The following is a 115343-nucleotide window of genomic DNA, read 5'->3' as shown; positions in this document are numbered from 1 at the left end:
TTGCTGCGCAGAGTGGACAAGTTGCACAGTCAGAAATTTTGCTACATAGCGGGATAATGGTAAATGTAAAAGATAGCTTAGGTAATACACCGCTACATGATGCGTTAAATAGTCATGCACTTGAAGTCGCTGAATTATTATTATCAAAAGGGGCTGATTGGAGGATGAAAAATAATCAAGGTGACAATTGCCGAGATATTTTAAGTCATCACATGATTAAAGAGACATCATTAACGGATGAGGGGAGAGCCTCGAGGGGGAAAATCTATCAAATGATGAGTTAAAAAAACGGACCGAAGCCCGTTTTTCTTAAATTACTCTGTTTTTCCGCTATTCTCTGGAGTCGGCGGGGTAGCAGATGTACGGCGCTTACCGATATTTTTCTTATCGCGCTCACGTACTTTAATTTTCTTTTTACTTTGTTCTTCTTTTTTCTTTTCTTTACGTTTAGCCAGCACTTTCTTCGACGGTTTTGGTTTCGTCAGCATCGCATCTGAAGGTGCTTTTGTTGTTGGTCGTAAAGAATCCACCACTCGAATCTTGATAGGATCTTCAATGTATCGGGTGATTTTGCCAAACAGTGGGAAATCGTGAGCTTCCACAAGTGAAAGTGCAGTACCTTTACGTCCCGCACGTCCTGTACGACCAATACGGTGTAAATAAACATCTGCCGTACGTGGTAGGTCAAAGTTAAATACGTGGCTTACGTTTTCAATGTCTAAGCCGCGGGAAGCTACATCGGTAGCAACTAGCACGTTAACTTGCCCGGTAACCATACGACGTACCGCTTCATTACGTTTAGCCTGTACCATTTCCCCTTCGATGTAGCAAGGCTCAATCCCAGCTGTTCGTAGCCACTGAACGACCTCACGTACACGCTCACGTTTACGAACAAATACGATAGATTTAGTGACATCTTTTTGTTTGAGTAAATGGCACAGTAAGGCTGTTTTGTGTTCTAGGTTGTCCGCACGGTAATAAAACTGTTGGATCTTTTTGCGTTCACGACGTGATGGGTCTGCACTAATCTCAACAGGATCTTCCAATAAGCGCTCGGCGAAATCACGGATAGCATCCCCTTCAAGGGTTGCCGAGAACAACATGGTTTGTTTGCGCCAGCGGGTTTCTGCCGCAATAGTTTCGATATCGTGAGCAAAACCCATGTCTAACATGCGGTCAGCTTCATCAAGGATCAAAATTTCTACAGCGCGGCAGTCAAAGTTTTCTTCTTTAATATATTGCAGTAGGCGACCGGTAGTTGCGACGACAATATCTTGGTTTTCGCTGAACACTTCTGCGTGGTTCATATACGCGACTCCGCCTGTAATTGTGGCGACGTCTAAATGATTATGTGCGCAAAACTCTTTTGCTTGATCAGCAACTTGCATGGCTAATTCGCGAGTTGGCGTCACGATCAGAACACGAGGTGGCCCTGATTTTTTTCTCGGAAAATCAAGTAAATGCTGAATTGCTGGCAATAAGAATGCCGCTGTTTTACCTGTTCCGGTAGGGGCTGAACCTAACACGTCGCGCCCATCCATTGCTGGCGGGATCGCGGCTTCTTGGATAGCCGTTGGGCGCTCGTAACCTTTATTGGTTAGCGCTGTGATTAGGCTTTCATCAAGTTCAGTTCAGAAAATGTGGATGCAGTCATGATATACCTCTGTTTGGGGCGCTGATTATAAACAGGTTAGCAAAATTGTTCACCACAAAAATCAGTTTTCGTAGAGTTTACCTGTTTTTAATGGCGGAGGGTATATGGGGAAGGACTTGCCTACGACGAGTTTGGCCCCGTAATAGGCAAGTTTATTGCTTGATTAGCTGAGCATGTTAATTAACCAAGTGTGGTAAGGGATCCCAACGAGGTCGATAAGTACTGCACCACTTAATGGAACAATCATGAAGGCTTTCATGGAGACGTGTTTGTAACGCTCGCAAACCGATGACATGTTTGCCATGGCGTTTGGTGTCGCGCCTAGCCCATGTCCCATCATGCCTGAACACATTACCGCCGCATCGTAGTTTTTACCTAATAGTCGGAAGACCACGAAGACAATAAACAGGATGATAGCAACAGTTTGTGCCAGTAAGATGATAAATAATGGTAGTGCGATAACTTTCAATTCCCAAATTTTTAAGGACATCATCGCCATAGTTAAAAATAGGCCTAATGAAACGTCGGAAATTAAATTGATGGATTTCTGGTTAATTCGAACAATTTCAACTTGGTCATTAATGTTTCGTACAATGATCGCGATAATCATCGCACCCACATAGCTTGGCAAAGAGAATCCTGTTGCTTTCGTGAATTGCGCTGAAGCAAATTGACCAATGACCATCACACCTAAAATTAGTGCTAACATTTTTAAGAAAGCATGTGCGTCGATTGAGTCGATTTTGCCTGCTAGCTTCTCTTCAACTTTTACACTTTCAATATTTTCTTCGCTTTGAATCGTTACTTTGTGTTTTTTAATTAGGTAGCTTGCGATGGGACCACCTAATAAACTACCTGAAATTAAACCAAATGTTGCAGCAGCGATAGCTGCAACAGTTGCAGATTGTACGCCAAGGCCTTCAGCCATACTGCCAAATGCTGCCGCGCCACCGTGTCCACCAGTGAGAGAAACACCGCCAGCCATGATCCCAATAACCGGATCAATGCCCAGCAGATGAGCCAGACCTGCGCCGAAAGTATCTTGGAAAATAACGAGAGTCCAACAAATCAGTAAGTAAGTGATTAACAAACGACCACCGCTTTTTAAAATGCGGAAACTGCCATCGATACCGACAGTGGTAAAGAATGCGACCATCAGAAATGTTTGCAGGCTGGTATCAAAAGTGATTTCAGCCAGATCGAAAGATTTTAATCCCCAGATAAGTAAACTAACTAAAAAACCGCCAATGACAGGTGAAGGAATACAAAAACGTTGCAGCCATTCAATCCGTTTTTTGAGGTGTACACCCATGAGCAGGCAGAGCACTGTCAGGAAGAGTGTGGTGAGTGTGTCGATTTGGAACGTCATTGGTATCCCCTTGTTTTATACCTTGTCTTTCAAGTTACAGCGTTGTTGGTTTCTCTCAGGTACCCTAGTCACATACTTATGTATGCTCCTAGGGATACCTTCGTTTACCGCCTAGCTGTAACTCGAAATCCAAGGGTATAAATATCTTTTTAGAGATATATACAGTTGTTTTTCAAATTACAGCGTTGTTGGTTTCTCTCAAGTACCCTAGTCACATACTTATGTATGCTCCTAGGGATACCTTCGTTTACCGCCTAGCTGTAACTCGAAATCCAAGGGTATAAATATCTTTTTAGAGATATATACAGTTGTTCTTCAAATTACAGCGTTGTTGGCTATTTCAAGTTACAGCGTTGTTGGTTTCTCTCAGGTACCCTATAGGGATACCTTCGTTTACCGCTTAGCTGTCACTCGAAATTCCATCAATCTGTAACCCAAAAATCCAAGCATTTAAAATTTAAATACTTTTATTTTTATATAGTTGCTTAGTTGACTAAGCTTTTATTTATATATTGAAAGACAAGGTAAAGTTGTTTATCAGTCGTTTTATTGTGTTTGTTGTTTTTAGAATAAATATTGGTAAATCAAATAGGCTGCAAGTTTTGATGTGTGGTTATCAATATCAAATGCAGGATTACATTCAGCGATGTCAAACAGCGCAATCTTGCCACTCGCCTTGATAACGTTAAATAATTCATCAAACGTTTCAGTGGAAATTCCTCGTGCTGCTGGGGCACTGACTCCCGGTGCAATACCGGCAGAAAATACATCCAAATCCACGGTGATATAGAGATAATCGACAGAATCAATAAACAGCCGGAGCTGCTCAATGGCTTTGGGCAACTGACTTGATGTTAGCGCTTTATCGCGAATATATTGGCAACCAAGACGATCTGCCGTGTTGAATAACACTTTAGTGTTACCGTGATCAGCAATACCCAAACAGAGATAATTAAACGGGCGTTGATACTGTTTACACAGTTGTGAAGCTTGTAAAAATGGTGTGCCCGAGGTCGCTTCGGATGCTTCTCGTAAATCGAAGTGAGCATCAAAGTTGATAATTCCGATCGTTTTTTCTGGAGAATATTTCTGAACGAAATCAAAAACTCCTTGAAAACTGGCATAACCGACTTCATGCCCTCCACCAAGAATAATTGGCTGTTGTTTCTGTTCTAAGATCTTAATAATTTCATCAGATAATTTGCGCTGAGCACTTTCTAAATCCCCATCATCGCAGCTCACAGTGCCTGCATCACGGATAGCTAGAGGTTGATGAATCGGTAACCCAGCCAACTGGCGGCGAATTTCATCAGGGCCTGCTTTCGCACCTTCACGCCCCTTGTTACGTCTTACTCCTTCATCTGAAGCAAAACCGAGCAGTGCGAACTTTGCAGGTGAGAATTGATTGATAACCTGATGGATTCTAAGATGCTCTGCGGTTTCGCCATCAGTACGACCTTGCCATACAAAAGGTTGCGACATAATTACTCCAAATTAATTAGTTTTGTTATGTTTTGAGCGGTTTGACACGTTGCTTTGATAAGCTCATCGACGCGATGAATTGAACGAAATTCAGGAGCCATGACGGAAACCACAGCTAAAATATCGTTACCTTTGAAAATAGGAGCGGAGGCACCGAAAACACCAGCATCTATTTCGCTTACTGAGATGCCATAACCTTGCTGGCGGATCTGGACTAAATCCTTCTTTAATGTCTGCAAATAATTATCTTGCTGTAACTGTTTCCCATGAGTTTCAAACACTAATTCTTGATATTGCTCATCACGAAAAGCTAATAACGTTTTAGCGCTTGCACCACGGATCACTGTGTTACCGTGTCCAACAATGAACGAGCAACGAACCGCTTGTTCACTATCAATCTTATCCACACAGATAGTTTCACGAAGATTAGCGGTAATGATGGCGGCGGTTTCTTGGGTCTTTTTCGCGAGAGCTTGTAACTCTGATTTTGATGACGTCATCAGCAAACTATGGTGATAGTATTTTTCTTGAGTTTTGATACTCTGCGCACCAACCGTGTAAGTCCCATATTGTTTAGAGTAAGAGACAAATTCCCAATTGATGAGAATTGTTAATAAGCGATAAACGGTTGATAAAGGAATATTGAGCCCATTAGAGATTGCTTGGGGTGTGACTGGAGATGCACTGGTAGTGATGAAAGATAAGATATCTAGGGTTCTATTTATGCTGTTCATGGCATCTCCTTTTTTTCGAACTTAGCAGTAAAATTTTTAGCTAACAAATGATATTCTCATAATATGAGAATCTAATTGTTGCAAATAGATTAAATTTATCGATTTGTGAGCCTAAATTGAGAATTTGAGTACAAATAACAATCAAATCAGAGTGACAGCATGAGCAATCAAAAGCCGAAGTACCGTAAAGGGGGTTTTACCTTTAAACAATTCTTTGTGGGTCATGACCGTTGTGCAATGAAAGTGGGTACTGATGGTGTCTTACTAGGTGCATGGGCTCCAATTAATGGGGTACAAAGAGCGTTAGATATTGGCAGTGGCAGCGGTTTGATTGCGTTAATGTTGGCGCAGCGAAATGCTCATCTCAACATCGATGCAGTGGAACTTGATAGTGATGCAGCGGCACAAGCACAACAAAATTTTGATGAATCCCCATGGGCTGAACGCTTACAAATTGTTAATCAAGATATTATTAGTTTTAGTGAGCAAACCACGAAGCAATACGATGTTATCGTCAGTAATCCACCTTATTTCGAGCCAGCAATATCCTGTCGTGATGAAAAGCGTGATCAAGCTCGTTATACCAGTACATTAAACCACCCAATTTTGTTGGAATGTGCTCGCCGTTGTTTACTGCCACAAGGTATTTTTTGTTTAGTTTTACCCTATGAAGTCGGTGAAAAAGTAGAAGGAATGGCGGTTGAGAATGGATGGTTTAGTGCGTTGCGCATGAATGTGCGTGATAAACAAAATACCCCATACCATCGCATGCTATTAGGATTACGGTTGGAGCCGTGCACGGCAGAGGTTTCATCCTTGACGTTGAAACAGCAAGATGAGCAATATACCGATGAATTTAAAGCGTTGATTAAACCATTTTATCTGAAATATTAATTACCTACCTGCAATATAAATATTTACAGATAGGTAAATTAATTATTATTTTCGTTTCATCGAGTTAGAATTGTGGGCCCTGATTTTTCCAGTTGTTCAGGGTAATCTAAAGTGTAATGTAAGCCACGACTCTCTTTACGCTCTAGGGCGCAACGTACCATTAACTCGGCAACTTGTACCAGATTCCTTAGTTCTAATAAATTGTTGGAGATACGAAAATTAGCATAATAATCATGTATTTCCTGCTGTAATAAATGAATTCGGCGCAAAGCACGTTCCAATCGTTTAGTGCTTCTAACTATCCCCATGTAATCCCACATAAATAATCTTAATTCATGCCAGTTATGCTGAATGACAACTTGTTCATCGGAGTTATGGACTCGGCTTTCATCCCAATCATCAAGTTGTGGAACATCGGGGATCTTATCGATCGTTTGAATGATATTTTCCGCAGCGGCCCAACCATAAACTAAGCATTCGAGTAGAGAGTTCGACGCCATGCGGTTTGCCCCATGTAATCCGGTATAACTGACTTCGCCAATAGCGTATAAGTTAGGAATATCGGTCATACCAGTTTGATCAACCATAACGCCACCGCAGGTATAGTGGGCAGCAGGGACGATTGGAATGGGATCTTTGGTGAGGTCTAAACCAAGGGTGATTAATTTGGCATATATGGTTGGAAAATGATGTTTAATAAATTCTGGCGATTTATGGCTAATATCTAAATACATACAGTCAGCGCCAAGGCGCTTCATTTCGTGGTCAATCGCCCTAGCGACTATATCCCGTGGTGCTAATTCACCACGTTCATCATAGTCCGGCATAAATCGGCTACCATCAGGGCGCTTAAGATAGGCGCCTTCACCACGTAAAGCCTCAGTCAGTAAAAAATTGCGAGCTTGAGGATGAAATAAACAGGTGGGATGGAATTGGTTAAATTCTAAATTTGCAACTCGGCAACCTGCTCGCCATGCCATCGCAATGCCATCACCAGATGAAATATCTGGGTTAGTAGTATATTGGTAAACTTTTGCTGCACCACCAGTGGCTAAGACAATTGTTTTGGCTCGGATCGTTTCAACTTGCTCTTTTTGTCGATTCCAGACATATGCGCCAACAATTCGGGAATGACCTGAGGATTGATTTTTATCTTCAAGGATCAAGTCAACGGCATTATAACGTTCTTTGATGTGGATGTTAGGATGGGAAAATGCAAGGTCAACGAGAGTGGTTTCAACTTCTTTACCCGTTGCATCAGCATGATGCAAAATACGACGGTGGCTATGCCCTCCTTCTCGAGTTAGGTGATACTGAGTTTCCCCTGTCTCAGTCACTTCGGTGTCGAACAGGACGCCTTGATCAATCAGCCATTGGACACAATGTTTGGCGTTCGAGGCAATAAATTCGACGGACTGTTTTTCACAAATACCGGCACCAGCAATTAGCGTGTCATCAACATGAGACTCGATGCTGTCGGTATCATCGAAAACTGCGGCTATTCCGCCTTGAGCATAATAGGATGCACCTTCTGTGAGGTTGCTTTTACTGAGAATGGTAACTTGATGAAAAGGGGCGAGCCGTAAAGCGGCGGATAACCCGGCAACACCACTCCCAATGATGAGAATATCAGTGTAATGCTGTGTGGATGCGTTCATAAGTGTTTGCGTGTTATGTAGTATCTATTGAGGATTTTATGTTAGCCTATCGAATCCCCTGTGACTACGTATTAATCGATGGTCACATTAACATCCGCTGTTAATTGTATTGATGGCATGTATTATCACATCGAGGATTTTACGCGCAGAATATCCCATTGATAACGCGGTTGTGTATACTATTAGTTATAACTCACAAGGATCTCTAGGATCGAAAGAAGACCAGAATCTCATTTTTTTAATTTTTTTTCGATTTTTTGGGTATTAAATTGAACTTCGTCTGTTTTTACTACTCGAAGTAAGGCTTGCTTAAGGAAGGGAGAAAATGATCAAGTTAAGCATTTATCAGTCTACGTTCGGGAGTTTGTTCCTGGAATGAGCGAGCAATTGACAGACCAAGTACTGGTTGAAAAAGTACAAAAAGGCGACCAACAAGCCTTCAACTTACTGGTAATTAAATACCAGCATAAAGTTGCAAGTTTAGTTTCTCGTTATGTGCCGCAATCCGATGTTCCAGATGTCGCGCAAGAGTCCTTTATTAAGGCTTATCGTGCAATTGGATCATTTCGTGGTGATAGTGCTTTTTATACTTGGCTTTATCGAATCGCGGTCAACACAGCTAAAAATTATTTAGTTGCCCAAGATCGGCGCCCACCCGCGTCTGACCTGGAAGCGAGCGATGCTGAGAACTTTGAAACAGCTGGTGCTTTAAAAGAAATTTCGAACCCAGAGAACTTAATGTTGTCTGAAGAACTGAAGAAAGTTGTTTTCCGTACCATTGAGTCATTACCCGAAGATCTTCGAACGGCAATTACGTTACGAGAATTAGAAGGTTTAAGCTACGAAGAAATTGCCGAAGTGATGGATTGCCCTGTAGGTACTGTGCGTTCACGGATCTTTAGAGCAAGGGAAGCAATAGATGAGAAAGTTCAACCCTTGATCCAACATTATTAATCTTGTTGGAGTTGTGGGTCAAAATTTAACTGTGAGCAATTAACTGAAGGTAATTGGGCATGCAAAGAGAGAAACTTTCCGCAATGATGGATGGTGAAGCTCTAGATTTAGAACTCATTAATACCATTTCATGTGATTCAGCGTTGAAACAGCGCTGGGAGAGCTATCATCTTGTTCGTGATACTCTGCGTAATGATATTGGCGATGTCATCCATCTTGATATTGCAAGTAAAGTTGCGGCAGCATTAGAGAATGAAGCTGTGCGAATTAATCCTCAGGTAGTTGTCGAGTCGCAACCTGAACCATCCACGTGGAATCGACTTCCGTTCTGGAACAAGATTCGTCCATGGGCCAGCCAAATCACTCAAATTGGTGTGGCAGCTTGTGTATCGTTGGCGGTCATTGTTGGTGTTCAACAATATAACCAAAGCAATTCTGTAGATTCAATGGTCGATGAACCGGTGTTTAACACAGTGCCAGTCGGTCGTGGAGCGCCTGTAAGTTTGAATCTGTCAGATAGCCAATTATTTGGTACAGACCAGCAAACTCAGCAAATTGAACAACAGAACCAACGAATTAATGCAATGCTGCAACAGTATGAGATTGAAAGACGTTCTATGCTAAATCAACAGCATAATGAAAATGATAAAAATGCAGCGTCTGCCGGAGTTAAACTGCAATAATGAAAAAATGGTTATCCGTCATCTGCCTGACGGGCAGCCTGATTGTTTCTAATCAAGCTTCGGCATCTACACAAGATGCCGATGTTCTTTTTAAAGAAATGGGATCTGCTGCCCAGAATCTATCTTATGAAATGTCATTCATGACATTCAACCCACAAAATATTGTTCCCGTTCGTTACCGCCACGCCATCATTGACGGTGAGAATATCTCTCAGATGATTCAAATGGACTCATCTCGCCGAGAGATTGTGCAAAAAGGGGATCGAATCAGTTATTTTGAGCCGGGATTTGATGCCTTTAGCCTAAACGGCGACCATATCATTGATAATTTACCGATGGTGCTGTTTGCGGATTATCAAAAAATCCAACCTTATTATAATTTTATCGATGCTGGTCGTACCCATATTGGTGACAGACCTGCATTAGTTATCCGCATTATTTCAAAAGACAATTCTCGCTTTAATTATGTTGTTCTCATCGATGAAGAAACTAAATTGCCATTACGCGTGGATTTATTAGATAACAACAGTCAGACACTAGAACAATTTCGCGTGATTTCTACGGTGCTTGATAGCAAAACGGTACAAGATTCATTAGCTACATTACGCAATGTTAATTTACCGCCTTTACTTGTGTCCCCAAGAAATGAAAATCCTTCATTTAAATGGCAAGTTGGGATGCTCCCTCCTGGTTTTGAGGAAACCTCACGCTCAGTAAGGAAATTAGCGGATGATGATGTAATAGAAACCGCTATGTTTAGTGATGGTCTGTTCACTTTTTCGGTGAATGTGACTAAAGCATCCAAAGGTCCTCTGCTCGATCAACCGTTGCAAAATGGTCGCCGCACAATTTATACCATGACTCAGAAGCAAAATGTGATTACGATAATAGGCGAGCTACCGCTTGCAACCTCACAGTTAATTGCGAGTAGCATCCAATTTCGGGAGTAAATCATGGTAAAAGAATGGGCAACAGTTGTTCGATGGCAAAAAGGGCGCGCATTATTGCGTTATGGCTCTTCAGCAGGGTGTGGCAGTTGCAGTGCACGAGCTGCTTGCGGCTCTTATGCATTGAATAAAATCGGACCGAATACAGAGCATGAATTAGAAATTGAAATTGAGCAACCTCTCGTTGTAGGGCAAAAAATAGAGGTTGGCATCCCTGAAGGTAGCCTATTACGTTCGGCGATGTTGGTCTATTTAACGCCACTGATTGGCCTATTCTTATTTGCTGCATTAGCGCAGTCTGCTGATTTTGAACAGCTATGGGTGGCTGTTTCGGGTGTATTTGGCGGGTTTGCTGGATTTTTTATTGCGCGTACAATGGCATCACATTGGCGCCATAAAATAGATTTTCAACCAATTGTTTTGCAAATAGGTCTTCCCCCCGGAGAGGTTTGTGTTCAAACCCATTCTTGAGCCGAAATCACCTGTAGCCATTATTCGCCCGTAGCCATTATTAATAGTTATTGGCGATTTTGCTTTTAGTTACTCAAAAATGTCATCAGTAACTTATTAAACTTCGGCTGTTTTACAGTTGTTTTACATTGAATCTTTGTGTTAGAGGGTTCTTGTATGTAAAATGCTGCTAATTAGCAATCTTGTGATAATCATAGCATTTTAGTTTTGTAGCAAATTTTGCACAAAACTGATTTTGTAAGGCAATTTAAAAGAAGATATTACCTTGAAAATCAAAAACATCAGAAACTTTTCGATCATTGCACATATCGACCATGGTAAGTCCACATTATCAGACCGCATTATTCAAATTTGTGGTGGCTTAACTGACCGCGAAATGGCGGCGCAGGTTCTAGACTCTATGGATTTAGAGCGTGAACGTGGAATTACTATCAAGGCACAAAGCGTTACCCTTGATTATAAGGCATCAGATGGTGAAACATACCAACTGAACTTTATCGACACCCCAGGACACGTTGACTTCTCTTACGAGGTTTCACGCTCTTTGGCTGCGTGTGAAGGTGCTCTGTTAGTTGTGGATGCAGGGCAGGGCGTTGAGGCTCAGACGCTGGCTAACTGTTACACCGCAATTGAGATGGATTTGGAAGTTGTTCCAATCCTGAACAAAATTGATTTACCTGCAGCGGATCCCGATCGTGTTGCGGATGAGATTGAAGACATTGTGGGGCTTGATGCTCATGATGCAGTTCGCTGCTCAGCGAAAACAGGAATCGGTGTTCAAGATGTCATTGAGCGTTTAGTTAAAGAAATTCCACCACCGGAAGGCGATCCGGAAGGACCTTTACAAGCGCTGATTATTGACTCTTGGTTTGATAACTATTTAGGCGTTGTTTCTCTGATCCGTATCAAAAATGGTTCCTTGAAAAAAGGCGATAAAATCAAGGTGATGAGTACAGGACAGGTCTATAACGCTGAGCGTCTGGGAATTTTCACACCAAAACAAATTGACCGAGACACCTTAAGTTGTGGTGAAGTAGGCTGGTTGGTGTGTGCGATTAAAGACATCACGGGCGCGCCTGTTGGTGATACTTTAACGGGAGCTCGTAATCCAGCGGATAAAGCATTACCAGGCTTTAAAAAAGTGAAGCCTCAGGTTTATGCGGGTCTGTTCCCAGTAAGTTCCGATGATTATGAAGCATTCCGTGATGCACTAGGCAAATTAAGTCTGAACGATGCATCTCTATTTTATGAACCAGAAACGTCGACAGCATTAGGTTTTGGTTTCCGTTGTGGTTTCCTTGGTTTACTGCACATGGAAATCATTCAAGAACGTTTAGAGCGTGAATACGATCTTGATTTGATCACAACGGCACCAACGGTTGTCTATGAGGTGGTTCAAACCAACGGTGAAGTGGTACATGTGGATAGCCCATCCAAATTACCAGCACTTAATAATATTGAAGAGTTAAGAGAACCAATCGCTGAGTGTCATATGCTGATGCCTAAAGAGTATTTAGGTAACGTGATTACTCTGTGTATTGAGAAACGTGGCGTGCAAACCAATATGGTTTATCACGGAAATCAGGTATCTCTGACCTATGAAATTCCGATGGCAGAAGTCGTACTAGATTTCTTTGACCGTTTGAAATCGACATCTCGTGGCTATGCGTCTTTGGATTATGCATTCAAACGTTTCCAAACATCTGATATGGTCCGTGTGGATGTATTAATTAACAACGAACGTGTTGATGCATTAGCACTGATCACTCACCGTGGAAATTCACAATACCGTGGACGTGAGCTGGTTGAGAAGATGAAAGAGCTAATCCCTCGTCAACAGTTTGATATCGCAATTCAGGCGGCGATTGGTAACCACATTATTGCTCGTTCTACAGTTAAGCAATTACGTAAAAACGTTCTTGCGAAGTGTTATGGCGGTGACGTTAGCCGTAAGAAAAAACTGTTGCAGAAGCAAAAGGACGGTAAGAAACGTATGAAACAAGTGGGTAACGTTGAACTCCCACAAGAAGCGTTCCTTGCTATATTGCATGTTGGTAAAGACAGCTAAGTTTACAAGGAGTCTCAATGGCTAACACATTTGCCCTGATCCTAACATTAGCCACGCTAGTGACTGGGATTATTTGGTGCTTAGATAAATTTAAGTTTGCGCCTGCTCGTAAAGCCAAGCTTAAAAAATTGCGGGAAGTAACTAACGGCTCAATGAATGAAGATGAATTAGCGAAAGCAGTTCGTCGTCCTTCATGGCTTGAAACGGGAACCTCAATTTTTCCTGTGTTAGCTATTGTTCTGATTGTACGCTCATTTATTTACGAACCGTTTCAGATTCCATCTGGCTCGATGATGCCGACGTTATTAGTCGGTGATTTTATGTTGGTTGAGAAATTCTCTTATGGGTTGAAAGATCCTATTACTCAAACCACATTAATCGAAACAGGAAAACCGAATCGTGGAGATATCGCGGTATTCAAATACCCGCTAGAACCTAATGTTGATTTCGTAAAGCGTGTCGTTGGTTTACCGGGAGATAAAATTATTTATAATCCGGATTCCAAAGAACTCACTATTTATCCGAACTGCACAGCAAATAATTGTACCGAACGTTTACCAATTACTTATGGCCCATTAAAGCCAAGCGAATGGACGATGTTTTTAGATATTGGCTCGGTGGTTGATAACCAAAAGGGCAACTATCAAATCCCTCTTGACCAAGCATTGCCAAGAAATGCATTGCGTCAGTACGAGAGAAGTGAAACGTTGGGCACTGTTGAACATCAGATTTTAATTATTCGTGAAGCGATGACTGAAGCTAAATATGTTCAACCCAATATGCCTCGTAATGAGTGGATTGTTCCTGATAAACATTATTTTATGATGGGTGACAATAGGGATAATAGCTCTGATAGCCGTATGTGGGGCTTTGTTCCTGAACAAAACTTAGTGGGTCGAGCCGTGTTTATCTGGCTAAGTTTAGATAAACAAGAAAATGAATGGCCGACGGGTATTCGCTTTAGTCGTATTGGTCCTCTATAATTCAATTCAGACAATGCGGGTTTTCAGATGAAAACTCGCATTATCATAAGCATTATTGTTTTACCCAGTGTACAATAATCTTGTATTAAATATTATTGGCTTCCTAATAATCAACCATTCCTGTTAAATCATCATGGCTAATTAAAGTTATTTTCATTAGTTTCAATGAATTATGAGTGGTGTTTGTTGGATGTCAGTGCAAACGCAACAGTTTTGTAAAATACCCAATTTTACAGGTCTGTTGCGTGTGCTTTGTTATCAAATAAGAAATGGTTGGGCGCACATGAACCCTCTTTTATTAGAGAAATTACAGCGTAAGCTGGGTTATACCTTTACGCAACACGATTTATTAATCCAAGCATTGACACACAGAAGTGCTAGCAGCAAGCATAATGAACGATTAGAATTTTTAGGTGATTCAATTCTTAGTTTTGTGATTGCAAATGACTTATATCACCGTTTTCCTAAAGTGGATGAAGGAGATATGAGCCGCATGCGCGCAACGTTAGTGCGTGGAAATACATTGGCTGAAATAGCCCGTGAATTTGAGCTCGGTGAATGTTTACGTTTAGGTCCTGGAGAATTAAAAAGCGGCGGTTTTCGTCGTGAATCAATTCTTGCGGATACCGTTGAAGCCTTGATTGGTGGCATTTTTCTTGATAGTGATATCCAAACTATTGAGCGAATCATCCTTGCTTGGTACAAAGGTAGACTAGATGAAATTAGTCCGGGTGATAAACAAAAAGACCCTAAAACGCGGCTACAAGAATATCTGCAAGGGCGTCACCTTCCATTACCTAATTACTTAGTTGTTCAGGTAAAAGGTGAGGCTCATGATCAAGAATTTACGATCCACTGCGAAGTCAGTGGTATTGAGCAATCTATTAATGGTGTTGGTTCAAGTCGTCGTAAAGCGGAGCAAGCCGCAGCAGAACAAGCATTGAAAATCTTGGAGATTGAATGAGTGAATTACAATCCCACTGTGGTTTTGTTGCCATAGTTGGACGTCCGAACGTTGGTAAATCAACGTTATTAAACCAGTTGTTAGGGCAAAAAGTCTCGATTACGTCGAGAAAGCCACAAACAACTCGTCACCGCATTATGGGGATCAATACAGAAGATAATTACCAAATTATCTATGTTGATACCCCAGGTCTACACATTGAAGAAAAAAGAGCGATCAACCGATTGATGAACCGCGCAGCATCCAGTTCTATTGGTGATGTTGAATTGGTTATTTTTGTGGTTGAAGGAACCCATTGGACACCAGATGATGAAATGGTGGTCAATAAATTATCCAGCTTACGTTGCCCTGTTATTCTGGCAATCAACAAAATTGATAATGTGGTCGATAAGACGAGCCTATTGCCTCACATTGGTATGATCAGCCAGAAAATGAATTTCTTGGATGTAGTACCAATTAGTGCTGAAAAAGGTCAGGGCGTTGACACAATTGCGAAAATTGTTAAACAACATATTCCTGAAGCTATTCACCATTTCCCTGAAGACTACATTACTGATCGTTCTCAGCGCTTTATGGCGTCTGAAATTATCCGTGAAAAATTAATGCGTTTTCTTGGTGATGAATTACCATATTCCGTAACTGTAGAAATTGAGCAGTTTAAAGAAATGGATAGAGGTGGCTACCACATCAACGGCTTGATTCTTGTTGAACGCGAGGGTCAGAAAAAAATGGTTATCGGTAATAAAGGCAGCAAGCTGAAAACTATCGGTACCGAAGCCCGTATTGATATGGAACGTCTGTTTGAAACTAAAGTTCACCTTGAACTTTGGGTTAAAGTTAAATCAGGTTGGGCAGACGATGAAAGAGCGCTGCGTAGCCTGGGTTATGTTGACGATTTAAAATAATCGGTGACAACGTGAGTGGTTGGCAACGTGCGTTTGTGCTCCATTCCCGTCCTTACAGTGAAACGAGTTTATTACTCGATTTTTTCACTGAAGGGGAAGGTAAAATACGTTTGTTGGCGAAAGGCGCTAGGCGCAACCGCTCACCTTTAAGAGGCTGCTTGCAGCCTTTTACACCTTTATTAATCCGTTGGGGTGGTAAAGGTGAAATCAAGACCCTCATTAACGCAGATCCTGTTTCTCTTGCTCTTCCTCTAAGCGGCACTGTTTTATATAGCGGCTTATATCTCAATGAATTAACCGCCCGTGTCCTTGAGTTTGGAACCCCATATTCAGCCTTATTTTTTGATTACCTATCTTGCTTACAAGTGTTGGCAGGCAGTGAGCGAACACCTGAATCTGCTCTACGCCAATTTGAGCTTGCACTGCTATCTTACTTAGGTTACGGCGTTGACTTTCTGCACTGTGCAGGTAGCGGAGAGCCTGTATCGGATACTATGACTTATCGTTACCGCGAAGAAAAAGGATTTATTGGTAGCTTAGTAATAGACCAATTTAGCTTCACAGGAAAACAACTTAAAGCGCTGGCAAGCCGTGATTTCCCTGATGCTGATACCCTAAAGGCAGCTAAACGTTTTACTCGGATGGCTTTAAAGCCCTATCTGGGAGGTAAGCCGTTAAAAAGTCGAGAGCTTTTTAGGCAATTCACGACAATGCCTTCAATATTAACTAATAATAAAAGCTAAATTTTATTTTTTTGAAGCTATTTGCAGATATTTCTACGTGCAAATTCATCTGCTATCCAGCTAATTTTTTATCCTTATCCATTTTCTTCGAAGCGCTTCCCAAAAGTTGAATGTAATAGGTGCAATACAGATATCTGTTTGTAATATGTGGGAAAGAGTGAGAGATTTATTCCCACAAAGCGCTAAAGTGCAGTACGATACGACTTATAAAAAATAAGTGACCGTTTATTCATAGGGAGTTAAACATGGCTGAGCTGTTATTGGGCGTTAACATTGACCACATTGCAACCGTTAGAAATGCAAGAGGAACACAATATCCAGATCCTGTCCAAGCAGCATTTGTTGCTGAACAAGCTGGAGCAGATGGTATCACCATTCACCTACGTGAAGACCGTCGCCATATTACGGACAGAGATGTTGAGTTACTTAACCAAACTATTCAAACTCGCATGAATCTTGAAATGGCGGTCACCGATGAGATGATCGACATCGCTTGTCGCATTAAGCCAACTTATTGTTGTTTAGTACCAGAAAAACGTGAAGAAGTGACAACGGAAGGGGGATTAGATGTTGCAGGGCAAAAACAAAAAGTTGCTGCTGCGGTAAAACGTCTAACAGAGTCGGGCATTTTAGTCTCCTTGTTTATCGATGCAGATCATGAGCAAATTGATGCTGCTCAAGAGTGCGGTGCTCCATTTATTGAGATCCATACTGGAGCATATGCGGATGCAAAAACAGAGCAAGCTCAAGAGATTGAGTTTCGTCGAATTCGTGATGGTGTCAAATATGCCGCAGGTAAAGGCATTAAAGTGAATGCAGGTCACGGCTTGACGTACCATAATGTTCAGCGTATTGCCGCACTTCCTGAAATTTATGAATTGAATATTGGCCACGCGATTATTGGAAGAGCGTTATTTAGTGGTTTAGCGCAAGCAGTATCCGATATGAAGCAATTACTCACGGAAGCACGCAAATAATGGCTATTGTAGGTTTAGGTACTGATATCGTTGAAATTAGTCGTATAGAGTCAGTCATTGAACGCTCAGCGGATAGCTTAGCTAAAAGAATTTTGACGGAATACGAGTATGCACAATATCAGCAACAAACTAAGCCTGCCCGTTTTTTAGCTAAACGATTTGCCGTTAAAGAGGCTGCTGCTAAAGCATTAGGGACTGGGATCCGTAACGGATTGGCTTTTAATCAGTTTGAGGTCACTAATGATAAGTTAGGTAAACCGTTATTAACGCTCAGTGGAGAAGCTTTGAAGCTGGCAGCTTGTCTGAATGCAACCCATTTTCATGTTTCTATTACCGATGAGCGCCATTATGCGGCAGCAACAGTGATTATAGAGAGTCTGATAGATTAAATGAATTGCCGACAAGGCTACGTCGTTACGTCGGCAATTTTTAAGGATGACAAACTTTTGATGTTAGATTTTATCTGCGTGGTGGATCATGACAAACTTATCCCATAGCTGTTCTTGGGATTCAGTTCGTTCAGGGTCGGTAATAATGGTATTTGTGATAGGGCAGACAGACTGACAGGTTGGCTTGTCATAGTGGCCAACACATTCAGTGCATAGGTCAGAATCTATTTCATAAATTTCCTGTCCCATGAAAATAGCATCATTAGGGCATTCAGGTTCACACATATCGCAATTAATACAGCGTTTTGTAATTAATAATGACATATCAATAATTTACGTTTAATAAAGTTAATAATCAGTAACTTAAGTTCTATCCGTATTCGTTACTTTCGTCCGGCTATTGTGTTTTTATACAGTATGTTTTACATTGAGAAACCAAGATTCGTAACACAAAACAGCAACACATACCTATTTTACAGCTCTAAAAATACCTAGTGTGTGAGCTTTTAATTTAATGTGTTGATATGACGAGGTATTTCAATGTCAAAGTTAGCAACACAAAAGCCCGATAGCACTAATTCTGATGAATATGCCGACGCATTACAGCGTTGGGAGTCATGCAAGCCACCGTACACAAGTACACACATGAGAATCTGTGTTGCGGCTGCAAAAATCATTTTAAAACACATCAACAAGCCACGTCGATCTAAATACGAAAAAGAGCATTACCTGCGTATTGATTTTAGCAAAGCCGGTAAGGTAACAGTATACGCCGAATTCCCCAAACATATGGAAGTCAAAGGTCAAAAATTAGGTGAGTTTCCAGAGTTATCATTACCTATCGCAAGAGAAAAAGCTCAATTATTAGCTGAGCAAGGGCTAAGGGCTGAGTCAGTTCATCAATTAATAGATGCATACGAAAAGGATTTAGCTGGCAAAGTTTCCCGAGCAAAGCTTAGCGAAAATAGCTATGCGACATATTGCTGCAGAACAAAACAAATAAAAGAATCCTTTGGTAGCAGAGAAGTTTTCAGCGATATGAAATACCCAAGGCTAATTGAAGTTATCGATTCATGGGTACAGACTAAATCAAACAATCAGGCATTGGAGTTATTTGCAGAGTTGCGCCGGTTTTGGAAATTTGCCGCCCCTGTTTATTGCAATGGGATAAATATAGCCGCAAGCATTCCCGACGACTATGTTTCCTCTCGAGTACAAAAGCCTTTACCAACCAAACGATACACAGATATAGAATCGATCTCCACTCTCTGGATTAACGTTGCGTCATGTAGTTCCGTTCATCAAAAAAATGCGGTTAGATATATGATCTTAACTGGCGTTAGACCGATAAACATTGCAAATTTGCGATGGGACTATGTTGATTTGGATAATCTAGAAATTACTTATCCAGCGGGGCTAACGGGAATGCGAGGGGCAATGAAAACGCAGAAAGAATTCAAGTTCCCAATCACTAAAGCAATGAAGGCTTTACTTGATGAGCAGCTATCGTGGCGTGAGTCTTCAGTTAACTGCAATCGTGATTATGTATTTCTGCAACCACGAGATCCATCACTGCCTTTTTCAAAACGTTCTTTGGATAAATTGGTGAAAACATATAGCCCGGAAGGGGCGGTGAAAGGGGTAGTACACGAAGGGACGGTGAAGGGAAAATCCGGCGCATTCAATACGATGTGCCGGAAATTTTTCAAAAGTAACATCATTGCTCAAATGCGCCAAAAGGGATATTCACGCTCAGATACAAAAGAGATAAGCATACTATGCCTACATCATTCTGACAGAAGTGAGGACCGTATGGCTGAACACTATGATTTTTCTGATGAGATACTACAGGAAGAAATAGCGCTAAAGCGTCAGGCTTTTGAAGCTCATGAAAATAGTATTTTGACTCAAGTAGCGCTATTACGTAGGAAAATGGGTTAGTAAACTTTGCGGCATTTTTCAATAAATGCTTTAACATTTTTATACTCGTACCTAACGACTTTTTCGGTAAAACAAATAGGTGCGAGTATTTTTCTATGTTTATGATTGTTATTCCAATCAGCCAAAGTTTTAGGGCTAATGCCACCAATGAGAACACATACCTCTTGAATACTTAATAAATCATCATCATGGTATTTTTTAGGGGTATTCATCTCTTCTTTTTTTGTTTTGCGTTCTACGCAAGCGCTTTCTGTTACCATCTTGGTCTTGCCTCATAATTGATGAAATAATTTTATCTGTAGTATCACAAGCACGTTTTATTTCCGCTTCAGTGCATGGTCTGTTTTTTACACTAGAGGCTAACTTGCCTAGCTTGATATCGAATTCAGTTAATAATTGATCCCCAGTTCTCCAAGGGGTTAATTGCGGTTGTTTCATGGTGGTCATCCATTATTGAATAAACCACCATGTTAATTATTACTAAAGAACAAAACTGATTAAGCTTAATCAATTTTTAGCCGGTATAACCGAATCAACCGGGTAACACTCTGCGATATTCCCTTTTCCGGCTTCAATTTCTCTATCGATTAAACAATTAATTTCATCAGGATAGATATAGCCATATGGCTCAAACTGGCAATTCATTGCACTGCATACGAGTAAAAATAAGCCAAACATTATTTCCCACCTTGCTGTTTCGATACCGGTGGCTGTATTTCAATTTTGATATTTGCCGGCAAATCATAGGAGACTTTGCAACGGCGGTCAGTTGAAATAAAACCGTACGATCCATCAGGTAAGATAATTTTCACTTCCTGGTCTTTTTGATGCACATGTCTTAGCATTGGTCTTGCCCCTTATTTTCTATGCTTCTAATTGCAATTTTAATTTTAGCCAATTGCAAGATAGCCGGTTTATATTCAGCTGATACACCAGAAAAGAAGCGGTTCATTACTCCATGCTCTGGTTTAGTAATCATCATTAAATTCTCAATGGTGCAGTTTAATGGGTTGCCATCTATGAATTTGATAACATGACCTTTGGGTATCTTTCCGTTACTCTTTTCCCATAGCAAAATATGTTTAAATTTCCACTCGCTCGGCAAGCCTGTTTTTACTTTGATATATCCAGTTGTAGCTATGACTTCTGCGCCAATTTCATGGCGGTTATGAGGAATATGATTCTTTTTAAAAGATCCTGAATTTGCCCCCTTTAAACCTTTAATACCTTTATTGGCGGGTATATTTCCTTTAATAAACACTCCAGACCTACCAGTTTTCAATTTCAGGCTTTTACGTAACCCATTGATCATGTCTTTTGATCGAGTGGTACCGAACCGGCTATTAAAGTTAATGGTGAGTTGAGGGAGCGATAATAGGTAGTTTTTACGCATCCAATCACGCATTTCTTCGTTATAAGAAAATCGGCTCATTTTTTAACTTCCAGATAATTAGGGGCGTCTTTAATACGCCCTTCACTAGCCATACGCTTAACACTAATCGCCAACTGCCCATTATTGACGATTTGTGATGCAACTGCGGATAAAGCCTTTGCACGCCCAATCTCCTCTTTAAGTTCCTCCCCTTTAAGATCTTCATCAGACAGCCTTTCCAATTGCATGAACAAGTAGTTATGTAAATCTTCTAGGTTATTTTTCATAATAAATACACCGTGACATGTCACGCTAGTGAATAATTACCGATGATGTTGGGTAGCCTAGTTGCAGTAAAACCGCTTTTTTTACCATTGATAGAGTATGTTCTTCTTGAGTTGTCACATGCTCAGTTGTATCTGTAGACCACTCTACGCTGCACTTATTGCTTGCTTCATCGTGAGTAATAATCACTTCAAGTTTCATAGCCATAATGTCTCTCCTGATAATGCGCCCAGTAATGGGCGCTATAGGTATTAACGAACTTGCAGAGTACGCGCCCCAGTTTCAAGGTGTGCTCCATCTATAATTTCACCTTTATCAATACGCGCTTTAATTGCTTTTTTATCGGGTGCAGTCACAGTTTGAACATCAATTAATTCGTCAGGAAGTAATGATTCATCATCAATGACAACAGATACAGTGCCTTTTCTTGCTGTAAACGTATTTCTCAACGTTTTTAAGCTATCTTTTCCAGATGTTAATAAACACGTTAAGGCATACTGTTTTAAGTTTTTAATTTGATTATCGAATTGGTTTTTACGCTCAGCTAGACGTTTCGATTCTTTACTTAGGGTTTCAGCTTGCCCTTCAATATTACGAACGTGAACCATAATTGCGTCTAGCTTATCGCCTAATTCACCTTCAAGACCTTCTAACGTATCTGCGACATCTTCTGCAGAGAACTCACCCGACTCAACGAGCTGTTGTAATTTGTCATAATCAGCCGCTATTGCGATTGCCTTTACCTTGGTCATTAGATTGCCTCTTCTTTTTGTTTCAGTTGGTCTAAACACTCATCTTCAATTTCTTTTAATCTGCGAAGACGACCGTTTAAATATTTTTCATATTCAGTATCACCACGTTGTTTAGCTAATTTAGCGTGGGTTGAGATTTCACGGGTAAGGGTTGAAGTAATACCACGTAATTCATTTGCTGTGACAGCACTGCGCATAGTCTCAGTGTGTCGAGTGAATTTCTCGTCTAACTCTTTACGAACGCGAGTTGTATCTTCGGCATTGTCTGTCGCTGCTTTGATTTCATACTCGAGTTTATTGCTTGCAACATATTCAGGGTTATCGTGCATTCCCATAAACACATCAGAGCTGAATCCAAGCATCGATAATGCTTTCTTAATTGCATCGGTGAGTGATTTTTTAATTACTTCACCGTCGACTTTGATACCGTAATTAGTTTGGTATCGATAAGGTGTGGCGCCGTAACTTTCGAATTCACCGCGTAATCCACGTTCAGTGTTGTACCAGAACTTAATTTTGAGTGAATGGTTCTGTTCACAAAATAATGAACCATCACTATCACGTAAAAATTTAGTTGCTACTTGTTTATTACGTTCATCGAGAACGGGTTCTACGAGTGGCTTCCCATCAATGAACTTTTCTTCAATAACTTCATATCCCCATCCTTCACCGATAGGACCAAAGATTTCAGTCGCACGCATAAACATGTAAGTGCTGTTAATGCTGGTACCAGTAAATCCCATACCCTCTAAAGGCTTGGTAAATCGTGCGTCAGTGCGCTGCACGCGCTTCCAAATGCTGAGGTGGTCGTTATTGCCTTCGAGCACTTCATCGATAACTGTTGCACGATGTTCAAAATCATCTTGCTCAGCAGTTACAGCGGAAATTGGTTTAGTAACTGCTGGTGTTTCTTTAGTTTCAATAGCAACGGTTTCAGGTTCTTTTTCTTCTTTAGCCGGTGTTTCTTTTTTCTTACTGCCGCGTCTGGTTTTTTCTTTGGTAACGGGCTCTTTGGGATCTTCATCATTAGCCGGTTTGGTACCTAAGTTATCAACTGAAAAACGACCATTACCTAAGGAGGTTACTTTTGGATTTTCGGCACCAAGTTTTGCATCGATAAACGCCTTACGGGCATTGGCATCATCAAATAATTCAGGTTTCTCGCGTGCCTCAGACACTAATGCGAAGATGTTTTCGCGCGGTATATCGAGAACGCTAGGGAGTGTGCGCAAGTCCATTGATAAACGTTTCCATGCTTTATCTTCAGCTGCTATTAATTCTTTAGCTTTACGGATATCAGCACTACGGATAGCGTCAAAATCAACATCACCAATTAATGCGAGGGCAACCTCCATATCAAGCGTGGCGTAGTCACGTTTGAGAATTGGCTCATCGTTTTCACTTTTTGTTGCGGATGTCACTTCCAGCTTAGGTTCTTCTTTCAAATAACTTTTACCGAGGGCGGTAGCATCTTCAATGGTGATTTCATCATCAGCGAACTCAGAAACGGCTTGTGCAATTTCGATAGTTTGTTCTGCATCCATCGTGCATACAGCACTGATTTTAGCCAGCCCTTTACCGATATTACGGATTTTTGGCTGATCGCTGCCTTCGTGCACGAATTTGATAGCTTGGCTATATTCCGCATCTGTAAACTGAGTTTTGCCATATAGCAGGGTTGCAGCAATACGGACCATCGGCGCTAATTTATTAAAGTCTTTATAAACGATAGGCTGCCAGCTAGTGCCGTTAAATTCATTTTGAGAAGCAAATACTTCATCAAATTCACCGATAGCAGGGCGAGGGGATCCCATAGCATCTTCACAAACGATAGGTTCGTCAGTGTTGAAATTATCCATGGCTTCCGGATAAGATTCTGAAAGCTTGATCATTGCTGATGCGCTAGCTAGCTTTTCGTTAGTTGCATTTAAAGCGATAGTTAATGGTACTGCTCCGTTGGAGCGAGCCTCGGTCGTTGGCTCAAATACACAGATAAAAGTTTTCATTGGTCTTGCCTCTTAATAGGGGATTTCTTCGTCAATTTTAGAAATTGGCTTGCCTTCTAAACAAAGCAGCATTTGGATCTGATCTTCAAGTAAGCTTGATTTCACCTGCGCATCAGCAAGAATTTTATTTTGCTCTTCGCGTAATATCTCAATTTCAGCACTTACTAATTGCTCTGAGGTTAATTCTTGAAATGGAATTTCAACGGTATGTTCTGATACAACGAAACCTACACCTAAACTAACATCGGCTTTAAATGTGAATGCTGCGTAGTGATATGAACCGTCAAATTGCTTTCGTGCGTGGATGTAAAGCGTAACGCTTAGGGTTTTAGGTTGTGCTTTCATAGCAGCTCCTTTAAAATAACTGTGATCAGTGATTTATCATTGGTCTTGCCTCTTCTAGCGTTTGGTCGCGCTAGTAGAATTCTCGGTTAGCTTTGGTCGGCGACCCGAGGTAAAGGAACCCACTTCGGTGGGTTTTTTTACGTCTGTAAATCAATGCCCGTCTTTCCGAGCTGTCAGGTCTTGCCTTGTAGCTTTGGTCGGTAACTAATTAAATTCCCTGGTACTGCAAAAATTCACTGTTATGTCGTGGTAATCATGAAAGGTCGCGATGAGAGCTTTGGTTCTCCTCCGACATAACAGCAAAACTAAATTTGGTTTGAACACCTATCAAAACACTTGCTGTGAGGTCTTGTTTGTTTCGATGTTTGTAATATACAAGATAAATTGTATTAAAGTAAATGAAAAACTTGTTTAAATTTGTATTGCTTGTTTATTTGTTTGTAGTTGGTTGTTTTTATGAGGATATTTATTTTGTTTAATTTTGTGGAAAAGAGGTGGGGATCACATCAATGTATGCAGAAATGGTTTTTACATTGAATGAGGTGTGAATAGAGAAACAGAGGATAGAAGGAAACAAAAAGCCCTTACGTTAAGCAAGGGCAGAAAGGTATTACACAATAATTATTCGCTAGCTGATTTTTTTCTGAAGTTTTCATCGTTTTTTACATATTCAAACGAATCAAGAATGATACCTGTTATTCTTAATATATCTTCAGGGGATTGAATTGTGATGCGGTTATTTGTTAACTCTAAACCTGCGCGCTTTATTTCATTACCTAATAGGTCAGTAATCTCTATCGGAACCATGAGATAAGCACTATTTTTCTTATCGTAGAATCTAACTATCCAACGATTAACTTTACCTTGATATAGGATACCAAAGTAAGACTCAGTATCTTTATATTCAATTTCATTACACCCGGTGATCTGTTTTATTTTTTCAAATAAAGTTAATTCATTAGTGGTGGTAATAATGTTTGGATTATCAGGATCAATAATATCTTTTAATTCATTAGACTCTTGAGTTTCCTCTGTTGCTGTTTCTACGGGCTCTTCGCCATAAGCAAACTTACCAGATAAGCCTGAAACTACCATTGCACTGACAGAACGTTCAACAGCTTGCTTGACTAGAGGGGTTATAGAATCGATAAAGCGCTGATTTAATTGTCTTTCAACATTCGAGCGGCTAGCAACATAGCGAACAAACTCACTATCAACATCTCTTAGACTTGAACTAATAGTTTTAGTGAAAGCAGATAGATATACGCTCTCTTCAGCTAGAGTTCTTAATGCTTCAGGTTTGAATTTATCGTGTCTAAAGCGAAATAATTGACCTGCATCTGAATCACTAATTTCATCCATTCTAATGCGTAAGAATGGAGTTGGATCCATAACGTTTTTTTGTTTCAAATCAGTAAAGAAACGCCATTCCAATCCATTAGTTATAGCTGATATAGTGACTTCAGGTGTGGAATTGAAATATCTAGAAAGTTGAGGGCAATGGTTATCTAATTTTTCAAAATAACATTTGGCTTCAATGAACATAACGGGAACATCTTGGCAAAAGAGCGCATAGTCAACACGCTCATTTGCTTTTACACCAGGGAAATCAGCGCCGTATTCTGCCTTAACTTTTTGTGGGTCATAAGGGCTAAAGCCGAGGATATCGAGAAAAGGTAGTATTAACGCCTGTTTTGTGGTTTCCTCTGTTGAGCAGTGTTGCCCAACCTGTTTTACATGGTCCACATGATTTTTAAGCTTTAACTTGAAATTTTCCATAGAGTTACCTTAGTAATCAAGAACAGAATACCAAAACATTCTGCCGATAATCGTCACGCTGTCTTCATCAGCTTCTTCATCTTCATATTCATCACGGTTATAACTGCGAATAATTAGTTTTCCACCTGGTCTTCTATATAACATTTTTAAGCGTTTTAGACCGTCTTGGTCTATAGCGTAGACTTTACCATCAATTATTTTTTTATTTGCCATGTCAATTGCTACAGCTGCATTGTTAGGTATTACTGGTTCCATGCTATCCCCATTTGCAGGAAAACATGCAATAGTTGATCCATCAGTAGGTGCGCCAATTCGACGTAGTGTTGACTTAGAAAATCTCAATTTAAAGCCGTTATAATCAATATCAATACATCCGCCATTACCACAGGCAAACTCTATATCTTTGTAGAAAGGAACTTCAACCTCATCAGATTCTAATGGGGTTTTACTATCCCATGACTTAATACTTCCCCACTCGTTTTCCGGAGGGAGTGAGTCATTGTTGTTTTCTCTTCCTGTTACAAGCCAATCAACTGAGCAAGATAATGCTTTTGCTAATTCAGGTAAAAATCTAGGGCGCTTAGTTTTTCCGCTTTCTAGTTGTTCTATCGATTGCTGGGTAGTTCCAACGGTTTCAGCTAACTCTGCCTGAGTCAGATTGAGAAGAATTCTTTTATTTTTAACTCGTTCAGAAATCGACATATAACCCCCTAAAAAATACAAGAAGATGATTACAAGAAAACCTGTAATTGACAAACAAGTTAGTTTGTTTTTAAATACAAGAAACTTTGTTAAAAAGGAGACGCAAATGAATACGCTTTCAGAAAGAGTTAAGAGTCGCCGAGTTGAACTCAATTTAACTCAGTCAGAACTTGCAGATATGGTTGGATTGAAGCAGCAATCTATCCAGCAAATTGAATCAGGACTTATAAAAAAACCTAGATTTATTATTGAGATCGCAAGTGCTTTAAAGTGCGAACCATCATGGTTAATCAGCGGTAGTAAGAATGTTGCCTAAAATCATGTTGTTATTTTAAACATATGCAGCTCACTGTTTATTAGTGTATTTGATTAAAAAATAAAAACTGATTCTTAATAATCAATTTTGCGACAGGAGACGCGAGTAGATGAATTTTGATATCGATATTGTCCGTTCTGAAATTGAGGATTGGGCAGCGGAGCAAGGTCAAGAGCATGTAGCTATTGAGGTTAGCCGTGCTTATTTAGGCATTGTAAAAAACAGGTCACAAGTGCGTTTGCATGTGATCGAAGACGAATCGGGTAGGGCTGATTGGAAAGCGATTAATAATAACCGGCAACAGATATTTCGTTGGTTGCGTGGTGATTCCCCCGCATCTATCAGAAAAATAGTTGAGTTAATGCCGGCAATAGAAATTGCATTACCGGCATCGAGATTAGCTCGCATTCGTGGTGATACAAAAAATTACCTAGCTTCAATTGCAATACAACGATTTGCTGAGGCAATTAGCGAAATTTTATTAGAGGGTCGTGACATGTCACACCATATTAATAATGCAGTCATTGCGTTAAATGCGATACCACGTCAGACCAGCGTGCATTAATTCAAGAGGCAAGACCAATGCTAAGAACAATTGAGAAAATAACCTATCGCAATGGTTTTTTGTTGAACGGAGAACCAGCGGATAGAGAGAAAATCGAAGACGTTTTCGAGGGTAGAAGAGCGGCTGCGCTAAGCGTTTGGGAACAGTACGAACAACAAAAACAAAAGCTGCTTTCAAAGAAACTCACGCCGGAACAGTACCAGAACGCCTGCCGTGATATAGCTAAAGCACTGGGGGTGTGAAGTGAGTAATAAAATTCAAGGTTATGTTTGGGATGCTTGCGCAGTTTCTGGCGTTAAAGGTACCAAATTAATGATCATGGTTCGCTTGGCTGACTACTCGAGTGATGAAGGTGTTAGTTACCCTAGTGTAGAAACGATTAGTCGACAAATTGGAGCTGGTGTCAGCACTATTCGTAGCGCTTGTAACGAGCTTGAGCAAGATGGTTGGTTAGTTAAAAAGATGCGTAGAAATGGAAATAGAAATGCATCAAATTTGTATTTTTTGAATGTTGATAAGTTGGAAAAAATAGCACTTGAGGAAAATGCAAAACTAAGAAAATTGCGCGAAAAAGCATCTAAATCTCACCATCCAGATTCTGAACGTTCAGATTTTGACCGTACAGAAAACAATGAAAAAGTGAGGTTTGACCCTCCAGTTTCTGGCGTTCAAGATGGTTTTCACCCTCCAGAATCTGGAGGCGATCCATCAGTAAATTCAAAACATGATCCATCAGTAAATTCAAAAGAGGATCCATCAGTTCAGGTTGAGCCAAAAAAATCGAAGAAATTATTCGATGCAAAATTGGCTAAACCCGAAAACGTGAGTGACGAAGTTTGGTCAGATTGGATTACTTTCCGAAAGGAAATTAAAAAACCGCTGACTGAAACTATGTGCAAGCAGCAAGCAAAAAAATTAGCGAAGTGTTCTGATGCCGATGCCGTGATTTGTAATTCGATTGCCAATGGTTGGCAGGGGATATTTCCAGATAAAGTCATAGCCAAGGTTAACAAACCTAATTCGCATACTGGGTTTGGTGACAAGCACTATGAATCTCAGGATCCGCACTGGTTTGTTGGAGGTAAAAATGCCTGAACAAGATTTATTGGTTAGTGTAAATATTCCTCCGCGTTTTGCTAGTACAACCTTTGAAACATTCAAAGCAACTACGCAACCGGCTAAACATAATCTCATGATCTGCAAACAGTACGTAACAACATGGAACGACAGGAAAAATGCAGGAGAGGGGCTTGTACTGTGTGGAATGCCCGGAACAGGTAAAACCCACCTTGCAGTATCGATCGCCCGTGAGATTGCCGGAGGTTTACAGGAATCGGTATTTATCACTACAGCAGCGCGTATCATTCGCGCATTTCGTAGAACGTGGTCAGGAAATTCAGAATTTAGTGAACTGGATGTGCTAGCAAAATATTGTGATCCCGACCTGTTGATAATTGATGAAATCGGTGTCCAGTACGGTACTGACTCGGAACGAAATATTTTGTTCGAAGTGATTAATGATCGTTACGAAAGTTTATTGCCGACTATTTTAGTTAGCAATTTACCGTTGAATGAGCTGGAAGAAATGCTTGGTGAACGTGTAGTAGACCGATTATTACAGGGTGGTACCGTGCTTACATTCAATTGGGCAACATACCGCAGAGGTAATCACTTATGATGGATGAGCGCGATTTAGAGGGGGCAGTGATTAGCGGTTTTCTTGCTGGTGGGGCTTCTCAAGACGCTTATGAGGTATTGGCTACATTACCTGAAGAGGCATTTAGCTCAAGTTATTATCAGCGTGTTTATCGAGAGATAAAAAAACAAGCACTAACGAGTTCGTTAATTGACCCATTTTTTATTGCGGATGCTTTAGGTGATAAGGGCGATTTAGCTAATTTATTGGAGCTTGCCAAATCACCGGTATGGAAAGCTAATCTGAAAGGGTACGCATCCAAAGTTCATAGTTACTTCCGTGTTCGCCAAGTCATTCAACTGATGGCTAAATATCAGACCGTTATCACTGAGGCAGGCAACCATGAGCAAGCCGAAGAGTTGATTAACCAGTTTGCAAATCAGATTGGTCAGCTCACTGCCGGTAGCCAAAACCTGTTACCCGTTCATCTAAATACTCTGATTGAAGGATATGTTGAAGTCCTCGAACGTAGAAACTTAGGTGAAGATATTAGTGGAATGATTAAGACGGGCATAGAAGCATTAGATGACAAAATCGGAGGGTTTAACCCGACTGATTTAGTTTTCATTGGTGGTCGTCCGGGGATGGGGAAAACAGAACTTGCTTTAACCATGATTGAGGGTATGACCCGTGATGGCGGTGGAGCCTTACTATTTTCCATGGAAATGGCGAATCAACAAATAGCGGAACGCATGATCGCAGGTTCATCACAGTTACCTGTATCAACACTAAGAAAAGGGCAATTACATGATGAAGACTGGGCAAGATTGAGCTCTGGCTTAGCGCATTTAATGGATCGAGATATTCACATCATCGATGCTAGTAACTTAACAGTAGAGCAAATATGCGCAATTAGTGAGAACCATAAGCGGCAGTATCCAAACTTAAAAGGGATTTTCGTTGATTATTTAGGTCTCATCAAAAAGCCGAAGGCAGAGCGTAACGACTTGGCTATAGCAGCAATTTCAGCCGCATTGAAAGGGCTGGCAAAACGACTTCATACACCAACAATCGCCCTAAGCCAGTTATCACGTGACGTTGATAAACGCCTATTAAATCAACGTCGCCCTGTTGCCGCTGATTTACGTGATTCTGGTAGTTTAGAGCAGGATGCAGACTACATCTTATTCACTTACCGCGATGTGGTTTATAACCCGAACAGCCCAGCTAAAAACTATGCTGAAGTTATTGTGGATAAAAACCGACACGGTGAAACCGGTACCATCTACCAAGAGTTTAAACACGGACATTACATGCCGACCGACCAAATTACGGCAACGGAAGTGTCCAGAATGCAACAGCAATCACAGAGTGCTAAACCACGCAAATACGCAGAAAAGGCATTTTAAAAACTTATTGAGGCAAGACCATGACAATTAAAGACCCAATCACCGGTGAGTCACTCGTCCGGAGCAATCACCCCATATTGCCCGATGATGGTTTGGATCATACACCATGTCACATTGAGCTTATTCAATCAGCTGCGCGAGCAAGAACTAAGGCGCCATATCAGCAAATTTTAAAACCACAAAAGCCGAGGTAGTTATGTCTGGGCAATCAAGTTACTTGCCTGATGGATTGCCTCACAATCGCGCTTTGTGGTCAGAAGAATATCGCGAACTGGAGCAACTTGATTTATTCGCTAGCCGGCTAATTCGGCAACTGAAAAATCGAAAAATAAACAGAGAGCGTGTGCTGGTGGAAATTGAAAAGGCGCCAGAGGTACATCGAGAGTTTTTTAGAGATAGGTTGAACTATTGGCGTCAATTAATGCAGGTATGAAGCATACACTCTTGGAAAAAATAAAATTACTCCCATCATATAACTAAACATTTTATAGCGGATATAAGACCGTCTTGTCATAAGGTTATTAAATGTAGTTAGTTGGAGTGAAAATGAAAAAATCGGTTTATAAAGCAAGTGGTTTATGGGACGAAAAATCTTTCATAACTCTTTTCGTCGCTTCAAGTGAAAAAGATGTACTTTCAACAATAGCATTTTGGGCAAATCTAAATGGCGCTAGAGTAGATGAGTTATCTATTGAGCGTTATTGCTCAGTGCATTAACCAAATTGATATGAAGAGGCAAGACCAATGGCTAAATCAGCAGCAGAGCGCAAGGCTGCCCAACGCAAACGCCAGCGTGAAGCTGGCTTTGTTACCCCGCAGTGGCAAGTTGAATCAGAAGAACATGAAATGATTAAGCGTAATTGTGCATTGCGTAGACCAGGACGTGATTCCTATGATGAGAGTGAATATATTCAGATGCTCATACGGAATGATGATACAAGACTTCAGCGCGAGATTGCGGAATTATCCAATCGTTGTTGTGGTAAATGTGGTGAACGTCTACCAGTGACGGAATGTTGCCTTGATGGTGATTCTAAATGCTGGTTAACCAATGGGTGGCACGGATTAAAATTGAAGGTAGAATAAAATATAAATTATTTAAAGAGGGATTAGTATGTCTATTTTAGCTGAGATACAGCATGATGCGATCAACCCAGAAGTAAGAGTCGCTGACTTATTACGCAAGTGTTTATTTCTAGCTAGTAAAACTGGTAGTGATGATTTTAAAAATTGGGTTTTACATGAACTGGATGGATATCCAAGTTATGACGATGTTCCTGATTACCGTATTATTTCATGCCACTCGAAAGGAAGCTTCTCGCGATATGGTGGTATACTAAAAAACCTTCCAATTGATTTAAGTATACTACCAGAAGAGTATACTGAATTATTTGGTAAAATGGTTGTTACTAATACAGTTGCATCTATAGAGGGGTTACTACAAACCTCAGAATCTCAAATTGTTAAAAGTAATTGGAATGCTGAAGCTACTAGACTTGTCAGTGATAAAATATATCAAGGAATGTATTGTATTGAAGCATGGAATGAAACAGCTATTCATTTAATGTCTGGCATTCTGGATAGTGTTAAAACTAAAGTGCTGAGCATTGTTTTGGAATTGGAAAATAAATTACCAGATATTGAGGAGGTTAAATTGTCTAAATTAGATGAGAAAGTAGTTACTCAAGTTTTTAATAATATTATTAATGGTAATGCAAATATAGCGAATAGCGGAGAGAACTTCACTCAAAACTTACAAGTCCAATCTAATGAGCTGGTAGATAAGTTAGTTCATGAATTGATAGATTTAAAAAGGCAAGGGAAAGATTGTGAGGTGATTGATTGCTTAATTTCTCATGTGGAGTCCATAAAACAAGTAAAGGACAGACAAGAAGGGCTTGAGAAAGTGGCAAAAATTTCGAGCATAGCTGCAAATAGTGTCACTGTTCTTCCTGTTGTTGGTATGTATATTGGCAAACTAATAGAATTATTTTCATAGTTAGATAAAGTTTGAATTTTATCTAATTATGAAAAATTTATCTCGTAGAGATAATAATGGCAATAAAAGTCATTTAAATATATTTTTTATTATTGATCATTTCGTTGTGTGTAATATGAAAATTAGGCAAGGTAACTATAATTGGTTGATGGATTTTTCTTGAGTCAGAAAGTAGAATAGATACCATTGGTCTGAACACCCAATCTTAACACTTGCTGTGCCTACTGAGAGAAAAACTATGGCACAGCATGGCTTTATCAAAATGTCTAACGACACTCTTGTACCTGCTAATCCAGCTGCGAGAGATTTTCTGCATTCAAAAATCAAATGTGGTGATGTGCTTTATGCTGATTTTAAGAAGGCACGAAACCCACGATTCCACCGTAAATACTTCGCTTTACTCAACCTAGGGTATGAATATTGGGAACCAACCGGTGGCACTATTTCGCCTGAAGAAAAAGAGTTAGTTCGTGGTTACGTTAAATTCCTCGCTTACTACACCGATAATGATGATGCCCTCCAATCTACCGCAGATGTTTATCTCGATGATATAGCAAAAAAACGCGCTCGCAATATTTCAGCCGCTAAATCCTTTGATGCCTTTCGCTACTGGGTCGTTGAGCAATCTGGTCACTATGAAACTTTTGAAATGCCAGATGGCAGCCTACGCCGCGTTGCTAAATCAATCAGCTTTGCAAAAATGGATGACCTAGCCTTTGGCGAACTCTACAAAGCCACGCTCGACGTGCTTTGGAACTTCATTCTATTCCGTAAATTCCCCACTCAAAAAGCTGCTGAAAATGCCGCGGCTCAGTTATTAGATTTTACCTAGAGGCAAGACCAATGACCAAAAAATCAAAGACCAAAGAAGATAAACAATGGCTATCAGATGTAACCGAACTTGGCTGTATTTGTTGTCGAAATATGGGGTATGGACCATCACCAGCAGAAATCCATCATGTACGAGCAGGGCAGGGAATGGCGCAGCGAGCTAGTCATAAAGATGTTTTACCGTTATGTCCTCCTCATCACCGGGCTAGTTATGATACCGGCTTTCATGCGGCACCCAAAACATGGCAAGAAATTCACGGTAACGAAATCGAGTTATTAGAACAAACGAAAAAAGAAGTAATGGAGCTGCGCGCATGTCGAGTATAAAAAGTATTTCTGATGGTCTTGTGCTCGATCCAGAGCGAGAAGCATGGCTTCAAAATTGGCTGGCTAGATTTGGCGCTTGGGTTTACAGCGGAAGACTTGAAAAAAGACAAAGCAGCATGATAGCTGAGTTTATGGCTACAGTAGAGCGAAGAAGTTATCCAGATAGACCAACATGTAGTGATGATGATGGTCTATTAATTCATGACGTAGTCGATCAAATTTATCATCTCGATACCATCGCATTTAAAATGCTGTTAAGTCGTTATGTTTACTGTGCGTCCGATAGGGCTATCGCTAGTTCTTATTATGAAAATTGTGAACCTAGAATTATGCCACGTAGAAATGGATTACTTAGAAAGCGTAAGCCATCAATATCTACTTGCCGGCGAGAAGTTGAGGTAATTCTAAAATCAACTGAATATTTATTGTACCAACCATTAGTAGATGCATTTAAAAATAGAGAAAAAGAAGCGATATTGAAGAGAAACTGCAAAAACGTGTTGACTTCTTTGAATTAATGAGCCACTATTTCACGGTAAGTTGCCGATTTTGTAACTTGACCAACTAACCCAGCCATTGCGCTGGGTTTTTTGCTTTCTAAAGTAAGTAAAGCTTGCTGTCACCCTTGTTCAGAGTTACATGTGTGTTCACGACCAATAACTGACCAAAGGTATAGAAATATCATGTTAAAACATATTGATATGACAGAAGAGGCAAAAATTGTTTTAGAAGTTGTTCCACACTCCTGGTGGGCAACAATAGAAGAAATTTCAGGTTACACTGAATTAGCAAAATCACGCTGTCAGTTGATATTAACGCAACTCGCGATGGCGGGATTTATCAAAGAAAACATCAAAGAAAACACATTCCAAAATATCTAGTGCTGTGAAAATGGGCGACTGTAAAGGTGTTGGTAGCACCCTTACAGTCATTCGCCCGTTCCGGTAGATCACGGACAAACTAAAGCCCACTGCTTATGTGCACAAAGCATGGTGGAGCTTATCAAAAAAGGTTTCCCTGATCTATGAAAAATACTGTAAATTTAAACAGTGTCAATTTGGTTAATGAAGACTCACTCAGCTACATAAAAACACTTCCAGACAACTGTATTGATTTAATCGCAACTGACCCGCCATACTTTCAAGTAAAGACGTGCAGTTGGGATAATCAGTGGGAAAATGTTACTGCATATCTATCTTGGCTTGATGACATGCTGGCGGAATTCTGGCGTGTACTAAAGCCAAACGGTAGCTTATATATGTTTTGCGGTTCAAAACTTGCCGCAGATACTGAGTTGTTATTGAGAGAACGCTTTAACGTCCTGAATCATATTATCTGGGCAAAGCCATCAGGGCCATGGCGTAGAGCATGCAAAGCTGATCTACGCAGTTTCTTTCCAAGTACAGAAAGAATTTTATTCGCTGAACATTACCAAAGCCCATACAAAGGCAAAAGCAGTGACTATTTACAGCAGTGTAAGCAGCTAAAAGAAAATGTGTTCAAGCCTTTAATTGAGTATTTCAAGCAATCGCGTGAATCGCTTGGAATAACAGCTAAAGAAATCAAGCAAGCCACGGGTAAACAAATGGCATCGCATTGGTTCAGTTATAGCCAATGGCAATTACCTAGCGAGTCAGACTATCAGAAGTTACAGGATTTGTTTCATCGTGTAGCAAATGAAAAATTCAGAGAAAACCCGTTAAATCGCAATCACTTAGATTTGCTAGAAATCCAAGCAACGCTTAATCGTGAATATCGAGAGCTAGCTGAGCAGTACCAATTATTACGGCGCCCTTTCTCTGTAACTGTTGATGTTCCTTATACCGATGTTTGGACTTACTCGCCGGTACAATATTATCCCGGCAAGCATCCTTGCGAAAAACCTGCGGTAATGATGGAGCACATTATTAACAGTAGCACCCGAGAGGGCGACGTAGTTGCTGATTTCTTTATGGGATCAGGCGCAACAGTAAAAGCTGCATTAAAACTTAATCGTCGTGTTATTGGCGTTGAGTTGGAAACAGAGCGTTTCGAGCAAACGGTATTGGAGATAAATGAAGTAAACAATAATAAATAGTACAATATGCCGTCTATTATTGTGTAAGGAGCGGTATATGTCCGGCGGTATTATTGATTGCCCTCATTGCGGACGCAAGCTTGGGTATGAAGAATGGGGCGTTGTAGGCCCCGGTGGTAAAGAAAAAGAACCGGTTATTTGCCCATATGAAGATTGCAGCAAAATAATCTTTGAAGAAATGATTAACGGTATTTTTAGAAGTAGAAAAGTAACAAATTAATTTTTATCACATCCTGATGGCTAAGCAATGCTTAGCCTTTTTCATTTTTTAAATTCCAACTGAGTTTATTAACAACCACTAGATTTTTTATCTGGTGGCTTTCTATTAACTAAATATCAGGCACTCCGTAGGGGGTGGTATATGCGTATGGATAAATTAACGACTGGCGCCTCCTATGCTGCTTCGACAGGTTCAACGTTTTACTGGTTAAAGCAATTATTAGATGGTTTTTCATCGGAACAATGGGCAGCGATTGGTGTGCTCGGGAGCCTGCTTTTAGGTCTGGCCACATTCTTAACAAACCTATATTTCAAACGAAAAGAAGATAAGCGCAGAGAGGCGGTACATGGCAAAGATACCAAATAAAATAAAAATGGCCGCTGCAGCTGGTGGATTGATGACATTAACTGTTGCAATGGTTACTGAGTTTGAAGGGTACAAGCGCAAGCCATACTTGGATCCGGTAGGAATATTAACTGTGTGCTATGGACACACAGGTTCTGACATTATCCCCACCAAAACCTATACGGAAGCCGAGTGTAAAGCGCTATTAGAAAAAGACTTAGCAATCGTTGCTAAAGCGGTAAATCCACTAATTAAAGTCAATATTCCTGATTACACCAGGGCGGCTCTTTATTCATTTACTTATAACGTCGGAACCGGTGCTTTCTCGCGTTCTACGTTACTCAAAAAACTCAACGCAGGTGATCCAATTGGTGCTTGCAATGAACTTAAACGTTGGATTTATGCCGGAGGTGTGAAATGGAAAGGATTAATGACAAGGCGCGAAGTGGAAGAAGCTGTATGTCTTGGCGAGTTTGCTTATGTTTATCCGCTTTCATTATCGGGATACCCATCTTCTTGGCAGCTGGCGTATACGTACTCAGAGACAATACCTGCGGTGGTACTGACAAAGTAAGCCTAGAAAAACGCTGTCAAAGTGCGGTCAATTACAATAAAGCCAAGCAGGTTAACTTATGAAGATAGATAACTCGTTTTGGCTTTTTTTAATGTTAGTTGCTGTTAGTTGGTTGGCATTGACACTTTATGATAATAACACTGCAGTTAATAGCGACAACGACAAGTTAAAGCAAGAAAACATCAAACAAAGTGCGGTCATTGCCCTTCAGTCATTTCAATTCAATCGCTTTAATCAGATAGCAACAACAGCATACCGGAACGGCATTCAAGCTGATGCGAAAGCGCAGGAGAAAATCATTGAATATAAAACGATACTCAAAGCAGAGTCTTCTTGTGATTCTCTTGTGCCTCAGCTTGTTACTGATGGCTTGTTCGAGTACACAAACGAGCTACGAGCGCGCGCAATGCGTTCCAATTCCATCGACGTTAACTAATTCTGTGGTACCGCCATTGCCGCCTGACAGTGACGGAAAAACCTTATCATTCAAAGCGTCTGTATTATGGAACAGATTATTGCTAGGAACGATAGAGAAGGCGAATACGCAGTTTGAAGCCATCCGAGAAATTGAAGCTTCTAGAGGTAATAATTAACCCAGTGTAAATATGCTAAAATTATCAACTACTATAATTATTCATAGAAGCTAAGGAGTATGTAGGATGGAAGGTTTGAAGTTGTTAGATCCGTGGATTACATCTGATACATATGGGCGTGAAGAGGGTGGGGATATTGAATTATTTAATACAGTTGTATTGAGGCTATTGGAGAGGCATCCCGACATAAATGAAGATATGTTTAGAGAATACTTATTAGGTGTCAAAGGGGATGATGAATATTGGCGCGAAGTCGCTAAAGATTTTTCATCAAAATATGGTGCCATTAGAGATTTTTATCAATATCTAAACAAATAATATACAAATTATTACGTTATTTATATCTATGATAGCCAATCACAAAGCCTACTTTCGAGTGGGCTTTTTTATAGGTTAAAGGAGATAAACACGATGGCTAAACCGGATTGGGGGACGCTACAACAACAGTTCCTCGCCGCTCACGCCGAATCAGGAATATCCCCGAAAGAGTGGTGCGAAGAACAGGGACTTAATTACGCAACTGCGCGTCGATACATCAAGATATCAAATGCGCAGAGTGCGCAAAAAACTGCGCACAAGAAATTGCGCACTGCGCACGATAAAGAATGCGCAAAAGAGCCAATACACGATAGTGATATATCAATTGCGCAGAGCGGTGAACAAGATAATGCGCACAATGATGAAAACACGTTTAACCTGCGCAACTACAAGCTTACAGACCTACAATTTCGTTTCGTCAATGAGTATCTTATCGACTTAAACCGTACTGCTGCATACAAGAGAGCAGGTGGTAAATGTAATGGACATAATGCCTACGCTAGCGCAAGTCAGATATATAGAAATATTGAGGTCAATCGAGCAATCAGAGACGCGCTAGCTGAACGAGAACGCAGAACTGAGATAACCCAAGATGCCGTATTAAAAATGTGGTGGGATATTGCGACTGCAGACGTTAACGAGCTGACTGAATATCGTCGATTGTGTTGTCGTCATTGCTGGGGCTTTGGTTTTAATTATCAGTGGCGTGATGCGGTTGAATATGAAGATGCTGTGAAAAAAGCCATGGCAGCGAATAAATCACCTCCACAAGATGTTGGTGGTTACGGTTATGATGACACGTTAGACCCTAACCCTGATTGCCCTCGATGTAATGGCGCGGGTATTGGTCGTGCGCATTTTCATGATACGCGCGATTTAGCCGGCGCAGCTCGTCGTTTATTCGCCGGCGTGAAAGAGGGTAAGTTTGGCGTCGAGGTGATCACTCGTAATCAAGATGACGCGCTTAAAATGGTTGCACAGCATTTAGGTATGCTGAAAAACAGAACTGAAGTAACTGGTGCGGATGGTGGGCCCATTCAATCAACAGGAATCGATCTAAGCCACTTAAGTTTTGAGCAGCTCATGCAGTTGAGGAAAAAATCGAAAAGTTGACCTTATTTAACATAATGGTGCTTACATGCCCTGCGACTTTTCAACTCAATTAAAATGTCACTCTAAACCGATAAAAGCCTAAATCTTCTCTTTGAATTTGGGCTTTTTATTTGTTGCTAATTTGTTATCAAAAACTCATTTTCCGTTTCACTGTCCTTTTGAAGTGAAGTGGCTATTTCTTACATTTTAGGTATGGCTATGGATATCGATTTCAGCTTATTTGATGAAGAGATCGAAAGGGAGATAGCACGCCGTAGTTTGCATGAATTCATTCAGTATATAAACCCTGAATACATCACGAGCCATTTCTCTCAAACGGTGTGTGATGCGCTCGATAGGTTTATCATTAAGATGATGAATGGTGAGCGACCGGTGATTATTTTAGGCGCTCCCCCTCAGCACGGTAAGTCCGATATTGTTTCTCGCTACTTACCTGCTTACATCTTTGGTAAATATCCCGATCTGCGTATAGCGGGTTTGTCGTACGGCAAAGACCTAGCCAGTGATATGAACCGTGATGTGCAGCGGATCATGATGAGCGACGAATACGCTGCGCTGTTCCCTTTGTCATGTTTGAATGCCAAGCGCGTTGTTACCATCGAGGTAGAAGCAAAGCGTAACTCAGAAACGTTCGAAATTGTGGGTAGAAAAGGGACATATATCAGTCAGGGTGTCGGTGGTCCATTAACAGGTAAAAAAGTTGATCTTGGTATTATCGATGACCCCATAAAAAACGCCAAAGAAGCATTAAGCCCAACGACCAAGCAGTCAGTCTGGAACTGGTATGTGTCCACATTTAAAACCCGCTTATCGAAAAATAGTGGCGAGATCATTATGGCTACACGATGGGCAACCGATGATTTATCGGGTCGTGTAATCGAAAATAACAAAAAGGCGATAGTATTAGAATTTCCAGCTATTAATGACGATGGGGAAGCCCTAGTTCCTGAATTGCACCCAATTGACAAACTTCTAGAGACTAAAGCAATCCTTGGTGATTATTTTTGGTCTGCCATGTATCAACAAAAACCTAAGCCGGGTGATGGTCAAATCTTCCATGAAGAGTTTGCGCGCTATTACTTGCCAAAAGATCTGCCTGAGTCCTTTGATGAAATTATTCACAGCTGGGATATGACCTTTAAAGATAGCGATGGTACCGACTATGTAGTAGGACAAGTCTGGGGTAAGAAGGGGGCGAATGCGTATTTGTTGTATCAGATTCGTAAGCGTATGAGCTTCACGGAAACACTCAAAGCCGTGAAGCTATTGGTTGAGAAATATCCACAGGCGAGGAGAAAGCTAGTAGAGGATAAAGCTAACGGTCCTGCGGTCATTGATTCACTAAAATCCATTATTTCAGGTCTTGTTCCGATTGAACCAGATGGTAGCAAAATCGCCCGCGCACACGCCTGTACAGCAGAATGGGAAGCCGGAAACGTCTGGCTACCACACAAAGCTATTGCACCGTGGATCACTGAAACGGTGGATGAAATCACAACGTTCCCGTTTGCTGGTCATGATGACACTGTGGATGCCATGACACAGGCATTGCGTTATCTGTTCCAGAAAAAGAAAGGCGGTTTCTTTACAACCAAGAGGTAATTCTATGTGGCCGTTTAAAAGGCGAAAAATTGCAGAGCAGATTGCACCGCCGAAGCGGTCAGCGTTTACCACGGATTTGTATCCTGCATTAGCAAAAGAGAATGGGTTTAACGGGTTAGCATTACCGCAGCCGATGATTAACGGTGTGGGGATGGACAGTATTGATACCTCCGTTCCCTCATTTAAATGTGAGCAAGTTTATGGCGTTCCCGAGTCACAGGCGGCTTGGTATGCCTCGCAAATGTTTATTGGCAACAATATGTGCGCCATTATTGCGAAGCATTGGCTAGTTGATAAGGCCTGCAACATGCCAGCTCGTGATGCTATCCGTCAGGGCTATGTTGTTGATTGCGATAATGACGATGATAGCGCGATTAGCAAGAAGCTACGCAAGCGCGATAAAAAGTATCGCATACAACATCAACTCAAGGAGCTAATTCACTTTGGACGCGTGTACGGTGGTCGATTGGCTCTGTTCGTGGTGGAAACATCAAATCCTAAAGAATGGTATGAGAATCCGTTTAATCTCGATGGTGTGACTAAGGGGATGTACAAGGGGATTAAGCAAATTGATCCACAGTGGGTAACGCCTGATTTAACTGACTCCAACATTCAAGACCCGGCAAGCATGGATTTCTACGAGCCGACGTATTACGTCATCGGTGGCCGTAAATACCATAAATCGCACTTTGTTAAGTTTGTGCCGTTCCCTGTGCCTAATGTACTTAAGCCACTTTATAACTACTTTGGTGTATCAGTGCCAGAGCGCATTTATGAGCGTGTCTATGCATCAGAACGTACAGCCAATGAAGCACCGCAACTGGCAATGACCAAACGGTTATTAACTATTGGCATGGCTGACCCTGAAGGAGCAGATAAAAGTACTATTCAGGAGAACATGATTTATTTCATGGAGATGCGCGATAATTATGGCGTACAGGTGATGGGGAAAGAGGACGTTGCTCAGCAGTTCGATACTTCGTTAGCGGATTTAGATGCCACCATTATGACGCAGTACCAGTTAGTTGCAGCGGCGGCAAACGTACCTGCTACTAAGTTGCTGGGTACCACACCAAAGGGATTTAATGCCACGGGAGAGTATGAAGAGTCGAACTACCGTGAAGAGCTAGAAAGCGTCCAATCAAACGACTTAGACGAACTTTTACAGCGACATTACGACATGTTGATGCGCAGTGAAGATCTACCGCTGACTGAAATATCGGTCACGTGGGCGCCACTCGATAGCCCAACAGCGGCAGAGAGTGCAGATATTGAGTTGAAATCAGCTCAGACGGATGCGGCTCTAGCGGCTACTGGCGCCATTGATGGGTTAGATATTCGTAAAAAAATCGCAGCCGATAAAGAGTCGAGCTATTACGGCATTGATGTGAACGAGGACGATTATGTCGAGGAGAATACGAGTCCGAACGAAAAAGGCGAAGTGGGCAACCTCTCGCCAAGCGGTATTGAAGGGCAAGCCTCTACAGTACTCAGCAGCGCCATCTAGCCGTTATCAACGTGACATGTCACGTTTAATTAGTTCAATGATTAAAGACTATGAAAAAGTATTTAGTGATCTGAGTGATGATTTTGACGGCGCCACGATGGACGCCAGTATCGCGAGTCAAACGCGAATTTGGCTCAACCGGTTAAAACGCAAGTGGGATAAAATCTTTACGACGCAGTCTAGCGCTATGGCAGATAAGTTTGTATCCCAAGTAGATATTGGCGCTCAGCGTAATTTAGACGACTCCCTCAAGCAGCTTTCAGGCGGCATCACAATTAAAACACCTGCGATGCCTGAAGCGTTAAAAGACAAAATAATTGCTGCAACAGCTGAAAATGTCTCTCTGATTAAATCCATTCCTACTCAATTTCATCAGCGTATCGAAAGTGCGGCGTTGCGCTCTATCTCACAAGGCGGTGAGGGTGCGAAAACCTTATTGGATGTAATCAGGCACACTGGCAACGTCACGGAAAGACGAGCGAATATTATCGCTGTTGACCAAACGCGAAAAATCACGACTACGGCAAACTGTGAGCGCATGAAATCAGTGGGTATTCGTAAAGCCATCTGGAACCACTCGGGAGGAAGCGCAGAGCCAAGAGCGTTACATCTGCATCTAAATGGAGAAGAGTTCGATCTAGATAACCCACCGGTGATTGATGAAAAAACCGGTGAGCGAGGATTGCCCGGGCAATTGCGCGAATGTAAATGTTTTATGACGCCAGTTATCGATTTTGGTGAGGAGACATGACAAAACGAACCTATGACAACAACGGCTGGCTCGAAGTAAAAGATAACCCCATCTCTAAAGTTGGGGTTTTTGATTATTTGGGGGCTGAAATCGGGGCGCCGATACCCGACAAAATCTATCGCGTATTACGCCCACCGGAAGAATTAGCCAGCGAAGAGACCATCAACTCTTTCAAGTTAACCCCGTTCATTATTGAACATGAAATGCTGGGTAAATATGCCACCCCAGCGGAGAAGAAAGGCATTCAGGGTGTTATTGGTGAGAACGTGTATTTTGACCCTCCGTATCTTAGAGCCAATATCAAAATCTTTTCTAATGTCGCACTTAGCAATATCGACAGCGGCAAAATCGACCTTTCACCCGGCTACCGCAGTAAGTATGAATTTACCTCCGGTATTTATGAAGGGCAGCACTATGACGTAATTCAGCGTCACCTACGTGGAAATCACCTCGCATTAGTGGATGAAGGACGAACCGGTCCTGATGTTGCTGTGCAAGATCACCTCGTTATCACTATCGACACAAAGGAATTTATTCGTATGAATCCAGAAGATGACAAAGAAAAGCAGACGAAAGATGAGGGGACGTTTACCCCAGAACAACTCGCTGCACTGAAAACTATTATCGCTGAGGCAATCGCAGCAGGTAAGCCAACCTCAGATGAAGATCCTGAAAAGAAAGACACTTCAGACGAAGACCCCGATCCCGAAAAGAAAACGGAAGATACCGAAGCTGAAGTCGAAAAAGCGGTTGAAGATGCTGAAGTCGAAGCGGAAAAAGCGGAATCGGGAGACCCCGAAGCCGTCGAAGCCGCCGAGGTTGCGATTGAAGCGGCTGAAGAAGCGCTGGAAGAAGCTAAAGAAGAACTTGACCAAGCGACAACGGATAGCCTGAATCGCCGTATCAAGCGTCTTAAGCGTGGCATTACTACAATGGATGAAATGGCATCCCTTAAGCGAAAAATGAACCGCTTAGAAAAATCCAAACCGACCATGGACACTGGTGCATTGTTAAAGCAAATCGGTGAGCGTGATTCATTAGCACATAAGCTAACTCCGTTCATTGGCGTGTTCGACCATGCCACCATGACGAAGCAGCAAGTGGCGGAGTATGGCGTTGATAAGCTCGGTATTCAATGCGGTAAGGGTAACGAAGCGATTGCACTTGATGCGTGGATGCAAGGGCGCGTACCGGACTCTCAGAAAGCTACATCAACGATGGACTCTGCGGTTAGCAACAAATCAATTATGGACAAATGGGGAGCTAAATAATGGCAATTCCTAAATCAGTGGCGCATGGATTAACGTCTGGCGTAGTGGGTGAAATCAGTCATGCTGGTCCGATTCGTGCCGTTGCTGCCATTCTCAGTTCTGAGGATGAAAAGCAAAATATCTTCGGTCGTGCGTACACCTACAAAGATGATTCGGTTGAATCTGTCCAAGTGGGTGGTAAGGGTGCGTTTGCGGGGATCATGATTAACCCCAAAGCGTATCGTGTTGAAGTGGGTTACGCACGTAACGGTACGCAAGGTGAATTTTTGGCAATGGGCGAAGTCTATGTCGAACTCGAAGAGGGGGTAGGTAAGATCAATGCGCCAGTTATCTTTGATGAAACGGACGGCTCACTTTCCTCCAAGCTTGTTCCTGCTGCTGGTGACCGCGTGATTGGTTTTGTTAGTCGTCACGTTGAGTCCAGCGAATCAGCCCATTTGAGCGTTATTCGCTTAACGGAAATCCCATACCCAGTGGCAGTAAAGGAAGGTGAATAATGCCAGTCAGTCAACAAAAGTTTTATATGTCCGGTCGTGATATTCGCAAGCATGGTCAACTGAATATCCAACCTGACCAGAAGTGGACGTATCGCGAACTCGAACAAATCGGCTTTGGTGGTTTATCTGCAATGGACTCCGCAATTAGCGGCGCAGCAGTGCAAGGCGGGCTAATTCAGCGCGAGATGTTACAGCACGTTCTTCCTGGTCTGATTCGTACTGCAACTCGTGTTCGCGTACTGGATGAAATCACCGGTGTATTGAATGCCGGTGAATGGCACGATGAAGAAATTATCCTTAACGTGGCAACACCAACCGGTAAAGCCGAGCTCTACGGCGATCATACCAATGTGCCGTTAGCATCTTACATTCAAGACCAGGAGCGTCGCGGTATCGTGCGTTTTGAACAAGGCTTCCAAGTCGGTAAGTTAGAAGAAGCGCGCCAGTCTGCAGCAGGGTTTGAATCAGCAGCAGAGAAACGTAATGCGGCGGCTGAGTCATTAGAGCAAGGGCGTGAGCGCATTGGTTATTACGGTTTTAATGCCCCTGAAACCCGTGTTTTCGGTCTGTTAAATGAGCCTAATTTACCGGCTTATGAAACTGCATCGAAAAAGTGGAAAGGCGGTACGTTTGCGGATATCACGAAAGATATTACGGATATGTTCTCACGCATTGAGATCACCTCGGGCGGTATTATTAAAGATGACATCAATATCACCTTGACGTTGCCGTTAGGCTACCGTTCCGCGCTAAACGTTGCTAACCCTGTAGCACGTGGTGAGACCGTGTATCAGTGGGTGAAAGAGAACTATCCAAACATGCGCTTTGTGTTTTCGCCTGAGTTTGTCGGCGCGAATGGTGGGGCTGATGTGGCGTATATGTTCGCTGACACTGTAGATGATGGCTCAACCGCAACCAGCGCGACAATCTTGCAAGTCGTGCCGGTTAAGTACCAATTACTGGGTTCACAAGCTCAGATTAAAGGTTATTTAGAGGATGCGACTAACGCAACAGCCGGTGTCTTTGTCACGCGTCCTTGGGCGATCACCCGTCTAACGGGCATCTAACTTAACCACTTCCTTTTTTACGCCCTCATTTGAGGGCTTTTTTATTGGAGAAAGCCATGTCTCTCTACGTTTATTGCACATTATCAAACGACCAAAATTACTCCGTTAAAGACGGCAAGGTGTTTATTGCAGGTCAAGCCAACATCATGACTAAGCACATGTATACCCCGCGCGGGCGTGTGACAGAAATCAGTGATGAACAATACTCACAACTCAAAGATAACCATGTATTTCAGTTGCATAAAGAAAACGGGTTTATCAGTGTGGAAAATCGCAAAGAAGATCCAGATAAAGTGGCCACAAATATGGAAGCCAGTGACAACTCAGCACCTGAAACACCTGAATCACTGGAAGCGGCTAAGCAGGAAGTCCCGAAAACCAACAAAAAGGGTAAATAATGATGGAGGCGAGCACATTTCCCCTTCAATCATTTCGTGTGCTCCGTCCACAGTTCAGTGCGGTGCCTGATGATGATATTTATATTATTGCCCAATCCGCGTTGAATTATTTTTCCCCTTGTCGTGGTGTTTGTACCAATGAATTGTGGATGCTGGTTGTCGCCCACATGTTGGACTTAAATCAGCAAATTGCAGAGGGCGCCGCGCCCACGGGTGTTGTTACCAGCGTCACCATGGACAAAATCAGCGTGTCATTCTCTGCACCGCCTGCGGGTTCTGATTGGTCACACTGGTTCAAAATGACCACATATGGCCAACAGTTCTTAGCACTCATTAAGCGCTGTAGCGTACCGCAATATATTGGTGGTGCAGGTGAACGCTCGGCATTTCGCGGTGTGGGTGGGCGATTTACGCGCGGGGGCGATTACGTTAATGACGAAATTAGCCCAGTTAAAAGCGGTTTACGATGAGTTAGCCAAGATACAGCTTAAAGTCGGCTTCTTTGATCATTCCAAATACCCTGACGGTACGCCCATTGCGTATGTTGCTGCTATTCAGGAATTAGGTTATCCCGAAGGCGGTATTCCTCCTCGCTCGTTTTTTCGCCCTACGATGAGTGATAAAAAATCAGAGTATGGTTCGTTAATCTTTCGTGCCGCTAAAGCAGCTGCAAAGGGAAATATCACAGTCACTGATGGGCTCACTCAAGTGGGTGCAAAAGCGGCTAGTGATGTGAAACTGGCGATTAAAGCTGTTACCACCCCTGCGTTAGATGATGCAACCGTAAAGGCTAGGGCGCGGCGGCATAGCAAAGGCAAGTCGACAAATAAGCCATTGGTCGATACAGGTCAGATGTTAAATGCGGTTACTTTTGCCGTGGAGGATAGATAATGTTTGGTAATTTACATCGTATAGCGTCGCGTTATATCCCACAGCAAAAAGCTATGTGGTTTCGTTTCAAAAGCCGTGAACCTGATGAATTAGGGCATGACCAAAACCAATACTATGAACCGGTTGAAATTCGCGGGAGCTGGCAAGCGGTAGATACACAAGACGCCCAAAGTATGGGGTTTGATTCAAGCTCGGTTTATCGTCGTTTCTATACCTCTCACGATATCAAAAGCATTCAGCGCGGCACGTCTCCCGATTTCCTTGTTTTCAATGGCAAGAAATACGATGTGATGGGCGATGCGGATTGGTATGAGCAGGACGGCTGGAAATCAGTGATTTGTATCGAGGTAGGTGCTTATGACGGATAACAATGTTGATATTGCTCTTCGTAAGCAGCTTCTTTTTCAACTCAAAGAGGCAGGAATTGATATCCCCATCAAAGCAGGGTTCCAATCAACTAAGCAAGGTCGCGAAGAAAATATGGTGATGTTTTTCCCCATTGATGAGCATGGTCACGGGTGGCAGGGGAGAAAATACAACGTTCAAGGTGAAAAGGCGAATCACCAAGAAAGCCAGTTATCTGAGAAAACATACCAGTTTCAAGCTCTAATCACTGATTCTGAGCATTATACAGCGGGAGACATTACCGCTATTGTCAGAATGATTACCAACTCTTTGCCCTTTGTTGAAGCATTAAGAAAGCAAGGTGTTGGTATTCAACGCGCAAGCACCATTCGTAGGCCTTATTTTCTTAATGATCATGGTAACTACGAACAAAATCCCTCGTTCGACCTCACGGTTTCATTCACCCGGACATTACTTCCCGATACAGCGGCTGTTAGTGCGCTCTATCCTGACATTCACCGCATATAAGGTTTTACTATGCCAATTAAACAAAATCGATACGTTGATATCGCATCGGCGGTTATTGGCGCGTCTGCTGTTCCGATGCGTAAACTAATCGGTCGCTTATTTTCAACCAACCCTAAAATTCCCGCTGGTAAAGTTTTAGAGTTCGCCAGTGGTCAAGTTGATGAACTGTTAGGCGCGGATTCACCCGAAGCGCACTTTGCGCGTCAGTATTTCAGCTATGTCAGTCCAGCACCGGTTAGCAAGCCTAAAGCGCTGCAAATCGCGTCTTATGAGCCAGTAGGACGAGCGCCTACGTTGTTCGGTACTAAGGCAGCGGCATTAGCGGATTTAAAAATGATTGCGGATGGTACCTTGTCTGTCACTATCGGTGCTATCACCAAAGATTACAAAGAATTGGATTTGTCAGAGGTGAAATCGTATGCCGATATTGCATCGATGATCCAAGCGAAACTGAATGCAGAGCCTGAGCCTCAGTTCTCAAACAGCTATTTGACGTTTAATTCCCTGAATAGTTGCTTTGAGTTAAGTGGTGGCGTTCAGAAACGCGCCTCTATCGGTGTCGCTTACTCTGTTCTGTCGAATGCGATGGGATTATCATCCGGTACCACATCCGAAGGCAACCCGGCACAGACGCCACTCGAAGCTTTCATTGTGGCTGAACAAGTCTCTGACTCCTTTGGTAGCGCGACATTCTTAGATGAAATGTCATTAGAGCAGGCGGTACCGCTGGCGCAATATGTTGCCGGTGAGAATGTGAAGTATCAACTTCATTTAAGTGTGAGTAAAGGCAAGGTTGAAGATTTTAGCGCCGCGTTAATCAATACCGCATCTGTGGGGCTTAATCTTAAAACAGAAAACCTCTATTACGTCCAAGCGTTGCCAATGGCGATCATGGCCGCAACAGATTACGACCGCACTAATGCAACGACGAACTATATGTTCCGTCAATTTAGCGTGACGTTCCCGGCACAGGTTACTACTGACCAGGATGCCAACCTCTACGATAAATATCGAGTGAACTACTACGGTGAAACAGCGGTTGCCGGTTCGCAGATTCGCTTTTATCAGCGCGGGTTCTTGTGTGGTGGTCCATCGAATCCATTGGACATGAGCGTCCATGCTAACGAGCAGTGGTTAAAAGCCTATATCGCACAACAGTGGTTCAGTGTATTGCTTTCCACGCGTGGTGTTCCAGCGAATAAAGACGGGGAAGCCCGTGCGCTCATGGTGATTGCTGGCGCAGTGACCAAAGCATTGGGTAACGGCACGATTTTAGCCGGTAAGACAATTACTGAAGTTCAAAAACTGGCGATTGCCGATGCTTCCGGTGATGACCTCGCTTGGCATGACGTGCAGGACAAGGGCTATTGGTACAATGCCCAAATCGTTGAAAGCACTGGCGAGAGTGGATTGCCTGAGTATGTCATGAAGTACGTATTAATTTACGGAAAAGGCGACTGGGTGCGTAAGGTCGAAGGCTCACATAATTTAGTGTAAGGAATAGATAATGAGCGACATTTCAGCAACAGGCTTGAGTTTAACGATTCAAGCCTCTAAAACTTTTCCAGCCGGTATCTTAATCACCACATTTGCTGATGATGCCGATCCACTGGATTTACCTGCAGTAGATATTGCGCAGACTGGCATGGACATTAACGGTAATTTGGTGAGCTGGTCAACACCGACGCCGCAGACGGTGACAATTAACGTTTTAGCCGGTAGCGAAGAAGACCAAAACCTGTCGATTTTGCTCGAGGCAAATACAGCGAAAAAAGGGCGTCGTCATGCCGGTGATATGATCACCATGGTAGCATCGTACGGAGATGGTTCTACAGTCACAGCGCGTAACGGAAAAATGACCAATGGTAGTCGCGGTAATTCAGCGGCATCCGCAGGTAAGTTGAAAGCGAAGCAATACACCTTTGTTTTCCAAGACTTCGACAGCACGCGAGTCCGTTAATTCACTTCCAACTATGGCGGGGCTACCCGCCTTTTTTATAGGTTCACATCATGTTAATTAAACCCAAAGAAGTCGCTATCAAAGACGTTGATGGTGACGAAAAGCTATTTGTGATCAGCCGACTGCCAGCAACGGTTGGGCGTGAAATTTTGGCTAAATATCCACTGTCTAACGCACCGAAAATAGGTGATTACGATGTCAGTAAAGAAGCCATGCTGAAAATGATGGCGTATGTCTGTGTTGTGGTTGATGGGGATGAAATTCCACTCAAAACGCAAACCTTGATTGATAACCACGTGCCGGATGGTGAATCGTTGATCCGCTTAGAACTGGAAATGCTGAAATATAACACCAGTTTTTTCGGGGGCGACGGGAACTCAGGCTTCCTCCATTACCTGCTCAGCAAGGTAAGCGGTTCACTCCCGTCGATTATAAAAACGCTGATGGGTTCTTTGCAGTCATCCTCAGCGAAGACCTCGCCACCCTCTCAGAGCTCAAAACCTCAATAGATTTAGAAGAAGCGATGGACTTGTGGGAAATCGCTATCATTAATCGCTACAACGAAGCCTTAGCCGCTTCAAAGGATAGATAATGTCGTTAATGGATACGTTTGTTCAGGTCTTTGAATTTGACACCCGGCAAGCCGATAAAGCCTTTGACAAAGTCCAGCGTTCTACGGACGACATTATCGAGGGCATGAAGAAAACCCAAGAAGCGGCAGAGCAGAGCTCACTCACGTTCGGCAGTGTGATGAACGAGTTATGGCAATCGCTCCAAGGGCTATCGGGTGAACACTCCATTGATTTTTCGACTAATGCCGAAGAGGTCAACGCACAGACTGACGCGGTTAAGTCACAATTGGATTCTGTGAGTACTGCTTTAGTGGCTTTGGATGAGCAGCGTGAGGCTACAGATGCCGGTTGGAGTGAAACTCAGTCGACATTGGGTGAGCTGGATGAGCATTACCAATTATTACACGGTGATATTGCTCAATTATCTACGGGCATGACTGAACTTGAACACACAGAAAGTCAAAGTGTAGCCACTAAACGTTTAGCTAACGCGATAATTCAAGCCTTACAAGGCAATTATCAAGAGCTGATCCGTATTGTTGACGAAATGCGAGTCAAGGGAATTGAGGCGGCAAATAGCGAAGTTAAAGCACAAGGTGAAGTTCAAAAAAACTTAGATAACACCAACGCTAAATACCAAAAAACAGGCAACACGATCGTCTCTTTTGCGAAAAAGGCATTAGGTGCTGTGGGCTTGTTGATGGGTGCGACTGCGATGGTGAGCGAATCTGTCACGCGCTCCGCTGAGATTGAATCACTTGATAAGCTAGGTAAAAAAATTAATGTAGCCACAGCCGATGTGGACGCATTTGCAGGCTCAATGGCAGAGCTTGGTGGGACGCGAGATGCGGCTCAAGCCGATTTATCCGCTATGGCAAAATCCTTTGGGTTTGCGAAAAACTCGATGGAAAAAGTCCTGAAAACGGCTGATAAAGTGCAGGGAATGAAGTTCGATAAAGCCAAGGCGACTTTATCTGCGCTGGGTGTGACCGATGATAAAACTGTCGAACTCATGATGAAGGGGCGTAAAGAGCTTGAACGGATGATGGGTATTCAAAAAGAATACTCGGGCATCAATAAAGAAAGTATTGAGCAATCTATCAAGTTCAATAACGCCATGCAGGGTTTTAAGCAGTCTTCCGGCTTGCTGAAAAACAGCTTTCTTGAAATGGTGATCCCTGTTTTAACCAAAGGATTGGAATGGATTAATAAGTTTGTTGGTTTCTGCAAAGATAACAAACAATTAATGGTTGGTTTCTTCATTGCGATAGGCTCTGCAGTCGCGATTTTCTATGTTCCTTCAATGATAGCAGCGGCAACTGCTACGCTTGCGGCAACGTGGCCCATATTGGCAATTGTTGCTGTTATTGCCTTACTTGCTGCCGCATTTGCGTTTGTCTATGACGACATTATGAATTTCATCGACGGCAACGATTCGATGATTGGTCGTATTCTTGACGAATACCCTGAGTTAAAAGAAGTCATCCTACGACTCTGGCAAACGTTTAAAATTCTGTTTGAGTATCTGATGGTTGCGGTGAAGTTTGTCGCCGATATTGTCGTCAACGCCTATAACTCGATGAACAATGCGTTAAATCAGTTTATTGACTGGTTAGTGGTAAGTATCAACTCAATTGTCAGTTGGGGGAATGATTTCAAGGGTGTCTTTAACACCGTATCGGATGCTGTCGTCGGCATTTTTAAATGGCTGTGGGCGCAAATACAGCAATATCTCGGCTGGATCAATGATGGACTGGACGCGATTAAAAACGGCTGGAGTACGGTTAAAGGCTGGTTTGGCTTTGAAGATGCGGAAGTGACTCAGACGGTTGAGCGTAAAGTCTCTGCAGATGGAACAATTGAGCACACTATACCTGAAACGCCAAAGTTATCTGAAGATGATACCGCCTTGCTTGTGAAAGGGCTTAACCAACAAATAACGGGCATGTCGACTAACCCGATGAATCCTGTCACTAGCCAAGCAATCAGTAATCAGTCCAGCACGACTAACGAAACCAATCTTTCAATTGGTGAAATAAAGGTTGAAACACAAGCGACGGATGCGCAGGGCATAGCTAACGGTATAAAAGATGCACTTCAATCACAGTTGCAAGATTTAGGGCACCAGACTAGCTCGGGGGTAAGCAAATGATCACCGAAGTTAAAATATTCAATGTGGATAATTTTACGACGTTATTTGAAACCGCAAGCCCGATTCAAATCAATGTCCGTGACGAGCATAAAGCGACGCAGTTTGCTGTTGAATCAGGCGAGACGCGTAGCGATCATGTCGTTGTTCAACCGGTTGAAATTGGTATGGACTTAATTCTCTCTGGCGAGATGAAAAATGCGTTTGAGCTTATGCAGCAAGCGTATGACAAACACCAATTAGTCGGCATTCAAACGCGCGTTAAAATCTATCAACCTATGTTGTTAGTGAATTTCTATCATGATGAAATTCCTGAAATGTCAGACGCGATTAAGTTGTCATTACGTTTCACTGAGTGGCGAACGGTCGATCCGGAATATGGTGACTTACCGCCACGCAAGGTTGTCAAAAAAGAGCAATCAAGCACTGTGAATCGCGGTAAAGTTCAAACTTCGACGGTACCGGAGAAGAAGAAAAAATCTGCAGCCGCTAAGGTTGCTGATGGCGAATTTACACTAGGGGGATGGTAATGCAAGAGATTCCATTAAATGCAGTCCCCAACCAACGATTGCGGGTGAGCCTTGTCGATGATGAGTGGGAACTCACGATAAAAGTGGCGCGTAATGTCATGTTCTGTGATATCAAGCGCAATAACGACATGTTAATACAGGGCGTTCGTGTGATGCCGAACCAACCATTGATCCCCTATCGCTATTTATCCGGTACCGGTAATTTTGCATTCATCACAGACAACGATGAGTTACCGTGGTGGGAGCAGTTCGGAAAGGCTCACTATCTTGTGTGGTGGGGTGACGATGATTGATTTACGCCGCATTAGAGTCGGCATTGAGGTAAATGGGCGACTGCAGTGGTATGAGGGCTTGCGTATAAAAGCCAATGGCACCAAGTACGCCAACCCATTACAGAATGAGTGTACGGTCAACATTGACGGTTTAAATGCGGATACGCGCAATATGCTGTTAACGGAAACCAGTCCATATGCAAAAAGTAAAACGCCACACCGGTTAATTGTTGAAGCCGGTCGCGCCAGTACGGGGGTATTTCGGATTTATGTGGGTGATATTGTTAGTGCTGAAATAGCATCCCCACCGGATGTCACACTGACGTTGAAAGCTAAAACCAACAACGCCACTGCGCGGGAAATGGTATCAACGTCCGGTTCGGCAATGAACAAGCTGAGTGATATCGCGAAGAATATCGCCCAAGATTGTCATGTAAAACTCGACTTTCAAGCCACTGATAAGAACATTGCGAACTGGTATTTTTGCGGGTCGGCACTCAAGCAAGTCGAAAAACTTCAAGAGGCTGGCAAGGTAAAAGCGTTTATTGACGATGATGTGTTGTATGTCAAAGACCAGGATAAAGCATTGTCGGGTCGACTGCGTATTTTAAACCAAAAATCCGGCATGGTAGGCATCCCCAAAGCCACTGAAAAAGGCGTTGATGTCACTTATCTCATTGATGCGGAGTCGTCGCTCGGCGGCATGCTGCGCCTTGAGAGTAAGTTTAATCCCGCACTTAACGGCGATTACATTATTGAGCAGTTGAAGTTCGATATTGCTTCTCACGACGATCCTTTTTTCTATCAAGCGACCTGTAAGCGTGCTTAAGTCAATTTAGTCCAGCTTAAGTAATTAAAAACTACTTTGATATCAAATTATTAGTTTTCATTGTGACTAATTGGATTTTTACTCCCGGTTTTTAGTCCGTCGATTCTCTCTAATTTAAAGGTAAGAAATGAACCAGCCCAATAGTGATATTGCTAGCGAAGGCAGCTTGGCAGGGCAGCTCTCGGCTGCATTTCGCAATTTCCTGATGAATATTGATGACATGCTTCCGGCAACGGTAGTGAGTTATGACGACGATACCAATCGCGCCGTTATTAAACCGCTAGTCATGATGGTTTCTACTGAAGGACAAAAAATGGGGCGAGCTGCAGTACCGAATATCCCTGTTTTTCGTTTTGGCGGTGGTGGCTTTTTTATCCGCATGCCAATTAAGCCGGGGGATTTTGGCTGGCTCAAAGCCAATGACCGAGACGTCAGTTTGATTTTTCAGCGTGGCGGCTTAGAAGATGAACCCAATACCGCGCGTTTGCATACTTTTAGTGATGCCATGTTTTATCCCGATACGCTCAAAGGCTGGCTGATTGATGGAAAAAATGCCGATGCTTTAGTGATCCAATCTATGGATGGCTCTGTGTGCTTATCATTGCATGAAGATAAGGCGGTTTTAGATGCACCAAAATTTATCTCTAATGCCCCAGAAAATGAGTTTAACGGCAATGTGATTATCAATGGTAATCATGAGGTTAATGGTAACAGTGACTCAAATGGCGGCACGATGAAGCACAACGGCAAAGATATCGGGTCTACACATAAACATGACAAAGTCCAAAGAGGTGACAGTAATACAGGAGAACCCGTATGAGGACATTTAACGTCAACAGTAATAACGACATCCACATTGGCAATGATGGAAATTTGTCGATTGTGAGTGGTGAACGGGCATCCGAAAAACGTTGCGAACATTACGCGAAGGCACTGCGCGGAGAGATGTTGCATAAGTTGGACTTGGGTATTCCGTATTGGAAAACCACATTTGGACGACAGGCTGATATCCCGCTGTTTGAATCTGCGTTCCGCGACCGTATGCGTGAGCTGGATGATGTGATATCGGTCGTGTCATTCTCGGCATTAATCACAGATAACACGCTGAAATACACTGCAGTGATACAAACGATTTATGGGGAGATAACGCTCAATGGCTGATTATCAATTTATTACATCGCAAGGGGTGATTATTCCCGATACCAGCAAGTTACGTGAAGACGTTGAAAACGAGTATAGAGGCGTGTTTGGTCAGGACTTAGATGTTAACCCCGAAACGCCGCAGGGTGCTCTGATCACCATGGAAGTGGAGAACCGAGATGCTGTCGCTCGTAACAATGCCGAATTAGCCAATCAAATTAACCCCGATTTGGCCGGCGGCATTTTTCTTGATGCAATCTGGGCATTGATGGGTGGTCAGCGCTTTGATGCGACACACTCATTTCTGACGCAGGTTAAGTTTAGCGGCGTTGCCGGTACCATTATCCCCAAAGGTTCACAGGCAACGACACGGGGAGGCGATATCTTTGAAACAACAAAGGTATTAATTCTTGGTAAAGATGGTACGGCTACGGGGGATATGCGTTCCATTGAGACTGGTGCTATCGAGTGTGGCGTTGGTCAGTTGGATAAAGTAGCCAGTTCAGTGCTTGGCTGGGAAACTGTCAGTAACCCGACATCTGCGACGTTAGGGCGGATTGAAGAGTCCGATTTGCACGCGAGACGCAGGCGTAAGCAAACACTCGCGCGAAATACGGTGAGTGTTGGGGAGGCGATCACATCAGCACTCTATGAGCTGGAAGGGGTACGCTCTTTAGCTTATAGAGAGAACTATGGCGACACACCGATTATTTTTGATGGGATCACTTTGGTACCACATAGCGTTTACGTTTGTGTTGAAGGGGGAGATAAGAATCAAATTGCCCAATCCTTACTGAGAACAAAAACACTCGGCGCGGCCTTTAACGGCAGTGAAGAAGTTGAGGTACTTGAGAAAATCAGCGGTCAAACGTACCCCGTGAAATTCGATAGAGCAAAAGAAATTGTGTTGTTTTGCCGGGTAACGGTAAAAAAAGCCACGGTGGATGCGCAAACTATTATACCCAAGGCGGTCGAGTCTTGGGCGAATGGTGATGTAGAGGGCGACGGTGGTTTAGTGGTTGGTCGTGATGTTTCTCCATTTGAAATTTCAGCCGGTATTAATACCGTAGAGCCAAGACTGTTTATTACTCGCGTAGAGCTTTCAACAGATGGTAAAGCGTGGTCCTCTGATAACTTCACGATAAAGCTGAATGAAGTGGCTCGTATAAAAGGCAGTGCTGTACAAGTGGTGATTGTATGAAATCAGTACAATCATTTGATTTTCATTCGGATTTATTAAAAGCCATTCTTTGGCAATATGAAGAGGCTGAAAACCTCAAGGCACTAGCAAAATACAAGTCAGATTACTTTGAGCGTTCCACCATAGAATTTTGGCGTAACTGGTACCGCGATGTTTTTAATATCGACACGGCAAATGAATTTGGGCTCAATATCTGGTCACGCATCCTCGATGTACCGTTAGGGATTGACGTTCCTCCCAGCGATAAAACGAAAGTGGGGCTTGGTTTTGGTAAAAAGAAAGCCAATTTTAAAGCTAACTTTCGGCGTAATTCAGATTACACATTGTCACTGACGGTAGAGCAAAAGCGGCTGATCATCCGTATGCGTTATTTCAATCTCACTCAAAGCCCCACAGTGACCAATATTAATGAGTTTCTGCGTCGATTTTTCTGGCAAGAAGACAGCAAAGTCTTTGTGTTAGATCCGCTAGACATGACTTACATGTACTACGTCTTCAACTACAACCCTGACGAACGCCTAAGGCTTTTGCTAGAAAACTTCGATCTCATGCCTCGCCCATCTGGCGTTGGCGTCAAATATCGTATTGTGACGAAGAAATCCTTCGGTCACGGAAAATTCCGCAAAAACTTCCTGAGCAGTAATTTCGGAGCATAAACACAATGACTAAAATCTTTAAAGTTCCCTTTGCAACACAAGGGGATCGAACTTCTATTCCCAATGAAGTGCAATCCGATGGCGCCGTGTCTTACACGCAAGGCTATGGATATGATTATGAGCGCGATCAAGTATCAGACCCTGCAGCTAAAGATATCGAACGTGAAAAAATGAATGGCATATTTCACGATATTACTGAAGCGGTGGGTGAGATCCAAAATTACGGTTTTCCTAAATGGGCAGAAGAGGGCAAGCCTTATCCTATTCGAGCCATTGTTTATCATAAAAACAAAGTGTGGCAGTCCAAAGTTGAGAATAATGAAATAGAGCCGGTTGCTGGTGCTCAGTGGGCTGAATTAAAAGCGGACTTAACCGCTGGCGACATCAACGTTTATAACAAGACGGAGTCGGATAAGCGATACCAGCCTTTGGGGAATTATCAGGTTGCAGGGTATAGTTACTCAAAATCAGAATCTGATACAAACTATCAACCGAAAGGCAACTATGCTCCTGCTGCTAACTATGCAATGAAAGGTGATAGCTACACGAAAGCAGAGGGCGATGGTCGATACCAGCCAAAAGGTAGTTATCAGCCAGCAGGAAACTACGCGGTAAAAGGTGAAAGCTATACTAAAGCGGAAGAAGATGGTCGATTTCAACCCAAAGGAAGCTATCAAGCTGCTGGGTATAGCTACTCAAAATCAGAATCAGATGGAAGATATCAACCGAAAGGTAATTATCAGCCGACAGGTAATTATGCACTCAAAGGGGAAAGCTATACCAAGGCAGAAGGCGATGGGCGCTATCAACCGAAGGGAAATTATCAACCTACGGGGAATTATGCATTAAAGGGAGATAGTTACACTAAATCAGAAACATACAATAAGTCAGAAGTTGACTCCAAAATAGGAGGTACCCTTAACAGTAAAAACTTTAGGATCTCAGCTTATACTGAAACTGCAATGGGATATAGTGGCTGGTCTACATCTCCAGCTAACCAATTTATCGTTGGCATGAGGAACAAAAATGGAGGACCAGGAGATGTCTGGTGTGACCGTATAAGAACCGCTACTTTGCAAATATTGGTCAATGGAGTGTGGGTAAATGTCACTAACTAAAAAGTTTGAACGATATATTCCAGAAGAAGATCATTATTCTAATGTTATTTATTTGCGTAATATCGATGGGGATTGGTACAAACAGCAATCAAATTTCGCAAATAACTCATTGAAGGTTTTGTATGATGACGATGGATTCATTATTTCAATGCATCATGATGTCTCAATGCTTTATCCCGACGGTGCATATATATGTGAGCTTGATGCTAATACCCATGTCAATATTGATATTCATAAGATTAAAGATGGAAAACTATATGAGTATCAATCATTAGATAACTACAACCGTTCCCAAATTGATCTTAAGAAAAAACAACTAATGAATGAAGTGTCGAGTCTTATAGACCCGCTTCAGGATTCTTTTGATATGGGAGTTGCGACTAGTGAGGAAATTGAAAAATTGATAGCATTGAAAGAGTATCGGATTTCTCTAAATCGAGCTTCAACTCTACATGATATTAAATCTCTGACGTTGCCAGTATAAGAATAGTCGCCCACAACTAATGGGCGATATTATTATCATATTAATGGTTTTTTATTTCTTCTATTTTACTGTAAAGCCAAATGAATTTGGTTTTAAGTTTCATGCTTAACTTAAATTCATTTTGAAATGGTTTTAGTAGGGATTTTATATTCTTAATCTGAGTATTATTGAAATGACAATATCCGCGTACTTTTTTATTAATGCTTCTAAGTAAGCTGTATTCATGCTCCATTGTTTTAGCCAACATATTGATGACACTATCGGACTTATTAGAATTTGAATATATCGAATATAAAGACTCCATAGCATACATCACATCATCAATGTGCTTTTCTTTTGGGCTTCCAGTTATGCTTGTAGACCTAGTTCTATATAAAACCAATGGGGCAGAAATACTAAAAATATTTTTTATCTTCGCAGTAATAACTGGAATTATTGCTAAATCTTCATATTCACGACCACAAGGAAACTTAATATCATCGAATAGTTCTTTTTTATAGACTCGGCACCATGAAAACCAACTGTTTTTCTCAAATATCCCTGATAAATCAGTTAATTGATTGACTATGTGATAGCCGTTATCTAGATTCGTTACTGATAGAGGGTATGTTTCTTTTGGATTATCATTGTAGAATCTAGATGCATTAAATATGATCATATCTGGTTTGTGATCTAACATCACAGGTTTAATCGTTTCCCATAATGATGGTGTCCAAAGGTCATCAGCATCTAAAAATGCAATATATTTTCCGTTCGCATGCTTTATCCCATTATTTCTTGCAATAGATACGCCTTGATTTTTTTGGTTTATCAGAAGAACATTAGAAGATATATTTTCATGCGAATATTTAAAGCGTTCTATTTCCGATTCCGAGTTATCTGTTGATCCATCATTGACAACAATTACTTCAATTAGATCTGTAGCTGATATAGGTAAGGAGTTCAGGCAGTCATATACATACTCTCCATTATTGAAGCAAGGGATTATGACTGATAGTAATATTTTTGTTTTCATAAAGATGCCTATTTTACATCGCTGCGAGTATCATTGATTATATGTATGTTATCAAATGACGATATTTACGGAAAGAATAAAGCCGCATATCGCGGCTTTTCATCACATTAGGTATTTTTTAGACTCAAATTTTTCCGCTTTTGAGTTACCGTAAAAATGCCTCTCCAATTGGGTTAGTAATTCTTTAGCGACACTTTCTGCCATAAATGATTGCACCGGCTCCCTTTCTATATTTTGCATTTCTCGAGTTTCTTCATTGAACATAGGATCAGAAAATACAAATTTCATGAACACAAAGCCGGGCGGGTTATCAATAGACAACTGAGCTTTTTCTAGCTTTGGAATGAATTCTGCGTTATCAGCTTCAAGTTCTACATACTCGTCTTTTTTCATGCCGGTACCCACGAATCATCTTGCCAGATCTCTTCCAAAATTTGACCTATCTCTTCTTTCTCGTCATCTGTTTTAGTTTCACTGATAGTCAGTGACTGTGACGAACTCATGGCGACACGTAAACTCAATGGACCAAATCGCTCACCAATTCTTTTTATGATTTGCTCTTGCAGGGCATCACGGGTTCTATCGTTAGGCTTTTGCTTTGATTCTTTATCAAAGAGGATCTCTATACGCGGCATATATACAACCTTATTTCACTGTTTATTTATACAGTATTTATATACAGTAAATTTATAGATTGCAATAAGGGAAAGGTGGTTTTGTGTTATAGAAGATCAAATCATGAGGAAGCAACACAAAAACTCTGAAACACAATGAGTAACACTTGGTTTTATCTAATTGATTTTAAATGAAATATAAGACTATGAATCACATATCGCAATTGATGCATTTTTTAGTAATTAATAGTGCCATTTTAATCGATTATATCTATTTGATAATTTAACTTTTATAATTGTTGACTATTCTACACTGAACCGAATCAATTAAACACTGAATTATGGTGATTAAAACTAAATGAATTACATTGTTAACAAACTGTAGTTTTTTGTTTAAAACAAAATGTAATCAACGAAATATTCATTAAATTTTTAATAAAAAATAAAAAAACAAAATAAGGATTTAAATTACAATCCTTATTTCTATGAAATTATTTATTGAATAATATTAGTAAGTAATTAAATTATAGATATACCAATATTTGGTTTTGTCTGATTGAGTATAGAAATGCAGAACACCATTTACAATAAAGAAGGTTGCAGATTTGATTGAGTCTTCAATGGAAAACTCTTCAGAATACATTAATTGGATACTCGCATTATCAGCAATTTGATAAACATCGATAACTTTTTCATCCAAGTTGTAACCATAAAGATATTGTTTATTTTGAGTTGAATCGTAGAAAGCTTGGATATTTTGTAGGTAGGTTTTCAATTTTCCTTTTTGAACAACAGCAGATGCATCGATTTTACCTGCATCGGACATGTTATAGATCATATAAGATTTATCTCTTGAATGACCTAAGAAGAATGATTTTTTACCGGCAATAAATGCCAGTGTAGTTGGATAGAACTCATCGAACATGTTCGATTGAACGGTTCTTCTAATAAATGCCATTATTATTCCTCGTATTTAATTTAAGAAAACTCAAGTTCCCATTAATCATATTTGAATGATTTGAATTTAAAAATAATGTTAATTGTTAGCTTGTTTTATATATTCGAATGATTTAAAAATTAATAAATGCAAGTTGTTCACAAATAAATCAAGTTGTGATAGTAATAAGAAAAAACGATTAGGATGTAGCGATGTTTGAAAATCTCGGGGTATTAAATTTTTGGACGTACTTGGCAGGGTTAATCTTGATTATCATTGTACCGGGACCTAATTCCCTGTATGTACTGAAATCAAGTACCTCACATGGCACTAAATCAGGCTATCGGGCTGCATTGGGGGTATTTACTGGAGATGCAATTTTAATTTTTCTTTCTTTCATTGGTGTTGCATCGGTGATTAAGGCATCACCAACCCTGTTCATGGTTGTGCGCTATCTTGGTGCGGCATATTTACTCTACTTAGGTTGTAAAATTTTATATTCCACTTTTTGGCAAAAAAAATCATTACCGGTTGGTAAAGAAACCATTGAAATCAAAGCAGAAAAACATTTTACCCGTGCGTTAATTCTGAGTTTGACAAACCCCAAAGCAATTTTATTTTATATTTCTTTCTTTATTCAATTTATTGACTTTAATTATGCTCACGCATGGGTTCCTTATCTGGTATTGGCCGCTATTTTAGAAGCAATCAGTTTTTTATATCTCAGTCTATTAATTTTTAGTGGCTACCTAATTGCACGTTTTTTACGAGAGAAACAAATTCTTGCGAAATTAGGAAATTGCACGGTAGGCGCTTTTTTTATGGGATTCGCTGCAAAACTTGCCATTTTTAGTAATTAGCTATTGATTTATATTAGATTCAATTTGCAGTCACTTTAACATTTCGTAATAATCATGGCTTGGGTCTGAATAGGGGAGAGGTTAGTGTGACGCAATTAGAAATTGATGAGTATTGGATGGCTCAAGCTATTGAGCTAGCAAAACAAGCGCAAGATATAGGGGAGATCCCTGTGGGCGCGTTACTTGTCAAAGATAACCAACTGATTGCAACGGGCTGGAATCACTCGATTGAACAGCATGACCCGACTGCACATGCGGAGATCATTACCCTACAACAAGCGGGAAAAATACTGAAAAATTACCGCTTATTGGATACCACGTTATATGTCACTTTAGAGCCTTGCATTATGTGCGCGGGAGCGATGATACATAGCCGTATTGGTCGTGTCGTGTATGGCGCCAAAGATTTTAAGACAGGTGCTTGTGGTTCGTTTATTAACATTATGGGGCAAGCAGGATTGAACCATTATGTTGATGTCACCGGAGGTATCTTGGAAGACGTTTGTTCATCGATGTTGAGTGCATTTTTTAAAATGCGCCGTGAACAAATCAAAGCCCAACGACATCAGCAAAAGCAAGATCCATTGTGATTGTTGTGTGTATGGGCTCAAGGATAAATCATTCTTTTACTGATTGTGTGTTATTCACGGATTGAACATTATTACTCTCTGGGTTTTTGATGACAGGATATTGAGGTAACGGCGGCTTAGATAATAAATATTCACCTAATGAGCTTTCCGAGCCGGGCTTAGAGGAAGATGTCGAGGTCGAATTCTCTTTTTTATTAAATACGCCAAGATCAATCGGGGATTTTGGTGAGCTATTTAACTTATTTGGTAGTATGTAAGATGAAAGCTGCGGATCATTTTTTGGAACCACGACATAAACTTGTGATTTTTTAGCAATATCTAATGTCCGCTGTTTCTTTTCCTGGCTTTGTAAGTACCCCACCAAGCTTTGATGATAACGACGGATATTTTCGACATAGCGATAAGCTTCATGACCACGGGCATAGCCATAAGTCAGTTGAGAGTGATATTTAGGTTGAGCTAGCAATGGAAGCCTAGCTTTAACATCTAACCAGCGGTCAGGGTCGCCACCTAATTTTTCAGTGAGTTTACGTGCATCCATCATATGGCCATAGCCCATATTGTATGCCGCTAACGCAAACCACATCCTATCATCTTCAGCGATAGTTTTTGGCAGGCGTTCCATCAAATAAGCTAAATAAGCAGCGCCTCCCTTAATACTCTCTTCGGGATCTAATCGATCAGAAATGCCCATCGTAGCTGCAGTGGGTTTAGTTAACATCATCAACCCGCGAACTCCCGTCGGAGAAGTTGCTAAAGGATCCCAATGAGATTCTTGCCATGCGATGGCAGCAAGAAGCTGCCAATCAATGCTGTCGGCATATTTTTCAAATAAAGGTTGATAGTCAGGAAGTTTATTATTGATTGCACTAATAAAAGTGATGGTATCAAAGTAATCAAAAGATTCCACATGACTAAAATAACGTTCAGTCAAGCGTGCAAGAGTTTCATTTTGATTGCTGAGATTGAAAAAGTCGAGAAGGGCAGCATCAAGGCTATCGTCGTTACTGCGGCGCATATACCACGTAATAGCATGGTCATCGAGTAAATCAATCGCAACGGCTATTTTGGGATGGCTACGTTGTTGTAATGCAATAGCGATAGAGTCTTCTAATGTATAATCTATTTCGCCTTCAGCGACCATTTCAAGTAGCTGATTTGGGGAATACTCGCTACTTTCTTCCCACTTTAGGTTTGGATACTCTTTAGACAATTTTTGTAATGTGCTGGCGTGAGTACTCCCAGCAATCACCACTAATTTACCCTTTAAGTCATTAAAAGATTTAGGGCGAGGTGAACCTTTGCGGTAAACCAATTGCTGAGTGACATTAAGATAACTCGGGCCCGCTTTCAGGGTTTCTAAACGATCTTTATTGTAGAGTAAGCCTGCAACAGCAATATCCGCATCATCATTTTCAAGATCTGCAAAAATTTGTTCAAAGGTAGGTCTAATAATAATTTTAAGCTTTACGCCAAGGTAAGTGGCAAAGCCTTGAGCAAGTTCATAGTCAAAACCACGTAGCTGATTTTGCTCATCAATATAAATAAGTGGTGAACTGACAGCACTGATGCGCAACTCTCCTTTAGAGAGAATATTGTCGATTTGTGTGCTGTGTGTATTTGACCATCGGATATTAAAACCAATAATCATAGTTGCCAGCAATGCGATGACCACGACAATAAAATAGTTAACTTTTAAGTTATTCAAATAGTTATTTCTCGTATAAGAGCTGGTGTTGTATTTAGAAAATCGACTGTTGAGTAATGGTTATAAATCCAGTAGTTTGTATTCTGCTCAACAATGATGATCGGTGCAACTAATATTATCGTATTTAGCCCATCATAATATTTAACTATTCGCTCTCTTTTTAGTCACGCAAACGGTTTCGTATTGATGAACATTGCTCTATAATGGTTCTCGGTTTCCCTGCTTTCAGTTCAGGGCTGGCGTTTACAAGAGAGAATTTAAGACTATGGAAATTTTGCGTGGCTCACCTGCTCTATCAGCATTTCGTATTACCCGTCTTTTGGCACTGTTTACTGAAAAACAGCTCCCTGTTACGGATATCTATGCTGAATATATGCACTTTGCTGAGCTATCAGCCCCATTAAACAGTACTGAGCAAGGTAAGCTGAGTAGCTTGTTAAAATATGGTCCTTCTCTGGCGGAGCATGAACCTTTTGGCAAATTGGTTTTAGTCACTCCTCGCCCAGGCACTATCTCTCCTTGGTCATCAAAAGCGACAGACATCGCACATAACTGTGGTTTATCGCAGGTTAAACGTATTGAACGTGGTATTGCGTATTACATCCAGGCAGATGCAATAAGCTCTGCCCAATGGGATGAAGTCATTGGCATGCTACATGACCGTATGATGGAAACCGTATTTTCCTCTTTTGAGCAAGCTCAAGCGCTGTTTGTTCAGCAGCAACCAGCGCCATTAAAAGTTATTGATATTATTGTTGGTGGACGTCAAGCCTTAGAAATTGCAAATAAAGAAATGGGCTTAGCGCTGGCGGAAGATGAAATCGATTATTTATTTGATGCTTTTAAGGGATTAAAACGTAATCCAACTGATATTGAACTGTACATGTTTGCACAGGCTAACTCTGAACATTGCCGCCATAAAATTTTCAACGCCGATTGGATCATTGATGGGGAAACTCAGCCCAAATCTCTCTTCAAAATGATCAAAAATACCTTCGAAAAGACGCCTGACTATGTTTTATCCGCTTATAAAGATAATGCAGCAGTAATGGAAGGTTCTTCTGTAGGGCGTTTTTTCCCTGAACCTGACGGTCGCACATATCGTTATCATCAAGAAGATGCGCATATCTTGATGAAGGTTGAAACCCATAACCACCCAACCGCGATTTCGCCGTGGCCAGGCGCAGCGACAGGCTCTGGTGGTGAAATCCGTGATGAAGGTGCAACAGGACGTGGTGCGAAACCAAAAGCGGGATTAGTCGGTTTTTCCGTTTCTAACTTGCGTATTCCTGGCTTTGAACAGCCATGGGAAGAAGATTTTGGTAAACCAGAGCGTATTGTAACCGCGCTGGATATTATGACCGAAGGTCCATTAGGCGGCGCTGCATTCAACAATGAGTTTGGTCGTCCAGCCCTATTAGGCTATTTCCGTACTTATGAAGAGAAAGTTAACAGCCATAATGGTGAAGAGTTACGTGGCTACCACAAGCCAATTATGCTAGCAGGCGGTATGGGTAATATCCGTGCTGACCATGTTCAAAAAGGTGAAATCACCGTCGGTGCAAAACTGATTGTACTGGGTGGGCCGTCGATGAATATCGGCTTAGGTGGTGGTGCGGCTTCTTCAATGACATCGGGTCAATCTGCGGCTGATCTTGATTTTGCATCAGTTCAACGAGATAACGCTGAAATGGAACGCCGTTGCCAAGAAGTGATCGATAAATGCTGGCAGTTAGGTGATGACAACCCAATTCTGTTTATCCATGACGTCGGGGCGGGTGGATTATCTAACGCGATGCCTGAGTTAGTTAGTGATGGCGGACGTGGCGGGCGTTTTGAGTTACGTAAGATTCTTAACGATGAACCGGGTATGAGCCCACTAGAGGTTTGGTGTAACGAATCTCAAGAACGCTATGTTATGGCTGTCGCTCCAGACCAGCTAGAATTATTTACGGCAATTTGTGAGCGTGAGCGCGCACCATTTGCGGTAATTGGTGAAGCGACAGAAGAGCGTCACTTAACGCTGAATGATGAACATTTCGGCAATCAACCTATCGATATGCCATTAGATGTTTTATTGGGTAAAACCCCGAAAATGCTGAGAGATGTCAAATCTCTGAAAGCTGAACCGGAATCTCTTGATAGAACCACCATTGATTTAACTGAAGCCGTTAAACGCGTTCTTCATTTACCAGCAGTTGCAGAGAAAACATTCTTGATCACCATTGGTGACCGGACTGTAACGGGTATGGTTGCCCGCGACCAAATGGTAGGTCCATGGCAAATTCCAGTGGCTGATTGTGCGGTCACGACGGCGAGCTTGGATAGCTATTACGGTGAGTCGATGTCTATCGGCGAAAGAACACCTATTGCGCTGTTAGATTTTGCAGCTTCAGCGCGTATGGCTGTCGGTGAAGCGTTGACTAACCTTGCGTGTTCTTATGTTCACGATTTGAAGCGTGTGAAGCTGTCGGCAAACTGGATGTCTGCGGCAGGTCATCCGGGAGAGGATGCAGGTCTGTATGCTGCAGTAAAAGCCGTGGGTGAAGAGTTATGTCCTACATTAGGGTTAACTATCCCAGTGGGTAAAGACTCTATGTCGATGAAAACCCGCTGGCAGCAAAATGGTGAAGAGCGTGAAATGACCTCGCCTCTTTCACTGATCATCACGGCATTTGGACGCGTAGAAGATGTTCGTTTAACGGTAACGCCAGAACTGAAAACAACGGCGGATAACGCACTATTACTGATTGATCTCGGACAAGGTCATCATGCACTTGGCGGTTCTGCTTTAGCGCAAGTTTATCGCCAGTTAGGCAATAAAGCGCCAGATGTGCGTGACCCAGCACTGTTGTTAGGCTTCTTTAATACCATCCAGAAATTGCTGTCTGAGCAAAAATTGTTGGCTTACCATGACCGTTCAGATGGTGGTTTGTTCGTTACACTGGTTGAGATGGCATTTGCGGGCCATTGTGGCATTAACGTTGATATTAGTTCATTCGATGAAGATACATTAGCGGCGCTATTCAACGAAGAATTAGGCGCCGTGATCCAAGTTCAAGGGGCTGACCGTCAATATGTAGAGCAGTGTTTTGCTGATGCTGGTTTATCGAGTTGCTTACATTATTTAGGGACAGCAACTAACGACGATGCGGTGATCATCAATAGCCGAGACACTGTTGTTTATAACGAGTCTCGTAGCTTGCTTCGTGAATGGTGGGCAGAAACCACATGGCAGATGCAGCGTTTACGGGATAATGAAGAGTGTGCGGATCAAGAACATCAGGCGAAGAAAGATAGCCAAGACCCCGGCTTACAAGCGAAACTGACATTTGATATCGCGGATGATATCGCTGCACCTTATATAGCAACCGGTATTCGACCTAAAGTCGCAGTACTGCGTGAGCAAGGCGTCAACTCTCATGTTGAAATGGCAGCTGCATGGGATCGTGCAGGTTTTGATGCTATCGATGTTCATATGAGTGATTTACTTGCAGGTAATTTATCCCTTGAACAATTCCAAGCATTAGTGGCTTGCGGTGGTTTCTCGTACGGTGATGTCTTAGGTGCAGGGGAAGGTTGGGCGAAATCTATCTTGTTCAACAATAAAGTTCGTGATGAGTTTGCTGCATTCTTTAATCGACCAGATACACTTTCTTTAGGTGTATGTAACGGTTGCCAGATGATGTCTAACTTGCATGACTTGATTCCAGGCGCTGACTATTGGCCGCGTTTCGTCCGTAACCGTTCAGAGCGTTTTGAAGCGCGCTTTAGTTTAGTCGAAATTGCTAACAGCCCATCGCTGCTACTGCAAGATATGGCTGGCTCTCGTATGGCAATTGCAGTGTCTCATGGTGAAGGTCAGGTCGAAACGCGTGTTCCATCCCACTTAACACAATTGGAAAATAATGGCTTAGTGGCAATGCGTTTTGTGAATAACTACGGTCAAGTCACTGAGCAGTATCCAGCGAACCCTAACGGTTCGGTTAATGGGATTACCGCAGTCACCACAATCGATGGTCGAGCAACCATAATGATGCCGCACCCAGAGCGTGTATTCCGTACTGTGAGTAACTCATGGCATCCAGAAAATTGGGGTGAAGATAGCCCATGGATGCGTATCTTCCGTAATGCACGTAAACAATTAGGCTAAGACTAAAACGGTAGTTTTAAGTTAAAGTATAAAAAATCAAACGCCCTATAAACTGGCTCGCTGAGTCTGATTTATAGGGCGTTTTTTTGTCTGTATTTCAGTTGATAGACGAAGATTTGTTCACAACGAAAAATCTATTCTACAAGATAAGATTGAACAATAGTTTTCCTCTGTTAATGTTTATGGCTCAATTATTTTTTTCTAAATGATTTTTATTTCGATAGGCTAAACAGAGCATAAGGAGATTGATGATGAAAGCGGGATCCTTGAAGCAAAAATGGGGACTCTATTTAATCAGTGCTTTTGTGATTATGCTGATCTTTATGGTGAAGCCTATGGCGAAAACAGATATTCCTCAATTAGTTAATGCAGCTGAAAAAGGTGATTTAGCCTCAGTACAACAGCTTGTTGAGCAGGGCGTAAACATGGAGCAACGGGATCCTCGTCTACGCACACCTCTTATGGCTGCAACAAATGCGAACCAAATTACTGTTGCACGCTACTTGATTGAAAAAGGCGCGGATGTGAATGCAAAAGATGGTATTCAAGATACGCCTTTCTTATATGCAGGGGCTCGTGGTTTGCAAGAAATATTAGAAATGACGTTAAGCCATGGTGCTGACGTAAGCAGTATTAACCGTTACGGTGGGACGGCTTTGATCCCTGCTGCTGAACGTGGTCATGTCAAAACGGTGAAAACATTGATTGATGCGGGTGTGAGTGTCAATCATGTGAACAATCTGGGGTGGACTGCGCTTATTGAAGCGATCATTCTTGGGGATGGCAGTGATAAATATGCTCAGATAGTCACTTTATTAGTCGAGGGCGGCGCTGATGTTAATTTAGCGGATGCTTCAGGGCAGTCACCATTAACACTAGCAAAGAGTAAAGGATATCAAAATATTATCGATATTCTTGAAAAGGCAGGAGCGAAATAATGACAGATAACCAATTTTTGCAGCAAGCCATTTTATTGGCGACGGAAAATGTCAATGCTGGAGGAAGACCCTTTGGTGCGGTAGTGGTGTACGACGGTAGTGTGGTTGCTACTGGGGTAAACCAGATGCTAGAACGCAATGATCCGACGGCGCATGCTGAGTTGCTGGCACTGCGCCAAGCGGGTGAAGTGCTGGGTAAAGTTAGGCTAGATGATTGTGTGGTATATGCAAGTGGGCAACCTTGCCCAATGTGTTTGGCCGCGATGCGTATGGCGGGTATTTCCCGTATTGTTTATGCGTATTCGAATCAAGATGCTGAACCTTTTGGGCTATCAACGGCGAGTATTGCACAAGCATTAAGTATCGAGCCTGAACAGCAAACTGGGCTGCAATTTGTACAACTAAAACCTGAGAATGAACCTCAGTCAGCATTGTACAGTCAGTGGTGGGCATTACACCATTGATGAAAATGCATAAGCCACTTTCTCCTTCTTTCGGGCTGATCTTGACCATTGTTTTAGTGGGGATCAATCTGCGTCCATTTATGACGGGACCGGGTCCTGTCATCGATGACATTATCCAAACTACAGGAATGAGCTACCAAGGTGTTTCTTTGCTCACATTATTACCCATGTTATTGATGGGATTTGGTGCGCTGGTGGTACCGTCTCTCAATCAGCGATTGGGCGATAGGCTTGGTATTAGTTTTTCGATGTTATTGTTATTACTCGGTTCTTTTTGCCGTTTATTTGTGTCTGATGGCATGGCATTATTACTGACTGCATTTTTATGTGGTGTCGGGGCGGCTTATATTCAAGCAGTTTTCCCCGGGCTGATTAAAGCAAAATTTCCACAAAAAATGGCGGCGATGACAGGGCTTTATTCAGCAACATTAATGGTAGGTGGAGCGCTTGGCGCGCAGCTAACGCCGTTGATTACTCACATCACGGGACATTGGCAAAGTGGACTTGCATGGCTGGCTGCTCCTGCGTTTTTAGCGCTCATCGCTGTTATCGCTAATATTCGAACGTCAACAACCAAAGGAATAGCGGGACAAAGTTCGATTTTTATTTACTTAAAGAAACCTCGAACATGGTTATTGATGGCGGGATTTGGCTTGGTGAATGCGGGGTACGCGACCGTGGTGACTTGGTTAGCGCCTTTCTTTCAACAGCAAGGAATGAGCGCGGCTGAAAGTGGTTCATTAGTGGCAATCTTAACGGTTTTCCAAGCAGCTGCGGCATTGATGATCCCCGTTCTTGCATCTCATAATATTGACCGCCGTTTTTGGCTAACAGTAACCTTAGCAAGCCAAGCTTTGGGTTTTGCAGGGTTAATGTTATTCCCTCACTTTATACCGTTGCTATGGGTAGGGTTGCTAGGGTGTGGATTAGGGGGATGCTTTGCACTAACTATTATTACATCATTGGATCATATCTCTCATCCGGTAAGTGCTGGCGCGTTGACTTCGTTGATGCAAGCGGGGGGCTTTATTATTGCGGCATTCGGACCATTGATTGCCGCTGCACTACAGCAAATTAACCACAGTTATACGCCGGTATGGGCAATGCATTTAGTTTTAGTGGTCATCACATTATTATTATTTTTGCGTTTAAATCCCAAAAGTTATCGCCAGATTTTTAGCGTGAAATAATATTTTAGTGAGAATAAATCATAAATATAAAAACCGCCCATATATTGAGCGGTTTAGAGGATGATCTCTGCAATCAACAGGCAGTTTATTCGAGAATAAACATGCCATAAGGGTGGATTTGTAAATACAGTTCCTCGCCGACGCTTGGTTGTAACTGTGTGGCATTGATTTGCAGCAGCATGGATTGACCATGCCAATCGACCGTTACTTCATATTGAGGCCCCATATAAGCCACATGGGTGATTGTGCAGCGCTGACTATCATCCCCTTGCAAGCTTAACGTGATAGCTTCAGGGCGCACACCGACCGTGACTTGAGTTTGGCTAGTGGTTAATTGCGCTGGGCGTGGCAAGCGATAGCTGAAAATATCCACCGCATCACTAGTGAGTGTGGCGGGAAAAATGTTTGCATCTCCCATAAAGCTAGCCATAAATTTAGAGGCTGGCTGGCGGTATAGCTCTTGTGGTGAACCAAGCTGCATAATTTTACCTTTGTTCATGACCAGAACCATGTCAGAAACGGCAAATGCTTCGCTTTGGTCATGGGTCACATATAAAGAGGTAATATTGAATTGCTGCTGAAGTTCACGGATTTTTTCACGCATACTACGACGTAAATTAGCATCTAAGTTACTTAGAGGTTCATCAAATAACAGCACTTTAGGTTTTAAAATTAATGCGCGAGCCAGCGCCACACGTTGTTGTTGACCACCAGAAATCTGGTCGACAAACCGATCAGCAAAGCCCGCTAAATCGACTAACTCCAACGCTTCTTCTACACGTTTTTTAACTTCAGCTCTGGGTAATCCTAACATTTTCAAACCATAGCCTACGTTTTCCCCTAACGACATATGTGGGAAAAGGGCATAAGACTGGAATACCATACAAATATCACGTTGCTGAATTGAACGGTCAGTCACATCCTCACCATCGATAAACATGCGGCCTTCAGTTGGTTTTTCTAAGCCCGCAACTAAACGTAGCACAGTGGTTTTACCACAACCAGAAGGGCCTAACAGCGTCACCATGCTACCCTGTGGGATGGAAAGACTTAAATCGTCAATAACCGTATTGTCGCCAAAGCGCTTGGTGATATTTTTTAATTCAACAAAACTTTTCTGTGTCATGTCAGTGACTCCATGATTATTGTGCATTTTTGGCTTTGGAGCGTGAAACACGGGCTTCGCCAATTAAATAGTCAAATAAGAAAATAATGGCGAGCATGACCACTATCAGAATCGAACCGTAAGCAATTGCCACTCCATATTCACCATCCTCAACTCGGTTCAGTATATAAGCTGTGGCTACGCGAGTATCCGGTGTCACCAAGAACACAATGGCGCTGACGGTGGTAATGGCGCGAACAAAGCTATAAATCAGCGCGGAGAGAATTGCAGGACGCAATAATGGCAGAAGGATATGGAAAATAGTGCGCATCGAGCCAGCACGTAGGCTGAGTGAGGCTTCATCCAATGATTTATCAATCTGACCAAGACCCGCGATACCTGCACGGATCCCCACTGGTACGTTACGCATTGTCATAGAAATGATCACGATGGCTGCCGTTCCCGTTAAATAGAACGGGGTATCGTTGAAGGCTAAGATATAAGATACCCCAGCCACGGTGCCCGGTACGGCGAAGCACAACATCGTGGTAAATTCGATGGTTTTCTTACCACGGAAATCTTGGCGAACCACAATATACGCAATGAGAAGACCGAGAATAGCGGTAATTGGTGCCGCGATACCCGCATATAACAGCGTATCTAGCAGTGATGGCCATGCACCATCATTAAAGCCTTGACCAAATAATTTGGTAAAGTTATCGAGGGTTAATGTGTAATCCACACCCCAGTTAACCGTGAAGCTGCCATAGAAAATGCTGCCGTAGAGTAACACGTTAAAGGCAACCCAGATCCCCAGTAACACGGTCACGGTAGTCACTAATGATACAGGTAGCGGTTGTACATCCCCTCGGTAGGATTTACCGGAAACGGTGACGTAAGAACGTTTACCAATCCACATGTATTGCACGCAGAATACCAGTAACGAGAAGACTAGCAAGGAGGCACCTAATGTACTTGCTGCTTGATAATCGAGTTGTGACCCGGTGATATAGAAGTAAATTTGGGTAGCGAGAACGTCAAAGTTTCCGCCTAATACTAACGGGTTACTAAAGTCAGCTAAGGACTGAACGATCACAATTAAGAATGCGTTTGCGAGCGCAGGTTTTAGTAGCGGCATAAACACATTGAAGAATGTTTGGTAGCGATTGGCTCTTAATGTATACGATGCTTCTTCTAAAGAGGGATGAATGGTTTTAATTGCACCGTCGAGGATCATAAATGACATCGGCGTAAATGCCAGAACTTGTGCTAACCAAATCCCAGTAAAACCATAAAGCCAGTTAGTATTTTCTAAGCCCATATAAGTGGCTAGAAATTCGGTGATATAGCCTGAACGGCCCATCATCAAAGTAACGCCTAAGCCCACAACAAAAGGCGGTGTTACGATAGGAAGAATAGAGAAAACACGTCCAATAATTGCGGAGCGTTTGGCAATTCGGGTTGTGTAAATAGCGAGAATTAATCCGAAGAAAGTACAGCCTACACCAACTGCCAGTGATAAAAATATTGAGTTAATAATAACTTGGACAATGTGTGATTGGGTTAGGATTGCCACAAATGCAAATGGTGCAAAATCTCCGTTCCCATCAGTAAACATTGGAATAAAAATTGCCACACTGGGAAAGACGATAAATAACGCAATCAGCGCGACAACAGTAATCAGGGAGCCAATCACAAATTGGTCGCCACCCAGCCACTCTAAGCGAGTTAAGGCGTGGGTCATAATCATTCCGAGTGCAATAAATAGCGTGATTGCGGAGTAACCCAATCCTCTACCATCTAAGTAGGCACTGATAATGACAACAATGGCGGTAATTGCAGCAACGGCGACATCAAAATAGTGGCGATTTTTGTGGTTACGATCGGCAGGTGTTAGTGGTCTGAATAACAAGATAGACGGTAATAAATACCAGAGCCAACTAATATTGACGCTGCTCCAGCCATACGAAGCTAAAATCTCATCTTGTGTGGAGTCGAATAAGCCATAGTCTAAGCTCCACGATGGGAGTAGAGCAAAGCCCAGCCAAGCGATCAGAATCCAAAGGAAAATACTGTCCTTTTTCTTCGAGGCGGTGAGAGTTAACGTTTGAGGCATTGTTTTTCCCCTAAGTTCATTACTTTCGAATGAAAACAGCATCATTTTTATTCGAATAGTAAAGAACTTAATTAATATTATAATTCTAATGAATGAGCTAATCTGAAGCCGTCTGCAAAAAACAGACACTTAAGTTTTAGACTTCATTTTTATTGTAAGTAAGTAGCTTAGTGCGGTGACGAGCACCGCACTGGGAGCATTATTTGCTCATTTTGACTTCGGTAACCCATTTGTTGATCAGATTTTTACGGACTTCAGCATCGCCGTATTTATCCATATCGTAATTGATTAAATTTAAGTCTTTAAGTTTCAGAGAAATAGGGGAAGATTCAGCTGTGGTGTTGGTTAAGATCTGGTAAGACTGACCTTGTTTCCAGCTCAGCTCTTGGGCTTCTTTAGACAGAACGAAATCAACGAACAGCTTCGCATTGTCCATATTACGGGCATTTTTCAGAATACTAATACCGCCGATCTCATAACCGGTACCTTCACAAGGGGCGATGAGTTCTAATGGCGCGCCATTTTCAACTTCTAAAGAGTAGTCGTGCAGGAAACCGATACCGATGGCAGATTCACCACGGGCTGCGTTACGTGCAGGGGCAATACCAGATTTAGTGTATTGAGAAATATTTGAGTTTAATTTTTTCAGATAATCAAACGCTTGCTCGTTGCCCCACAGTTGGTCGAAAGTAGCGAGAGCGGTATATGCGGTTCCTGAGCTTTGTGGGTCAGCGATTTGAATTTCACCTTTATACTCAGGTTTGGTGAGATCTTTCCAACAAGTCGGGATCGGCAAACCTTTCTCTTTCAGGCGATCTTTATTCACGCCAAACCCTAAGATCCCGATATAAACCGCAGAAGAGTAGTTACCTTTGCGTTTTGCTGGATCTTGGAATTGAGTCATGATTTGTGACAGGTTTGGTGATTTGTATGGCTCTAAGAGATCCATTTCACCAGCTTGTGAATGTGGGTCTAATGTACCGCCGTACCAAACGTCAGCTTGTGGGTTACGTTTTTCTGCTTCGATTTTGGCCAGAGTACTGCCTGAGCCATTACGAACGAAAGTCGTTTTTACATCATATTTTTTGGCGAAAGCTTGAGTTTCAGCTTCGCACATTGCATTGGTGGCACTACAGTAAACCACTAAACGGCCAGCGGCATTTGCTGTGGTCGTAATAGCGGCAAGAGATAAACCTGCTGCAACGAGTGTAGAAAGAGTCTTAAGTTTCATTGTCAGTCCTTTATTCACGTTTTCGGATTAACTATTATTATTTTGCGGTGAAACTGCACCGGCTAAATGCTCTCGCTTGCTGACATTCGCAATCAAAAGAGGCATCAGTAGTAGCCCCATCAAGGCCGCAGCACTAGCGAGTAAGGTAAACATTCCCGACCAACCATAATTTGCGATAACTTGAGAGAGCGGCCATCCTGCAATTGCAGCCCCTAAATAGGCATACAATCCAAGATAACCCGTTACCGTTCCAGCTGCCTTTTTATGACAATATTCTGTAGCAGCTAGACCAACTAACATCTGTGGACCAAATACAAAAAAGCCATTAGCTAAAAAACACACGGCAAGTAGCCCGTAGTGATGAATCGGTATTAACCATAAGGCATTCACAGACACAAAAAGCCCTAAAGAAAATAACAAAATCATCGGTGCTCGCTGTCCACGAAACAGAAGGTCAGACCCCCAACCCGCACACAACGCGCCTAATAAACCGCCTAATTCAAACAGTGCTAATGTCGCATTAGCACTTAATAAATTCGTTCCATGCGTTTCTGTAAGCCATAAATTTCCCCAATCGTTTATCCCTATGCGGATGAGATAAACCAAGATATAGGTACAACCTAATAGCCAAATCATCGGGTTAAACACAATGGTTTGCTTCAATATCACCCACATAGATTGTGGTGGAGATAAATGCTCTTGGCGCAGTTCTAAGGCATCATGTCGCCATTGTCCCACTGTGGGTAAGTGTTCTTCTTTCGGGGTTCCTCTTAGTTGCCGGCAGAGCCATAACCCCAAAACAACACCAATAATTCCCGGTACAATTAATGCCATTTGCCAGTTGTAATAAGTGGCTAATAAGGCAGCTAATAGCGGTAACGCCATTCCACCAAGGTTGATGGAGATATTCCATAAACCCCACCAAAACCCACGCTCATTACGTGAATACCAGTGAGTCAGAATTCTTGCGCAAGGGGGCCAACCCCATCCTTGAAAGAAACCGTTTAACGTCCACACAATCAGTAAAGCAGGAAACGATAAACAATAAGCAAAAATGATATTTAGAACGCCGGTCATGATAAGACCTACACCCATAAACCAGCGGTAGCCAGTGATATCGTGGAAAATTCCCGATATAAACTTGGACAGTCCGTAGGTTAGGTAAAAGGCAGAGGCGATCCAGCCAATATCACTTTTGTCTAACAACAGCTCCGTTTGCATGACGGGCATAACGAAATTAAAGCTTTTTCGTGTCAGGTAAAAAGCAGCATATCCAATAATCATGGAGAACATTAATTGGCGGCGCCAGAAACGGTAATTGCCATCCAAATTAAATTTACTTTCACCTGTCATGGTTGTGTTTCTCCCGTTTGGCAAAATGTAATCAAGTTTTTAAATAAAAGGATGAGATAAGGTATTAGGAGACTAGGAATTATTCCTATTTTTACAATCTTTCATTTCAAAATGTGGGCAAGTTAACAATTATTTTGGTGCCATTTTGCGTTGTCAGTGTCCAATCGCCACCTAAAGCGGTCACTCGCTCTTCAATTCCCCGTAAACCAAAGCCAGAAGTTCGTTTGCTAAAGGGAATACCGACGCCATTATCCTCGGCAATAAGCTGGATCGAGTCACCTATTTGGTCGAGTGAAATATGAATGTGTGTCGCTTTAGCATGTTTGCTGATGTTATTGAGAAGCTCTTGAACAAGTCGGTAGAGGGTGAATAAAACGGTTTCATTGGCCGGGGTTTCTTTTAGCCCATAATAAAACGTGCACTGGATATTATTTTCTTCAAAAGCAAATTCGGCGATGAGATGTGTGAGGGCGTTTTCTAGTGACATTTCATCGAGAACGGGAGGACGTAATTGACGTAGTAATTGGCGGGTTGCTTGATGGATTTGTTGTGCTAGCTCATTGATTTGACTGGCAGCTTGGCGACTTAATTCATTGGGTGCTGTTTTTTTCACTAGCATCGACTGGATTTGAATAGCGGTAATGTTTTGCCCAATTTCATCATGTAATTCTCGCGCAATATCTTTCTTGATATCTTCCTCAGTGTGTACCAATTTACGCATCAGGTCTCGGCGAGTTTGCAGTTCTTGCTCCAATCGTTGGCGATAGCGCTGTAAGTTACCGGCAAGTTGTTTTTGGCGACTTACCGCAATTCCCAGTCCAATACCAATTAAGGCTTGAGAGCTTAAGAATAATTGTAATTCTTGTAAGTCATCAAATGCGCCTTGGAACTGCCTTGCAAAAGTGATAATTAAGCTCCCCAATAATGCGGATAGAACCCCGCCTTGCCATCCATATCGGTAAGCCATAAAAATATTGGGAATAAAAACTAACAAAACAATCAGCTGTTCAATCTCTGGAGCAAAGAAAATTTGCGCACTTAAACCGACCAAGCAAAATAAAAATCCCCAAATAATCAGTGATGTGCGTAATTGTTTATCAGGTGTACCATAGTCGAGTAGCATATGATAATGCTGCTCATGCAGATATTCATAAATGAGATAAACAAAGGGGGATAGTAGTATTCCGCCAGTAAACGTGGTTAAAAATAGTTGGCTAATTGAGTATTGAGACAGTAAACCAAACAGTAGGGCGTTGAGGATACTGTTGGCAGTAACGCCAGCAAGGAGCAAAATTAGCCGTTGCCAATACAGCGTATAGCGCCACCAAATATTTTGGATTACGACGGCGACCGCTAAACTGAGGAGCGGGGAAAGTAATAAAATAGGCTGTGATAATAGTTGCTCTTCAGCAAGCCAGTAATTGAGTAGCCCTTCAGATAATAAAATGGTCGGCCAATATCGCCGCCAGAGCAATATCATCAAGGTGAGGCGTAAGGCTTGGGGTAGAAATAGCGTAGCTTGAAAACTATTTTGGCTGAGATAAAAACCAATAATCCACAACCCAATCCAAATTAATGAATAAGTAAATAACAAAAATAGGGACTGCAATCCTAAGCGCAGCGCTTTATTCATCAATATCTACCTTGAGATAATATTATGCTCTAACGCGTAGTGAACCAGCTCAATGGTGCTATCACACTGTAATTTACCTAAAACATTTGCTCGATGAACATGCACTGTTTTATGACTCAGATTGAGTTGCTCAGCAATGACTTTGACGCTTAATCCAGACACTAATAAGTCAAAAACTTCGCGCTCACGGTTAGTGAGTTCTTGAATGCCATGTTGCTGCTGTGGTGTTTGACGTAATGCTCGCATTGCATCGGCACATAAGTAGCAACCGCCTTGATGAACAGAACGGACCGCCTGAACTAACTCTTCTGGCCCACAACATTTTGTTAAATAGGCGCTAGCCCCTGCATCCAGTGCGCTCTGCACAAATGCGGGTGTATCATAAATACTTAAAATAATGGTACGAAAATCGGGTTTTTTCTTACGTAAGCGGGTGAGTAACTGTAAACCGCTTTCATCTGGCATTGAGATATCCATGATAGCAACATCGATATCAAGGCTAATTAAGTGAGGCCAGGCTTCTTGAGCGCTTGCATATTGACCCACGATGCTAATATCAGGCTCTAATGTTAGCAGTTGGGCGAAACCGGAGCGCACGACAATATGGTCGTCAATCAAGGCTATTTTTATCATTGTAGTTTCGATAGTAAGTAAGTGACCATTTGCCAGTCTTATATCAATATAGGGAAAGATTAGCTAGGAACATAGTTTGAAATTCTGACGTCCATCAGAAATGAAACGCGCGGCATCATAGCGCTAATAAATCGGATGGCAATATTTTCTTTTGTTATTGTGGTATTTCTAGATGGAATTGAACTCGCCTCTGAAGATTCATAAAGCGAGTGTTTGATATTATTAAGTGTTAGGTTGTACTTCTGTAATCGATAAATGACAGTCCGTTTTAATGATGCGATTGATTTTTAGATCAGCTTGAGCGAGCAAATTTTCTAACTCTTCTTTGGTCCTTCCATCGGCACCGATCATTAGATTTGAACAGATAAGCCCTATATTTTTACCAAAATTGGGTTTGTTATCGTTGATGACATGAGTATCAATTAAGAGTAATTTTGATGTTTTTTTCATGGAACGACGTATTACATTGAATATATTAATTAATTTTTCATTATCCCAGTCGTGAGTAATGGCTTTAAGTAAGTAAAAATCGGCCGCAGGGGTTGAATCAAAAAATGAGCCCGTCTGTGTTTCCCAGCGAGAATCATCCCCTAGTTGGTGTAATAGATGTTTGTCAGTAATGATGAGCCTATCAAATAATATTCCATGTGTTAGGGGATTGGATTTTAATACTTCAAGTAATAAACCTCCGCGTCCTCCTGCAATATCTGCAATAAGGCTATTTTCAGGGAAGGGGTATTTATCAACGATAAATGGATTTTCTAACCTTGAATATGAAGCCATGCCAGCATGAAAGTTTTCAGGTAAATCGACATTTTTTTCCCAATACTCATAGAAGGTTCCACCAAACAATTTTTCAAAGATGGGTACCCCTTTAGCCATATCGGATAAATAGTAGGATGGCATCCAAAATGTTTGGTCAGTGAACATTAACACCGCATTACGTAAAGAATAGGGATGAGATTCTAATAAGAATTCGGCTTCTGGTGTCAGTGTAAAGCATTCATCGTATGTGGATGTGAATATATTCTGAGTCGCCAGTATTCGTAATATTTGTTGAATAACCGTGGGAATTGCACCTATTTCTTGTGCTATTTGTTCAGCGGTCTTTGGGTGAGCTTCAAGTGTTTCTGCTAGCTTCAATTTTACGGCTGCACGTAGTGCTGCATGGAACATGAATCCTGTTGCTTTATTCAGGAGCTGAATACCAAGCTCTAACTGATTAAATTTATGATTATTGGGTAGAGAGTTGTTCATATAGCCCCATATTATTAAGGTGAAGTAAGTTGTTAGATTGAACTTAATTATTTGCGTACCTAACCCATTAAAGGAAGCCTTAAAATTTGATAGTGTCTAAAATTAGCGACAAACCATGGGGTGCGATGTCGCCAAAAGGTGACATTTATCTTGATGATAAATAAGAACATTAAAAAACAGGTTGGTCTGTGTCTTAAATTGGAGACAGATAAGGGAATATAATTTGGAATTAGAACTTGTTCACAATATGTCAGATTAGATGTAAAAAAGTATAAAACTAAAAATCAAGCAAATTCAATGTGATATAAAATAGTTTGAAAAGTTGGCACGATGTGTGCATAATAATATTCAGTTGCTCATTCAATTGCTTATGTAGGTCCAAATTTGTTGGGAACATACCACATAAAACCCGAATGATGCCAAAGTAAGGTGCCTACCGTCCAACACCATAGATATTCGCTTTCGAGCCTTATCAAACACAGGGCGACACGTTGAGTGAGGCACCACCTATATGATTATCTTTAGTAAAAGACATAGTCATATATAAGCTGTAAAGTATCGCTGGCGGATAAATGGGAATTCTCATTTATCCGCCTTCCTACATCTGCATCCCCTCCAGCTAGATTAGCCATAAGCAATAAAATTCCTTTTAGTCTATTTTCTTGAAAATTATCACATTTTACCCCATAAACTGGCACGTTCATTGCTATTTAATCGATATGGCACACTCGCCAATATCCCAATGCAAACAGAATTTTCCGCTTAGGGGCGACTTCTGCTACCATTGAAAGACATATAAATAGGTAAGAGATGAACGGTTTGAGCAAATGGCGTCTTTTCCCGCGCTCATTGAGGCAACTGGTAGTCATGGCTTTTTGGCTAGTTTTACTACCTTTATTGGTGCTGGCTTATCAGGCATACCAAAGCCTTGAGCAATTGAGTAATCAAGCGGCAAATATTAATAAAACAACACTGCTAGATACCCGTCGTAGCGAAGCAATGAGTAGTCTCGCGTTGGAAATGGAGCGTAGCTATCGGCAATATTGCGTTCTACAAGATCCTGCATTACAAACGCAATATCACAAACAGTTTGCCGATTACGAGCAGATGTTAGAACGCCAGAAAACCATCCTGCCAGATAATGCGGATAGCTCTGCATTGGTAAATGCATTAAAGCAGCTAAAAGCGATCAGTTGCGAGAGCAATGAACCAACCCAGCTTACGACTAAAGCGTTAGAACAGTTTTCTGCGCAAAATACACAACTTGTGCAACAAACCCGCGATGTTATTTTTAGTCGTGGGGATCAGTTGCAAAAAGCCATCGCAAATAAAGGGCAGCTATTTGGTTGGCAAACATTAATTCTGTTTTTACTCAGTGCATTATTGGTTACGCTATTTACTCGAATGATTATTGGTCCGGTAAAAGTGATCGAACGGATGATTAATCGCTTAGGAACAGGTCTGACGCTAGAAAATGATATTGACGGATTTAAAGGTCCTCGAGAGTTAAGAACCATTGCCCAACGAATTATTTGGTTGAGTGAAAGGCTTGCTTGGCTCGAATCTCAGCGCCATGAATTTTTACGCCATATTTCCCATGAACTAAAAACACCGTTAGCCAGTATGCGTGAGGGGACGGAGTTATTGGCAGATGAAGTTGCCGGACCGTTGACCAGCTCACAAAAAGAGGTTGTTGAGATACTGGATCATAGTAGTAAGCACCTTCAGCAACTTATTGAACAGTTGCTCGACTATAATCGAAAATTAGTGGATGAGCCGCCTGTTGCACAATTAGTTGATCTGAATAAGTTGATCGATGACATTGTGAATGCACATAATTTGCCAGCAAGAGCGAAAGAGATAAAAACGGAAATTCGCTTAAAAGTGGAAAGTTGCCTCGCGGAGCCGACTCTGCTCGGAAGAGTTATTGATAATATCTACTCCAATGCGGTGCACTATGGCGGCGAATCAGGTAATATTTGGATCTCTAGCCGACGAACAGGTAATAAATTAGTGATTGAGATTGCCAATACCGGCACTCCAATCCCTGAGTCTGAGCAAAATATGATTTTTGAACCTTTCTATCAAGGAAGCCTCCAAAGAAAAGGCGCCGTAAAAGGAAGTGGACTGGGGCTTAGCATCGCGCAAGATTGCATTAAACAGATGGGCGGTGAGCTATCATTGGTTCCCCACAAATCAGCGGATGTCTGCTTTCGAATTGAACTGCCTTTAACTGCAGAGAACGAATAACAATGGTAAATAGGTCTACAGATTTTTGGGCTGTATTGTGTAAGACGATATTGCCAAAAACAACATTCAATAGCCGTAGAGTGACGAATAAATCATTCCGCATCGCTACGCCGTTAGGAATATTTTTCTTTTCTCTCTTTCTTTCTGGTTGTGTGGTGAAAAATGGACAATCTCCGTTAGAAACCTTAGCTCAAGTGGTGATCCCAGAAGTCAAAACGACAGATTATCGCTATGCATCCTGTGAGTCCATTTGGGAAAATCAGCAGCTTGCCTCACAAGAGAATGCGCTGTATTGGTTGCGTATGATGGGGTGTGTTGATCGAATGGATGCAGAACAAGCACGTAACAAAGCCAAGCAGATCGACGTGACTGATTGGTCTAGTTCATTCACGAAAAATATCCTATTGAATTCTGCTGAGCCGTCGATTACTGAACGACGTCAAATGCTAGATAGCATCAACACGTATAGCTTAAGTTTTCCTACACCTGTTCGCCCGCTATTACAGATTTGGCGCGAACAGCAAGTGCAAGTTATCAACCTTGCTGAAGCTAATTCTCGTTATAAACGCTTACAGCAGGAAATGGATACCAAATTTGATCGTTTAAAAGAAGATAATGCAAAGCTGCGTTTTGAGTTAGATTCAACATCACGCAAATTAGAAAACTTAACCGATATTGAGCGTCAGCTCTCTTCACGCAAAAAAAATGCGAATGAAGCTGAAAAAGAAGATGAAAAGGCGGTAACTAATGCCGTCGCTGCTTCTCCTGATGCAGCTAAGCCAGCCGAAACAGAACAAAATCCAGCGGAGAATAAAGTACAATGACAAGCCGTAAGTCAGCGAACTTACTACTGGTTGATGATGACCCTAGCCTGCTAAAACTGTTAGGCATGCGCTTAAGTAGTGAAGGTTTTAAAGTATCGACAGCAGAGAGTGGTCCAGAAGCACTAAAACGCCTACAAAAAGAAAAAATCGATTTAGTGATTAGTGATTTACGTATGGATGAAATGGATGGCATGGCGCTGTTTGATGAGGTGCAAAAAGCCCATCCAAATCTTCCTGTCATTATTCTAACGGCGCATGGATCTATTCCAGATGCAGTTGCGGCCACTCAGCGTGGCGTTTTTAGCTTCTTAACTAAGCCTGTTGATAAAGATGCATTGTATAAAGCTATTGATGAAGCGTTAGCTCTGTCATCCACGCCGATGAGCGATGAAGAGTGGAGCTCTGGAATTGTGACTCGTAGCCCACTCATGATCCGCTTACTTGAGCAAGCTCACATGGTGGCACAGTCAGATGTCAGCGTGCTAATTAACGGGCAAAGTGGTACGGGGAAAGAGGTTTTGGCTCAGGCAATCCATCGCGTGAGTCCTCGAGCTCATAAACCGTTTATTGCTATTAACTGCGGTGCGTTGCCAGAACAACTTCTTGAGTCCGAATTATTTGGTCATGCAAAAGGGGCCTTCACAGGGGCAGTTAGCAGCCGAGAAGGCTTATTTTTTGCTGCCAACGGCGGAACCCTATTTTTAGATGAAATTGGCGATATGCCAATGGCTCTTCAGGTTAAATTACTGCGTGTTTTACAGGAGCGAAAAGTTCGCCCTCTAGGTAGTAACCGTGATTTAGATATCGATGTACGGATTATCTCTGCAACACACCGTAATTTACCTAAAGCGATGGAAAAAAATGAGTTTCGTGAAGACCTTTACTATCGCTTAAATGTCGTGAATTTACGTATTCCTGCATTGAATGAACGCTCGGAAGATATTCCATTATTAGCTAATCATTTACTACGTGAAGCCGCAAATCGTCATAAGCCATTTGTACGCAGTTTTTCCAGTGATGCAATGAAGTGTTTAATGACGGCAAGCTGGCCCGGTAATGTGCGTCAGTTGGTCAACGTGATTGAGCAATGTGTGGCACTCACCACATCTCCCGTGATCAGTGAAGCATTGGTCAGCCAAGCTTTAGAAGGGGAAAACACAGCATTACCGACATTTGTAGAAGCGCGTAATCAATTTGAATTGAATTACTTGCGTAAATTATTACAGATGACGAAAGGTAATGTGACTCAAGCCGCTCGCATGGCTGGGCGAAACCGAACTGAATTCTATAAGTTACTCGGGCGCCATGATTTAGAAGCGAACGATTTTAAAGAATAAAACCTTTATAGCCTAAAGGTTTAAGGGAGAAAAAACATTTTATGAGCCGTAAGCTTAATATCTCATTAGCGCAACTCAACTGGTTAGTTGGTGATATTGAAGGTAACTGTGACCGTATGTTGCAAGTTGTCGAGCAACAGTCACAAAATACTGATATCGTCATGTTTTCTGAGCTGGCTCTGACAGGATATTCCCCTGAGGATTTACTGTTCCGCCACGATTTTGAAGAGCGCTGTGTAGCTCAATTAAAACGCTTACAACAAGCAAGCGGCGAATGTGCCATTATCGTTGGTCATCCTTGGTATGAAGATAGCGAAATTTACAACGCATTATCCTTTTTCTATCAAGGAAAATTACTCGCGCGTTACTTCAAGCAGGAATTGCCTAACTATGGCGTATTTGATGAGCCTCGCTACTTTACCGCAGCCGAAGACACCTGTGTGGTGGACTTCAAAGGTTACCGTTTAGGCTTATTAATCTGTGAAGATATTTGGTACGACGAGCCCATCGATAACGTTAAAGGTGCGGGTGCTGAGTTAGTATTAACCATAAATGCATCACCATATGACCTGCATAAAGAGCATATTCGAAGTGACCTGCTGGAAGAGCATTGCCAGCGTACGGGCTTACCGATTATTTATCTTAATCAAGTCGGCGGTCAGGATGAATTAGTCTTTGATGGTGCATCTAAGGTTCTTGCAAACAAAGGTAAGCAAGTTTATCAAATGGCTGAGTTTGATGAGCAAGTAGCTACCGTGACTTTTGAAGAGTTAAAATTAGTCACCGAACAGCCAAAACTACCCGAAGTATCAACCACCGCACAAGTTTATCAAGCTTTAGTTCTAGCAACTCGTGATTACATTAATAAGAATGGATTTAATGGCGCCATTTTAGGTTTGTCTGGTGGTATTGACTCTGGTCTAACAGTCGCCATTGCGGTTGATGCGATTGGTAAAGAACAGGTTCAGGCCGTTATGATGCCGTTCCGCTATACTTCAGAAATGAGCATCCATGATGCAAAAGAACAAGCCGAATTATTAGGTGTTGAATTTGATATTGTCTCGATCGAGCCAATGTTTGATGCTTTTATGACCGAATTGCAGCCGATGTTTGCAGGAGCTCAAGCGGATACAACAGAAGAAAATCTACAAGCACGTTGTCGAGCAGTGATCTTGATGGCTATGTCGAATAAACGTCGACGTTTGGTGTTAACGACCAGCAATAAGAGTGAGTCCGCAGTTGGCTACTCAACGTTGTATGGGGATATGGCGGGTGGATTCGATGTATTAAAAGACGTACCAAAAACGCTGGTCTTTGAACTGGCTAAATATCGTAATACAATATCTCCAGCTATTCCACAACGCGTGATTGATAGACCACCTTCAGCGGAACTTGCTCCAGGCCAATTGGATCAAGATAGCTTGCCACCTTATGATGTTCTGGATGCCATCTTAGAAGGTTATGTAGAAAAAGATTTATCTGTGACTGACCTAATCAAACTTGGGTTTGATAAAGAAACAGTTCGCAAAGTGGTGCGTCTTGTCGATATTAACGAATATAAACGCCGTCAGGCTCCAGTAGGGCCGCGGATCACAATGCGTAATTTTGGCAAGGATCGTCGTTATCCGATTACTTCAGGTTTTGGCCGTAAAAATTGGTCATAACAGGAACTGAATATGAAAAAAATTGATGCAATTATAAAGCCATTTAAACTTGATGATGTTCGTGAGGCTTTAGCGGAAGTGGGTATTACAGGGATGACCGTAACGGAAGTCAAAGGCTTTGGTCGTCAAAAAGGACATACAGAGTTATACCGTGGTGCTGAATATATGGTGGATTTTTTACCCAAGGTAAAAATTGAAATCGTTGTTCCTGATGATATCGTCGAAAGTTGTGTGGAAACTATCATGCAAACGGCGCAAACAGGTAAAATCGGTGACGGTAAGATCTTCGTTTATGATGTGGCTCGTGTTATTAGAATTCGAACTGGCGAGCAAGACGAAGAAGCGATTTAACCATCGCTAAAAATGCGGTAACGGAATAAATATATCTTACATGGGATGATCATATATTTACATGCGAGTCCGTTACCGCAAAAATTTAAATTTAAATTATAAATAACGCATTAAAACAACAGATTAACAATGAAACTATCATTAATTTAGTGGTAGAGCCTTATGTGGCCCAAAGCATTCATAATGGATATTCTCTTCAGCAACACCCATCTCAACTAATTGTTTTCCTACATACTGCATAAAGCCCACAGGCCCGCAGAAATAGAACTGCATATTAGGCTGTAATACGTTGTCTTTTATATGCGCTAAGTTTAGCAACCCACGGAAATGATAATCTTTCCCTTCGAGATCTTGGGGGAGAGGTTGATTAAACCACACGGCATAATGTCCTTGAGGGTGTTGTTCCATGAGCTGTTTTATTTCATCGCTAAAGGCTTGAACCGTGCCATTTTCTGCTGCATGTAACCAATTCACCGGGGCTTGATGTTGCTGCTCAGTTAAGTGATTAAGCATGCTCAACATAGGGGTTAAACCTACGCCGGCGGAGATTAAAGTGACCGGTGTTTGGCTATCGACATCAATGAAAAAATCCCCGCATGGTGGGGCTAATCGAACAATATCGCCGACATTTAATTCTTGGTGTAAGAAACCAGAAACGATACCTTGTTCTTCACGTTTTACGGCAATTCGGTAGGTTTTACCGTTTGGAGCTGTGGTGAGTGAATATTGACGTATTTCTTGATTTTCAAAGCTATTTTCATTGAGATAAATAGTGATATATTGCCCCGGACGATAATCTGCAACAGCTTTTTCGTCGACAGGCGTAAATTCAAAACTGGTGATCACCGAGCTTTCAGCTTGTTTACGGGTAACTTTAAATTCTCGTAAACCATCCCAGCCTCCAGATTTTTCAGCATTTTCATGATAGATAGCAGCTTCACGATTAATAAAAATATCCGCGAGTACGCCATAAGCTCTGCCCCAAGCATCGAGGACTTCTTGTCCAGGGCTGAGTAGTTCATCAATTGCTGCGAGTAAATTTTCCCCCACGATAGGATAGTGCTCAGGCTTAATATTTAAGCTGACGTGTTTTTGCGCAATTTTTTCCACCGCACCAATTAATGCTTCAGGGGTTTCAATATGAATAGCGTAAGCGCAAATCGCATTAAATAGGGCTTCTCGCTGTTCCCCATTGATTTGATGAGTCATATTAAAAATATCTTTTAACTCAGGATGCTGCTTAAACATTCTTTCATAGAAATGTGCAGTAAGTTTTGGCCCAGTAGCAGCAATAGCGGGGATGGTAGATTTAATCGTGGCGATGGTTTGTTGATCAAGCATGCAGGTACTCCTGAATTATTTTCATGATTTAATGAATTTATAAACATGTATTTTATATGCAACTTATAATATTTGAGGATAAATGTAAATAATCAAATGCATAAAAAGTTACAGAAATAGCCACATAATTAGAGGTGGTTAACAAAACTAGATATTCATCTCGGAATTATTGAAATAAGCACTATTATATAGTGTGTTGATTAAAGGGATCTGAACGCAAAAAAAATTTATGCAATCGTTTGCGTGTATTTTTCCTTAGGGGCTATCTCAACGACGAAAAAGAGTTTACACTGTGGGTCATTAAGTTGATTTGATTGTTACCTTATTGAATTGCTGAGGCAGGAGAAGCGAATGTTAAAGCGTGAAATGAATATTGCAGATTACGACCCACAACTGTGGGAAGCAATGGAAAAAGAAGTAGAACGTCAAGAAGAACATATTGAATTAATTGCTTCTGAAAACTACACAAGTCCACGAGTCATGCAGGCTCAAGGCTCTCAGCTAACCAATAAGTATGCGGAAGGTTACCCAACTAAACGTTATTACGGTGGTTGTGAATTCGTAGACGTGGTTGAGCAATTAGCGATTGACCGTGCAAAAGAGTTGTTCGGTGCTGACTACGCAAACGTGCAACCACACTCAGGTTCACAAGCTAACGCTGCTGTTTATATGGCGCTGCTGCAACCGGGTGACACTGTATTAGGAATGAATCTTGCTCACGGTGGTCACTTAACTCACGGTTCCCCAGTCAACTTCTCCGGCAAACTCTACAACATCGTTCCTTATGGCATCGATGAAAGCGGTAAAATCGACTATGACGATATCGCTGCTCAAGCTAAAAAACACCAACCAAAAATGATCATCGGCGGTTTCTCCGCTTATTCTGGTGTCGTTGATTGGGCAAAAATGCGTGAAATTGCAGACAGTATTGGCGCTTATTTATTCGTCGATATGGCGCACGTTGCAGGTTTGGTTGCTGCGGGTGTTTATCCTAACCCTGTACCACATGCTCACGTTGTTACGACCACAACACACAAAACTTTAGCAGGTCCACGCGGTGGTCTGATTTTAGCTAAAGGCGGTGATGAAGATCTGTATAAAAAACTGAATTCAGCAGTATTCCCTGGTTCTCAGGGCGGTCCTCTGATGCACGTTATTGCAGGTAAAGCGGTGGCTTTGAAAGAAGCAATGGAACCAGAGTTCAAAATTTACCAACAACAAGTTGCTAAAAATGCGAAAGCAATGGTGGAAGTGTTCCAAAATCGCGGCTTCAAAGTTGTTTCTGGCGGTACTGAAAATCACCTGTTCTTAGTTGACTTAGTTGACAAAGATATTACAGGTAAAGATGCGGATGCTGCATTAGGTCGTGCTAATATCACAGTGAACAAAAACAGCGTACCAAATGATCCTAAGAGCCCATTCGTGACTTCCGGTGTTCGTATCGGTTCCCCTGCGATTACTCGTCGTGGTTTCACTGAAGCAGATGCGCGCGAGCTAGCAGGCTGGATGTGTGATATTCTGGACAACATCAATGATGAAGCGACCATTGAAGCGGTTAAACAGAAAGTATTAGCTATCTGTAAAAAATACCCAGTTTACGCATAATGGCAATTTACTTATAACTTAATCTAAATTAGTTATCTAAACCCGCTTCTACTTTCGTAAAGCGGGTTTTTTGTTGTCGGTCCTAAACCACCACCGAAGATGGTGGCGATTTGAAAATAAGGGAGGAGTGATGGTTATCCCATCAACGCGCTGGTTAGCGATTGATTATTTTACCTACTTTTTTGCTTACAGTATTTTCTTACCTTTTTGGTCGGTATGGCTACAAGGTGAGGGTATTGATGCTGAAATGATTGGGGTATTGTTGGGTATCGGGTTAGCAGCTCGTTTTCTTGGTGCGATGTTCATTACCCCTTTAGTCAAAGAGCCATCAAAATTAATTCTTGCGTTACGGCTGCTGGCCACACTGTCTCTTATTTTTTCTATTGGTTTTGCCTTTGGCTCTCATTGGGCTTGGTTACTATTTGTAATGATTGGATTTAATCTTTTCTTTGCTCCAATGGTTCCTTTAGGGGACTCTCTTGCGGGAGCATGGCAAAAGCAATTTACCTTTGACTATGGCAAAATTCGTGTTTGGGGTTCCATCGCTTTTATTATTGGATCTTCGTTGATGGGATATTTGTCAGGAGTCTGGGGGCATAAATCTATCATGGTCGCACTGATTATCAGTTGCGCTGCAATGTTATTAGGAACGCTACTAAAACCTGCCATTATGCCTGCTGGGGCAGCAAAAACTGATGGTGTCAGCAAAGTTTCTTTTAAACAGCTGATTGCCGATAAAAACGTCGTTAAATTTTTAGTTTGTGTCAGCTTACTGCAAGGAGCTCATGCGGCTTACTATGGTTTTGCTTCGCTGTACTGGAAAGAAGCGGGATATTCAGATTTAGTCATAGGTAATTTATGGTCTCTTGGTGTCGTCGCCGAAGTCATCGTTTTTATGTTAAGTCACCGTTTATTCCGCCGCTGGAGTGCGCGTAACTTACTATTACTATCCGCAGCCTGTGGAATTATTCGCTGGAGTATGATGGGAGCATTTACTTCATTGCCCGTGTTAGTGATGGTGCAAATTCTTCATAGTGGTACGTTTACGGTCTGCCATTTGGCCGCAATGCGCTTTATTAGTGCCCGTAAAGAGAATGAAATTATTCCATTACAAGGTGCTTATTCTGCATTGGCTATGGGAGGCGGGTTGGCAATCATTACCATTATGGTTGGCTATATTTATGAGCGGGTCCCTCAGCAGCATGGCGTGGTATTTTTCTTGATGGCTATATTGGCCGTGCCTGCGTTATTTATTAGACCTAAAATAGAAGCTAAAGGTTAGTTCGTGAAAAACAACAAGGGCGCAAAGTTCTCACTCTGCGCCCTTATTCGTCATTATCAATTAGCGTTTTAACGCTTCAGATAACTCATCTTTCATGACAGTCAGAATGTCTCTAACAGCTCGCGGGCTGCCTGCAACTAGATTACCTGATGCTAAGTAGTTATGACCACCGATAAAGTCAGTCATGATACCGCCAGCTTCACGCAGGATCAGTTCGCCACCTAAGAAATCCCATGGTTTTAAGCCAATTTCAAAGTAAGCATCAACGCGGCCTGCTGCGACATAGCATAAATCTAAAGCTGCAGAACCTGAACGACGGAAATCTGCGCACTGTTCAAACATTTTGCTCATGACATTCATGTATGGAGTTGCATGTTGTTTATGTTTGAATGGGAAACCAGTGGCAACAATTGCGCCTTCAAGATCACGTTTTTCAGCAATCCGTAAACGGTAACCGTTAAGCTGTGAGCCTTGGCCACGTACAGCAGTAAACAATTCATTACGCATAGGATCGTAGACAGCAGCAACTTCTGTACGGCCTTTGATGCGTACAGCAATAGAAACAGCGAAATGAGGGAGACGTTTTGTGAAGTTAGTGGTGCCATCCAGTGGATCGATTACCCATTGAATATCATCATCTTTACCTAACAGTTCACCACCTTCTTCTGTGATGATGGTATGGTCAGGATACGATTTACGGATAATCTCAATAATGAGTTGTTCAGCTTCACGGTCAACATTGGTGACAAAATCGTTAGAACCTTTTTGGGTCACGACAACATTTTGAGGAGTTTCATAGTTTTTAGCTATGTGATTACCAGCCTTACGTGCGGCACGTATGGCGATGTTAAGCATCGGATGCATGGGTTTTTTTCCACTGGAATTTTTAAAGAACGAAAAACAAGAGAGCCGAATTATATAGATGATCGTCACAATAAGCAATTTTGTGTTAAGCTACTGCGATAAATTTTTCATTACATCGTATAAATCATGTTAGATAATATCCGTATCGTTCTCGTTGAAACTTCCCACACTGGTAATATGGGCTCCACCGCTCGCGCTATGAAAACCATGGGGCTTTCAAATCTCTATTTAGTCAACCCACTGGTAGAGCCAGACTCCCATGCTATCGCATTATCTGCGGGTGCCAGTGATGTGATTGGCAATGCAAAAATCGTGACATCCTTGGATGAAGCGCTTGAAGGCTGTAAGCTCGTGATTGGTACCAGCGCGCGTTCGCGTACATTACCTTGGCCGATGGTTGAACCCCGTGAATGTGGTGTCAAATCCGTTCAGCAATCCAATGAGTCACCTGTAGCGATTATTTTTGGTCGTGAGCGGGTAGGATTAACCAATGAAGAGTTACAAAAATGTAACTATCATCTTTATATCCCCACGAACCCTGAATATGGCTCATTAAATCTAGCAATGGCAGTACAATTAGTTAGTTACGAAATTCGTATGGCCTATTTAGCGATCAATGAAAAAAATACGCAAAAATCCGCGGTTGATGAGGTAGAATACCCACCGGCTGAAGATTTAGAACGTTTTTATGTTCATCTAGAAACTGTATTAAATGAGTCAGGTTTCATCCGAAAAGCGCATCCAGGGTTAATTATGAATAAATTGAGACGTTTATTCACTCGCGCACACGTTGAAACCCAAGAGTTGCACATTCTTCGTGGCATTTTGACATCAATGGAAAAATGGGCGAAAAAGTGAGGTTGAATCCGTGGTAAGGTAAAATAATACTTGAGTAAATTAGTCAGGTAAATAGTTGACCAAATTACTCAGGTATGTCACAATTATTGCATATTTTACCATGGAGTATTTATGTTATGAGACTCACTTCCAAAGGGCGTTACGCAGTAACTGCGATGTTAGATGTCGCGTTACACTCTCAGACAGGTCCTGTACCTTTAGCTGACATTTCTGAACGTCAGGGAATCTCCCTCTCTTATCTTGAGCAACTCTTTTCTCGTTTACGGAAAAACGAATTAGTTTCCAGTGTCCGCGGCCCTGGTGGTGGTTATTTGTTGGGTCGAGGCTCTGATCAAATCTTTGTTGCTGAAGTAATTGCTGCGGTTGATGAATCCGTAGATGCTACCCGTTGTCAGGGTAATAAAGAAGGTTGCCAAAATGGCGATCGTTGCTTAACACACGCATTATGGCGCGATTTAAGTGATAGAATTACCAGTTTCCTGAGCAGTATCAGCCTTGATGAATTAGTCAAAAATCAAGAAGTGCTTGATGTTGCGGATAGGCAAGATAATGAAAAGCGTAAGACAATGCCAAACGGTATTGCTCCAGAATCCATTATCAATGTACGTGCCTAATATAAAATAGATTATAAATTGCAGTCGATACTCAAATGGTAAGGGCGTGGCAAAAATAGCTAATCCTGCCTTGGGTATCTTTAAAAAATTAAAGGCAAAGCTGTCTTGTCCTTTGGAGTATGTGAGCAATGAAATTACCGATTTATCTAGATTATTCAGCGACTACGCCAGTTGACCCTCGCGTTGCTGAAAAAATGATGCAATGTCTAACAATGGATGGGAATTTTGGTAACCCAGCATCCCGTTCACACCGTTTTGGCTGGCAAGCTGAAGAGGCGGTTGATATTGCTCGTAATCAAATCGCTGAATTAGTTAATGCGGATCCTCGTGAAATCGTATTTACATCAGGTGCAACAGAATCTGATAACTTAGCTATCAAAGGTGCTGCCCAGTTCTATCAGAAAAAAGGTAAGCATATCATTACGTGTAAAACAGAACATAAAGCAGTTCTGGATACTTGTCGTCAATTAGAGCGTGAAGGCTTTGAAGTAACGTACTTAGCGCCTCAAAGCAATGGCTTAATTGATCTGAAAGTATTAGAAGCGGCAATGCGCGAAGATACAATTTTAGTCTCTATCATGCATGTGAATAACGAAATTGGTATCGTTCAAGATATCGCGACGATTGGCGAATTATGCCGTAGCCGTGGCATCGTATTCCATGTTGATGCAACTCAAAGCGTCGGTAAATTACCTATCGACCTGTCAACGCTAAAAGTTGACCTAATGTCTTTCTCTGCTCATAAACTATACGGACCTATGGGTATCGGCGCATTGTATGTTCGTCGTAAACCTCGTATTCGTTTGGAAGCTCAGCAACATGGTGGTGGTCATGAGCGTGGTATGCGTTCAGGCACTTTACCTGTACACCAAATTGTAGGTATGGGTGAAGCTTACCGCATTGCAAAAGAAGAGATGGCGCAAGAATCTGAACGTCTGCGTGGATTACGCCTGCGTTTATGGAATGGTATTAAAGATATCGAAGAAGTTTACCTTAACGGTGATTTAGAAAATGGTGCGCCGCACATTCTTAACGTCAGCTTCAACTATGTTGAAGGTGAATCCTTAATGATGTCCTTAAAAGATTTAGCGGTCTCTTCAGGCTCAGCTTGTACTTCTGCAAGCTTAGAACCTTCTTATGTGCTACGTGCTTTAGGAATGAGTGATGAACTGGCTCACAGTTCAATTCGTTTTTCTTTGGGTCGTTTTACCACAGAAGAAGAAATTGACTATGCAATCAAACAGATTCATGGCGCGATCGGCCATTTACGCGAGCTGTCTCCTTTATGGGATATGTTTAAAGCAGGCGTAGATATTAATAGCATCGAATGGTCTCACCATTAATCAGACAGTTTAAGGAGTTTAAGAATGGCTTACAGCGAAAAAGTTATCGATCATTATGAAAATCCACGCAATGTCGGTTCATTTGATAACAATGATCCAAGTGTGGGTAGCGGTATGGTAGGAGCGCCTGCTTGTGGTGACGTCATGAAATTGCAGATCAAAGTCAATGATGACGGCATTATCGAAGATGCGCGCTTTAAAACATACGGTTGTGGCTCTGCTATTGCTTCAAGTTCACTGGTAACTGAGTGGATGAAAGGTAAAAGCTTAGACGAAGCAGAAGCAATCAAAAATACAGCCATTGCTGAAGAACTTGAATTGCCACCAGTGAAAATTCACTGTTCAATTCTGGCTGAAGATGCGATTAAAGCTGCAATTGCTGATTACAAAAGCAAACGCCAAAGCAAATAAAACATAATTATCAGTAAATTTGGGCTGCACTCGTTATATATCAACAATAAAAATCCACAGCCCTGTGACTGATAAGTAAACTCAAAATTAATTAAAGATGTATTTATTATGCAACTTTAAGTATGATGAGTTGTACCGATGATTTGAAGGCGGATGCTAATATTTTGATAGCATCTGCCTTGTTTGTTTCTAAAGTGAGGTTTGCAATGTCTATTTCTCTTACAGAAAGTGCAGCGCAACGAATTCAAGCTTTCTTGAAAAATCGTGGTAAAGGCGAAGGTTTGCGTTTAGGTGTAAGAACTTCAGGTTGCTCAGGAATGGCATACGTGCTTGAATTCGCTGATGTTATCAATGAAGAAGACACAGTTTTCGAAGATAAGGGTGTTAAGGTCATCATTGATGGCAAAAGTATGGTTTATTTAGACGGCACTGAGCTGGATTTTGTTAAAGAAGGCTTAAACGAAGGGTTTAAATTTAATAACCCTAATGTTAACAGTGAATGCGGATGCGGTGAAAGTTTTCACGTATAATGTCTTCAAATGAACATGACTTTGACCAATGTAACTAGCATGATACTAATGGCAACATGATATTTAGTTAAGTTAGCTACATTGGTACCCGGTTCGAGAAACTGAGCACTTATGGATTATTTTACTCTTTTTGGGCTAACCCCAAACTATGCGATTGACAGTGAGCAACTCACGCATCGCTTTCAAGAACTACAGCGACAGTATCATCCAGATCGCTTTGCAACCTGTTCCGAACAGGAAAAAATGCAAGCCCTCCAACATGCTGCAACTATCAATGCGGCATATCAATCTCTTCGTCATCCGCTAAAACGTGCGGAGTATATGCTTTTACTGCATGGTTTTGACATTAATAACGAACAGCATACCATGCACGATACTGCATTTTTGATGGAGCAATTAGAGCTGCGTGAAGAATTAGATGGTATTGAAAATAGCTCGCAAGCGCTTGAACAACTGTCTGAGTTCATGAAAAAAGTCAAACAAATGCAACAGATACGTAGCGCTTTAATGGTCACTCAGCTTGATGGTATGCAGTGGGAACAAGCCGCAGATACCGTACGCAAATTGCGTTTTCTCGATAAGTTACAGCAACAGGCTGAGCAACTCGAAGAACGGTTACTAGACGACTTTTAAGAGAAAACCACTATGTCTTTATTACAAATTAGCGAACCTGGCATGACTGCGGCGCCACACCAGCGCAAATTAGCAGCAGGGATCGATCTGGGGACAACTCACTCTTTGATTGCGACAGTACGCAGTGGTGAGGCGGCGACGTTACCTGATGACCAAGGTCGTGACTTGTTACCGTCAATTGTTAATTACCAAGCGGATAGCCGAATCGTTGGATGGGAAGCAAAACAACTTTCAGAGCAAGATCCTGTTAATACCATTATTTCAGTGAAACGTATGATGGGACGCTCATTAGCTGATATCCAGAAACGTTACCCTGAATTACCTTACCAACTTACAGCCAGCGAAAATGGTTTGCCGTTTATCCAAACTGCAGCTGGGCAAGTAGATCCTATTCAAGTTTCTTCTGACATTTTGAAAACCTTAGCCAAAAGGGCAGAACAAACGCTGGGTGGTGAAATGGACGGTGTCGTGATCACTGTGCCAGCTTATTTCGATGATGCACAGCGTCAAGGTACTAAAGATGCTGCTCGTTTGGCAGGATTGCATGTACTACGTTTATTAAACGAACCTACCGCTGCTGCAATTGCCTATGGTTTAGATTCTGGACAAGAAGGGGTTATCGCGGTTTATGACCTTGGCGGCGGAACTTTTGACGTATCTATTTTACGTCTAACTCGTGGTGTGTTTGAAGTTTTAGCCACCGGTGGTGATACTGCACTGGGTGGTGATGATTTCGACCAAGTTCTCGCTGAATGGATTGCGGCACAGGCCGGTCTTTCCGTTCAAGGTAATCACCGTTTAACTCGCCAGCTGTTGAACATTGCGACAGAAACTAAAGTGGCGTTAAGTGATGCTGAATCTGTCACTATCACCTTGCCAAATTGGCAGGGCGAAATAAACCGTGAAACATTTGAATCTCTGATTGAAACTCATATTAAACGTACTTTAATGGCGTGTCGCCGAGCGTTAAAAGATGCTGGCGTTGAGGCGAGTGAAGTTCTTAATGTAGTCATGGTCGGTGGTTCAACACGAGTACCATTAGTCAGAAAAAAAGTGGGTGAGTTTTTTGGGCGTATACCATTAACCTCCATTGATCCTGATAAAGTCGTTGCGATCGGTGCAGCTATTCAAGCCGATATTTTAGTGGGAAATAAACCTGATAGCGATATGTTGCTATTAGATGTGATTCCTTTGTCATTAGGGTTAGAAACCATGGGCGGTTTAGTGGAAAAAGTTATTCCACGTAACACGACAATCCCTGTCGCTCGAGCTCAAGAATTTACCACGTTTAAAGATGGGCAAACGGCGATGAGCGTTCATGTTGTCCAAGGTGAGCGTGAAATGGTCGCAGATTGCCGCTCATTAGCTCGATTTACGTTACGTGATATTCCACCAATGGCTGCTGGCGGCGCACATATTCGAGTCACATTCCAAGTGGATGCTGACGGCTTGCTTAGTGTAAGTGCGATGGAAAAATCCACTGGTGTCGCGGCTTCGATTCAAGTTAAGCCATCTTATGGTTTAACTGACACTGAAATTTCAACCATGATTAAAGATTCAATGGCTAACGCGCAGGATGATCTAAATGCGCGCCGCTTAGCGGAGCAAAAAGTTGAAGCAGCAAGAGTGCTTGAAAGTTTAACGAGCGCATTAGAGCAAGATGCACATTTACTGACACCGAAAGAAGAGTCAGAAATTGATAATGCGGTCAATGAGTTAATCCAAGCGGTAGAGGGAACTGACCCTACCGTAATTGAAAATGCAATTAAACAACTGGATAAAAAATCACAGGAGTTTGCTGCTCGTCGAATGGATGCTTCCATCCGCCAAGCGTTGTCAGGCCATTCTGTGGATGAGATATAATTATGCCTAAAATAGTTTTTTTACCTCATAGTTCTTTATGTCCGGAAGGTGCGGTTGTTGACGCACAAGAGGGCGAATCAATTTTAGACGTAGCATTGCGCAATGGAATCGAAATTGACCATGCCTGTGAAAAATCCTGTGCATGTACCACATGTCATTGTATCGTCCGTGAAGGATTCGATTCATTGGAAGAGAGCAGCGAACTTGAAGACGACATGCTAGATAAAGCATGGGGCTTAGAACCAGAAAGCCGCTTAAGCTGCCAGGCACTGGTTGCGGATGAAGACCTCGTTGTCGATATTCCGAAGTATACGATTAACCACGCTCGCGAACACTGATGCTCGTTATATTTTGCGCCGTAGCGTTGTTGGCTGCATTCGCTAACCCTAGTCACATACTTTTGTATGCACCTAGGGATTAACTCTTTTTGCCGCTTTGCTCGTCATAGTTCTCGCCGTAGCGTTGTTGGCTGCATTCGTTAACCCTAATCACATACTTTTGTATGCTCCTAGGGATTAACTCTTTTGCCGCCTAGCTACAATATGAACTATTTAGAGCGGTATAATCCAAAAAACTGACTTTGTAGAATTTGGAAAAAATATGAGCTTAAAATGGACAAACAGCCGTGAAATTGGTGAAGCGTTGTATGATGCTTACCCGGATATTGATCCAAAAACAGTGCGTTTCACCGATATGCACCAATGGATTTGTGACTTAGAAGATTTTGAAGATGACCCACAAAAATCAAACGAAAAAATCTTAGAAGCAATTTTGTTAGTGTGGTTGGATGAGTTCGAGTAAGCAATCACTGATAAATAACCGGATAGCTATAACAGATAGCATCCGGTTTTTTTATGTCTGTCTACCTGTGATTTTTATTATCACGGAGTAAAATATTCTAAAGTACGCCTATCAATCTGATAGAAAGTTAACCCAATATTATTGCTATTTTTAGGGTATAGTTGACGAAGAAACATTATTTTGTGGCGAAAAATGATGCGTTAAATTTAACGTTTCGCGACAATAAGCACAGTGGATAAAGTGAGAGATACGATGACAAAACAAATTATGCCAGTAATGATTACTTGCGAACCCGCAGCACCATGCTGGGGTGAAGGCGCCTTGTTAAGTTCAAGTGATAAAGGCATGACTATCCATCTTAAGCACCCCGGCAAGCTTTGTGCGGTGCAAAGTGCAGGTCGTAAACTGGATGGTCAAGGCATTCGTAATGTTGCATTAATTGGCGAAGGCTGGGATCTAGAAAAAAGTTGGGCATTTTGGCAAGGTTTTCGTGCACCTAAAGGTGCAAGAACTATTGAATGGCCAGTATTAGCTGAAGCCGACCGTAAAGAATTAGAACAACGAATCAATACGATCGATTGGGTTCGCGATATTATTAATGCGCCTGCTGAAGAGTTAGGTCCAGAGCAGCTAGCTCAACGTTCTATCGATTTACTGTGCAAAGTTGGCGCACACGATATTAGCTACCGTATTGTGAAAGGCGATGACTTATTAGAACAAGGCTACACAGGTATCCATGCTGTTGGTCGTGGCTCTAATCGCCCACCAGTTTTGTTAGCATTGGATTACAACCCCGGTAGTAATGATAAAACGCCAGTATTTGCCTGTTTAGTGGGTAAAGGCATCACTTTTGATTCAGGGGGCTATAGTATTAAGCCATCGGCATCAATGAACTCAATGAAAGCCGATATGGGCGGAGCAGCAACACTGGTTGGCTCTTTAGCTTTAGCGATCACGCGTGGTTTAAACAAGCGTGTGAAATTAATCCTGTGCATCGCAGATAACATGGTGAGCGGTAATGCCTTTAAATTAGGGGATATTATTCGCTACCGTAATGGTAAATCTGTTGAAATCATGAATACGGATGCGGAGGGGCGTTTAGTTCTGGCTGACGGTCTGATTGATGCAAGTAAAGAAAAACCGACCTTGATTATCGATGCTGCAACATTAACGGGTGCAGCTAAAACGGCAGTAGGCAACGATTACCACTCAGTGTTGAGTTTTGACGATAAGCTGGTTTCTGAGCTTATGTCCTCTTCTGATGAAGAGTTTGAATTATTTTGGCGTTTACCGTTAGCAGAATTCCATCGCCAACAATTACCATCAGGTTTTGCAGATCTGAATAATATTGCTGCGCCATCGCATACAGCGGGAGCAAGTACCGCCGCTGCATTTTTATCTCATTTTGTTGAAAACTATCGTCAAAATTGGGTGCATATTGACTGCTCCGCAACTTACCGTAAATCACCTGTAAGTTTATGGGCCGAAGGCGCAACTGGAATTGGCGTGAGAACATTAGCGAACCTACTTCTCAAAAAAGCAAAATAATTCGCGATATAATGAGTTGCAGTGAAGCATTTATTCGCTTCCTGCACTCAACTAATTTATGCGTATAAATTGATTTTTTGTTTTTAGGCTTATTGAAAATAGAGTGCATATTTTCACGTTGCAGAGGATGCTCAATGTCGCAACAATCAAATAATCAAGCAACAAATACACAATCCGATATTCAATTTACGGAACTGACTATTCCGGAAGGCTCCTCGCTAAAGTTAAGCGTTCTAGAGCAAGAACCTAAAGAATTAACGGCTGCTTTGAGTGAGTTTTTTAAGCAGCATAAAGTGATTCGCCGTGGGTTTATTGTGTCCGTTCAGGAAATTGAAAAAAAACAGTATGACGACATTTTAATGATTGCATTGGAATTTGTGTCGGGTACTGAAAATATTGATGAGATCATTCATCAAGCTGGTAGCATTGCTTGTGAGTATATTGATGATGATGAATCCATTGATTTTTGTATTGTGAATGATGAAGAAACGGGTATTAGTCATTTCATCACCAAACATGTAGCGCCTTTCTATCAGCGCCGATTAGGTAGTTTTTTACGTGATACTATTCCTATTGTTAATACGTAAACCTCTTTCTTCACAAAAATAAAGGCTGACTCTGTTCAGCCTTTATTTTTACGTTTTGTCTGATATGTCTTCCCGTTACATTCTGTTAAATTATATGAACAATCACGCTTGAATTAATGACTGTTGATTACACACATTTCAGTCATATCTAATTTTTAGGGTTCAAAAAATGTATTTGAGCCTAACAAACATAATAAATTTAACTCAATAGAGGATGGGGCGGTAATGAAACAACAATCAAGTTGGAGTTCATTGGCGGGTCTAAAAACCAAAAAACGTTATCTCGCATTAGCATTAGCATCCGTTGTTGCGCTAGCAGGCTGTGATAATAGCGAAGATACAGCCAAAAAAGAGAGTGCAGTTTCGGCGCCTGTGACAACAGAAAATACGACTAAAACCGCGCCAGTTGCAGAGCAAAAAAAATCCGCACCAAAACTATCGAATGAAGAGATGGTTAAAAAGTATGCAGGTAAAGATCTTGAGATCCTTGATGCATCCGAGCTGCAATTAGACGGTGCCAGTGCAATGGTTGTCACTTTTTCTGTACCATTACAACCTAACCAAAACTTCGGTCAATATCTAAATCTTGTAGATGTTAAAGCGGGTAAATTAGATGGGGACTGGGAACTGTCTGATAACCAAATGGAATTACGTTTCCGTCATCTGCCGCCATCAAAAGAGTTAAACCTTTCTGTTACACCTGGAGTTAAAGCAGTTAACGAACGTACCCTGTTGAGCAATTTTGAGAAAAAGCTCCAAACCGCACAAATTATTCCTACCGTAGGCTTTGCAAGTAAAGGTTCTTTATTGCCAAGTAAGGTGGCTCAAGGCTTGCCTGTTATTGCGTTAAACGTCGATAAAGTTGATGTTAACTTTTTCCGAGTTGATGAAAAGCAGCTACCGCAATTTTTAGCGATGTGGCAATACCGCAGTAATTACGAATATTGGTATTCAGAAGAGTTTCTCGACAAAGTTGAGCTAGCGTATACAGGACGTTTCGACCTTAATCCTGATAAAAATACCCGTCAATCTATCCTGCTACCATTAAAAGATATCAAAGAATTACAGCAAGATGGTGTCTATTTAGCCATTATGCAAAAAGCGGGTAGCTACAGTTATCAATTCCCTGCGACAGTATTCACGCTGAGTGATATTGGGGTATCCCTGCACAGCTATCAAGATCGCGTTGATGTGTTTACGCAATCTTTAGCGAAAGGTTCAGCAATCAAAGGCGTTGAACTACGTATTCTGGATGAAAAAGGTCAATTAGTGACCAAGGGTACGACCGATGGTGATGGTCATGCACAATTAGAAAAATTGGCAGGAGGTAAATTATTGTTGGCAACCCATGAAGGGCAAACCAGCATGATCGACCTGACTCAGCCTGCACTAGACCTTTCTGAATTTGATATTTCAGGACCTTCGGGCTTTGCGAAACAATTATTTGTATTCGGACCTCGTGACCTGTATCGCCCAGGGGAATTACTGTTGGTAAATGGTTTGCTACGTGATGGCAATGGTAACCCAGTAAAATCTCAGCCAGTGAAAGTGGATATTTTAAAAACAGATGGTCAGGTCTTCAGAAGCTTTGTATGGCAAGGTGATGATAAACAAGATGGTCTGTATCAGTATCAATTTGAAATTCCTAAAAATGCAGAAACAGGTGGTTGGTCATTACGTTTCGATTTAGGGGATGGTTCTCCACAGCGTTATTACAAATTTAATGTTGAAGATTTTATGCCAGAACGTATGGCATTAGATATTACTGGCAATGATAAACCAGTATTGAATTCTGAATCTGTTGAATTTGATATTAAAGGTCGCTATTTGTATGGCGCGCCTGCAGCAAACAATGAATTACAAGGTCAGGTGCTACTGAAGGCTAACCGTGAAGCCGTTGCAAAACTGCCGGGCTTTGAGTTTGGAGCCATGAATGAAGAAGGGCTACCGCGTAAACTGGATGAATTTGACTTAACGCTGGATGATGGCGGCGAAACAGTAATTTCATTGCCACAAAGTAACTGGGAGTCGACCCGTTCACCAATTACTGCTGTGTTACAAGCCAGCTTGCTAGAGGCGGGTGGTCGCCCTGTAACTCGTCGCGCTGAACAAGCTATTTGGCCAGCAAATGAGTTAGTGGGAATTCGCCCTCTGTTTGCGAAGAAAGAAATTTACGATTACCGAACAGACCGTTATGCCCAACGATATAACGTTGATGAAAATTCACTTGCTGAATTTGAAATCGTCATGGCTGATGCCGCAGGTAATAAACTGGCAGCGCAAAATTTGACGGTACGTTTAGTGTATGAACGTAGAGATTATTACTGGAGCTGGTCAGAAAGTGGTGGTTGGGGTTCTAACTATGATCAGAAAGATCTGGTGATGGCAAATGAAAACATTACCATCGAAAAAGATGGCACGGCGAAGCTATCATTCCCTGTTGATTGGGGCTCTTTCCGTTTAGAAGTGATTAATCCAGAAAATCAGTTGGTGAGTAGCCTTCAATTCTGGGCTGGCTATTCATGGCAAGACAATACTGGAGGCAGTGGTTCTGTTCGTCCTGACCAAGTGAAATTAAGCTTAAATAAACCCGCTTATTTACCAGGTGAAAAAGCCAAAGTACGTATCGAATCACCAAAAGCAGGTAAGGGTTATATCTTGCTTGAATCCAGTAATGGACCGCTGTGGTGGGAGGAAATTGATGTACCCGCTAGCGGCTTAGACGTTGAAGTCCCAGTCAATAAAGAGTGGGCTCGCCATGACTTGTATATCTCCGCGGTGGTGGTGCGTCCGGGTGATGATTCGAAAGAAGCTACGGTTAAACGTGCGGTTGGTGTACTGCATTTACCGCTAGCAGACGAGAATCGTAAGATTTCATTAGCGCTAAATTCACCGACGAAAATGCGTCCAAATCAAGATCTCAAAGTGAAGATCAAAGCAACTGCACAAGATGGTAAGCCATTACCTGAAAAAGTGAATGTATTACTATCCGCAGTGGATACTGGCGTTCTGAATATCACGGATTTTAAAACCCCAGATCCATACGATGCTTTCTTTGGTCGTAAGCGCTATAGCGTTGATCAATACGATGTTTATGGTCACCTTATTGAAGGTCAAGGTAAGCTGGCGAACTTACGTTTTGGCGGTGATGGTGAAGATGCTGCTCTTGAACGCGGTGGTAAGAAACCATTAACTGAAGTGAAAATTATCGCTGAACAAGCGGCTCCAGTCACTCTTGATGAAAATGGTGAAGGTGAAATTACACTGGCTATCCCTGATTTTAACGGAGAGCTACGTTTAATGGCGCAAGCATGGAACCAAAAAGACTTTGGACATGCAGACAGTAAAGTAACTGTCGCTGCACCATTAGTAACCCAAATGTCGATGCCACGTTTTATGGCGGGTGGCGATAAGTCCTATTTTGCGCTTGACCTCACTAACATGACCGATAGCACCCAAAATGTGACGGTATCATTCAAAGCGTCAGGAATGGTGAAACTGGACGGTGTTTCTAGCCGTGAAGTTGAACTGACGAAAGGCAAGCGTACCACACTGACCTTACCTGTTAGCGCGGACTATGGTTTTGGCGAAGGTGAAGTCTCAATGACGGTCAATGGCGTGAAAATCGCCGGAGAAGCGGAAAAAGAGTACAAAAATAGTTGGAAAGTGGGGGTTAGACCTGCACAGCCAGCGGAAACTGTTTCTTTTGCGACAGCGATTGAACCGGGCGAAGTGTGGTCACTACCAACCAATGATTTTGCTTACCTACAGGCAGATACCTTAGAAGGGCAAGTACTATTAACGAGCCGTCCTCCTCTGCAAATTGCCCGTTATATCCGTGAACTATTTGCCTATCCATATGGTTGTCTTGAGCAAACGGTGAGTGGGTTATATCCATCGTTATTCTCGACTCAAGCAGAGCTGAATCAGCTAGGTATCAAAACGCAAACCGATGCCGAGCGCCATAAAGCTATTGAGGTAGGGATCCCGCATTTACTGGGTATGCAGCGTGATGATGGTAGTTTCTCACTATGGGATAAAAATGGCAGTGAAGAATACTGGCTAACAGCCTATGCAGCAGATTTCTTGAATAAAGCTAACCAGCGTGGCTTCACAGTACCGCAAGATGCACTGAATAATGCCAATGCGCGTTTATTAAGTTACCTACAAGATGGCAATTTAGTGAACTATCCATACACCGATAATCAAGAAGCTTCTCGCTTTGCAACTCAATCTTACGCAGGGTTAGTGTTGGCGAGCCAACAAAAAGCTCCTCTGGGTGCTTTGCGCCAAATTTATGGTCATGCAGATAGAGCGACGAGTGGCTTAGCGTTAGTTCAATTGGGTATCGCTTTAAACCTGATGGGAGATAAAGCCCGAGGTGAAAGCGCAATTATCGATGGATTGAAAAAACAACGTACTCGCTATAATTATATTGGTGATTACGGTTCAGCCATCCGTGATGATGCAATGATTGTTGCATTACTTAATGAATATAAGCTGATGCCAAAATCCCGTGATCAGAAGTTACAAACGCTGTCTAATAATTTGACGTCAAAAGGTTATTTTTCAACGCAAGAGAGTAACTCACTATACTTGGCGGGTCGTTATTATATAAACGAGACAGAAACACCGTGGAAAGCGTTAGTCAATGGCCAACAGCCGCCGGTTGTTTCGGATAAACCTGTGAGTGAGTTTTTATCAAAAGACCAATTGCAAAATGGATATAGCGTTGAAAACAGCGGAACCAATACGCTGTACACACGCTTGAACGTTGTGGGTTACCCATTACGTTCACCAAAACCCTCTTCGAACGTCTTAGATATTAAGCGTAGTTACTATGATATGAAAGGTAACCGTGTTTCATTAGATAGATTAAGAACGGGTGAAATGGTGGTGGTCAAACTGGAAGTTAATGCATCACAGACAGTGCCAGATGCGCTGGTGGTTGATTTACTGCCTGCTGGTCTAGAGTTGGAAAATCAGAACTTAGCGAATAGTAGTGCGAATCTCAGTGAGTCTGCGCCAAATCTGCAAGAGATGATTAATGACATGCAGCAGTCGCAAGTTCGTCATATGGAATACCGTGATGACCGCTTCGTGGCAGCAGTAGAAGTTCAGCAATATCGTCCAACAACGCTGGTTTATTTGGCTCGAGCAGTGACGCCGGGGGTTTATAACAACCCTGTACCTCAAGTGGAATCCATGTATGTCCCTGAGTGGCGTGCAACGGGTTATGCGGATGGTCAATTGGAAATTGTTCGCTAATCAAGAAACTAAGCCATAGAAATAATGGCTTAATGAGTGAATAAAAAGAGGGAAGCAGTTTGTTTTCCCTCTTTTTTAGCATTATAAAATCAATAATAACTAGCGGTATGTTTACAAATGAAGAAATGGTTACGTCGCACAGGGTGGATACTGGTTTTCCTAGTCGTAGTCTTGCCTGTCGCCTTTATAGCTGCGGATAAAATTTGGCCATTGCCGATTAAGCAAATTGAGATGGCGCGCACTGTTGTGGCAGCAGATGGCACCCCATTGTGGCGATTTGCAGATAAAGAAGGGATTTGGCGCTTTCCTGTCAAATTGGATGAGGTTTCCCCTGATTTTATTGATGCTTTATTAACCTATGAAGATCGCCATTTCTATCAGCATCCGGGAGTTAATCCTTTTTCATTAATGCGTGCGGCAGGGCAATTAGCCAGCTCTGGGCGTATTGTTTCTGGTGGCAGTACCATTTCCATGCAGGTAGCAAGGTTGATTGATCCTCACGAGCGTACTTTTGGGGGCAAACTCAAGCAGCTGTGGCGTACAGCTCAGTTGGAATACCATTATTCAAAGGATGAAATCCTTGAAATGTACCTTAACCGAGCGCCTTACGGTGGAACGATTGAGGGAATTGGTGCGGCAAGTTGGGTATATCTTAATAAAGCGCCAGACAAATTAACGGCGAGTGAAGCGGCATTATTTGCAGTATTACCCCAAGCGCCAAGTCGTTTGAGGCCAGACCGATATCCAGAGCGTGCTCAAGCGGCACGAGATAAAGTTTTAGATAGATTGGTAGAGTTTAAGGTCTGGACTCCAGAAAAAGTGGTGGAAGTTAAACAAGAGCAAATTTGGTTAGCACCACGGAAAAATCCTCATTTAGCACCGTTGCTTGCTCGCCGTGTAATTAAAGGTTCTCAAGAGTCTATTGTGGAAACAACCATTGATGCAAGTATGCAAAGGCAGCTTGAAGAGATGGCAATGAACTGGAAAAACCAGCTACCCAAACAGACATCCCTCGGTCTGCTAGTGGTGGATCATACGGATATGAGCGTCAAAGCCTATATTGGCTCCATTGATTTTCAAGATGATAGCCGGTTTGGGCACGTCGATATGATCAATGCATGGCGTTCGCCCGGTTCCACATTAAAACCTTTTTTGTATGCCTTAGCGATGGATGATGGACTGATTCATGCAGAGTCATTATTACAGGATGTTCCTCGACGATTTAATGATTATCGCCCTGGTAACTTCGACAGCGGTTTTAATGGACCAGTCAGTGTCAGTGATGCCTTAGTTCGTTCATTAAATTTACCCGTAGTGCAATTACTGGATGTGTATGGCAGTAAGCGCTTTACTGCACAGCTGCGTAATGTCGGTACTGAATTACGATTCCCGGTTGGGGGGGAACCTAATTTATCGCTGATCCTTGGCGGTACGGCAGCTCGAATGGAAGACCTTGTTTCTGCATACAGTGCATTTGCACGACAAGGGCAGGTTTCACCATTACGCTTTCACACGACAGATCAGGTAAGAAACAGGACGTTAATGTCACCGGGAGCTGCATGGATCGTACGGAGGATCATGGCAGGGGAAGCACGCCCGGTTCCTGATGCAAACTTATCAGGGCAATTGAATTTGGCGTGGAAAACAGGAACCAGCTATGGCTACCGTGATGCGTGGGCTATAGGGGTAAATCCACGCTACACCATCGGTGTGTGGGTTGGACGCCCAGATGCTACACCGGTGGCGGGGCAACTCGGATTCGCAACAGCAATCCCAATTATGAACCAAGTCAATAATATGCTATTGACGAGGATTTATCAGTCCCATGAACCATTACCAAAAGATGCAAAACCTGCCAGTGTTAGCCAAGCCGTCATTTGTTGGCCGGGAGGTACGGCGTTACTGAAGGATGATAGTAACTGTCGCCAGCGCCGTCTAAGCTGGATTTTAGACAGCACAATCCCACCAACCTTAATGGCCAGAGATCAAGAGTCATCATTAGGACTACGGCATAAAGTGTGGGTGAACGAGCAAGGCTTACAAGTTGCGGCAGATTGCCCAAATGCGCAAGAAAAAGAGATTTATTTATGGCCAATTACGGTGGAATCTTGGTTACCAGCAAGTGAAAAACGTGCCAGTCGATTACCTAAACCGGATAAAGCGTGCCCACCACTAAACCTTGAAATGCCCCCATTATTAATTTCAGGGATCCGAGACGGCGAAGTATTACAACGCTTGCCAGGGAAAATTAGTTTAGACCTACGCTTGATGACTCAAGGGGGACAAGGGCAAAAATGGTGGTTTTTAAATGGTGAGCAAGTGAACAATACTGAACAAAATGGTTCAATTTTGTTGACCTTGGAAAAAAGTGGAAACTACCAAATATCTGTCTTAGATCTGAGTGGACAGGTAACGGCCATCAACTTTAGGGTGAAGTAATAGAACAAAACCGTGACTTAATTAAAAAAATGACATTTTTTGCTATAAAAAGATTAACAAAATGTTGATATGGCTGTAGGAAATTGTAATCTGAGCCCCTATAATCAACGCCTTGTTTTTCTGCTTCCTTAGTATCAGGAATAGAAACAATATAAAAAACTACAACAGACACATATTCTTGGTTCTTAATATGCACCTTTTACCTGACAAGCTATAAACAGTTTGCGAAATGAGAGTAAAAAAGCAGAGAATAAAGAGTCAAAGTCAAGTCAATCGCTAAGAGGTTATTTATGGCTGTTCAACGTACATTTTCTATCATCAAACCAAACGCAGTTAAGAAAAACGTAATTGGTGCAATTTACAACCGTTTTGAAAACGCAGGCTTCTCAATCGTTGCAGCTAAAATGATGCATCTGACTCGTGAACAAGCGGAAGGCTTCTACGCTGAACATAAAGGTCGTCCTTTCTTTGATGGTCTGGTTGAATTCATGACTTCTGGTCCAATCATGTTACAAGTATTAGAAGGCGAAAACGCAATTCAACGTCACCGTGATCTGATGGGTGCAACTAACCCTGACAACGCATTAGCGGGTACGTTACGTGCTGACTATGCTGACAGCTTCACTGAAAACGCAACGCATGGTTCTGACTCAGAAGAATCTGCTGCACGTGAAATTGCTTATTTCTTCACTGCTGACGAAATTTGCCCACGCTAAGGCGTGCTCAATAATGCGTTAGCATTATTGATATAAAGTTTGTACAATATGTCACCCTGTTAATAATTATGGTTAACAGGGTTATTTTTTTTATAGCAACCGAATATTTACGTCGTGCTTTTTGCACTGCCGAAAGTGTAACAACGAGGCAAACTCAATGTCTGATATGACTACCAATGCACAGTGTGCAACATCTTCTGCTGTATCGATTACCCCAGAAAAAAATACCCAGAAAATCAACTTGCTGGATTTAAATCGTAAGCAAATGCGCGAATTTTTTGCTGAATTAGGTGAAAAACCGTTCCGTGCAGACCAAGTGATGAAGTGGATTTACCACTATTGTTACGATGATTTCGATCAAATGACCGATATCAACAAAGTATTACGTACTAAATTGAAAGAAGTGGCTGAAATCCGCGCTCCTGAAGTGGCTGATGAACAACGTTCATCCGATGGTACGATTAAGTGGGCCATCAAAGTCGGTGACCAACTGGTTGAAACGGTATATATCCCTGAAGCTGATCGCGCAACATTATGTGTTTCTTCCCAAGTCGGCTGTGCGCTTGAGTGTAAATTCTGCTCAACGGCTCAACAAGGTTTCAACCGTAACTTACGCGTATCTGAAATTATTGGGCAAGTATGGCGTGCCGCTAAAATTATTGGATCATTAAAATCGACAGGCCGCCGCCCAATTACCAACGTGGTGATGATGGGAATGGGAGAGCCGTTACTCAACCTGAACAATGTGGTTCCCGCGATGGAAATCATGTTGGATGATTTTGGTTTCGGTTTGTCAAAACGCCGCGTGACGATCTCCACATCCGGCGTAGTTCCGGCACTGGATAAACTGGGCGATATGATTGATGTGGCATTAGCTATTTCACTGCATGCGCCAACGGACGATGTGCGTGATGAAATCGTACCTATCAATAAAAAATATAATATCGAAACATTTTTAAATAGTGTGAATCGATATTTAACTAAATCCAATGCAAATGCTGGGCGTGTAACCGTCGAGTATGTGATGCTTGATCATATTAATGACAGTGTCGAGCAAGCGCATCAGTTAGCTGAATGCTTGAAAAATACGCCAAGTAAAATTAATTTGATCCCATGGAACCCGTTCCCGGGAGCACCTTATGGCCGCAGCTCAAATAGTCGGATTGACCGCTTCTCTAAAGTGTTGATGGAGTATGGCTTTACTACGATAGTTCGTAAAACGCGTGGTGATGATATTGATGCGGCGTGTGGACAGCTTGCTGGCGATGTTATTGATAGGACGAAACGGACCTTGAAAAAACGCTTAGCAGGGGAACCAATCCAAGTTAAAGCAGTCTGATATATAGATAATATTTAAGCAGTGAGTTAGGTTATGATTCAGGGTGTTTTATGTTAGGCAAAATGCCCTGGTTCGCCTACAATGTTTAAAGTGACAAGGAATCTATATTGTTGTTTAGAAACTATGAGTTACTCTGACGGATAAAGTGGCGCGAAGTCAGCTTTATATTTTTTTAACTTGGAAATAGTGTTGCTAGCTAATGACTATCGAAAATAATACCGAACAAACCTCTATCACTGTAGGACAAGTATTATCGCAAGCCCGTGAACGTAAGGGATTGACGCAGGAAATGGTTGCTGAGCGACTGTGCCTTAAAGTGAGTACGGTAAAGGAAATAGAGCAAGATATTCATCCAGCTGGTGTTGAGCCAACATTCTTACGTGGCTATATACGTCTTTATGCTCGAATGGTTGGTCTCCCAGAAAGTGAAATTAGCGTATTTTTGAAAACCGATGCGCCTGCTCAAGTTTCCAATGTTTCCCCGATGCAAAGCTATTCTCTAGGTAAAAAACGCAAAAAACGTGAAGGCTGGTTGATGAAAATCACTTGGCTGATCGTGATTATTTTGATTGCTATGGTGGGTATTTGGTGGTGGCAAGATCATAATGCTCAGAAAAAAGATTTTATCACCATGGCAACGGAAAACGATTTAATTTTATCGCAGCAAGATAATAGTAGTCAGCCTGTAGCTCCGACTAATCCCGCGATGATTGCACCACTTGCAACTGAGAATGGTGCGGTACAAACATCCTCAGTAACTGGCGAGTTGCCTGTTTTATCTGACAATCAAGAGACCCCAATTGCTGGTAATGCAGATGCTCAAGCTGTGAGAACAATTCCACTGCCAAATGCACCACAGACTGCATCATCAGTGGATAGAGCGCAAGCAAATGCAAGCACTGAATCCACAGATATGCCAGCGGCGAATACAACTGGTTTGGTCTTGAATTTCTCTGGCCAATGTTGGTTGGAAATTCGTGATGCAAATAATAAAGTGTTATTCAGCGGCATGAAAAATGGCGGCGACAAATTAGAACTTGATGGCTCTCAGCCTTACCGCTTGAATATCGGCGCGCCAGCAAATGTGGCAGTACAATTCCAAGGCAAGGATGTTGATTTAAGTCGTTTTATCAAAGCGAAAAGATCAGCAAAATTCACATTGCCAGAAGCGTAAAAGACACTGCAAATTAGAAGAAGCAAACTATATCCTAAAACACTCTTTGTGATAGTTTGTAGTTTGTTTTCTTGTGTATAGTGGGATGCGTAAGAAGCAATAACCATACACTATGCCATGGTATTAAAGAGCACATGGATGTCCGGAGAATTAAACTAAAATGCATAACGAATCACCAATCAAAAGACGTAAATCCACTCGTATCTATGTAGGTAATGTCCCCGTTGGAGATGGCGCACCAATTGCTGTCCAATCAATGACTAATACACGCACCACTGATGTCGATGCGACTGTTCGCCAAATAAAAGCATTGGAGCGAGTAGGCGTGGATATTGTGCGTGTATCAGTGCCCACAATGGATGCGGCAGAAGCCTTTAAATTAATCAAACAAAAAGTCGATGTTCCCTTAGTGGCCGATATCCATTTTGACTATCGAATAGCCCTGAAAGTTGCGGAATATGGTGTGGATTGCCTGCGTATTAACCCAGGTAATATCGGTAGTGAAGAGCGTATCCGCCAAGTGGTTGATTGCGCTCGTCATTACAACATTCCTATTCGTATTGGGGTTAATGGCGGTTCATTGGAAAAAGATATCCAAGAAAAATATGGTGAACCTACGCCTGAAGCATTAGTTGAATCTGCTATGCGCCATGTTGATATTCTCGATAGATTGAACTTTGATCAATTTAAAGTCAGTGTAAAAGCATCTGATGTTTTCCTTGCGGTAGGTTCTTACCGTTTATTGGCTCAAAAAATTGACCAACCGTTGCATTTAGGTATCACTGAAGCGGGGGGCGCACGTGCGGGCTCCGTGAAATCTGCAATTGGCTTAGGTATGCTGCTATCCGAAGGTATCGGTGATACATTACGTATTTCATTGGCAGCAGACCCTGTTGAAGAAGTCAAAGTCGGTTTTGATATTCTAAAATCATTGCGTATTCGTTCGCGTGGAATCAATTTTATCGCTTGCCCAACGTGCTCACGCCAAGAGTTCGATGTTATCGGCACTGTCAATGCGCTAGAACAACGACTGGAAGATATCATTACGCCAATGGATGTCTCTATTATTGGCTGTGTAGTGAATGGTCCCGGAGAAGCGGAAGTGTCTACTTTAGGTGTGGCGGGTGCAAAAACTAAAAGTGGGTTCTATGAAGATGGCATTCGCCAAAAAGAACGCTTTGATAATGATAAAATTATCGATCAGTTAGAAGCGAAGATTCGTGCTAAAGCGGCGATGATGGATGAAAGCATGCGGATAGAAATTAATCAATTAGAAAAATAATGATTAGAAACTGGCTCATTAGAGTCAGTTTTTATATCTATTGCCATGATTAACGGTATTAATTATGGCTGTTTTTTCTTAAAATTAACGATTAGAGACCAAAATCGACAGATAATTCCCGATTGAGGGGGTGATTTGCAGTTTGTTGATTGAACCTGATGACATTTCGCTCTTATAATCGACCTAATGTAATTCTGAAAATAGAGAAATAAAGTGGGAAAAAATATCCAAGCCATCCGAGGCATGAATGATTACTTGCCGGCAGATACCAGAGTATGGCAAAAAATCGAAGCAACATTGAAAAATATTTTACAGGGTTATGGCTTTAGTGAAATTCGTACCCCGATTGTAGAGCAGACCCCGTTATTCCGTAGAGCAATTGGTGAAGTTACCGATGTTGTTGAAAAAGAGATGTATACCTTCAATGACCGTAACGAAGAAAGTTTGACTCTGCGCCCTGAAAATACCGCAGGTTGTGTACGTGCCGGTATTGAGCATGGTTTGCTGTACAATCAGGAACAACGTTTATGGTATTTAGGGCCGATGTTCCGTTACGAGCGCCCACAAAAAGGTCGTTATCGTCAGTTTCATCAGTTAGGTGCGGAAGTGTTCGGCCTTGCTGGTCCGGATATCGATGCCGAAGTGATTCTAATGACGGCTCGTTGGTGGCGTGCTTTAGGTATCAGTGAGCATGTAACATTGGAACTGAACTCTATTGGTTCTTTGGAAGCGCGAGCTAATTATCGTGATGCTTTAGTTGCTTTCCTTGAACAACACAAAGATAAACTTGATGAAGATTGCAAACGTCGTATGTATAGCAATCCTCTGCGTGTATTGGACTCAAAAAATAAAGATGTCCAAGCTTTATTAAATGATGCACCAGCACTGTTTGATTATCTCGATGATGAATCCCGTGAGCATTTTGACGGATTATGTAAGTTACTCGATAACGCGGGTATTCAATACCGCGTTAATCAGCGCTTAGTTCGTGGTTTAGATTACTATAACCGTACCGTATTCGAGTGGGTAACAACGGCATTAGGTTCTCAAGGAACAGTCTGTGCGGGTGGCCGCTATGATGGTCTGGTTGAGCAACTCGGTGGCCGTGCAACCCCTGCGGTAGGTTTTGCCATGGGTATGGAGCGTATGGTTCTGTTGGTTCAAGAAGTGAACCCTGAATTTACTGCCGATAATTCTGTTGCTGACGTTTATCTCGCTTCATTTGGTGATAACAGCCAACAAGCAGCTTTATTGGTGGCAGAAAAAGTGCGTGATGCACTGCCGACTCTACGCTTAATGACCAACCATGGTGGTGGAAACTTTAAGAAACAGCTGGCTCGTGCAGATAAACAAGGTGCTAAATTGGCACTGATCTTAGGTGAAGATGAAATTCAAAATAGCCAAGTGACCCTGAAAGATTTACGTACCGGAACACAAGAAACTATTTCACAGCAACTAATGGCATCGCGTATTG

Annotated in this window: 121 protein-coding genes and 1 pseudogene (1 of these 122 running past the window's edge); 90 read left to right on the top strand and 32 right to left on the bottom strand. The window is 42.0% G+C overall.

What is annotated here, in order from left to right; genetic code table 11:
• Positions 1-284: the 3' portion of a Tle-like phospholipase domain-containing protein gene (locus PROVRUST_RS10680; RefSeq protein ID WP_006814808.1), read on the top strand. The gene continues 1165 nt to the left of window position 1, outside the view; only the last 284 of its 1449 coding nucleotides appear in the window; its start codon lies beyond the left edge, outside the window; its stop codon occupies positions 282-284.
• Positions 285-314: 30 nt separating this feature from the next.
• Here the strand turns inward: PROVRUST_RS10680 and srmB are convergent.
• From srmB to PROVRUST_RS10660, 4 genes and pseudogenes are all read right to left on the bottom strand, one after another.
• Positions 315-1654 (bottom strand): annotated as a pseudogene (gene srmB, locus PROVRUST_RS10675) (ATP-dependent RNA helicase SrmB).
• 163 nt (positions 1655-1817) lie between these two features.
• Entirely contained in the window at positions 1818-3023 is a 1206-nt protein-coding gene (gene gltS, locus PROVRUST_RS10670) for a sodium/glutamate symporter (protein WP_006814806.1), read from the bottom strand.
• Positions 3024-3587: 564 nt separating this feature from the next.
• Positions 3588-4505: a formimidoylglutamase gene (hutG, locus tag PROVRUST_RS10665; RefSeq protein ID WP_006814805.1), complete on the bottom strand. Its 918-nt coding sequence runs from the start codon at positions 4503-4505 to the stop codon at positions 3588-3590.
• 2 nt (positions 4506-4507) lie between these two features.
• Positions 4508-5239, bottom strand: a complete 732-nt coding sequence (locus PROVRUST_RS10660) for an IclR family transcriptional regulator (protein ID WP_006814804.1) — start codon at positions 5237-5239, stop codon at positions 4508-4510.
• A gap of 159 nt (positions 5240-5398) precedes the next feature.
• Between PROVRUST_RS10660 and trmN the strand changes: the two genes are divergently transcribed.
• Positions 5399-6133, top strand: a complete 735-nt coding sequence (gene trmN / locus PROVRUST_RS10655; protein WP_006814803.1) for a tRNA(1)(Val) (adenine(37)-N(6))-methyltransferase TrmN — start codon at positions 5399-5401, stop codon at positions 6131-6133.
• A gap of 56 nt (positions 6134-6189) precedes the next feature.
• Here the strand turns inward: trmN and nadB are convergent, their stop codons facing one another.
• Complete coding sequence (gene nadB / locus PROVRUST_RS10650) at positions 6190-7791, bottom strand: L-aspartate oxidase (RefSeq protein ID WP_006814802.1); 1602 nt, start codon at positions 7789-7791, stop codon at positions 6190-6192.
• Positions 7792-8166: 375 nt separating this feature from the next.
• Between nadB and rpoE the strand changes: the two genes are divergently transcribed.
• The 11 genes from rpoE (at position 8167) to acpS (ending at position 17875) form a co-directional block, all read left to right on the top strand.
• Positions 8167-8745, top strand: coding sequence for an RNA polymerase sigma factor RpoE (rpoE, locus tag PROVRUST_RS10645; protein WP_006814801.1), 579 nt, complete (start codon positions 8167-8169; stop codon positions 8743-8745).
• A 59-nt stretch (positions 8746-8804) separates the two neighbouring features.
• A complete protein-coding gene (rseA, locus tag PROVRUST_RS10640) occupies positions 8805-9428 on the top strand; it encodes an anti-sigma-E factor RseA (protein ID WP_006814800.1) in 624 nt (207 codons plus the stop codon).
• Positions 9428-10378, top strand: a complete 951-nt coding sequence (gene rseB / locus PROVRUST_RS10635; RefSeq protein WP_006814799.1) for a sigma-E factor regulatory protein RseB — start codon at positions 9428-9430, stop codon at positions 10376-10378. Before rseA ends, rseB begins: the two co-directional genes overlap by 1 nt.
• 3 nt (positions 10379-10381) lie before the next feature.
• Positions 10382-10846, top strand: coding sequence for a SoxR-reducing system protein RseC (gene rseC, locus PROVRUST_RS10630; RefSeq protein WP_006814798.1), 465 nt, complete (start codon positions 10382-10384; stop codon positions 10844-10846).
• A gap of 271 nt (positions 10847-11117) precedes the next feature.
• Positions 11118-12914: a translation elongation factor 4 gene (gene lepA / locus PROVRUST_RS10625; RefSeq protein ID WP_039855402.1), complete on the top strand. Its 1797-nt coding sequence runs from the start codon at positions 11118-11120 to the stop codon at positions 12912-12914.
• 17 nt (positions 12915-12931) lie between these two features.
• Entirely contained in the window at positions 12932-13897 is a 966-nt protein-coding gene (lepB, locus tag PROVRUST_RS10620; protein ID WP_006814796.1) for a signal peptidase I, read from the top strand.
• A 283-nt stretch (positions 13898-14180) separates the two neighbouring features.
• On the top strand, positions 14181-14861 hold the full coding sequence (gene rnc, locus PROVRUST_RS10615) for a ribonuclease III (RefSeq protein ID WP_039855073.1): 681 nt from the start codon (positions 14181-14183) through the stop codon (positions 14859-14861).
• Positions 14858-15766 (top strand): GTPase Era, encoded by a 909-nt coding sequence (gene era, locus PROVRUST_RS10610; RefSeq protein WP_006814794.1) that lies wholly within the window; start codon positions 14858-14860, stop codon positions 15764-15766. The genes rnc and era overlap by 4 nt, the downstream gene beginning before the upstream one ends.
• Before the next feature lie 11 nt (positions 15767-15777).
• On the top strand, positions 15778-16509 hold the full coding sequence (gene recO, locus PROVRUST_RS10605; RefSeq protein ID WP_006814793.1) for a DNA repair protein RecO: 732 nt from the start codon (positions 15778-15780) through the stop codon (positions 16507-16509).
• Positions 16510-16754: 245 nt separating this feature from the next.
• Complete coding sequence (gene pdxJ, locus PROVRUST_RS10600; protein WP_006814792.1) at positions 16755-17486, top strand: pyridoxine 5'-phosphate synthase; 732 nt, start codon at positions 16755-16757, stop codon at positions 17484-17486.
• Positions 17486-17875, top strand: a complete 390-nt coding sequence (acpS, locus tag PROVRUST_RS10595) for a holo-ACP synthase (RefSeq protein ID WP_006814791.1) — start codon at positions 17486-17488, stop codon at positions 17873-17875. Before pdxJ ends, acpS begins: the two co-directional genes overlap by 1 nt.
• A 63-nt stretch (positions 17876-17938) precedes the next feature.
• Here the strand turns inward: acpS and PROVRUST_RS10590 are convergent, their stop codons facing one another.
• Positions 17939-18199: a YfhL family 4Fe-4S dicluster ferredoxin gene (locus PROVRUST_RS10590; RefSeq protein WP_039855071.1), complete on the bottom strand. Its 261-nt coding sequence runs from the start codon at positions 18197-18199 to the stop codon at positions 17939-17941.
• 216 nt (positions 18200-18415) lie between these two features.
• On the opposite strand from PROVRUST_RS10590, the gene PROVRUST_RS10585 reads away from it, so the two are divergent.
• Positions 18416-19816 carry a tyrosine-type recombinase/integrase gene (locus PROVRUST_RS10585; RefSeq protein WP_006814789.1) on the top strand — a complete coding sequence of 467 codons (1401 nt, stop codon included), beginning with the start codon at positions 18416-18418 and terminating at the stop codon, positions 19814-19816.
• On the opposite strand, the gene PROVRUST_RS10580 is transcribed toward PROVRUST_RS10585, so the two are convergent.
• The 12 genes from PROVRUST_RS10580 to PROVRUST_RS10535 form a co-directional block, all read right to left on the bottom strand.
• Positions 19813-20076, bottom strand: a complete 264-nt coding sequence (locus tag PROVRUST_RS10580; RefSeq protein WP_248696636.1) for a hypothetical protein — start codon at positions 20074-20076, stop codon at positions 19813-19815. The two genes, PROVRUST_RS10585 and PROVRUST_RS10580, sit on opposite strands and share 4 nt — an antisense overlap.
• Positions 20015-20254, bottom strand: coding sequence for a hypothetical protein (locus PROVRUST_RS20530; RefSeq protein WP_039855069.1), 240 nt, complete (start codon positions 20252-20254; stop codon positions 20015-20017). Before PROVRUST_RS20530 ends, PROVRUST_RS10580 begins: the two co-directional genes overlap by 62 nt.
• A gap of 69 nt (positions 20255-20323) precedes the next feature.
• Positions 20324-20494, bottom strand: a complete 171-nt coding sequence (locus tag PROVRUST_RS19870) for a hypothetical protein (protein WP_006661461.1) — start codon at positions 20492-20494, stop codon at positions 20324-20326.
• On the bottom strand, positions 20494-20661 hold the full coding sequence (locus tag PROVRUST_RS19865; protein WP_006660851.1) for a hypothetical protein: 168 nt from the start codon (positions 20659-20661) through the stop codon (positions 20494-20496). Before PROVRUST_RS19865 ends, PROVRUST_RS19870 begins: the two co-directional genes overlap by 1 nt.
• Positions 20655-21248, bottom strand: coding sequence for an HNH endonuclease signature motif containing protein (locus PROVRUST_RS10570; RefSeq protein WP_006814786.1), 594 nt, complete (start codon positions 21246-21248; stop codon positions 20655-20657). The genes PROVRUST_RS19865 and PROVRUST_RS10570 overlap by 7 nt, the downstream gene beginning before the upstream one ends.
• Positions 21245-21475 carry a hypothetical protein gene (locus PROVRUST_RS20525; protein WP_006660853.1) on the bottom strand — a complete coding sequence of 77 codons (231 nt, stop codon included), beginning with the start codon at positions 21473-21475 and terminating at the stop codon, positions 21245-21247. Before PROVRUST_RS20525 ends, PROVRUST_RS10570 begins: the two co-directional genes overlap by 4 nt.
• 25 nt (positions 21476-21500) lie before the next feature.
• Positions 21501-21680 carry a hypothetical protein gene (locus PROVRUST_RS10560; protein ID WP_006814785.1) on the bottom strand — a complete coding sequence of 60 codons (180 nt, stop codon included), beginning with the start codon at positions 21678-21680 and terminating at the stop codon, positions 21501-21503.
• Between the two features lie 44 nt (positions 21681-21724).
• Complete coding sequence (locus tag PROVRUST_RS10555; protein WP_006814784.1) at positions 21725-22225, bottom strand: siphovirus Gp157 family protein; 501 nt, start codon at positions 22223-22225, stop codon at positions 21725-21727.
• Positions 22225-24231: a hypothetical protein gene (locus PROVRUST_RS10550; protein WP_006814783.1), complete on the bottom strand. Its 2007-nt coding sequence runs from the start codon at positions 24229-24231 to the stop codon at positions 22225-22227. Before PROVRUST_RS10550 ends, PROVRUST_RS10555 begins: the two co-directional genes overlap by 1 nt.
• A gap of 12 nt (positions 24232-24243) precedes the next feature.
• Positions 24244-24576, bottom strand: a complete 333-nt coding sequence (locus PROVRUST_RS10545) for a hypothetical protein (protein WP_006814782.1) — start codon at positions 24574-24576, stop codon at positions 24244-24246.
• A 621-nt stretch (positions 24577-25197) separates the two neighbouring features.
• A complete protein-coding gene (locus PROVRUST_RS10540; protein WP_006814781.1) occupies positions 25198-26355 on the bottom strand; it encodes a type I restriction endonuclease in 1158 nt (385 codons plus the stop codon).
• A gap of 9 nt (positions 26356-26364) precedes the next feature.
• Positions 26365-27057 (bottom strand): XRE family transcriptional regulator, encoded by a 693-nt coding sequence (locus tag PROVRUST_RS10535; protein ID WP_006814780.1) that lies wholly within the window; start codon positions 27055-27057, stop codon positions 26365-26367.
• A 106-nt stretch (positions 27058-27163) separates the two neighbouring features.
• Here PROVRUST_RS10535 and PROVRUST_RS10530 point away from each other — a divergent pair, with 106 nt between their 5' ends.
• The 45 genes from PROVRUST_RS10530 (at position 27164) to PROVRUST_RS10310 (ending at position 59148) form a co-directional block, all read left to right on the top strand.
• A complete protein-coding gene (locus tag PROVRUST_RS10530; RefSeq protein WP_039855066.1) occupies positions 27164-27373 on the top strand; it encodes a helix-turn-helix domain-containing protein in 210 nt (69 codons plus the stop codon).
• 109 nt (positions 27374-27482) lie between these two features.
• Positions 27483-27938, top strand: a complete 456-nt coding sequence (locus PROVRUST_RS10525) for a toxin YdaT family protein (protein WP_006814778.1) — start codon at positions 27483-27485, stop codon at positions 27936-27938.
• A gap of 17 nt (positions 27939-27955) precedes the next feature.
• Positions 27956-28180, top strand: coding sequence for a hypothetical protein (locus tag PROVRUST_RS10520; protein ID WP_006814777.1), 225 nt, complete (start codon positions 27956-27958; stop codon positions 28178-28180).
• 1 nt (position 28181) lies between these two features.
• Positions 28182-29033, top strand: coding sequence for a helix-turn-helix domain-containing protein (locus PROVRUST_RS10515; protein ID WP_006814776.1), 852 nt, complete (start codon positions 28182-28184; stop codon positions 29031-29033).
• Positions 29026-29616 carry an ATP-binding protein gene (locus PROVRUST_RS10510; RefSeq protein WP_006814775.1) on the top strand — a complete coding sequence of 197 codons (591 nt, stop codon included), beginning with the start codon at positions 29026-29028 and terminating at the stop codon, positions 29614-29616. The genes PROVRUST_RS10515 and PROVRUST_RS10510 overlap by 8 nt, the downstream gene beginning before the upstream one ends.
• Positions 29613-30983, top strand: a complete 1371-nt coding sequence (locus tag PROVRUST_RS10505) for a replicative DNA helicase (RefSeq protein WP_006814774.1) — start codon at positions 29613-29615, stop codon at positions 30981-30983. Before PROVRUST_RS10510 ends, PROVRUST_RS10505 begins: the two co-directional genes overlap by 4 nt.
• Before the next feature lie 196 nt (positions 30984-31179).
• Entirely contained in the window at positions 31180-31416 is a 237-nt protein-coding gene (locus PROVRUST_RS10495) for a hypothetical protein (RefSeq protein ID WP_006814771.1), read from the top strand.
• Positions 31417-31529: 113 nt separating this feature from the next.
• On the top strand, positions 31530-31700 hold the full coding sequence (locus PROVRUST_RS19860; RefSeq protein ID WP_006814770.1) for a hypothetical protein: 171 nt from the start codon (positions 31530-31532) through the stop codon (positions 31698-31700).
• Between the two features lie 27 nt (positions 31701-31727).
• Positions 31728-32069, top strand: coding sequence for a hypothetical protein (locus PROVRUST_RS10490; RefSeq protein WP_006814769.1), 342 nt, complete (start codon positions 31728-31730; stop codon positions 32067-32069).
• A 28-nt stretch (positions 32070-32097) separates the two neighbouring features.
• Entirely contained in the window at positions 32098-32982 is an 885-nt protein-coding gene (locus PROVRUST_RS10485) for an AbiTii domain-containing protein (protein WP_006814768.1), read from the top strand.
• A gap of 238 nt (positions 32983-33220) precedes the next feature.
• The gene (locus PROVRUST_RS10480) at positions 33221-33814 is read left to right on the top strand and encodes a DUF1367 family protein (RefSeq protein ID WP_006814766.1); all 594 of its coding nucleotides are present in this window, start codon (positions 33221-33223) and stop codon (positions 33812-33814) included.
• Positions 33815-33825: 11 nt separating this feature from the next.
• Positions 33826-34140: a Ref family recombination enhancement nuclease gene (locus PROVRUST_RS10475; RefSeq protein WP_006814765.1), complete on the top strand. Its 315-nt coding sequence runs from the start codon at positions 33826-33828 to the stop codon at positions 34138-34140.
• Positions 34128-34658 (top strand): antiterminator Q family protein, encoded by a 531-nt coding sequence (locus PROVRUST_RS10470; RefSeq protein ID WP_006814764.1) that lies wholly within the window; start codon positions 34128-34130, stop codon positions 34656-34658. The genes PROVRUST_RS10475 and PROVRUST_RS10470 overlap by 13 nt, the downstream gene beginning before the upstream one ends.
• 165 nt (positions 34659-34823) lie before the next feature.
• Entirely contained in the window at positions 34824-35021 is a 198-nt protein-coding gene (locus tag PROVRUST_RS10465; protein ID WP_006814763.1) for a hypothetical protein, read from the top strand.
• Positions 35022-35164: 143 nt separating this feature from the next.
• On the top strand, positions 35165-36217 hold the full coding sequence (locus PROVRUST_RS10460) for a DNA-methyltransferase (RefSeq protein WP_006814762.1): 1053 nt from the start codon (positions 35165-35167) through the stop codon (positions 36215-36217).
• A 37-nt stretch (positions 36218-36254) separates the two neighbouring features.
• Positions 36255-36437 carry a hypothetical protein gene (locus PROVRUST_RS10455; RefSeq protein WP_006814761.1) on the top strand — a complete coding sequence of 61 codons (183 nt, stop codon included), beginning with the start codon at positions 36255-36257 and terminating at the stop codon, positions 36435-36437.
• A gap of 141 nt (positions 36438-36578) precedes the next feature.
• A complete protein-coding gene (locus PROVRUST_RS10450) occupies positions 36579-36803 on the top strand; it encodes a class II holin family protein (protein ID WP_006814760.1) in 225 nt (74 codons plus the stop codon).
• On the top strand, positions 36784-37356 hold the full coding sequence (locus PROVRUST_RS10445; protein WP_006814759.1) for a lysozyme: 573 nt from the start codon (positions 36784-36786) through the stop codon (positions 37354-37356). The genes PROVRUST_RS10450 and PROVRUST_RS10445 overlap by 20 nt, the downstream gene beginning before the upstream one ends.
• 58 nt (positions 37357-37414) lie before the next feature.
• Entirely contained in the window at positions 37415-37792 is a 378-nt protein-coding gene (locus tag PROVRUST_RS10440) for a hypothetical protein (protein ID WP_006814758.1), read from the top strand.
• 223 nt (positions 37793-38015) lie between these two features.
• A complete protein-coding gene (locus PROVRUST_RS10435; RefSeq protein WP_006814756.1) occupies positions 38016-38267 on the top strand; it encodes a hypothetical protein in 252 nt (83 codons plus the stop codon).
• Between the two features lie 93 nt (positions 38268-38360).
• Positions 38361-39380, top strand: a complete 1020-nt coding sequence (locus tag PROVRUST_RS10430) for a terminase small subunit (RefSeq protein WP_006814755.1) — start codon at positions 38361-38363, stop codon at positions 39378-39380.
• A 198-nt stretch (positions 39381-39578) separates the two neighbouring features.
• The gene (terL, locus tag PROVRUST_RS10425; RefSeq protein ID WP_039855062.1) at positions 39579-40982 is read left to right on the top strand and encodes a phage terminase large subunit; all 1404 of its coding nucleotides are present in this window, start codon (positions 39579-39581) and stop codon (positions 40980-40982) included.
• A gap of 4 nt (positions 40983-40986) precedes the next feature.
• On the top strand, positions 40987-42489 hold the full coding sequence (locus tag PROVRUST_RS10420; protein WP_006814753.1) for a phage portal protein: 1503 nt from the start codon (positions 40987-40989) through the stop codon (positions 42487-42489).
• Between the two features lie 37 nt (positions 42490-42526).
• The gene (locus PROVRUST_RS10415; protein ID WP_006814752.1) at positions 42527-43240 is read left to right on the top strand and encodes a phage head morphogenesis protein; all 714 of its coding nucleotides are present in this window, start codon (positions 42527-42529) and stop codon (positions 43238-43240) included.
• The gene (locus tag PROVRUST_RS10410; protein ID WP_006814751.1) at positions 43237-44511 is read left to right on the top strand and encodes a DUF2213 domain-containing protein; all 1275 of its coding nucleotides are present in this window, start codon (positions 43237-43239) and stop codon (positions 44509-44511) included. The genes PROVRUST_RS10415 and PROVRUST_RS10410 overlap by 4 nt, the downstream gene beginning before the upstream one ends.
• Entirely contained in the window at positions 44511-45008 is a 498-nt protein-coding gene (locus PROVRUST_RS10405; RefSeq protein WP_006814750.1) for a structural cement protein Gp24, read from the top strand. The genes PROVRUST_RS10410 and PROVRUST_RS10405 overlap by 1 nt, the downstream gene beginning before the upstream one ends.
• Entirely contained in the window at positions 45008-46075 is a 1068-nt protein-coding gene (locus PROVRUST_RS10400) for a major capsid family protein (RefSeq protein WP_006814749.1), read from the top strand. Before PROVRUST_RS10405 ends, PROVRUST_RS10400 begins: the two co-directional genes overlap by 1 nt.
• A gap of 56 nt (positions 46076-46131) precedes the next feature.
• Complete coding sequence (locus PROVRUST_RS10395; protein ID WP_006814748.1) at positions 46132-46473, top strand: hypothetical protein; 342 nt, start codon at positions 46132-46134, stop codon at positions 46471-46473.
• A gap of 2 nt (positions 46474-46475) precedes the next feature.
• Positions 46476-46943, top strand: coding sequence for a DUF4054 domain-containing protein (locus PROVRUST_RS10390; protein ID WP_084789707.1), 468 nt, complete (start codon positions 46476-46478; stop codon positions 46941-46943).
• Positions 46906-47364, top strand: a complete 459-nt coding sequence (locus PROVRUST_RS10385) for a hypothetical protein (protein ID WP_006814746.1) — start codon at positions 46906-46908, stop codon at positions 47362-47364. Before PROVRUST_RS10390 ends, PROVRUST_RS10385 begins: the two co-directional genes overlap by 38 nt.
• Positions 47364-47732: a phage collar protein gene (locus PROVRUST_RS10380; RefSeq protein WP_006814745.1), complete on the top strand. Its 369-nt coding sequence runs from the start codon at positions 47364-47366 to the stop codon at positions 47730-47732. The genes PROVRUST_RS10385 and PROVRUST_RS10380 overlap by 1 nt, the downstream gene beginning before the upstream one ends.
• Positions 47722-48237, top strand: coding sequence for a phage gateway protein (locus tag PROVRUST_RS10375; RefSeq protein ID WP_006814744.1), 516 nt, complete (start codon positions 47722-47724; stop codon positions 48235-48237). The genes PROVRUST_RS10380 and PROVRUST_RS10375 overlap by 11 nt, the downstream gene beginning before the upstream one ends.
• 9 nt (positions 48238-48246) lie before the next feature.
• Positions 48247-49734, top strand: a complete 1488-nt coding sequence (locus PROVRUST_RS10370; RefSeq protein ID WP_006814743.1) for a DUF3383 domain-containing protein — start codon at positions 48247-48249, stop codon at positions 49732-49734.
• Positions 49735-49744: 10 nt separating this feature from the next.
• Positions 49745-50197 (top strand): phage tail fiber protein, encoded by a 453-nt coding sequence (locus tag PROVRUST_RS10365; protein WP_006814742.1) that lies wholly within the window; start codon positions 49745-49747, stop codon positions 50195-50197.
• 50 nt (positions 50198-50247) lie between these two features.
• Entirely contained in the window at positions 50248-50706 is a 459-nt protein-coding gene (locus PROVRUST_RS10360) for a hypothetical protein (protein ID WP_006661498.1), read from the top strand.
• A gap of 82 nt (positions 50707-50788) precedes the next feature.
• The gene (locus PROVRUST_RS10355) at positions 50789-52921 is read left to right on the top strand and encodes a coiled-coil domain-containing protein (RefSeq protein ID WP_071599552.1); all 2133 of its coding nucleotides are present in this window, start codon (positions 50789-50791) and stop codon (positions 52919-52921) included.
• On the top strand, positions 52918-53448 hold the full coding sequence (locus PROVRUST_RS10350; RefSeq protein ID WP_006814740.1) for a phage baseplate protein: 531 nt from the start codon (positions 52918-52920) through the stop codon (positions 53446-53448). Before PROVRUST_RS10355 ends, PROVRUST_RS10350 begins: the two co-directional genes overlap by 4 nt.
• Entirely contained in the window at positions 53448-53741 is a 294-nt protein-coding gene (locus PROVRUST_RS10345; protein ID WP_039855060.1) for a phage baseplate plug family protein, read from the top strand. Before PROVRUST_RS10350 ends, PROVRUST_RS10345 begins: the two co-directional genes overlap by 1 nt.
• On the top strand, positions 53734-54549 hold the full coding sequence (locus tag PROVRUST_RS10340; RefSeq protein WP_006814738.1) for a baseplate hub protein: 816 nt from the start codon (positions 53734-53736) through the stop codon (positions 54547-54549). Before PROVRUST_RS10345 ends, PROVRUST_RS10340 begins: the two co-directional genes overlap by 8 nt.
• 127 nt (positions 54550-54676) lie before the next feature.
• On the top strand, positions 54677-55369 hold the full coding sequence (locus tag PROVRUST_RS10335; protein ID WP_006814737.1) for a Gp138 family membrane-puncturing spike protein: 693 nt from the start codon (positions 54677-54679) through the stop codon (positions 55367-55369).
• Positions 55366-55710, top strand: a complete 345-nt coding sequence (locus PROVRUST_RS10330; RefSeq protein ID WP_006814736.1) for a contractile injection system sheath initiator — start codon at positions 55366-55368, stop codon at positions 55708-55710. The genes PROVRUST_RS10335 and PROVRUST_RS10330 overlap by 4 nt, the downstream gene beginning before the upstream one ends.
• Positions 55703-56890 carry a baseplate J/gp47 family protein gene (locus tag PROVRUST_RS10325; protein WP_006814735.1) on the top strand — a complete coding sequence of 396 codons (1188 nt, stop codon included), beginning with the start codon at positions 55703-55705 and terminating at the stop codon, positions 56888-56890. The genes PROVRUST_RS10330 and PROVRUST_RS10325 overlap by 8 nt, the downstream gene beginning before the upstream one ends.
• Entirely contained in the window at positions 56887-57546 is a 660-nt protein-coding gene (locus PROVRUST_RS10320) for a DUF2612 domain-containing protein (RefSeq protein ID WP_006814734.1), read from the top strand. Before PROVRUST_RS10325 ends, PROVRUST_RS10320 begins: the two co-directional genes overlap by 4 nt.
• A 5-nt stretch (positions 57547-57551) precedes the next feature.
• On the top strand, positions 57552-58664 hold the full coding sequence (locus PROVRUST_RS20170; RefSeq protein ID WP_006814733.1) for a hypothetical protein: 1113 nt from the start codon (positions 57552-57554) through the stop codon (positions 58662-58664).
• A complete protein-coding gene (locus tag PROVRUST_RS10310) occupies positions 58651-59148 on the top strand; it encodes a tail fiber assembly protein (RefSeq protein ID WP_006814732.1) in 498 nt (165 codons plus the stop codon). Before PROVRUST_RS20170 ends, PROVRUST_RS10310 begins: the two co-directional genes overlap by 14 nt.
• A gap of 40 nt (positions 59149-59188) precedes the next feature.
• Here the strand turns inward: PROVRUST_RS10310 and PROVRUST_RS19010 are convergent, their stop codons facing one another.
• From PROVRUST_RS19010 to PROVRUST_RS10290, 4 genes are all read right to left on the bottom strand, one after another.
• Positions 59189-60163, bottom strand: a complete 975-nt coding sequence (locus PROVRUST_RS19010; RefSeq protein WP_006814731.1) for a glycosyltransferase family 2 protein — start codon at positions 60161-60163, stop codon at positions 59189-59191.
• 102 nt (positions 60164-60265) lie between these two features.
• Positions 60266-60556, bottom strand: a complete 291-nt coding sequence (locus tag PROVRUST_RS10300; protein WP_006814730.1) for a hypothetical protein — start codon at positions 60554-60556, stop codon at positions 60266-60268.
• The gene (locus tag PROVRUST_RS10295; protein WP_006814729.1) at positions 60553-60798 is read right to left on the bottom strand and encodes a DinI-like family protein; all 246 of its coding nucleotides are present in this window, start codon (positions 60796-60798) and stop codon (positions 60553-60555) included. The genes PROVRUST_RS10300 and PROVRUST_RS10295 overlap by 4 nt, the downstream gene beginning before the upstream one ends.
• 487 nt (positions 60799-61285) lie before the next feature.
• Entirely contained in the window at positions 61286-61735 is a 450-nt protein-coding gene (locus PROVRUST_RS10290) for a hypothetical protein (protein WP_006814728.1), read from the bottom strand.
• 191 nt (positions 61736-61926) lie between these two features.
• On the opposite strand from PROVRUST_RS10290, the gene leuE reads away from it, so the two are divergent.
• Positions 61927-62574, top strand: coding sequence for a leucine efflux protein LeuE (gene leuE, locus PROVRUST_RS10285; RefSeq protein WP_006814727.1), 648 nt, complete (start codon positions 61927-61929; stop codon positions 62572-62574).
• Between the two features lie 86 nt (positions 62575-62660).
• A complete protein-coding gene (tadA, locus tag PROVRUST_RS10280; RefSeq protein ID WP_039855057.1) occupies positions 62661-63164 on the top strand; it encodes a tRNA adenosine(34) deaminase TadA in 504 nt (167 codons plus the stop codon).
• Between the two features lie 28 nt (positions 63165-63192).
• Here tadA and mltF read toward each other — a convergent pair whose 3' ends face one another.
• On the bottom strand, positions 63193-64815 hold the full coding sequence (gene mltF, locus PROVRUST_RS10275) for a membrane-bound lytic murein transglycosylase MltF (protein WP_006814725.1): 1623 nt from the start codon (positions 64813-64815) through the stop codon (positions 63193-63195).
• Between the two features lie 322 nt (positions 64816-65137).
• Here mltF and purL point away from each other — a divergent pair, with 322 nt between their 5' ends.
• The 4 genes from purL to PROVRUST_RS10255 all read left to right on the top strand — a co-directional run bounded on the left by purL (position 65138) and on the right by PROVRUST_RS10255 (position 71617).
• Positions 65138-69025, top strand: coding sequence for a phosphoribosylformylglycinamidine synthase (gene purL, locus PROVRUST_RS10270; RefSeq protein ID WP_006814724.1), 3888 nt, complete (start codon positions 65138-65140; stop codon positions 69023-69025).
• A gap of 251 nt (positions 69026-69276) precedes the next feature.
• On the top strand, positions 69277-69963 hold the full coding sequence (locus tag PROVRUST_RS10265) for an ankyrin repeat domain-containing protein (protein ID WP_039855056.1): 687 nt from the start codon (positions 69277-69279) through the stop codon (positions 69961-69963).
• Positions 69963-70427, top strand: a complete 465-nt coding sequence (locus PROVRUST_RS10260; RefSeq protein ID WP_006814722.1) for a nucleoside deaminase — start codon at positions 69963-69965, stop codon at positions 70425-70427. The genes PROVRUST_RS10265 and PROVRUST_RS10260 overlap by 1 nt, the downstream gene beginning before the upstream one ends.
• The gene (locus tag PROVRUST_RS10255; protein ID WP_006814721.1) at positions 70427-71617 is read left to right on the top strand and encodes a cyanate transporter; all 1191 of its coding nucleotides are present in this window, start codon (positions 70427-70429) and stop codon (positions 71615-71617) included. Before PROVRUST_RS10260 ends, PROVRUST_RS10255 begins: the two co-directional genes overlap by 1 nt.
• Positions 71618-71702: 85 nt before the next feature.
• Here PROVRUST_RS10255 and fbpC read toward each other — a convergent pair whose 3' ends face one another.
• The 7 genes from fbpC to PROVRUST_RS10220 form a co-directional block, all read right to left on the bottom strand.
• Positions 71703-72743 carry a ferric ABC transporter ATP-binding protein gene (gene fbpC, locus PROVRUST_RS10250; protein ID WP_039855055.1) on the bottom strand — a complete coding sequence of 347 codons (1041 nt, stop codon included), beginning with the start codon at positions 72741-72743 and terminating at the stop codon, positions 71703-71705.
• A 16-nt stretch (positions 72744-72759) separates the two neighbouring features.
• On the bottom strand, positions 72760-74838 hold the full coding sequence (locus tag PROVRUST_RS10245) for an ABC transporter permease (protein ID WP_039855054.1): 2079 nt from the start codon (positions 74836-74838) through the stop codon (positions 72760-72762).
• 199 nt (positions 74839-75037) lie between these two features.
• The gene (locus tag PROVRUST_RS10240) at positions 75038-76069 is read right to left on the bottom strand and encodes an ABC transporter substrate-binding protein (protein WP_006814718.1); all 1032 of its coding nucleotides are present in this window, start codon (positions 76067-76069) and stop codon (positions 75038-75040) included.
• Positions 76070-76096: 27 nt separating this feature from the next.
• On the bottom strand, positions 76097-77422 hold the full coding sequence (gene uhpC, locus PROVRUST_RS10235; protein ID WP_006814717.1) for an MFS transporter family glucose-6-phosphate receptor UhpC: 1326 nt from the start codon (positions 77420-77422) through the stop codon (positions 76097-76099).
• A 106-nt stretch (positions 77423-77528) separates the two neighbouring features.
• On the bottom strand, positions 77529-79055 hold the full coding sequence (locus PROVRUST_RS10230; RefSeq protein WP_006814716.1) for an MASE1 domain-containing sensor histidine kinase: 1527 nt from the start codon (positions 79053-79055) through the stop codon (positions 77529-77531).
• A gap of 6 nt (positions 79056-79061) precedes the next feature.
• Positions 79062-79688 (bottom strand): response regulator transcription factor, encoded by a 627-nt coding sequence (locus PROVRUST_RS10225; RefSeq protein ID WP_006814715.1) that lies wholly within the window; start codon positions 79686-79688, stop codon positions 79062-79064.
• Positions 79689-79910: 222 nt separating this feature from the next.
• Positions 79911-80945, bottom strand: coding sequence for a methyltransferase (locus PROVRUST_RS10220; RefSeq protein WP_006814714.1), 1035 nt, complete (start codon positions 80943-80945; stop codon positions 79911-79913).
• 810 nt (positions 80946-81755) lie between these two features.
• On the opposite strand from PROVRUST_RS10220, the gene PROVRUST_RS10210 reads away from it, so the two are divergent.
• Genes PROVRUST_RS10210 through glnB form a run of 5 tightly spaced genes read left to right on the top strand, consistent with a single transcriptional unit; the run spans position 81756 to position 87371 of the window.
• Positions 81756-83195, top strand: a complete 1440-nt coding sequence (locus PROVRUST_RS10210; RefSeq protein ID WP_039855053.1) for a sensor histidine kinase — start codon at positions 81756-81758, stop codon at positions 83193-83195.
• Between the two features lie 2 nt (positions 83196-83197).
• Complete coding sequence (gene qseG, locus PROVRUST_RS10205) at positions 83198-84019, top strand: two-component system QseEF-associated lipoprotein QseG (protein ID WP_006814711.1); 822 nt, start codon at positions 83198-83200, stop codon at positions 84017-84019.
• Positions 84016-85356 carry a two-component system response regulator GlrR gene (gene glrR, locus PROVRUST_RS10200; protein WP_006814710.1) on the top strand — a complete coding sequence of 447 codons (1341 nt, stop codon included), beginning with the start codon at positions 84016-84018 and terminating at the stop codon, positions 85354-85356. Before qseG ends, glrR begins: the two co-directional genes overlap by 4 nt.
• 41 nt (positions 85357-85397) lie before the next feature.
• Positions 85398-87020: an NAD+ synthase gene (locus PROVRUST_RS10195; RefSeq protein ID WP_006814709.1), complete on the top strand. Its 1623-nt coding sequence runs from the start codon at positions 85398-85400 to the stop codon at positions 87018-87020.
• Positions 87021-87032: 12 nt separating this feature from the next.
• Positions 87033-87371 carry a nitrogen regulatory protein P-II gene (glnB, locus tag PROVRUST_RS10190; RefSeq protein WP_004921424.1) on the top strand — a complete coding sequence of 113 codons (339 nt, stop codon included), beginning with the start codon at positions 87033-87035 and terminating at the stop codon, positions 87369-87371.
• A gap of 141 nt (positions 87372-87512) precedes the next feature.
• Here the strand turns inward: glnB and hmpA are convergent, their stop codons facing one another.
• Entirely contained in the window at positions 87513-88712 is a 1200-nt protein-coding gene (gene hmpA, locus PROVRUST_RS10185) for an NO-inducible flavohemoprotein (protein WP_006814708.1), read from the bottom strand.
• Positions 88713-89063: 351 nt separating this feature from the next.
• Between hmpA and glyA the strand changes: the two genes are divergently transcribed.
• A complete protein-coding gene (glyA, locus tag PROVRUST_RS10180) occupies positions 89064-90317 on the top strand; it encodes a serine hydroxymethyltransferase (RefSeq protein WP_006814707.1) in 1254 nt (417 codons plus the stop codon).
• 130 nt (positions 90318-90447) lie between these two features.
• Positions 90448-91599: a 3-phenylpropionate MFS transporter gene (locus PROVRUST_RS10175; protein ID WP_006814706.1), complete on the top strand. Its 1152-nt coding sequence runs from the start codon at positions 90448-90450 to the stop codon at positions 91597-91599.
• A 60-nt stretch (positions 91600-91659) separates the two neighbouring features.
• On the opposite strand, the gene suhB is transcribed toward PROVRUST_RS10175, so the two are convergent.
• Positions 91660-92463, bottom strand: a complete 804-nt coding sequence (gene suhB, locus PROVRUST_RS10170; RefSeq protein ID WP_006814705.1) for an inositol-1-monophosphatase — start codon at positions 92461-92463, stop codon at positions 91660-91662.
• A gap of 126 nt (positions 92464-92589) precedes the next feature.
• Here suhB and trmJ point away from each other — a divergent pair, with 126 nt between their 5' ends.
• From trmJ to hisS, 18 genes are all read left to right on the top strand, one after another.
• Complete coding sequence (gene trmJ / locus PROVRUST_RS10165) at positions 92590-93321, top strand: tRNA (cytosine(32)/uridine(32)-2'-O)-methyltransferase TrmJ (protein ID WP_006814704.1); 732 nt, start codon at positions 92590-92592, stop codon at positions 93319-93321.
• A gap of 116 nt (positions 93322-93437) precedes the next feature.
• Positions 93438-93935: a Fe-S cluster assembly transcriptional regulator IscR gene (iscR, locus tag PROVRUST_RS10160; protein ID WP_006814703.1), complete on the top strand. Its 498-nt coding sequence runs from the start codon at positions 93438-93440 to the stop codon at positions 93933-93935.
• Between the two features lie 128 nt (positions 93936-94063).
• A complete protein-coding gene (locus tag PROVRUST_RS10155; RefSeq protein WP_006814702.1) occupies positions 94064-95278 on the top strand; it encodes an IscS subfamily cysteine desulfurase in 1215 nt (404 codons plus the stop codon).
• A 24-nt stretch (positions 95279-95302) separates the two neighbouring features.
• Positions 95303-95689 carry a Fe-S cluster assembly scaffold IscU gene (gene iscU / locus PROVRUST_RS10150; protein WP_006814701.1) on the top strand — a complete coding sequence of 129 codons (387 nt, stop codon included), beginning with the start codon at positions 95303-95305 and terminating at the stop codon, positions 95687-95689.
• Between the two features lie 206 nt (positions 95690-95895).
• Positions 95896-96219 carry an iron-sulfur cluster assembly protein IscA gene (gene iscA, locus PROVRUST_RS10145; protein WP_039855390.1) on the top strand — a complete coding sequence of 108 codons (324 nt, stop codon included), beginning with the start codon at positions 95896-95898 and terminating at the stop codon, positions 96217-96219.
• A gap of 111 nt (positions 96220-96330) precedes the next feature.
• Complete coding sequence (hscB, locus tag PROVRUST_RS10140) at positions 96331-96852, top strand: co-chaperone HscB (protein ID WP_006814699.1); 522 nt, start codon at positions 96331-96333, stop codon at positions 96850-96852.
• Positions 96853-96864: 12 nt separating this feature from the next.
• Entirely contained in the window at positions 96865-98715 is a 1851-nt protein-coding gene (hscA, locus tag PROVRUST_RS10135) for a Fe-S protein assembly chaperone HscA (protein WP_006814698.1), read from the top strand.
• A 2-nt stretch (positions 98716-98717) separates the two neighbouring features.
• Positions 98718-99053 (top strand): ISC system 2Fe-2S type ferredoxin, encoded by a 336-nt coding sequence (gene fdx, locus PROVRUST_RS10130; RefSeq protein ID WP_006814697.1) that lies wholly within the window; start codon positions 98718-98720, stop codon positions 99051-99053.
• 262 nt (positions 99054-99315) lie between these two features.
• Positions 99316-99516, top strand: a complete 201-nt coding sequence (iscX, locus tag PROVRUST_RS10125; protein WP_006814696.1) for a Fe-S cluster assembly protein IscX — start codon at positions 99316-99318, stop codon at positions 99514-99516.
• A 252-nt stretch (positions 99517-99768) separates the two neighbouring features.
• Positions 99769-101064, top strand: coding sequence for an aminopeptidase PepB (gene pepB, locus PROVRUST_RS10120; RefSeq protein WP_039855048.1), 1296 nt, complete (start codon positions 99769-99771; stop codon positions 101062-101064).
• 134 nt (positions 101065-101198) lie between these two features.
• Positions 101199-101651, top strand: a complete 453-nt coding sequence (locus PROVRUST_RS10115) for an enhanced serine sensitivity protein SseB C-terminal domain-containing protein (protein ID WP_006814693.1) — start codon at positions 101199-101201, stop codon at positions 101649-101651.
• Positions 101652-101876: 225 nt separating this feature from the next.
• Positions 101877-106919, top strand: coding sequence for an alpha-2-macroglobulin family protein (locus tag PROVRUST_RS10110; protein ID WP_006814692.1), 5043 nt, complete (start codon positions 101877-101879; stop codon positions 106917-106919).
• Positions 106920-107036: 117 nt separating this feature from the next.
• Positions 107037-109358, top strand: coding sequence for a peptidoglycan glycosyltransferase PbpC (gene pbpC, locus PROVRUST_RS10105; RefSeq protein WP_006814691.1), 2322 nt, complete (start codon positions 107037-107039; stop codon positions 109356-109358).
• A gap of 290 nt (positions 109359-109648) precedes the next feature.
• Positions 109649-110074: a nucleoside-diphosphate kinase gene (ndk, locus tag PROVRUST_RS10100; RefSeq protein ID WP_006814689.1), complete on the top strand. Its 426-nt coding sequence runs from the start codon at positions 109649-109651 to the stop codon at positions 110072-110074.
• A 166-nt stretch (positions 110075-110240) separates the two neighbouring features.
• On the top strand, positions 110241-111413 hold the full coding sequence (gene rlmN, locus PROVRUST_RS10095; RefSeq protein WP_473086654.1) for a dual-specificity RNA methyltransferase RlmN: 1173 nt from the start codon (positions 110241-110243) through the stop codon (positions 111411-111413).
• 199 nt (positions 111414-111612) lie between these two features.
• A complete protein-coding gene (gene rodZ / locus PROVRUST_RS10090; protein WP_006814687.1) occupies positions 111613-112587 on the top strand; it encodes a cytoskeleton protein RodZ in 975 nt (324 codons plus the stop codon).
• A 160-nt stretch (positions 112588-112747) separates the two neighbouring features.
• On the top strand, positions 112748-113869 hold the full coding sequence (ispG, locus tag PROVRUST_RS10085) for a flavodoxin-dependent (E)-4-hydroxy-3-methylbut-2-enyl-diphosphate synthase (RefSeq protein WP_006814686.1): 1122 nt from the start codon (positions 112748-112750) through the stop codon (positions 113867-113869).
• Positions 113870-114082: 213 nt separating this feature from the next.
• Positions 114083-115343, top strand: a 1261-nt coding sequence (hisS, locus tag PROVRUST_RS10080; RefSeq protein WP_006814685.1) for a histidine--tRNA ligase, incomplete at its 3' end; no start/stop codon positions are given.

Source organism: Providencia rustigianii DSM 4541 (genome assembly GCF_000156395.1).
Classification (GTDB): Bacteria; Pseudomonadota; Gammaproteobacteria; order Enterobacterales; family Enterobacteriaceae; genus Providencia; species Providencia rustigianii.
This window is presented reverse-complemented; position numbering and strand designations above follow the sequence as displayed.

Coding starts and splice junctions, on each gene's coding strand:
- PROVRUST_RS10435 (WP_006814756.1), top strand. CDS start 38,016: ATGGAAGGTTTGAAGTTGTTAGATCCGTGGATTACATCTGATACATAT.
- PROVRUST_RS10385 (WP_006814746.1), top strand. CDS start 46,906: ATGACGAAATTAGCCCAGTTAAAAGCGGTTTACGATGAGTTAGCCAAG.
- rseB (WP_006814799.1), top strand. CDS start 9,428: ATGAAAAAATGGTTATCCGTCATCTGCCTGACGGGCAGCCTGATTGTT.
- suhB (WP_006814705.1), bottom strand. CDS start 92,463: ATGCATCCGATGCTTAACATCGCCATACGTGCCGCACGTAAGGCTGGT.
- PROVRUST_RS10405 (WP_006814750.1), top strand. CDS start 44,511: ATGGCAATTCCTAAATCAGTGGCGCATGGATTAACGTCTGGCGTAGTG.
- PROVRUST_RS10420 (WP_006814753.1), top strand. CDS start 40,987: ATGTGGCCGTTTAAAAGGCGAAAAATTGCAGAGCAGATTGCACCGCCG.
- rseC (WP_006814798.1), top strand. CDS start 10,382: ATGGTAAAAGAATGGGCAACAGTTGTTCGATGGCAAAAAGGGCGCGCA.
- PROVRUST_RS10325 (WP_006814735.1), top strand. CDS start 55,703: ATGGCTGATTATCAATTTATTACATCGCAAGGGGTGATTATTCCCGAT.
- acpS (WP_006814791.1), top strand. CDS start 17,486: ATGGCTATTGTAGGTTTAGGTACTGATATCGTTGAAATTAGTCGTATA.
- PROVRUST_RS10530 (WP_039855066.1), top strand. CDS start 27,164: ATGAATACGCTTTCAGAAAGAGTTAAGAGTCGCCGAGTTGAACTCAAT.
- PROVRUST_RS10175 (WP_006814706.1), top strand. CDS start 90,448: ATGGTTATCCCATCAACGCGCTGGTTAGCGATTGATTATTTTACCTAC.
- PROVRUST_RS10560 (WP_006814785.1), bottom strand. CDS start 21,680: ATGGCTATGAAACTTGAAGTGATTATTACTCACGATGAAGCAAGCAAT.
- iscA (WP_039855390.1), top strand. CDS start 95,896: ATGTCTATTTCTCTTACAGAAAGTGCAGCGCAACGAATTCAAGCTTTC.
- PROVRUST_RS10590 (WP_039855071.1), bottom strand. CDS start 18,199: ATGTCATTATTAATTACAAAACGCTGTATTAATTGCGATATGTGTGAA.
- PROVRUST_RS10350 (WP_006814740.1), top strand. CDS start 52,918: ATGATCACCGAAGTTAAAATATTCAATGTGGATAATTTTACGACGTTA.
- glnB (WP_004921424.1), top strand. CDS start 87,033: ATGAAAAAAATTGATGCAATTATAAAGCCATTTAAACTTGATGATGTT.
- iscX (WP_006814696.1), top strand. CDS start 99,316: ATGAGCTTAAAATGGACAAACAGCCGTGAAATTGGTGAAGCGTTGTAT.
- ndk (WP_006814689.1), top strand. CDS start 109,649: ATGGCTGTTCAACGTACATTTTCTATCATCAAACCAAACGCAGTTAAG.
- hmpA (WP_006814708.1), bottom strand. CDS start 88,712: ATGCTTGATCAACAAACCATCGCCACGATTAAATCTACCATCCCCGCT.
- purL (WP_006814724.1), top strand. CDS start 65,138: ATGGAAATTTTGCGTGGCTCACCTGCTCTATCAGCATTTCGTATTACC.
- PROVRUST_RS20170 (WP_006814733.1), top strand. CDS start 57,552: ATGACTAAAATCTTTAAAGTTCCCTTTGCAACACAAGGGGATCGAACT.
- uhpC (WP_006814717.1), bottom strand. CDS start 77,422: ATGACAGGTGAAAGTAAATTTAATTTGGATGGCAATTACCGTTTCTGG.
- PROVRUST_RS19865 (WP_006660851.1), bottom strand. CDS start 20,661: ATGCTAAGACATGTGCATCAAAAAGACCAGGAAGTGAAAATTATCTTA.
- pepB (WP_039855048.1), top strand. CDS start 99,769: ATGACAAAACAAATTATGCCAGTAATGATTACTTGCGAACCCGCAGCA.
- PROVRUST_RS10295 (WP_006814729.1), bottom strand. CDS start 60,798: ATGCCGCGTATAGAGATCCTCTTTGATAAAGAATCAAAGCAAAAGCCT.
- PROVRUST_RS10505 (WP_006814774.1), top strand. CDS start 29,613: ATGATGGATGAGCGCGATTTAGAGGGGGCAGTGATTAGCGGTTTTCTT.
- PROVRUST_RS10345 (WP_039855060.1), top strand. CDS start 53,448: ATGCAAGAGATTCCATTAAATGCAGTCCCCAACCAACGATTGCGGGTG.
- PROVRUST_RS10370 (WP_006814743.1), top strand. CDS start 48,247: ATGCCAATTAAACAAAATCGATACGTTGATATCGCATCGGCGGTTATT.
- fdx (WP_006814697.1), top strand. CDS start 98,718: ATGCCTAAAATAGTTTTTTTACCTCATAGTTCTTTATGTCCGGAAGGT.
- PROVRUST_RS10240 (WP_006814718.1), bottom strand. CDS start 76,069: ATGAAACTTAAGACTCTTTCTACACTCGTTGCAGCAGGTTTATCTCTT.
- terL (WP_039855062.1), top strand. CDS start 39,579: ATGGATATCGATTTCAGCTTATTTGATGAAGAGATCGAAAGGGAGATA.
- PROVRUST_RS10415 (WP_006814752.1), top strand. CDS start 42,527: ATGATTAAAGACTATGAAAAAGTATTTAGTGATCTGAGTGATGATTTT.
- PROVRUST_RS10115 (WP_006814693.1), top strand. CDS start 101,199: ATGTCGCAACAATCAAATAATCAAGCAACAAATACACAATCCGATATT.
- pdxJ (WP_006814792.1), top strand. CDS start 16,755: ATGGCTGAGCTGTTATTGGGCGTTAACATTGACCACATTGCAACCGTT.
- rodZ (WP_006814687.1), top strand. CDS start 111,613: ATGACTATCGAAAATAATACCGAACAAACCTCTATCACTGTAGGACAA.
- trmN (WP_006814803.1), top strand. CDS start 5,399: ATGAGCAATCAAAAGCCGAAGTACCGTAAAGGGGGTTTTACCTTTAAA.
- pbpC (WP_006814691.1), top strand. CDS start 107,037: ATGAAGAAATGGTTACGTCGCACAGGGTGGATACTGGTTTTCCTAGTC.
- PROVRUST_RS10265 (WP_039855056.1), top strand. CDS start 69,277: ATGAAAGCGGGATCCTTGAAGCAAAAATGGGGACTCTATTTAATCAGT.
- PROVRUST_RS10550 (WP_006814783.1), bottom strand. CDS start 24,231: ATGAAAACTTTTATCTGTGTATTTGAGCCAACGACCGAGGCTCGCTCC.
- PROVRUST_RS10375 (WP_006814744.1), top strand. CDS start 47,722: ATGACGGATAACAATGTTGATATTGCTCTTCGTAAGCAGCTTCTTTTT.
- PROVRUST_RS10495 (WP_006814771.1), top strand. CDS start 31,180: ATGTCTGGGCAATCAAGTTACTTGCCTGATGGATTGCCTCACAATCGC.
- PROVRUST_RS10585 (WP_006814789.1), top strand. CDS start 18,416: ATGTCAAAGTTAGCAACACAAAAGCCCGATAGCACTAATTCTGATGAA.
- PROVRUST_RS10410 (WP_006814751.1), top strand. CDS start 43,237: ATGACAAAACGAACCTATGACAACAACGGCTGGCTCGAAGTAAAAGAT.
- fbpC (WP_039855055.1), bottom strand. CDS start 72,743: ATGACACAGAAAAGTTTTGTTGAATTAAAAAATATCACCAAGCGCTTT.
- PROVRUST_RS20525 (WP_006660853.1), bottom strand. CDS start 21,475: ATGAAAAATAACCTAGAAGATTTACATAACTACTTGTTCATGCAATTG.
- rseA (WP_006814800.1), top strand. CDS start 8,805: ATGCAAAGAGAGAAACTTTCCGCAATGATGGATGGTGAAGCTCTAGAT.
- PROVRUST_RS10155 (WP_006814702.1), top strand. CDS start 94,064: ATGAAATTACCGATTTATCTAGATTATTCAGCGACTACGCCAGTTGAC.
- leuE (WP_006814727.1), top strand. CDS start 61,927: ATGTTTGAAAATCTCGGGGTATTAAATTTTTGGACGTACTTGGCAGGG.
- PROVRUST_RS10320 (WP_006814734.1), top strand. CDS start 56,887: ATGAAATCAGTACAATCATTTGATTTTCATTCGGATTTATTAAAAGCC.
- PROVRUST_RS10475 (WP_006814765.1), top strand. CDS start 33,826: ATGACCAAAAAATCAAAGACCAAAGAAGATAAACAATGGCTATCAGAT.
- mltF (WP_006814725.1), bottom strand. CDS start 64,815: ATGATTATTGGTTTTAATATCCGATGGTCAAATACACACAGCACACAA.
- era (WP_006814794.1), top strand. CDS start 14,858: ATGAGTGAATTACAATCCCACTGTGGTTTTGTTGCCATAGTTGGACGT.
- PROVRUST_RS10480 (WP_006814766.1), top strand. CDS start 33,221: ATGGCACAGCATGGCTTTATCAAAATGTCTAACGACACTCTTGTACCT.
- PROVRUST_RS10470 (WP_006814764.1), top strand. CDS start 34,128: ATGTCGAGTATAAAAAGTATTTCTGATGGTCTTGTGCTCGATCCAGAG.
- PROVRUST_RS10445 (WP_006814759.1), top strand. CDS start 36,784: ATGGCAAAGATACCAAATAAAATAAAAATGGCCGCTGCAGCTGGTGGA.
- PROVRUST_RS10535 (WP_006814780.1), bottom strand. CDS start 27,057: ATGTCGATTTCTGAACGAGTTAAAAATAAAAGAATTCTTCTCAATCTG.
- hscA (WP_006814698.1), top strand. CDS start 96,865: ATGTCTTTATTACAAATTAGCGAACCTGGCATGACTGCGGCGCCACAC.
- PROVRUST_RS19860 (WP_006814770.1), top strand. CDS start 31,530: ATGAAAAAATCGGTTTATAAAGCAAGTGGTTTATGGGACGAAAAATCT.
- PROVRUST_RS10525 (WP_006814778.1), top strand. CDS start 27,483: ATGAATTTTGATATCGATATTGTCCGTTCTGAAATTGAGGATTGGGCA.
- PROVRUST_RS10110 (WP_006814692.1), top strand. CDS start 101,877: ATGAAACAACAATCAAGTTGGAGTTCATTGGCGGGTCTAAAAACCAAA.
- ispG (WP_006814686.1), top strand. CDS start 112,748: ATGCATAACGAATCACCAATCAAAAGACGTAAATCCACTCGTATCTAT.
- PROVRUST_RS10210 (WP_039855053.1), top strand. CDS start 81,756: ATGAACGGTTTGAGCAAATGGCGTCTTTTCCCGCGCTCATTGAGGCAA.
- PROVRUST_RS10390 (WP_084789707.1), top strand. CDS start 46,476: ATGGAGGCGAGCACATTTCCCCTTCAATCATTTCGTGTGCTCCGTCCA.
- rnc (WP_039855073.1), top strand. CDS start 14,181: ATGAACCCTCTTTTATTAGAGAAATTACAGCGTAAGCTGGGTTATACC.
- PROVRUST_RS10355 (WP_071599552.1), top strand. CDS start 50,789: ATGTCGTTAATGGATACGTTTGTTCAGGTCTTTGAATTTGACACCCGG.
- iscR (WP_006814703.1), top strand. CDS start 93,438: ATGAGACTCACTTCCAAAGGGCGTTACGCAGTAACTGCGATGTTAGAT.
- PROVRUST_RS10520 (WP_006814777.1), top strand. CDS start 27,956: ATGCTAAGAACAATTGAGAAAATAACCTATCGCAATGGTTTTTTGTTG.
- PROVRUST_RS10460 (WP_006814762.1), top strand. CDS start 35,165: ATGAAAAATACTGTAAATTTAAACAGTGTCAATTTGGTTAATGAAGAC.
- rpoE (WP_006814801.1), top strand. CDS start 8,167: ATGAGCGAGCAATTGACAGACCAAGTACTGGTTGAAAAAGTACAAAAA.
- PROVRUST_RS10195 (WP_006814709.1), top strand. CDS start 85,398: ATGAGCCGTAAGCTTAATATCTCATTAGCGCAACTCAACTGGTTAGTT.
- PROVRUST_RS10225 (WP_006814715.1), bottom strand. CDS start 79,688: ATGATAAAAATAGCCTTGATTGACGACCATATTGTCGTGCGCTCCGGT.
- PROVRUST_RS10300 (WP_006814730.1), bottom strand. CDS start 60,556: ATGAAAAAAGACGAGTATGTAGAACTTGAAGCTGATAACGCAGAATTC.
- PROVRUST_RS10485 (WP_006814768.1), top strand. CDS start 32,098: ATGTCTATTTTAGCTGAGATACAGCATGATGCGATCAACCCAGAAGTA.
- PROVRUST_RS10570 (WP_006814786.1), bottom strand. CDS start 21,248: ATGAGCCGATTTTCTTATAACGAAGAAATGCGTGATTGGATGCGTAAA.
- PROVRUST_RS10365 (WP_006814742.1), top strand. CDS start 49,745: ATGAGCGACATTTCAGCAACAGGCTTGAGTTTAACGATTCAAGCCTCT.
- iscU (WP_006814701.1), top strand. CDS start 95,303: ATGGCTTACAGCGAAAAAGTTATCGATCATTATGAAAATCCACGCAAT.
- PROVRUST_RS10450 (WP_006814760.1), top strand. CDS start 36,579: ATGCGTATGGATAAATTAACGACTGGCGCCTCCTATGCTGCTTCGACA.
- PROVRUST_RS10540 (WP_006814781.1), bottom strand. CDS start 26,355: ATGGAAAATTTCAAGTTAAAGCTTAAAAATCATGTGGACCATGTAAAA.
- PROVRUST_RS10245 (WP_039855054.1), bottom strand. CDS start 74,838: ATGCCTCAAACGTTAACTCTCACCGCCTCGAAGAAAAAGGACAGTATT.
- PROVRUST_RS10230 (WP_006814716.1), bottom strand. CDS start 79,055: ATGAATAAAGCGCTGCGCTTAGGATTGCAGTCCCTATTTTTGTTATTT.
- PROVRUST_RS20530 (WP_039855069.1), bottom strand. CDS start 20,254: ATGAAACAACCGCAATTAACCCCTTGGAGAACTGGGGATCAATTATTA.
- PROVRUST_RS10380 (WP_006814745.1), top strand. CDS start 47,364: ATGTTTGGTAATTTACATCGTATAGCGTCGCGTTATATCCCACAGCAA.
- PROVRUST_RS10545 (WP_006814782.1), bottom strand. CDS start 24,576: ATGAAAGCACAACCTAAAACCCTAAGCGTTACGCTTTACATCCACGCA.
- PROVRUST_RS10490 (WP_006814769.1), top strand. CDS start 31,728: ATGGCTAAATCAGCAGCAGAGCGCAAGGCTGCCCAACGCAAACGCCAG.
- PROVRUST_RS10660 (WP_006814804.1), bottom strand. CDS start 5,239: ATGAACAGCATAAATAGAACCCTAGATATCTTATCTTTCATCACTACC.
- qseG (WP_006814711.1), top strand. CDS start 83,198: ATGGTAAATAGGTCTACAGATTTTTGGGCTGTATTGTGTAAGACGATA.
- PROVRUST_RS19870 (WP_006661461.1), bottom strand. CDS start 20,494: ATGTTTGGCTTATTTTTACTCGTATGCAGTGCAATGAATTGCCAGTTT.
- glrR (WP_006814710.1), top strand. CDS start 84,016: ATGACAAGCCGTAAGTCAGCGAACTTACTACTGGTTGATGATGACCCT.
- gltS (WP_006814806.1), bottom strand. CDS start 3,023: ATGACGTTCCAAATCGACACACTCACCACACTCTTCCTGACAGTGCTC.
- PROVRUST_RS10360 (WP_006661498.1), top strand. CDS start 50,248: ATGTTAATTAAACCCAAAGAAGTCGCTATCAAAGACGTTGATGGTGAC.
- PROVRUST_RS10400 (WP_006814749.1), top strand. CDS start 45,008: ATGCCAGTCAGTCAACAAAAGTTTTATATGTCCGGTCGTGATATTCGC.
- PROVRUST_RS10510 (WP_006814775.1), top strand. CDS start 29,026: ATGCCTGAACAAGATTTATTGGTTAGTGTAAATATTCCTCCGCGTTTT.
- rlmN (WP_473086654.1), top strand. CDS start 110,241: ATGACTACCAATGCACAGTGTGCAACATCTTCTGCTGTATCGATTACC.
- PROVRUST_RS10455 (WP_006814761.1), top strand. CDS start 36,255: ATGTCCGGCGGTATTATTGATTGCCCTCATTGCGGACGCAAGCTTGGG.
- hscB (WP_006814699.1), top strand. CDS start 96,331: ATGGATTATTTTACTCTTTTTGGGCTAACCCCAAACTATGCGATTGAC.
- PROVRUST_RS10580 (WP_248696636.1), bottom strand. CDS start 20,076: ATGGTAACAGAAAGCGCTTGCGTAGAACGCAAAACAAAAAAAGAAGAG.
- PROVRUST_RS10330 (WP_006814736.1), top strand. CDS start 55,366: ATGAGGACATTTAACGTCAACAGTAATAACGACATCCACATTGGCAAT.
- PROVRUST_RS10430 (WP_006814755.1), top strand. CDS start 38,361: ATGGCTAAACCGGATTGGGGGACGCTACAACAACAGTTCCTCGCCGCT.
- PROVRUST_RS10440 (WP_006814758.1), top strand. CDS start 37,415: ATGAAGATAGATAACTCGTTTTGGCTTTTTTTAATGTTAGTTGCTGTT.
- lepB (WP_006814796.1), top strand. CDS start 12,932: ATGGCTAACACATTTGCCCTGATCCTAACATTAGCCACGCTAGTGACT.
- glyA (WP_006814707.1), top strand. CDS start 89,064: ATGTTAAAGCGTGAAATGAATATTGCAGATTACGACCCACAACTGTGG.
- PROVRUST_RS10465 (WP_006814763.1), top strand. CDS start 34,824: ATGTTAAAACATATTGATATGACAGAAGAGGCAAAAATTGTTTTAGAA.
- trmJ (WP_006814704.1), top strand. CDS start 92,590: ATGTTAGATAATATCCGTATCGTTCTCGTTGAAACTTCCCACACTGGT.
- PROVRUST_RS10260 (WP_006814722.1), top strand. CDS start 69,963: ATGACAGATAACCAATTTTTGCAGCAAGCCATTTTATTGGCGACGGAA.
- PROVRUST_RS10290 (WP_006814728.1), bottom strand. CDS start 61,735: ATGGCATTTATTAGAAGAACCGTTCAATCGAACATGTTCGATGAGTTC.
- nadB (WP_006814802.1), bottom strand. CDS start 7,791: ATGAACGCATCCACACAGCATTACACTGATATTCTCATCATTGGGAGT.
- hutG (WP_006814805.1), bottom strand. CDS start 4,505: ATGTCGCAACCTTTTGTATGGCAAGGTCGTACTGATGGCGAAACCGCA.
- PROVRUST_RS19010 (WP_006814731.1), bottom strand. CDS start 60,163: ATGAAAACAAAAATATTACTATCAGTCATAATCCCTTGCTTCAATAAT.
- PROVRUST_RS10555 (WP_006814784.1), bottom strand. CDS start 22,225: ATGACCAAGGTAAAGGCAATCGCAATAGCGGCTGATTATGACAAATTA.
- PROVRUST_RS10310 (WP_006814732.1), top strand. CDS start 58,651: ATGTCACTAACTAAAAAGTTTGAACGATATATTCCAGAAGAAGATCAT.
- PROVRUST_RS10340 (WP_006814738.1), top strand. CDS start 53,734: ATGATTGATTTACGCCGCATTAGAGTCGGCATTGAGGTAAATGGGCGA.
- PROVRUST_RS10395 (WP_006814748.1), top strand. CDS start 46,132: ATGTCTCTCTACGTTTATTGCACATTATCAAACGACCAAAATTACTCC.
- PROVRUST_RS10335 (WP_006814737.1), top strand. CDS start 54,677: ATGAACCAGCCCAATAGTGATATTGCTAGCGAAGGCAGCTTGGCAGGG.
- PROVRUST_RS10255 (WP_006814721.1), top strand. CDS start 70,427: ATGAAAATGCATAAGCCACTTTCTCCTTCTTTCGGGCTGATCTTGACC.
- PROVRUST_RS10220 (WP_006814714.1), bottom strand. CDS start 80,945: ATGAACAACTCTCTACCCAATAATCATAAATTTAATCAGTTAGAGCTT.